The 115,343-nt window shown below is 35.5% G+C and carries 92 protein-coding genes, 2 tRNA genes and 2 pseudogenes (1 of these 96 only partly in view); 40 read left to right on the top strand and 56 right to left on the bottom strand.

Features of this window, described 5'->3' with window-relative positions:
* Nucleotides 1-199: 199 nt before the first annotated feature.
* The 4 genes from yajC to serS all read right to left on the bottom strand — a co-directional run bounded on the left by yajC (nucleotide 200) and on the right by serS (nucleotide 4,869).
* On the bottom strand, nucleotides 200-673 hold the full coding sequence (gene yajC, locus NPY00_RS03825; RefSeq protein ID WP_269020748.1) for a preprotein translocase subunit YajC: 474 nt from the start codon (nucleotides 671-673) through the stop codon (nucleotides 200-202).
* Between the two features lie 861 nt (nucleotides 674-1,534).
* Nucleotides 1,535-2,626: a peptidoglycan DD-metalloendopeptidase family protein gene (locus tag NPY00_RS03820; protein ID WP_269020747.1), complete on the bottom strand. Its 1,092-nt coding sequence runs from the start codon at nucleotides 2,624-2,626 to the stop codon at nucleotides 1,535-1,537.
* A gap of 162 nt (nucleotides 2,627-2,788) precedes the next feature.
* A complete protein-coding gene (locus NPY00_RS03815) occupies nucleotides 2,789-3,448 on the bottom strand; it encodes a protein-L-isoaspartate(D-aspartate) O-methyltransferase (RefSeq protein ID WP_269020746.1) in 660 nt (219 codons plus the stop codon).
* 146 nt (nucleotides 3,449-3,594) lie between these two features.
* On the bottom strand, nucleotides 3,595-4,869 hold the full coding sequence (serS, locus tag NPY00_RS03810) for a serine--tRNA ligase (RefSeq protein WP_269020745.1): 1,275 nt from the start codon (nucleotides 4,867-4,869) through the stop codon (nucleotides 3,595-3,597).
* A gap of 486 nt (nucleotides 4,870-5,355) precedes the next feature.
* Here serS and NPY00_RS03805 point away from each other — a divergent pair, with 486 nt between their 5' ends.
* From NPY00_RS03805 to pgsA, 3 genes are all read left to right on the top strand, one after another.
* Nucleotides 5,356-6,219 carry a 23S rRNA (adenine(2030)-N(6))-methyltransferase RlmJ gene (locus NPY00_RS03805; protein ID WP_269020744.1) on the top strand — a complete coding sequence of 288 codons (864 nt, stop codon included), beginning with the start codon at nucleotides 5,356-5,358 and terminating at the stop codon, nucleotides 6,217-6,219.
* 325 nt (nucleotides 6,220-6,544) lie between these two features.
* Nucleotides 6,545-8,518, top strand: a complete 1,974-nt coding sequence (gene uvrC / locus NPY00_RS03800) for an excinuclease ABC subunit UvrC (protein WP_269020743.1) — start codon at nucleotides 6,545-6,547, stop codon at nucleotides 8,516-8,518.
* Between the two features lie 74 nt (nucleotides 8,519-8,592).
* Nucleotides 8,593-9,174, top strand: coding sequence for a CDP-diacylglycerol--glycerol-3-phosphate 3-phosphatidyltransferase (pgsA, locus tag NPY00_RS03795; protein ID WP_269020742.1), 582 nt, complete (start codon nucleotides 8,593-8,595; stop codon nucleotides 9,172-9,174).
* Between the two features lie 151 nt (nucleotides 9,175-9,325).
* Here pgsA and ndk read toward each other — a convergent pair whose 3' ends face one another.
* The 3 genes from ndk to NPY00_RS03780 all read right to left on the bottom strand — a co-directional run bounded on the left by ndk (nucleotide 9,326) and on the right by NPY00_RS03780 (nucleotide 16,717).
* Complete coding sequence (gene ndk, locus NPY00_RS03790; protein ID WP_269020741.1) at nucleotides 9,326-9,748, bottom strand: nucleoside-diphosphate kinase; 423 nt, start codon at nucleotides 9,746-9,748, stop codon at nucleotides 9,326-9,328.
* 409 nt (nucleotides 9,749-10,157) lie between these two features.
* The gene (locus NPY00_RS03785; RefSeq protein ID WP_269020740.1) at nucleotides 10,158-13,520 is read right to left on the bottom strand and encodes an autotransporter outer membrane beta-barrel domain-containing protein; all 3,363 of its coding nucleotides are present in this window, start codon (nucleotides 13,518-13,520) and stop codon (nucleotides 10,158-10,160) included.
* A gap of 431 nt (nucleotides 13,521-13,951) precedes the next feature.
* Entirely contained in the window at nucleotides 13,952-16,717 is a 2,766-nt protein-coding gene (locus NPY00_RS03780; protein ID WP_269020739.1) for an autotransporter outer membrane beta-barrel domain-containing protein, read from the bottom strand.
* A 1,026-nt stretch (nucleotides 16,718-17,743) separates the two neighbouring features.
* Here NPY00_RS03780 and NPY00_RS03775 point away from each other — a divergent pair.
* Nucleotides 17,744-19,033 (top strand): MFS transporter, encoded by a 1,290-nt coding sequence (locus NPY00_RS03775; protein ID WP_269020738.1) that lies wholly within the window; start codon nucleotides 17,744-17,746, stop codon nucleotides 19,031-19,033.
* On the opposite strand, the gene NPY00_RS03770 is transcribed toward NPY00_RS03775, so the two are convergent.
* Entirely contained in the window at nucleotides 19,026-19,292 is a 267-nt protein-coding gene (locus tag NPY00_RS03770; RefSeq protein WP_269020737.1) for a hypothetical protein, read from the bottom strand. The genes NPY00_RS03775 and NPY00_RS03770 overlap by 8 nt on opposite strands.
* A 164-nt stretch (nucleotides 19,293-19,456) precedes the next feature.
* On the bottom strand, nucleotides 19,457-19,900 hold the full coding sequence (locus NPY00_RS03765; RefSeq protein WP_269020736.1) for a DNA polymerase III subunit chi: 444 nt from the start codon (nucleotides 19,898-19,900) through the stop codon (nucleotides 19,457-19,459).
* 305 nt (nucleotides 19,901-20,205) lie between these two features.
* Between NPY00_RS03765 and lptF the strand changes: the two genes are divergently transcribed.
* From lptF to rsmA, 6 genes are all read left to right on the top strand, one after another.
* Nucleotides 20,206-21,354 carry an LPS export ABC transporter permease LptF gene (gene lptF, locus NPY00_RS03760; RefSeq protein WP_269020735.1) on the top strand — a complete coding sequence of 383 codons (1,149 nt, stop codon included), beginning with the start codon at nucleotides 20,206-20,208 and terminating at the stop codon, nucleotides 21,352-21,354.
* Nucleotides 21,355-21,389: 35 nt separating this feature from the next.
* Nucleotides 21,390-22,481, top strand: coding sequence for an LPS export ABC transporter permease LptG (gene lptG, locus NPY00_RS03755; RefSeq protein ID WP_269020789.1), 1,092 nt, complete (start codon nucleotides 21,390-21,392; stop codon nucleotides 22,479-22,481).
* Complete coding sequence (locus tag NPY00_RS03750; RefSeq protein WP_269020734.1) at nucleotides 22,482-24,845, top strand: LPS-assembly protein LptD; 2,364 nt, start codon at nucleotides 22,482-22,484, stop codon at nucleotides 24,843-24,845.
* Between the two features lie 116 nt (nucleotides 24,846-24,961).
* On the top strand, nucleotides 24,962-25,918 hold the full coding sequence (locus NPY00_RS03745; RefSeq protein ID WP_269020733.1) for a peptidylprolyl isomerase: 957 nt from the start codon (nucleotides 24,962-24,964) through the stop codon (nucleotides 25,916-25,918).
* On the top strand, nucleotides 25,918-26,931 hold the full coding sequence (gene pdxA / locus NPY00_RS03740; protein ID WP_269020732.1) for a 4-hydroxythreonine-4-phosphate dehydrogenase PdxA: 1,014 nt from the start codon (nucleotides 25,918-25,920) through the stop codon (nucleotides 26,929-26,931). Before NPY00_RS03745 ends, pdxA begins: the two co-directional genes overlap by 1 nt.
* Entirely contained in the window at nucleotides 26,922-27,761 is an 840-nt protein-coding gene (gene rsmA, locus NPY00_RS03735; protein ID WP_269020731.1) for a 16S rRNA (adenine(1518)-N(6)/adenine(1519)-N(6))-dimethyltransferase RsmA, read from the top strand. The genes pdxA and rsmA overlap by 10 nt, the downstream gene beginning before the upstream one ends.
* A gap of 40 nt (nucleotides 27,762-27,801) precedes the next feature.
* Here rsmA and gmk read toward each other — a convergent pair whose 3' ends face one another.
* From gmk to NPY00_RS03700, 7 genes are all read right to left on the bottom strand, one after another.
* Entirely contained in the window at nucleotides 27,802-28,467 is a 666-nt protein-coding gene (gmk, locus tag NPY00_RS03730) for a guanylate kinase (protein WP_269020730.1), read from the bottom strand.
* Nucleotides 28,468-28,535: 68 nt separating this feature from the next.
* The gene (gene mltG / locus NPY00_RS03725) at nucleotides 28,536-29,645 is read right to left on the bottom strand and encodes an endolytic transglycosylase MltG (protein ID WP_269020729.1); all 1,110 of its coding nucleotides are present in this window, start codon (nucleotides 29,643-29,645) and stop codon (nucleotides 28,536-28,538) included.
* An 81-nt stretch (nucleotides 29,646-29,726) separates the two neighbouring features.
* On the bottom strand, nucleotides 29,727-30,989 hold the full coding sequence (gene fabF, locus NPY00_RS03720; RefSeq protein WP_269020728.1) for a beta-ketoacyl-ACP synthase II: 1,263 nt from the start codon (nucleotides 30,987-30,989) through the stop codon (nucleotides 29,727-29,729).
* Between the two features lie 101 nt (nucleotides 30,990-31,090).
* On the bottom strand, nucleotides 31,091-31,327 hold the full coding sequence (locus NPY00_RS03715; protein ID WP_269020727.1) for an acyl carrier protein: 237 nt from the start codon (nucleotides 31,325-31,327) through the stop codon (nucleotides 31,091-31,093).
* Nucleotides 31,328-31,599: 272 nt separating this feature from the next.
* Complete coding sequence (gene fabG / locus NPY00_RS03710) at nucleotides 31,600-32,337, bottom strand: 3-oxoacyl-[acyl-carrier-protein] reductase (RefSeq protein ID WP_269020726.1); 738 nt, start codon at nucleotides 32,335-32,337, stop codon at nucleotides 31,600-31,602.
* 18 nt (nucleotides 32,338-32,355) lie between these two features.
* Nucleotides 32,356-33,300, bottom strand: a complete 945-nt coding sequence (gene fabD, locus NPY00_RS03705) for an ACP S-malonyltransferase (protein WP_269020725.1) — start codon at nucleotides 33,298-33,300, stop codon at nucleotides 32,356-32,358.
* 72 nt (nucleotides 33,301-33,372) lie between these two features.
* Nucleotides 33,373-33,960 (bottom strand): undecaprenyl-diphosphatase, encoded by a 588-nt coding sequence (locus NPY00_RS03700; RefSeq protein ID WP_269020724.1) that lies wholly within the window; start codon nucleotides 33,958-33,960, stop codon nucleotides 33,373-33,375.
* 335 nt (nucleotides 33,961-34,295) lie between these two features.
* On the opposite strand from NPY00_RS03700, the gene rpsF reads away from it, so the two are divergent.
* The 9 genes from rpsF (at nucleotide 34,296) to NPY00_RS03655 (ending at nucleotide 43,121) form a co-directional block, all read left to right on the top strand.
* The gene (gene rpsF, locus NPY00_RS03695) at nucleotides 34,296-34,703 is read left to right on the top strand and encodes a 30S ribosomal protein S6 (RefSeq protein WP_269020723.1); all 408 of its coding nucleotides are present in this window, start codon (nucleotides 34,296-34,298) and stop codon (nucleotides 34,701-34,703) included.
* The gene (gene rpsR / locus NPY00_RS03690) at nucleotides 34,703-34,951 is read left to right on the top strand and encodes a 30S ribosomal protein S18 (protein ID WP_269020722.1); all 249 of its coding nucleotides are present in this window, start codon (nucleotides 34,703-34,705) and stop codon (nucleotides 34,949-34,951) included. Before rpsF ends, rpsR begins: the two co-directional genes overlap by 1 nt.
* Before the next feature lie 141 nt (nucleotides 34,952-35,092).
* Entirely contained in the window at nucleotides 35,093-36,073 is a 981-nt protein-coding gene (locus NPY00_RS03685; RefSeq protein ID WP_269020721.1) for a hypothetical protein, read from the top strand.
* Nucleotides 36,074-36,098: 25 nt separating this feature from the next.
* Nucleotides 36,099-36,671: a 50S ribosomal protein L9 gene (gene rplI, locus NPY00_RS03680; protein ID WP_269020720.1), complete on the top strand. Its 573-nt coding sequence runs from the start codon at nucleotides 36,099-36,101 to the stop codon at nucleotides 36,669-36,671.
* A gap of 512 nt (nucleotides 36,672-37,183) precedes the next feature.
* A complete protein-coding gene (locus NPY00_RS03675; RefSeq protein ID WP_269020719.1) occupies nucleotides 37,184-38,686 on the top strand; it encodes a replicative DNA helicase in 1,503 nt (500 codons plus the stop codon).
* A 6-nt stretch (nucleotides 38,687-38,692) separates the two neighbouring features.
* Nucleotides 38,693-40,087, top strand: a complete 1,395-nt coding sequence (gene radA, locus NPY00_RS03670) for a DNA repair protein RadA (protein WP_269020718.1) — start codon at nucleotides 38,693-38,695, stop codon at nucleotides 40,085-40,087.
* A gap of 128 nt (nucleotides 40,088-40,215) precedes the next feature.
* Nucleotides 40,216-40,797 carry a CvpA family protein gene (locus NPY00_RS03665; protein ID WP_269020717.1) on the top strand — a complete coding sequence of 194 codons (582 nt, stop codon included), beginning with the start codon at nucleotides 40,216-40,218 and terminating at the stop codon, nucleotides 40,795-40,797.
* Between the two features lie 75 nt (nucleotides 40,798-40,872).
* A complete protein-coding gene (gene purF / locus NPY00_RS03660) occupies nucleotides 40,873-42,366 on the top strand; it encodes an amidophosphoribosyltransferase (RefSeq protein ID WP_269020716.1) in 1,494 nt (497 codons plus the stop codon).
* A gap of 2 nt (nucleotides 42,367-42,368) precedes the next feature.
* The gene (locus NPY00_RS03655; RefSeq protein ID WP_269020715.1) at nucleotides 42,369-43,121 is read left to right on the top strand and encodes an SDR family NAD(P)-dependent oxidoreductase; all 753 of its coding nucleotides are present in this window, start codon (nucleotides 42,369-42,371) and stop codon (nucleotides 43,119-43,121) included.
* Nucleotides 43,122-43,201: 80 nt separating this feature from the next.
* On the opposite strand, the gene NPY00_RS03650 is transcribed toward NPY00_RS03655, so the two are convergent.
* The 4 genes from NPY00_RS03650 to cysS form a co-directional block, all read right to left on the bottom strand.
* Nucleotides 43,202-44,041 carry a CDP-alcohol phosphatidyltransferase family protein gene (locus NPY00_RS03650; RefSeq protein ID WP_269020714.1) on the bottom strand — a complete coding sequence of 280 codons (840 nt, stop codon included), beginning with the start codon at nucleotides 44,039-44,041 and terminating at the stop codon, nucleotides 43,202-43,204.
* An 8-nt stretch (nucleotides 44,042-44,049) separates the two neighbouring features.
* The gene (locus NPY00_RS03645; protein ID WP_269020713.1) at nucleotides 44,050-44,748 is read right to left on the bottom strand and encodes a phosphatidylserine decarboxylase; all 699 of its coding nucleotides are present in this window, start codon (nucleotides 44,746-44,748) and stop codon (nucleotides 44,050-44,052) included.
* 103 nt (nucleotides 44,749-44,851) lie between these two features.
* Nucleotides 44,852-46,747 (bottom strand): ABCB family ABC transporter ATP-binding protein/permease, encoded by a 1,896-nt coding sequence (locus NPY00_RS03640; protein ID WP_269020712.1) that lies wholly within the window; start codon nucleotides 46,745-46,747, stop codon nucleotides 44,852-44,854.
* A gap of 308 nt (nucleotides 46,748-47,055) precedes the next feature.
* Complete coding sequence (gene cysS, locus NPY00_RS03635) at nucleotides 47,056-48,564, bottom strand: cysteine--tRNA ligase (protein ID WP_269020711.1); 1,509 nt, start codon at nucleotides 48,562-48,564, stop codon at nucleotides 47,056-47,058.
* Between the two features lie 417 nt (nucleotides 48,565-48,981).
* Here cysS and NPY00_RS03630 point away from each other — a divergent pair, with 417 nt between their 5' ends.
* Complete coding sequence (locus NPY00_RS03630) at nucleotides 48,982-49,362, top strand: TIGR02301 family protein (RefSeq protein WP_269020788.1); 381 nt, start codon at nucleotides 48,982-48,984, stop codon at nucleotides 49,360-49,362.
* A gap of 70 nt (nucleotides 49,363-49,432) precedes the next feature.
* Here NPY00_RS03630 and NPY00_RS03625 read toward each other — a convergent pair whose 3' ends face one another.
* Nucleotides 49,433-50,761 (bottom strand): dihydroorotase, encoded by a 1,329-nt coding sequence (locus tag NPY00_RS03625; RefSeq protein ID WP_269020710.1) that lies wholly within the window; start codon nucleotides 50,759-50,761, stop codon nucleotides 49,433-49,435.
* 63 nt (nucleotides 50,762-50,824) lie between these two features.
* Between NPY00_RS03625 and ygfZ the strand changes: the two genes are divergently transcribed.
* Entirely contained in the window at nucleotides 50,825-51,706 is an 882-nt protein-coding gene (gene ygfZ, locus NPY00_RS03620; protein WP_269020709.1) for a CAF17-like 4Fe-4S cluster assembly/insertion protein YgfZ, read from the top strand.
* Nucleotides 51,707-52,279: 573 nt separating this feature from the next.
* Here the strand turns inward: ygfZ and panB are convergent.
* From panB to rpoZ, 11 genes are all read right to left on the bottom strand, one after another.
* Nucleotides 52,280-53,095, bottom strand: coding sequence for a 3-methyl-2-oxobutanoate hydroxymethyltransferase (gene panB, locus NPY00_RS03615; RefSeq protein ID WP_269020708.1), 816 nt, complete (start codon nucleotides 53,093-53,095; stop codon nucleotides 52,280-52,282).
* 13 nt (nucleotides 53,096-53,108) lie between these two features.
* Nucleotides 53,109-53,954 carry a pantoate--beta-alanine ligase gene (panC, locus tag NPY00_RS03610; RefSeq protein ID WP_269020707.1) on the bottom strand — a complete coding sequence of 282 codons (846 nt, stop codon included), beginning with the start codon at nucleotides 53,952-53,954 and terminating at the stop codon, nucleotides 53,109-53,111.
* A gap of 26 nt (nucleotides 53,955-53,980) precedes the next feature.
* Nucleotides 53,981-54,727, bottom strand: a complete 747-nt coding sequence (recO, locus tag NPY00_RS03605; RefSeq protein ID WP_269020706.1) for a DNA repair protein RecO — start codon at nucleotides 54,725-54,727, stop codon at nucleotides 53,981-53,983.
* A gap of 5 nt (nucleotides 54,728-54,732) precedes the next feature.
* Nucleotides 54,733-55,635: a GTPase Era gene (gene era, locus NPY00_RS03600; RefSeq protein WP_269020705.1), complete on the bottom strand. Its 903-nt coding sequence runs from the start codon at nucleotides 55,633-55,635 to the stop codon at nucleotides 54,733-54,735.
* Nucleotides 55,628-56,338: a ribonuclease III gene (rnc, locus tag NPY00_RS03595; RefSeq protein WP_269020704.1), complete on the bottom strand. Its 711-nt coding sequence runs from the start codon at nucleotides 56,336-56,338 to the stop codon at nucleotides 55,628-55,630. Before rnc ends, era begins: the two co-directional genes overlap by 8 nt.
* A 7-nt stretch (nucleotides 56,339-56,345) precedes the next feature.
* Nucleotides 56,346-57,128: a signal peptidase I gene (gene lepB / locus NPY00_RS03590; protein ID WP_269020703.1), complete on the bottom strand. Its 783-nt coding sequence runs from the start codon at nucleotides 57,126-57,128 to the stop codon at nucleotides 56,346-56,348.
* Between the two features lie 82 nt (nucleotides 57,129-57,210).
* Nucleotides 57,211-57,612, bottom strand: coding sequence for a holo-ACP synthase (gene acpS, locus NPY00_RS03585; RefSeq protein WP_269020702.1), 402 nt, complete (start codon nucleotides 57,610-57,612; stop codon nucleotides 57,211-57,213).
* Entirely contained in the window at nucleotides 57,609-58,211 is a 603-nt protein-coding gene (locus NPY00_RS03580; protein WP_269020701.1) for a DUF2062 domain-containing protein, read from the bottom strand. The genes acpS and NPY00_RS03580 overlap by 4 nt, the downstream gene beginning before the upstream one ends.
* Before the next feature lie 104 nt (nucleotides 58,212-58,315).
* Nucleotides 58,316-58,894 carry an orotate phosphoribosyltransferase gene (pyrE, locus tag NPY00_RS03575; RefSeq protein ID WP_269020700.1) on the bottom strand — a complete coding sequence of 193 codons (579 nt, stop codon included), beginning with the start codon at nucleotides 58,892-58,894 and terminating at the stop codon, nucleotides 58,316-58,318.
* A gap of 13 nt (nucleotides 58,895-58,907) precedes the next feature.
* Complete coding sequence (locus NPY00_RS03570; protein ID WP_269020699.1) at nucleotides 58,908-61,139, bottom strand: RelA/SpoT family protein; 2,232 nt, start codon at nucleotides 61,137-61,139, stop codon at nucleotides 58,908-58,910.
* A 122-nt stretch (nucleotides 61,140-61,261) separates the two neighbouring features.
* Complete coding sequence (gene rpoZ, locus NPY00_RS03565) at nucleotides 61,262-61,660, bottom strand: DNA-directed RNA polymerase subunit omega (RefSeq protein WP_269020698.1); 399 nt, start codon at nucleotides 61,658-61,660, stop codon at nucleotides 61,262-61,264.
* A gap of 431 nt (nucleotides 61,661-62,091) precedes the next feature.
* Between rpoZ and NPY00_RS03560 the strand changes: the two genes are divergently transcribed.
* Entirely contained in the window at nucleotides 62,092-62,760 is a 669-nt protein-coding gene (locus NPY00_RS03560) for a uracil-DNA glycosylase (RefSeq protein ID WP_269020787.1), read from the top strand.
* A gap of 42 nt (nucleotides 62,761-62,802) precedes the next feature.
* Here NPY00_RS03560 and smpB read toward each other — a convergent pair whose 3' ends face one another.
* Together smpB and dapA are read right to left on the bottom strand one after the other, a co-directional pair.
* Complete coding sequence (gene smpB, locus NPY00_RS03555) at nucleotides 62,803-63,279, bottom strand: SsrA-binding protein SmpB (RefSeq protein ID WP_269020697.1); 477 nt, start codon at nucleotides 63,277-63,279, stop codon at nucleotides 62,803-62,805.
* 18 nt (nucleotides 63,280-63,297) lie between these two features.
* Nucleotides 63,298-64,182: a 4-hydroxy-tetrahydrodipicolinate synthase gene (gene dapA, locus NPY00_RS03550; protein ID WP_269020696.1), complete on the bottom strand. Its 885-nt coding sequence runs from the start codon at nucleotides 64,180-64,182 to the stop codon at nucleotides 63,298-63,300.
* Between the two features lie 268 nt (nucleotides 64,183-64,450).
* Here dapA and NPY00_RS03545 point away from each other — a divergent pair, with 268 nt between their 5' ends.
* Nucleotides 64,451-66,550 carry a lytic transglycosylase domain-containing protein gene (locus tag NPY00_RS03545; RefSeq protein ID WP_269020786.1) on the top strand — a complete coding sequence of 700 codons (2,100 nt, stop codon included), beginning with the start codon at nucleotides 64,451-64,453 and terminating at the stop codon, nucleotides 66,548-66,550.
* 90 nt (nucleotides 66,551-66,640) lie between these two features.
* Here NPY00_RS03545 and NPY00_RS03540 read toward each other — a convergent pair whose 3' ends face one another.
* A complete protein-coding gene (locus tag NPY00_RS03540) occupies nucleotides 66,641-67,435 on the bottom strand; it encodes a TonB family protein (RefSeq protein ID WP_269020695.1) in 795 nt (264 codons plus the stop codon).
* Nucleotides 67,436-67,667: 232 nt separating this feature from the next.
* On the opposite strand from NPY00_RS03540, the gene NPY00_RS03535 reads away from it, so the two are divergent.
* The 5 genes from NPY00_RS03535 (at nucleotide 67,668) to NPY00_RS03515 (ending at nucleotide 73,981) form a co-directional block, all read left to right on the top strand.
* A complete protein-coding gene (locus tag NPY00_RS03535) occupies nucleotides 67,668-69,875 on the top strand; it encodes a TonB-dependent hemoglobin/transferrin/lactoferrin family receptor (RefSeq protein WP_269020694.1) in 2,208 nt (735 codons plus the stop codon).
* A gap of 265 nt (nucleotides 69,876-70,140) precedes the next feature.
* Nucleotides 70,141-71,181 carry a ChuX/HutX family heme-like substrate-binding protein gene (locus NPY00_RS03530; protein ID WP_269020693.1) on the top strand — a complete coding sequence of 347 codons (1,041 nt, stop codon included), beginning with the start codon at nucleotides 70,141-70,143 and terminating at the stop codon, nucleotides 71,179-71,181.
* Between the two features lie 15 nt (nucleotides 71,182-71,196).
* Entirely contained in the window at nucleotides 71,197-72,084 is an 888-nt protein-coding gene (locus NPY00_RS03525; RefSeq protein ID WP_269020692.1) for a heme/hemin ABC transporter substrate-binding protein, read from the top strand.
* An 18-nt stretch (nucleotides 72,085-72,102) separates the two neighbouring features.
* The gene (locus NPY00_RS03520) at nucleotides 72,103-73,194 is read left to right on the top strand and encodes a FecCD family ABC transporter permease (protein WP_269020691.1); all 1,092 of its coding nucleotides are present in this window, start codon (nucleotides 72,103-72,105) and stop codon (nucleotides 73,192-73,194) included.
* A complete protein-coding gene (locus tag NPY00_RS03515) occupies nucleotides 73,187-73,981 on the top strand; it encodes a heme ABC transporter ATP-binding protein (RefSeq protein ID WP_269020690.1) in 795 nt (264 codons plus the stop codon). Before NPY00_RS03520 ends, NPY00_RS03515 begins: the two co-directional genes overlap by 8 nt.
* 250 nt (nucleotides 73,982-74,231) lie before the next feature.
* Here NPY00_RS03515 and NPY00_RS03510 read toward each other — a convergent pair.
* Nucleotides 74,232-74,322: transfer RNA gene (locus NPY00_RS03510), tRNA-Ser, on the bottom strand.
* Nucleotides 74,323-74,676: 354 nt separating this feature from the next.
* Here NPY00_RS03510 and NPY00_RS03505 point away from each other — a divergent pair.
* From NPY00_RS03505 to NPY00_RS03480, 6 genes and pseudogenes are all read left to right on the top strand, one after another.
* On the top strand, nucleotides 74,677-75,882 hold the full coding sequence (locus NPY00_RS03505; protein WP_269020689.1) for a porin: 1,206 nt from the start codon (nucleotides 74,677-74,679) through the stop codon (nucleotides 75,880-75,882).
* A gap of 232 nt (nucleotides 75,883-76,114) precedes the next feature.
* Nucleotides 76,115-76,522 (top strand): annotated as a pseudogene (locus tag NPY00_RS03500) (thiamine phosphate synthase); the annotation flags it as partial.
* Nucleotides 76,513-77,148 (top strand): annotated as a pseudogene (thiD, locus tag NPY00_RS03495) (bifunctional hydroxymethylpyrimidine kinase/phosphomethylpyrimidine kinase). The pseudogenes NPY00_RS03500 and thiD, both read left to right, overlap by 10 nt.
* Nucleotides 77,149-77,470: 322 nt before the next feature.
* Entirely contained in the window at nucleotides 77,471-78,298 is an 828-nt protein-coding gene (locus tag NPY00_RS03490; protein WP_269020688.1) for a uracil-DNA glycosylase, read from the top strand.
* A gap of 98 nt (nucleotides 78,299-78,396) precedes the next feature.
* Nucleotides 78,397-81,024 (top strand): aminopeptidase N, encoded by a 2,628-nt coding sequence (pepN, locus tag NPY00_RS03485; protein WP_269020687.1) that lies wholly within the window; start codon nucleotides 78,397-78,399, stop codon nucleotides 81,022-81,024.
* Nucleotides 81,025-81,292: 268 nt separating this feature from the next.
* On the top strand, nucleotides 81,293-83,620 hold the full coding sequence (locus NPY00_RS03480; RefSeq protein WP_269020686.1) for a PAS domain-containing sensor histidine kinase: 2,328 nt from the start codon (nucleotides 81,293-81,295) through the stop codon (nucleotides 83,618-83,620).
* Here the strand turns inward: NPY00_RS03480 and NPY00_RS03475 are convergent.
* The 12 genes from NPY00_RS03475 to NPY00_RS03420 all read right to left on the bottom strand — a co-directional run bounded on the left by NPY00_RS03475 (nucleotide 83,617) and on the right by NPY00_RS03420 (nucleotide 97,273).
* Nucleotides 83,617-84,147: a methylated-DNA--[protein]-cysteine S-methyltransferase gene (locus NPY00_RS03475; RefSeq protein WP_269020685.1), complete on the bottom strand. Its 531-nt coding sequence runs from the start codon at nucleotides 84,145-84,147 to the stop codon at nucleotides 83,617-83,619. The two genes, NPY00_RS03480 and NPY00_RS03475, sit on opposite strands and share 4 nt — an antisense overlap.
* Before the next feature lie 58 nt (nucleotides 84,148-84,205).
* Entirely contained in the window at nucleotides 84,206-87,130 is a 2,925-nt protein-coding gene (locus NPY00_RS03470; RefSeq protein ID WP_269020684.1) for a bifunctional [glutamine synthetase] adenylyltransferase/[glutamine synthetase]-adenylyl-L-tyrosine phosphorylase, read from the bottom strand.
* 112 nt (nucleotides 87,131-87,242) lie between these two features.
* Entirely contained in the window at nucleotides 87,243-88,625 is a 1,383-nt protein-coding gene (locus tag NPY00_RS03465) for a sensor histidine kinase (protein ID WP_269020683.1), read from the bottom strand.
* Nucleotides 88,622-89,308 carry a response regulator transcription factor gene (locus tag NPY00_RS03460; RefSeq protein ID WP_269020682.1) on the bottom strand — a complete coding sequence of 229 codons (687 nt, stop codon included), beginning with the start codon at nucleotides 89,306-89,308 and terminating at the stop codon, nucleotides 88,622-88,624. The genes NPY00_RS03465 and NPY00_RS03460 overlap by 4 nt, the downstream gene beginning before the upstream one ends.
* Nucleotides 89,309-89,392: 84 nt before the next feature.
* Complete coding sequence (locus NPY00_RS03455) at nucleotides 89,393-90,895, bottom strand: Do family serine endopeptidase (RefSeq protein ID WP_269020681.1); 1,503 nt, start codon at nucleotides 90,893-90,895, stop codon at nucleotides 89,393-89,395.
* Nucleotides 90,896-91,123: 228 nt separating this feature from the next.
* Nucleotides 91,124-91,513 carry a cytochrome c-type biogenesis protein gene (locus NPY00_RS03450; RefSeq protein WP_269020680.1) on the bottom strand — a complete coding sequence of 130 codons (390 nt, stop codon included), beginning with the start codon at nucleotides 91,511-91,513 and terminating at the stop codon, nucleotides 91,124-91,126.
* A gap of 31 nt (nucleotides 91,514-91,544) precedes the next feature.
* Nucleotides 91,545-93,524: a heme lyase CcmF/NrfE family subunit gene (locus tag NPY00_RS03445; RefSeq protein ID WP_269020679.1), complete on the bottom strand. Its 1,980-nt coding sequence runs from the start codon at nucleotides 93,522-93,524 to the stop codon at nucleotides 91,545-91,547.
* Entirely contained in the window at nucleotides 93,514-94,011 is a 498-nt protein-coding gene (gene ccmE, locus NPY00_RS03440) for a cytochrome c maturation protein CcmE (RefSeq protein WP_269020678.1), read from the bottom strand. The genes NPY00_RS03445 and ccmE overlap by 11 nt, the downstream gene beginning before the upstream one ends.
* A 171-nt stretch (nucleotides 94,012-94,182) precedes the next feature.
* Nucleotides 94,183-94,797 (bottom strand): tetratricopeptide repeat protein, encoded by a 615-nt coding sequence (locus NPY00_RS03435; RefSeq protein WP_269020677.1) that lies wholly within the window; start codon nucleotides 94,795-94,797, stop codon nucleotides 94,183-94,185.
* A 143-nt stretch (nucleotides 94,798-94,940) separates the two neighbouring features.
* Nucleotides 94,941-96,353, bottom strand: coding sequence for an ATP-binding protein (locus NPY00_RS03430; protein WP_269020676.1), 1,413 nt, complete (start codon nucleotides 96,351-96,353; stop codon nucleotides 94,941-94,943).
* Entirely contained in the window at nucleotides 96,350-97,018 is a 669-nt protein-coding gene (locus NPY00_RS03425; protein WP_269020675.1) for a response regulator transcription factor, read from the bottom strand. Before NPY00_RS03425 ends, NPY00_RS03430 begins: the two co-directional genes overlap by 4 nt.
* 18 nt (nucleotides 97,019-97,036) lie before the next feature.
* Complete coding sequence (locus NPY00_RS03420) at nucleotides 97,037-97,273, bottom strand: hypothetical protein (protein ID WP_269020674.1); 237 nt, start codon at nucleotides 97,271-97,273, stop codon at nucleotides 97,037-97,039.
* A gap of 283 nt (nucleotides 97,274-97,556) precedes the next feature.
* Between NPY00_RS03420 and NPY00_RS03415 the strand changes: the two genes are divergently transcribed.
* From NPY00_RS03415 to NPY00_RS03405, 3 genes are read left to right on the top strand one after another with little or no spacing between them, the layout of a single operon-like run.
* Nucleotides 97,557-99,710, top strand: coding sequence for a transglycosylase domain-containing protein (locus tag NPY00_RS03415; protein WP_269020673.1), 2,154 nt, complete (start codon nucleotides 97,557-97,559; stop codon nucleotides 99,708-99,710).
* A 16-nt stretch (nucleotides 99,711-99,726) separates the two neighbouring features.
* The gene (locus NPY00_RS03410; protein ID WP_269020672.1) at nucleotides 99,727-100,323 is read left to right on the top strand and encodes a DUF1214 domain-containing protein; all 597 of its coding nucleotides are present in this window, start codon (nucleotides 99,727-99,729) and stop codon (nucleotides 100,321-100,323) included.
* On the top strand, nucleotides 100,316-100,855 hold the full coding sequence (locus NPY00_RS03405) for a DUF1254 domain-containing protein (RefSeq protein ID WP_269020671.1): 540 nt from the start codon (nucleotides 100,316-100,318) through the stop codon (nucleotides 100,853-100,855). Before NPY00_RS03410 ends, NPY00_RS03405 begins: the two co-directional genes overlap by 8 nt.
* 404 nt (nucleotides 100,856-101,259) lie before the next feature.
* Here the strand turns inward: NPY00_RS03405 and NPY00_RS03400 are convergent, their stop codons facing one another.
* Nucleotides 101,260-102,111, bottom strand: coding sequence for a peptidoglycan-binding domain-containing protein (locus NPY00_RS03400; RefSeq protein WP_269020670.1), 852 nt, complete (start codon nucleotides 102,109-102,111; stop codon nucleotides 101,260-101,262).
* 1,071 nt (nucleotides 102,112-103,182) lie between these two features.
* Between NPY00_RS03400 and NPY00_RS03395 the strand changes: the two genes are divergently transcribed.
* Nucleotides 103,183-103,488, top strand: coding sequence for a DUF5330 domain-containing protein (locus NPY00_RS03395; RefSeq protein ID WP_329957998.1), 306 nt, complete (start codon nucleotides 103,183-103,185; stop codon nucleotides 103,486-103,488).
* A gap of 127 nt (nucleotides 103,489-103,615) precedes the next feature.
* Nucleotides 103,616-104,068 carry a SufE family protein gene (locus NPY00_RS03390; protein WP_269020668.1) on the top strand — a complete coding sequence of 151 codons (453 nt, stop codon included), beginning with the start codon at nucleotides 103,616-103,618 and terminating at the stop codon, nucleotides 104,066-104,068.
* A 59-nt stretch (nucleotides 104,069-104,127) separates the two neighbouring features.
* Here the strand turns inward: NPY00_RS03390 and NPY00_RS03385 are convergent, their stop codons facing one another.
* The gene (locus NPY00_RS03385; protein WP_269020667.1) at nucleotides 104,128-104,562 is read right to left on the bottom strand and encodes a MucR family transcriptional regulator; all 435 of its coding nucleotides are present in this window, start codon (nucleotides 104,560-104,562) and stop codon (nucleotides 104,128-104,130) included.
* Between the two features lie 818 nt (nucleotides 104,563-105,380).
* Between NPY00_RS03385 and NPY00_RS03380 the strand changes: the two genes are divergently transcribed.
* On the top strand, nucleotides 105,381-107,477 hold the full coding sequence (locus NPY00_RS03380) for a S9 family peptidase (protein WP_269020666.1): 2,097 nt from the start codon (nucleotides 105,381-105,383) through the stop codon (nucleotides 107,475-107,477).
* Between the two features lie 71 nt (nucleotides 107,478-107,548).
* On the opposite strand, the gene NPY00_RS03375 is transcribed toward NPY00_RS03380, so the two are convergent.
* The 6 genes from NPY00_RS03375 to NPY00_RS03350 all read right to left on the bottom strand — a co-directional run.
* The gene (locus tag NPY00_RS03375) at nucleotides 107,549-108,151 is read right to left on the bottom strand and encodes a superoxide dismutase (protein ID WP_269020665.1); all 603 of its coding nucleotides are present in this window, start codon (nucleotides 108,149-108,151) and stop codon (nucleotides 107,549-107,551) included.
* A 281-nt stretch (nucleotides 108,152-108,432) separates the two neighbouring features.
* The gene (locus tag NPY00_RS03370) at nucleotides 108,433-109,908 is read right to left on the bottom strand and encodes a helicase HerA-like domain-containing protein (protein ID WP_269020664.1); all 1,476 of its coding nucleotides are present in this window, start codon (nucleotides 109,906-109,908) and stop codon (nucleotides 108,433-108,435) included.
* 473 nt (nucleotides 109,909-110,381) lie between these two features.
* Nucleotides 110,382-110,456 (bottom strand) — tRNA-Gln (locus NPY00_RS03365).
* 407 nt (nucleotides 110,457-110,863) lie between these two features.
* Nucleotides 110,864-111,649, bottom strand: a complete 786-nt coding sequence (locus NPY00_RS03360) for a DUF1499 domain-containing protein (protein ID WP_269020663.1) — start codon at nucleotides 111,647-111,649, stop codon at nucleotides 110,864-110,866.
* 395 nt (nucleotides 111,650-112,044) lie between these two features.
* Complete coding sequence (gene ppdK / locus NPY00_RS03355; protein WP_269020662.1) at nucleotides 112,045-114,711, bottom strand: pyruvate, phosphate dikinase; 2,667 nt, start codon at nucleotides 114,709-114,711, stop codon at nucleotides 112,045-112,047.
* A gap of 181 nt (nucleotides 114,712-114,892) precedes the next feature.
* Nucleotides 114,893-115,343: the 3' portion of a DsbA family protein gene (locus NPY00_RS03350; protein ID WP_269020661.1), read on the bottom strand. Its footprint extends 191 nt past the window's final position; only the last 451 of its 642 coding nucleotides appear in the window; the start codon falls outside the window, past its right edge; the stop codon is at nucleotides 114,893-114,895.

The raw sequence follows: 115,343 nt of genomic DNA, 5'->3' as shown, positions 1-115,343 counted from the left end.
ATCTCAACTGCATATATAAAAACAACAAAGTTCTCTCATACAAACTGACAAGAGTAATAAAACGCTCTATAAAATACCAAAAGAAAACAAGTTTTCATTTATCAATCATAAAACTAAGCAGAAAGAACAAAATGGCTTTAATATAAAAAGCCACCTCGTTTTCATAAAAATAAGCTTTAAAATGTTTTATAAACCTTAATTATGCATCTGACTCATTTGTTTTTGTTTCATCTTTTTTCTTTCGAGTCATAGCAACGTTTTCTTTTGTCACAGTTTTAGCTTTAGACTTTTTTTGTGTTTTCATCGTAACATCAGATTTCGATTTTTCTTCTGAAAGTGGCTCACCTTTAACGCGAACATCCGACAATGTGGAGCGTAAAACATGGATCCGGATACCCTCACTAATTTCAACCTCTAATTCACCACTTGCATCATTAACTTTCATAACTTTACCAACAACACCGCCTCCCGTTACAACTGTATCACCACGACGAACAGCGTTAAGCATTTCTTGACGTTTTTTCATTTGAGCGCGCTGTGGACGAATAATTAAAAAATACATAATTACAAAAATTAAAATGAAAGGAAAAACTGAGGTCAGCAATTCTTTACTTGAAAAACTACCTACAGTCTGAGCGCCTGCAGCTTGAGCATAAGCATTGGTTATAAACATTTTGATCTCCCATCAATTGAACCGAAGTATTTTTTACTCTAATTTTAAAAACCCGATACTTTCGCAAAAGAAAACTTCTCTAAATACAAAAAGTAATATTACATCACGTAATTTTGATCTTCTTAAAAGGCAATAAAACCTTCAAAAACAGAAAGCAACGGCTAAAAACTCTTAAAAAACAAATTTATTTCTTTTTTTGTATATCATAAATATTTTTTTTCTTAATCAAGATAAAAAAGAACACAAAACAATTTTTAACTTATTTAATCGCTATTCTAAACGAGATAATATTTTTTTGTTAAGCTAATCACATAATCTGCTTTACATTGAAAAAATTAGGCTGGAAATCTACCAATATCATCAATTACACTGACATCAAATCTGGTTGGAATATTGATATTAACAGGAATATTATACTTGAATCACAAATGACTTTTCCAGAAGAATTCTCTACCAGAGATTATTCTATAAATCACAAATAATATAAAACTTATCATTATGAATGACTGCTAAATACACCATAGCAGATACAGAGATCAGATAAAAAATGATCCAAACTCATAAAACTCTATCGCAAAGAGATTATTAATTATCTTATTTCAATTAATTTCATAAAAAACCAATATGATTTTCTGTACACTTTTCCATCACGCAATAATAAAGAATAAATCTTTAAAAGCTTTTTCTGACAATACAGTTTATTAGATAAGCTTAAATATTTTTGGGAAACAAAAGACACTCTATAACACGTTCTCTCATAAGAACTGCGCAGCAACTTATTCCTATCAAATTCAGAAAAAATTAATTAATCTACATTCTCATGTTCAATATATTACACTTTTGAAATTAAAGCATAATTAATCATCTTTCTAAGTAATCTGTAGGATCTACAGGTACAGCATTTTTACGAACTTCAAAATAAACACGTGGTGTCTTAGCGTTTCCAGAAACACCAGATTTAGCAATTTCATCACCTCGCCGTACTCTTTGACCTTTATGAACTAAAAACTTACTATTGTGTCCATAAATAGTAACAATATTATTTTCATGTCGAATTATAACGACTTCGCCTAATTCTTTTATCCCATCGCTTGCATAAATAACAATTCCATTTTCTGCTGCTTTTACTGACGAACCTTCAGGTACTGCAATATCTATTCCTCGATTGATTATTGAATCTTTCTTCTGACCAAATTGACTCAATAAACGTCCTCGTACTGGCCACCGCATTTTAGAAATACCCGTTGTTTGAGGAGAAATAAAATCATTCGAATGAATCTTCTCTTTCATTGACGGCCCATTGATCACAGATTTTGACTTGGTTACTTGTTGAGAAAAATGTTGCTCACTCTTTGATTGAGCATTATTTTTAAAAGGTATAGTTGTTGTAGGTGCTTTATATGAAGCTGAAGGAAATTTCTTATTTCTCGTTGAAGACATCATTGTGTCTTTTTTGGGAATTATAAGCACCTGACCGATATAGACAAAATCATTATTTATACCATTTTCTAATTTCAACGCATCAACACTAATTCCTACTTGCTGCGCGATACTTAGCAATGTATCTCCACTCTGTACAATATAAGAATTACGGCGAGATGCGATAGGATTATTCGCTTGCGAGCGAGAAAGCGTTCCCAAGTTTCTCGGTGGAGTACCCATAACTCGACCATTAGACGAAAGGTAAGAAGTATTATAATTAGCTTCTGCGATATCATTCGATTCCGCAGGTGGTAATTCACTACTTTGAATTACATCTCCTTGCGATAACAATCTTGTATTGTAAGATATCGTTGTGTTCATATTTGATTGCATAGGAACTGTACTATTGTAAACATTACTAGAGAAACGTTGCGTACCAGAACTACATCCTGCTATGACTATTGTTACCAGCCCAAAAGATAATCTCTGAAATTTATACCATGCAATGTTACTAAAAACTTTTAAACACATAGTTCGCTCACTAACCAATATTCAACACAACTTTAATTAAACCTTTCTAATATTACCTAAAAGTTAAGATTAGCGGTTGTATCCATAAATATCTTATAATAAACGGAAAAAACTCACTACTAAATCTAAAAATAGAGCATTTTTTTAGTTTTATTCTACAAATTAAAGCGCTTCTGCAACACTTTCAATGAAAGGCTGATAGCGAACTTGAAACATTTCTGAACGCTCAAATTGGCTGCCATTTTTTATATAACGCGTAACCACTTGCACCCCTTCATCTGGTCCTATAGCCTGAATGAGAATTCCATCTTCAGTTAAAAGTTCTAAAAACTCTTTTGGCTCACAAAAACGTGAAGGCCAAATAAGAATACGATCAAATGATCCCAAACCTGCAACACTTCGACTCCCATCAATTTGCCGCACAACAATATTTTCAATTCCTAAATTTTGAAATTTTTGCTGTGCTAAATCAACAAGTGTTTTATAACGATCAATCGTTGTAACACGACCACTCAAATACGCCATAAGAGCAGTACAAAAACCAGACCCCGTACCTATTTCTAAAACACGATGTTTTTTTTCTAATGACAATGCAAAAAGAATTAAAAGTTGCTCTTCTAAACGTTCAATATATTCACCGCATTCAATTGGAATAACCTTATTATCATAAGCGCTATTCAGCCAAGGAGCAGAAACAAATTGCTGTCGTGGTATTTTCTCAAGCGCCGAAAAAAAACGAACATCATCAATGCCTTTACTGCGCATTTTTAAGACAAGGCCTGCAAGTTCTTCACGAAATCGCAAAACATCCTTTTTCTCCATGATGTTATTCGATCTCCTATATGAATGAAAATATTACCACATATATAAACTATTTCTTTTTATAAAATAGTAAACTCTTGTTGTGTATCCAATACCACTATAGCTTATCAGCAACAGAGAATATATTAGTTTCTCTTTTTGCAACATTAAAGGGTAATATAATTTACTTTCATATAGGGTTGCAAAGCATCTGGAATAATAATTGAACCGTCTGCTTGTTGATAATTTTCAAGAATAGCGACAAGACAACGTCCAATAGCGACACCAGATCCATTCAAACTGTGAACATACTGCAATATTTTTTCGCCTGTTTTACGATATCGAGCATTCATGCGACGTCCTTGAAAATCGCCACACACTGAACAACTTGAAATCTCACGATAACATCCCTGACCTGGAAGCCAAACCTCAATATCGTAAGTTTTACGTGCTGCAAATCCCATATCTCCAGTAGAAAGAACCAAAGTACGAAAAGGTAATTGAAGTCGTTTTAATACATTTTCTGCACATTCGGTCATACGCTCTAATTCAGCTAAGGATTGCTCCTCAGTAGTAATCGATACCATTTCTACCTTCCAAAACTGATGCTGGCGCAACATACCACGTGTATCACGGCCTGCAGCTCCTGCTTCTGAACGAAAGCAAGGAGTAAGAGCAGAAAATCGCAGAGGTAAATCTAATTCTTCAAGAATTTCATCATTTACCAAATTGGTTAATGGAACTTCCGCTGTAGAAATAAGCCACCGACCATCTGTTGTTCGAAAAAGATCATCAGCAAATTTCGGCAACTGAGCTGCTCCATAGACAGCCTCATCTCGAACTAAAAAAGGAACAGAAACTTCTTTATAACCGTGTTCGTCAACATGCATATCAAGCATAAACTGACCCAATGCGCGTTCAAGCCGCGCCAACTCTCCAGAAAGAACTGTAAAACGCGCACCAGATAAACGACTAGCTTTCTCAAAATCCATTTGCTTAAGATTTTGACCAAGATCAAAATGTTCTTTCGGTGGAAAATCAAATACCTTAGGTGTACCAAAATGACGAACAATTACATTATCACGTTCATCTTTTCCTTTTGGGACATCATCTAATGGAATATTCGGAATAGCTGAAAGAGCCTTTTCTAAATTCTCAGTCAATCTCTTTTCTTCAGCAACAGCAGAAGAAAGAAAAACTTTCAGTTCTTCAACTTCAGCTTTAATACGTTCGGCAGTTTTATGATCATTTTCAGCTAAAGCTTGCCCTATTTCTTTTGAAGCAAAATTACGACGCTCTCGCGCATCTTGAACTTTAGAGATATGCATGCGGCGTTCATGATCAAGTTCAATCAATTTTTGTGCTTGTGGTTCAATACCTCTATTTGCCAGTGCTTCATCTAATTTTTCAGGATATTCACGAATCCATTTAATATCAAGCATTAGAACGCCTCATTTGTATTGTTTCTATCTGTATTTATATACAATATAAATTTCTTTTAAGAGTTTTCTTTTTAACCCACCAATTTAATAAAAATCTTTCATATAAGGAAATTGTTAGCAAAACTATTAACAACATAAATCAAAAAAACATACCATATCACTATTATTACAACAAAAAATAAGAACCTCCATTTTAAAATCTTAATGGAGAAGATGTTAATAATTCAATTTTCGTTAATAGACTAGTGACAAGAGATAATTGAAAAATCAAATAAAAAGTTAAAATAATTGATCTTTATTAAATCACCCTTTGATATCTTTCTATATCATCCATCAAGAAAAATAGAAATAATGCGCTGGCTAAATTTAATTTCATGCATTAAAAGTAATACCATATCAGAATAAATTTCAATTTTTAGATTTTCAATATATTTTTCATTGTTAAGAACATTTAGGAATAATCATAGATATAATTAAAGTTTGCTTATGAATTATCGGCATATTTATCATGCTGGCAATTTTGCTGATGTTTTTAAACACATTATTGTCACTCGCATTGTAGAATACCTCAAACGCAAAGAGAAAGCTTTTCGCGTTATAGATACACACGCAGGAATCGGACTTTATGATCTTTCTTCTTTGGAAGCTCAAAAAACAGGTGAATGGCGTGAAGGTGTTGGACGACTTTTATCTGTTTCTATCCCAGAACATTTGAAAGAACTTCTTTCCCCGTGGTACAATGCTATCTATAATACCAATAAAGAACATAAAGAAATTATACTTTATCCCGGGTCCCCTATTCTGATCCGCCAATTATTGCGCAAACAAGATCGGCTAACTGCAATTGAATTACACTATGAAGATTATCAGACTTTAGCAAAAAATTTTGTCGGTGATTATCAAACAAAAGTTTTACATTTAAATGGTTGGTTATCGCTGAATTCTCATCTGCCACCAAAAGAAAAACGTGGACTTATTCTCGTTGATCCTTCTTTTGAAAAACCTGGTGAGTTTTCTCGTCTCATTGATGGAATAATAAAAGCACATCGACGTTTTTCAGGAGGCACATATGCTTTATGGTATCCTGTTAAACACGATAAAGAAATTGAACACTTTCTTTCTGCACTTCAACAAACAGACATTCCTAAAATTTTACAGCTCGAAATGCGAATTCGAAAAAACTCACTATCACCTACAATGAATGGAAGCGGTATGATTCTTATCAATCCTCCATATACTCTTGAAGAAGAAATGAAAAAACTCAGTCCTTTTCTTATCACTCATCTTGGACAAGATAAAAGTGCACGAATTACTCAAAAATGGCTTCAGCAAGAGAAACTATTCCCTTAGATTATTGTTAATTTGAAGGTATAGAAATATACAGAATAAAGCAGAAACATAGATTTTATTTCTTCTTAAGAAAAGACTCTAATCCATTTATTTATCATTATAATCTAATATACATAAATCAATTGGTAGCTTTAAAAGTTATCTTATAAGATGATCTATTTTAGCCTTGTTTGTAAAACAAAGAAACAATCCCAACACCGTAGAATCTAGTATTATAATGCATTATTTATAAAATAATGACTGATAATAAATAGAGAGAAAAATATTATAGGAAGTTGCATTTCATGCAACAAATACGAAATCTTGTTGGACAACCTGTATACTCATGAAAAATAATCCTCACTTCCCTCCAAAACAAGCTTTATCTTTTCTATCTAACATTACATGGGACAAAACCTACCACGATAGCAATAATAATAAATTTAAAGGAGCTCCACTTATACAAGAATTTGTCAAACATCTCCCTCAAAAACCAGGAGTTTATCGAATGTTTGATGAAAATGGTGATATTCTTTATGTTGGGAAAGCGAGAAATTTAAAAAAACGTGTCGCAAATTACACGCGTGAACAAGGACAAAACAATCGAATTATCCGGATGATTCGTTTAACATATCATATGGAATTTGTTGTTACCCCTACTGAAACAGAAGCACTTCTTTTAGAAGCCAATCTAATCAAAAAGTTGCGTCCACGCTTTAATATTTTATTACGTGATGATAAAAGCTTTCCTTATATTATTATTACTGATGATCACAGAGCACCTGCCCTTTATAAACATCGCGGAGCACGAACACGAAAAGCTCATTATTTCGGCCCTTTTGCTTCATCTGAAGCCGTTACACAAACAATCAACACTTTACAGCGCGCATTTCTATTACGAACTTGTACGGATTCAATTCTTGAAAATCGTACACGACCTTGCTTGCTATACCAAATCAAGCGATGCTCAGCCCCTTGTACACATGAAATTAGCGACAGCAATTATATAAATCTTGTTCAAAAAGCAAAAGATTTTCTTTCTGGAAAAACTCAATCAGTAAAAAAAGAGATGGTTCAAGCTATGCATAAAGCAGCCGAAAATCTTGATTTTGAGCAGGCTATAGCCTATCGTAATCGTTTATCAGCTCTTTCTCACATACAAAGTCATCAAGGTATTAATCCCCAAACGATACAAGAAGCAGATGTATTTGCAATTGCACAGAAAGGAGGAATAACGTGTATTCAAGTATTCTTTTTTCGCATAGGACAAAACTGGGGGAATAAAGCTTATTTTCCAAAAGCAGATTCATCTTTTTCCAGTGCGGAAATTTTAGCCAGTTTTCTTGCGCAATTTTACGATAATAAACCAATTCCAAAACTAATTCTTCTTTCTGAAACAATTAAAGAAGAATTATTACTGAAAGAAGCATTAAGTTTAAAAGCAAACCACAAAATATCTCTCTCTTCACCAAAACAAGGTGAACGCAAAACTCTTGTAAATTACGCTTATACTAATGCCCACGAAGCACTTGAACGCAAACTTTCTGAAACAGAAACCCATACAAAGCTTTTTCAAGGTATTGCTGAAACATTTCAATTATCGCATACTCCACATCGCATAGAAATTTATGATAATTCGCATATTATGGGTACAAATGCAGTAGGCGCTATGATAGTTGTTGGTCAAATGGGATTTATTAAAAATCAATATCGCACATTTAACATTCGCTCAACCGATATTACACCCGGTGATGATTTAGGCATGATGAAAGAGGTTATCGAGCGAAGATTCTCACGCCTGATTAAAACATATGGCCTACCTCATCAAAACTCAAAAACACAAAATGATGATGAAGATTCTTTTCCTATCTGGCCTGATCTTATATTCATTGATGGTGGTGAAGGACAAGTAGGTGTTGTACGTAAAATATTATCCCAGCTAGGATTAGATCAATTCATCACAACAATCGGTATTGCTAAAGGAATTGATCGTGATGCAGGACGCGAGCGATTTTTTATGAAAAATAAACCACCCTTTACACTTTCGCCACGCGATCCTATTCTTTATTTTTTACAACGTTTGCGCGATGAAGCGCATCGCTTTGCAATTGGAACCCACAGAATAAAACGCAAAAAAACAGCATTTACAAACCCACTGGATGAAATCACAAATATAGGTCCAACAAGAAAGCGTTCTTTACTTAACCATTTTGGAAGCACAAAGGCTATTTCTAATGCTTCTGTTGAAGATTTAACAAAGGTTTCAGGCATATCCACTGCAATTGCGCAAAAAATTTATAATCATTTTAATGAAAAATAAGGGATATTTCATAATTTTTATATTGTTATTTCTATAATATATCTTGTACTGCATCAAAAACCAAAAATAACCCTATGAAAAAACATACTTTTTCTTTTCCAAATATACTAACTTACGCACGAATCATTGCAGTTCCATTGGTTGTGGCATGCTTCTTTTTAGAAGGGCGGCTGCAATCAAGTGATATCGCTCGCTGGGCTGCTGTTTCCATTTTTGTCATTGCATCCATTACTGATTTCTTTGATGGCTATCTTGCTCGTATTTGGAAACAAACATCTAATATTGGTCGCATGCTCGATCCAATTGCAGATAAACTGTTAGTATCGGCCTGTTTACTTTTACTTGCTGCAAATAACACGATCGCTGGGTGGACGCTTTGGGCAGCTATCATTATTCTTTGTCGTGAAATTCTCGTATCAGGATTACGTGAATATTTAGCTGAATTAAAAGTTAGCGTTCCTGTGTCTCGTCTTGCAAAATGGAAAACATCTGTGCAAATGGTAGCAATTATCTTTCTTTTAGCAGGTCCAGCGGGTAACAAAATCATCCCTTACACAATGGAATTTGGCATTACTATGCTATGGATTGCAGCACTTCTTACATTGTGGACAGGGTGGGATTATTTTCGCGCAGGATTAAAACACGTCATTACATGAAAAATCAGGAATATATTAAGACAGATAAATGCATAATGTATACAAGATAACAGAAAAATACATTTTAAAAGTGTTATCATTTACTTTAAATGCAGATTTATAAAAAATTCCGAAATACTGTTTCCGGAATTTTTTATTTATACACGCTTAATTAACCAACAATTTCAATATCAGAAAACCAATAAGCTATTTCTGTTTTTGCAGTTTCAGCGCTATCTGAACCATGAACAGAATTTTCACCAATTGATAAAGCATGTACCTTACGAATCGTTCCTTCCTGTGCATCAACAGGATTCGTAGCACCCATAATTTCACGGTTTTTAGCAATTGCATTTTCACCTTCTAAGACTTGTACAACAACTGGTCCAGAAGACATAAATTGAACCAACTCTTCAAAAAATGGACGCTCTTTATGAACAGCATAAAACCCTTCAGCTTCGTGCTGACTCATCCACACACGCTTAGATGCGACAATGCGCAAACCTGCATCTTCAAGCATTTTTGTAATTGCACCTGTTAAATTACGACGCGTTGCATCCGGTTTAATCATTGAAAAAGTACGTTCTACAGCCATGTTAAAACCTTTGTTTTATTCACAGAATTATATATTGACTCTATTCTTATTAATAATAAAAAACACCTTTTATCAAGTGAAGGCAAAAAAATCTGCATCATTTTTCAAAATCACGTATTTTTTTTTAATATCACATACCTCAGTAAATAAAGAGATATTACTGATTGTGTTAAATTCTTTTTCATCATTCACTGTAAACAAATTTTTATACATTTCTGATAATACAATCTAAAAGATTCAACATTGGTGCGTTTCTTGACCATAATGGTCTTAAACAAAAAAACTGATATAACAATAAACTTCTTTATATATCTAATTTCTACAATAATTTTCCACATTGAATCACTTTAACGGAAGAATTTCGTCAACCTTTTTCCGATCATCATTTCCTTAAAACATATATGGATATTTAAAAACTATAACGTAGACCTAAAACACCTTGAAAAGATTGTTTTCTCTTCTGTCCTTTGACATAATTAGCTTCCATATAAAATACTAACTTTTCATTCACAGAACTTCTTAGACCAACACCTAATTTTCCTGCATTATCTGATAAATCAGTCACAAACTTATATCCTTTATTAAGTACCGCATAATTATCATTAACGTTCTCACGCAACCACGCTACCGTCGCGTAAGCTGTTAACAAATTATTCATGCTCAAACTAAATTCATGTCCTATAGACAATCCAACTTCATTGCGTAATGAAGTCGCTGGACTGATATCTCCAACCATGTCATTTGAAAGCTTGATATTTTTACCTTCAGCCTTTAATAAAGCTACTTGAGCATAAGGTTGCACCCAAGTTCCTTGTTCTGTTGTAAAACGATAGCCTGCTTCAAACGATGTTCCTACTGCTCGTTGCTCGTAATTTCCTTGAATATCTATACCATTTGTCGAAACAGCTTTAAGATTATTTTGATAATAATTATATTTCAAAACACTATCTAAATACCACCCATTATTATCAAAATAACTCACATACGCTCCAAGACTATAAATGCCCATATTACTGACACCACCGCGTTCATGAACAATATGTGCTTGATCATATCCTCCAAAACCACCAATATAAAACTCTCCTCCATTTGTCAGTTCACTTATTCGATCAACACCTAACATTATACCTGTCTGTTCGAGTTTAAAATGTGTGCGTCCTGTAGCAACTTTTTCCGTACTCTTGAGAGTATATACCCATAGAGAAGCATTTCTTTTATTTCTGTTTACAATTCCTCTTCCAGAGCGCACATGCTGCAATTCATTATGCAAAACAAGGCTAGGAGCTACAGCCATAGAGAGAATAGCATCTGTCGAAGGAGTGGTTAAAAAATTAAGATTTTCTAAACTTTGATCTCCATAGTGAAAAAACTGATTTTGATCTTTATCCTCCCAAACATGATCTTGTGGAGACTGAGCATCTGAAGAAACAGAAGCATGATCACTCGGTTCTGAACGTTGCTGACTACGTCTCTGAGAATCTCGACTCTTTGTATAATTTCTTCGATATGCCCTAAGAGAAAGTTTAGCCGATCCTCCTTCAACATCTTTTTTTGGTTCATCGGATTGCATCTCTGCAAATGCAGAATCTGAAGATCTTGAACCATCATCATTCGACTCTAAATGCCGACGACTTCGCTGCTGAGATGTTACATGATTAACTTCACTTTCTGGATGTGGAATAATTGCATATGAATCCTCCTCCCGATCACTCTGGTTTCCTTCATTTGCCTGATATTCTGAATGTAACTTTGTTGAAGAAACATCAGTTTGAGATTGATCCTGATAGACTTCAGAAGAATCATCATCTGTAGGTATATCAGCTGGAAGAGAAGAATTTGACGGCGTATGACTTATGCCTCGACGTGACCGTCTTCGACCACGACTCGGATTCGAATCTTGTTTTTCAAAAGATGTATCAACTGAAGCAACAGCAACCAATTGTTCTTGATTGGCTTCAGAAGGCTGATTTCTTTGAGGTTCTGGTGTATTACCTTCCAACGAAACAGAAGTTGAAGAGATAGGAATGGATGGTTCGAGATTCATTGTTGCATGCCGAGGAGAACGCTTCCGACGCTGTGATGGATTAGATTGCTCTTGATTTGTTTCAGCAGTTTGAGTTTCTCGAATGTCAACGGGAGGCTTCTCTGAAGAAGTAGCAAGAAAAGGAAATAATGCTCCATCATTATTAACATCCCGGGGACGACGACTCCGACTTTGCGTTTCACTCGTTTGACTATCTGAAGGTGAAATTGTTAAAAAAGGTGAATTTTGAGAGTTTTCTGTTAAATGCCTTGGAGTTCTTCTTCTTGGACGAGAAGATGATGTCCCTCTATCTTGTGATGATCGAGAATTTGTACCAACAGATTCAGTCCTTACGAGTATGGGGGGCTGTGATTCCGTAATCCGTATTCGTGAAGATAAATCCGAATTATGTGACTTATCAGAAATTAAACTCAAATACCACTGTGTAGTATTTCTATTGGCTGGAACTTTTTCCATTTTTGGAGAAGTGATTTTTGTAGTTTGTTGTACTTTTTTCACTTTTTTCAAACCATACGTATAGACTCCTCCATCTACAGTATTAATTTTTCTACTCAATTGATCAACTAAAGTAAAAGTAGCTCCTTCACTATTACTTTTATCAGTTATTAAAAGAATATCTGCAATAAGATTAGGTCTTTGTGAAAGATTTTTTGAAAACTCAACACCACTATCCATAACGCTGATTGTATGCTCACCTGAACTCTGATCAATTAACAAATGATCGCTGCGATTTCCCACATTGCTAATATTAAAACGAAAATTTACCTGACCTGAAAGATCTTTAATATAAACTGTCAAATGACGAGGATCATACGGAATAGTAAAAAAACTAACAGTTCCTCCATTCCCCGTTAAATTCCCAATATAAATTTTAGAGAGATTTTCATTGTTTTGCACACCAACAGAAAATAATTCTTCAACAGAACGATTATTAAAAAGAATTTTTTCTCTTACAATAGAGCTGGCAGCATCACCAGCGTATAAAAAGAGATTTCCTCCACTCTTGACGTTTACAGTTTCTCCTAATTTTGTACCACCATACACCCATGAATTGGCATTACTCTCAATCGTTAAATTTATAACCATCCCATCAGGATATATTATTTGTTTACTTCCATTTTCCAAAGTAACATTAGTGGCTATTCCTCCTGCTAAAACATGCTGTTTACCCCCTTTACCAACTCTAGTTCCTGTTGCTTCACCCCCTTTTGTTCTACGCACTTTATAAAGATTTTGCTCTCCTCCTTTCTGAACTATTGTATGCCAAACATGAGCACCATCGTACACATTCTGCTGCCCTGTTATTCCATCTGAACCATTAACTACAGCGTTATAAGCAGTACTGAGTTTACTTGTATTTGTAAGATCTGCAGTCTCTTCCTCGAAAACAAATTGAACACCACCCCTAATGTTAGTTGAAATTGCTCTTCCTCCACGTGTAACGATTTGCATCCCACCTCTTTCAATATGAGCGTGCATTGAAGTTCCACCATTCTCAACAATTTCCACTCCACCATCTCGAATCGTGATGTTTCTTTTTATAGCTGTTATTCCACCATTATGACTATCAATACGTGTAATCAGTGCAGTATTACTCCCCACTGTTCCATTATCATTAACTGTTACAATTTGTAACTGCCTATCTGCATTCTGATCTGCATTTGTAGCTTGTATAAGAAGAGCACTAATCGTTATTATAGAGCAGCTTAATTTGTATTTGTACCGCATGATCTTTACTCCATGCATTAATAATTAAACAAATATCCCGCTACTCCTAAATAACCTTTTTGTATCATAATGTATTTTTATATATCGTAATATGTTTTATTTATGTCATAATGTGTTCTGCTTTACGATATAATAATCTCGCTTAACTCTCTATAACGATCTGAATAATGACAATATTTTCAGTGGAAATAGACAATAATAAGCATTCAAAATAGCATATCATCTATTCAAAATTAAAATACATAATGTAAAATACATATATAAAAAAAACAGCACTGATTCTCTGAAAAACAGTACTGTTCATATGCAATTTATTTTCTATTTTTTATATATTCGTAAAAAATGAATCTCTGATCAATTTAAATTACATTGCCATCTTCTCAGTCATTCAATAATTCAGAGGATGAAATCTTCTTAATCAGTTATTCTACTTAAAAACTATAGCGTACACCTAAAACTCCTTGCAGAGACTGTTTTCTCTTTTGTCCTCTGAGATAATTAGCTTCCGCATAAAGTGTTAAATTTTCATTGACTAAACTATTCAGACCAACTCCCAATTTACCAGCATTGCCAGACAAATCAGTAACAAACCGATTTTTTTCATTGATTGTTGTATGATTGTTATTTACATTTTCACGTAACCAAGCCGCTGTTGCATAAGCTGTTAATGCAACATCAGTATTCAAGTTAAGCTCATGACCTATAGATACCCCAACTTCACTTCGTAATGAAATTGATGGATTAGTCTCTCCAATCATATTATTTTCAAGCTTTATTTTTTTACCTTCAACACGTAACCAAGTTAATTGAGCATAAGGCTGTACCCAAAGATCTTGCTCAGTCTTAAAACGATAACCTGCTTCAACTGATGTACCCACCGCCCATTGCTTATAATCTCCCTGAATAGCCAAACCATTTGTTGAAACGGCTCTAAGATTATTTTGATAATGATTATATTTCAAAACGCCATCTACATACCACCCACTATTATGCCAATAGCTCGCATAAGCTCCTATACTATAGATATTCATCTTACTGATGCCACCTCGATCATGGGCAATACGAGCCTGGTCGTAACCTCCAAAACCACCAATATAAAAATTGCCACTGGTAAATTCACCTAGCCAATCAATACCCAGCATTACACCTGTCTGATCAAGTTTGAAATTGGTACGTCCCGTAGCAATATGTTCCTTACTTCCAATTGCATATGTCCATAGAGCAGTATTTTTCTTCTTATCTCTATTTGCAATTTTTCTTCCAGAACGCACATGTTGCAATTCATTATGAAAAACAAGTTCAGGAGCCACAACCATAGATAAAATAGCATCTGTTGAAGGACTAGTTACAAAATCAGGATACGCAACACCTTCTTTATACTCTGTTTCTACACCTAAATACCACGTTGTTTCACCTGCATTCGTCTTTTTATGCAAATCGTACATATAGGTTCCACCATCAATAGCACTCACTTTTTCCCCAGATGATCCCACCAAAGAAAAGTGCGCCCCGCCGCTTTTATCATAAATTAGATTAAGAGTCTGTGACCGAGGGTCTGTAATTTCAGCTCCAGTATCAGAAAAACTGATAGTATGATTGCCGCTTCCATCCCTTATATAAATACTATCACCACGACCCTCTGCAATAGAAGTATTCATGAGAAAATTTAGACGACCTGAAAGACTCCCTACGTAAAGACGTGAGTAATGGAAAGGAGCACTCGTAGAAATAATACTCTCGTCGCTATTTGAATTATCAACTTCTTGCGAATCTCTAACATAGACGCGAGGCTGATTTGAATCGGCATCATTAGAAATTAAATCTGGATTAGTATCAGTAGAAATAAAAATGACGCTACCATCCCCACTTAAATTCCTAATTACAGAACTTTTCCCATCAAATTCACTAGAAACAAGATACAATTTTGTATTTGTTCCATTTAACACCAGTTTATCAACTTCGGTGTTATTTTCACTCTCATCAGAATTAATACCAGCATAAAGATATAACTTTCCCGAATTGTTAACTGTTATTCCTTCTTTCGAGTCTACCCCAGAATGTATCCATGATTGAGCATTATCATTAATGACGAGTTGGCTCACACGCCCTCCAGAAAATACTGCTTGAACAGCATTGTCCTTTAAAGTAGTCTCTATAGCTGTTCCACCTGCGACAATATACTGTCTTCCATCATCAGAAACTGTGGTTCTTATTGCAGTCCCACCAACTTCTGCCTTCTCATCCTCCTTGCTAATAACTTGTATGCCTCCTTTTCCAATTATTGTATCAATAGCTGTTCCATAATCATATATACTTTGTTGTCCGAATACATCACCTTCACCATAAACTTTCGTGCCTATAGCTGAACTTTTTATGATTTTTGTTTCATCTTGTCCAAAAACAATTTGCTGACCACCCTCAATGATAGCATCGGTGGCAGCCCCTCCATATTGAACTGACTGCTCTCCTCCTGCTTTAATAGTAGAACCTGTGGAAATACTTTTTGTCCCATTGAAAGCTTGAACAACTTCTGTGCCCCCTTTTTCAATGATATTTTCTTTGCTAATACCTCCCCCGAAAATATAGATTTTTCCACCCTGCCCAACTTTTGTATACCCTATCACTCCTGGTTTCCCCTCAGGTTTACTATTTTTATCTAGTTTATCATAAACATAAAATCTATCATTATTCCTGACCTCATTAAAATACACTGTTGAGTTATTTGTCAGCTGTGCAATTACAGGATCTTTTCCAGAAATTGTCAAAATACCATTCTTATAGGAAACTCTATCACTATTTTCGCTGTCAGCAGGAATTTCTTCAGTATATTTCCGCACTATCTTAAGTTCATTGCCATCTTTATGTTGATAACTCTCAATATGATAACCTATATTACCCAATAGATTTAAACTAGAAGATTCTATTGTCACTGTTTCATGTGGAGTACTTACTGTTCCATCTTTACCAAACGCTTTAATTCTTATACATTGTTTCGGTTTTTCGACCTCTGCTTCTGTGCTCTCAAGATTTTCATTATAAAACATGCTCGTACGAATTTTTGTGCCCGTTTTCTTATTCTCATCTAAGATGAAATTTCGGCAAAAATTACTTTCTCCACCCACATCTGCATTTGCATTTTGCACAAAAGAGCTACTAATCAGAAGCGCCCAACAACTTAATTTCCATTTATATTGCATAACCATATCCTTACTATTTCATGCCTGAAAAGACATTGAACGTAATTAGTTGTGCAATGCAATATTTCAACTGCAAGATGTATTTTTTTCCACGATTTGATAAAAATAAAGGTTTTTTTCTTTATTTTTTATTCAATTATTTATCTTAAAGGAGAGAAAAGAATAATGCGTATACCATTTTAATGATATCTTCCCAAAAATAAAAAGATACAAAATATAACAATACATACAATCTATTTAAAATAATACCTCTCTAGCACCTTCCCAATTATTCTCCAATCATCTAGGGAATAAATCATCATAAGAAATTATGAAAGAACACACAGAATATATCTACACTGTCAACGCTATCTCTGCTTGACTGCAAGATAATTTTGGTCACTTTCTAAAAAACTTCTATTGAACAAATCATTAAGAGGTCAGCGTTATCCATAATCTCAACTTGATTAGCTTTCAACAGATTCCATCGCAGCACTCTGTATTTTTCTTTCAAAGTACACGCACAGATACTGAATATGTTCTTAATTCTTTATCGATAATTTCTCTTTTCGTATGCCTAAAAACAAATCATATGCTTCAAAACAAATTTAAATAACATTCATAAGCAATAAAACATCTAATCTGTAAGCAATTTCAAGAGACAAGTACCAAGATTATTTTACTTTATCCATTTTCAACATAAATCATATTTCTATTAGCTCTACCATCGATAGAACGAGCTTTTTCATCAAACTAATCTAGAAGAACACAGTAAACATACGAATTAACATCTAAAAAAGATTGAACGTTGTAATACAATCATAACTTTGCAAAAAATTGTCAATTTGATGTCAATATTAACAATTCTTGACCCAATTTTATCAAAAGGACATCATTTATTGGTAGAATAATCTTCTACGTTGATCACACTCTGTGAATATTATTTTAATTACATTTAAATCATAGCAATACTGACTCGACATTAGTTTTAAATTTTTATAATCATAATTCGCTCATTTTATAAATAATACAGAGGGAAACTCATTCATGTCTATAAGCGTAAAAGAACAAAACGCAAATAAAGGAAACTCTCCTGGTAGAATTTTATTTGCAAGCCTTATTGGAACAACAATTGAATATTTCGATTTTTATGTTTTTGGAACGGCCGCAGCTCTCATATTTCCTTATTTATTTTTTCCAGCTCAAAACGAGCAGCTTGCTATTTTGCAATCTTTTCTTGTTTTTGGTGCTGCTTTTTTTTCTCGTCCCTTCGGTTCAATTATTTTCGGACACTTTGGTGATAAAATTGGACGAAAAGCGACGCTTATAGCAGCTCTTTTGACAATGGGTCTTTCAACAGTTATTATTGGTATTCTTCCTACTTATGAAACAATTGGTTTCTTAGCACCGCTTCTCTTAACCATATGCCGTATTGGTCAGGGAATTGGATTAGGTGGTGAGTGGGGTGGAGCTGTTTTGCTTGCAACTGAAAATGCACCACCAGAAAAGCGTGGTTGGTATGCAATGTTTCCACAATTAGGCGTTCCAATTGGATTATTTTTATCTATTGCTGCCTATCTAGGTATAGTGAACTTCTTTGACCAAGATCAACTTTTTGCATGGGGGTGGCGTGTTCCATTTATTTTCTCTGCTGTTCTCATGATTGTAGGATTATGGGTTCGTATGTCAATTAATGAAACATCTGAATTCAAAAAAACGCTTAAACGCGAAGAGCGCGTTAAAATACCCATTGTACACGTGTTTTCTAAATACTCACGCGTTTTATTTCTTGGCACATTTGCAGGAATGTTAACATTTGCTTTGTTTTATTTGGTCACCGCTTATTTATTAAGTTATGCAACAAATCATCTTAAGTTATCATTCAATCAAGCTCTCGAAGTAGAAATGATCGGTGCTGTTTTTTGTGGTATTTTCACCCTTTTGACTGGAAAAATCTCTGATCGTATTTCACGAAGAACGTTAATGATTTGGGTGACTATCATCACGGGTGTTTATTCTTTTGCAATTCCTTATTTCCTTGCTTCTGGAATTACGGGTATCTTTATGATGTCTGTCATTGGTTTATCGCTTATGGGTATCACATATAGTCCGCTCGGTGCTGTTCTTGCTTCACCATTTCCAACAGAAATTCGATACACCGGCTCATCCGTAGTCTTTAATTTGGCGGGAATTGCAGGCGCATCTGTTGCACCTTATGTCGCCGAATATTTGGTGCAAAATTTCGGCATTGCTTATGTTGGTTATTATCTTCTGTTTTCTTCTATCATTTCTTTGATTTGTTTTGTTGGTTTTACAGATCAAGAAATATCTAACTAACCAATAAAGAAAAAAAAATAACAAGTGCTGGCGGTAGAGATGCCGCCAGTTTCATTTTTAAAGGCATAGGTTGAGGAATATTCCACCATAATATTCCAGCAAACAGCACACAAAGTAAAAAAAACAAAATATCTACAATGGTATTAATATAAATAACAGAGAACATTTGAGATAAGATATGTGTCGTCCCCAACCATGAAACACAAAAAAAAGACAACATAACTGCCCACAAAATAAGCAAAATTCTATCAAAGACCATCATTTATTCCGTTTTTATATTTTGATCGTAAAGCATATTCTTATCAGTTTTAAAAATCACAACAAATACCTACCAGTTTTCTTCTGAGCTTTCCAAAATAAAAAAAATCTGACTTAATTATTGTCACTGTCCTGATGAAAATCGAAAAAAAGACGCTATCTACATCAAAGTTTTTTCCAAGAGCGATCTTTAGTTTGCTGCCAATAAGTGAGATCATAATTTTGTGCTTTATATTCCTTCCATTGAGAACGAGCGAGATTTAATTGCTCTTCATCACAATCATCAAACAGAATAACAAGTCGTTGATAACAACTAATATCCGAACAAATAGCTCCCTCTAGGAGAAAACGCACCTTTGAATCATTCGGATTTTCACATCCTGTTGTCAAAAATACTGGCTGAAGACTTGAATATTTATCACATTCCGTTCCATGCCCAATGAAAGATTCATCAGAATAAACCCACAAACGAGTATCTATAACGTCACGTTGCTCGTTACTGGTACACTGTATGGTCACTCTTCCAAAACGAGCCAAAGCGCGCTCCACAAGTGTCGGCAAAACATCTTCAAATCTTGAATGCATCAAATGATAAAAAATAATATCCATTAATTCTATCTTTCATCATTCCTTATCAACTTTGCATATCATATCTTTTCAAAATAAATAAAATGAGAGACAAAATCTCTCTTATTTAAGATAAATAAAAAATATATCTTCTGCTCTTTTTAAAATATTTCTCTGTGCATCATTATCAAAAAAGAATGTAATCTGGAATAAATTAAATTAGAATGGGTTAGTGATCTTTTATCATTCTAATAGAAACACATAATATACATCAAAATAATTTCTGAATTTTGCTTATATTAAAGTACAATGCATCAAAATTTAAACTTAAAGGTGCTTTCTCATCCATGCGGATTACTGAATTATACATTTTAAAGCGCATTTTCACTCTTTTCAGTGCTGTTGTAATTGCTGCAATCAGTATTAGCTGGATAGTACAAATCCTTGCACGCATTAACTTTCTCACAACAAGTGGTCAAACCTTTTTAACAGCTTTGTATTTTTCGTCTCTCTTGCTTCCTTCGGTTATCTCTCTCGTTATTCCATTTTCACTAGCGATTGCTATTATAACCATTCTTTCAATTATGAATCAAGATTCAGAGTTAACGATTATCAACGCTTCTGGCATGCCCCAAAATGTTGTCTGGAAACCAATTTTTCTTTTAGCTATCCTTGCTTCACTTGTATCATTTTCCATCGCCAATTTTGTTACTCCTCAAGCGCGTCTTAATATGCGGCATATGCTGGCAAGTGCTCACTCCGATCTCATTAGCCTCTTTATTAACGAAGGCAGTTTTCAAGAGTTAACAAAAAATCTCTATATAGAAATTGGTGAACGAACCCCCGACGGGAATATTGAGCGTCTTTTCATTGCAGATCAACGCGACCCTCAAGTTGATCTTTTTTATTATGCCACGAAAGGAGCGGTTATTAATAATAAAAATGGCAGCTTTCTCGTTCTCAATGATGGAGAAATAGAAAGAGTCAATCACCAAAATGATAGTGTTTCAATTATTAAGTTCAGTTCTTATACTTTTAATCTAAGTGAATTTATACCTAATAATGGAACTCCTATTATTTACCCTAAAGATAGACCCCTTTCATATTTATCTCATCCTGATCCAAATGATCCCTATTATCAACAGAACCCACTCCAGTATCAAGCTGAATTTCACCGTCGACTCACAGAATGGTTCTATTCTATTGTGTTTGCGTTAATTGCATTAGTAACAGCAGGAAATGCACGTCCCTATAGACAAACACACATATCTATAAATTTTTTTGCTATTGCTTTCTCTTTTCTCATTTACTGGATAGCATACTTCTTTGCTGAAAAAGCAAAAAATAACCTTTTTTATATCCCTATACTCTATATCCTACCAATAGGAATAAGCATTCTTCTCTTTTTTATACTTTTTAAAAACTATAAAATTGACGTTTTGCAAAATCTAATAATATCATTTAAATATTTTTTTAAAATGAATAAACAAATTTAAATATCAAAGCTTTCACTATTTTCGGACAAAATATGATGATTGGACGGACGCTCGGACGGTATTTTTTCGTGTATTACCTCAAAATAACTAGCTATTTTGTGTTAGGTATTTTTACTCTTGCTTTTTTAATTGACTTTACGGAAAATTCTAATCGACTAGCTTCTCTTCCTCATTATACGACGAAAGGAGCAATTCTTATCTCTATGTTGCGTATTCCTTTTATTATGCAACAGCTCTTTCCTTTTATTGCATTATTTTCTGCCATGACAGTGCTTCTTTCACTGAACCGAAAATTTGAACTTGTCATTGCTCGCTCCATCGGTATTTCTGCATGGCAATTTTTAACACCTGCTTGTGTTGGAGCCTTGCTTCTCGGATTATTTGCGATTCTTTTTGTTAATCCATTTGCAGCATGGGGATCTGCTCAAGCAGAAAAAATGATGGCTGAATGGCGAGGTAATAATATCAAAACATCAATGAACAACACACGCATCCCATGGTTAACACAACACACAAACTTAGGAACAACCACCATCGGAGCTAGATCGATCATAGATCAGGGACTTTCTCTTATCGACGCAACTTTTGTACAATACAATAACAATGCAACAATAAAAAATTGGATTAATACAAATAAAGCAACACTAATAAATGGAGCCTGGCTATTAACAAATGGAACAATCTATAAAACAGGTCATACTCCTGAAAAATTTACAAAACTTTTAATAAAAACAAATTTAAAACCTGAGTTTTTAACTGAATATTTAGCTGATCCTGCAACCATCCCGTTTTATAAATTACCCAAAAAAATTGCAGCTGCACACTCATTGGGTTATTCTGCTAATAAATTTGATATGTATCTACAATCATTGATTGCTTTGCCTGCATTACTTGTTGCAATGACTCTTATTGCGGCAACTGTGTCACTCAAATTTACACGCTTTGGACAGTCTGGAATATTCATTTTTGGTGGTGTAATTGCTGGATTTATACTTTATGTTATTTCAGTGCTTGTTCAAGCTTTTGGAAATGCTGGATATGTTCCACCAATTATTGCTGCTTGGGTACCAGTTGTTATTGCATTGTTTTTTGGTATCTCTTTTTTGCTTTACAAAGAAGATGGTTAAATGAAATCGTTAATACGTAAGAGAATAATCTTGATACAATTAAAAAAAATCATCAAAAATAGTGCTATAATTTTTGTTTTAGGAGTTGTTACACCTTCGATTGCTAAAGAAAAAGATCCTCTTTCTTTTTCTACAAGCAATCTTCAAAAGCCGACAAACCCTCTTTTACTTTCTGCTGACAAACTCATTTACGATCGGTATAAAAATGCCATTTTAGCACAAGGAAATGTGCAAATAGAATATAATGGCAATAAAGTTGTCGCTCAAAAAATCACTTACAATCAAAAAACAAAACGTGTCATCGCACAAGGAAATGTTGAAATTGTTCAAAAAGATGGCAACAAAATCTATTCCAATCAAATTGATATCACTCAAGATTTTAGTGAAGGATTTATAAATTTTTTACGGGTTGAAACAACGAATAACACACATTTTGCTGCTGCAAATGCTCAACGTATAAATAATGAAATAACAATCTTCAATAATGCTATATACACAGCATGTGCACCGAATTATTGTCGAGTAGATCACGAAGTTTTATGGCAAATCAAAGCAAAAAAAATTATATGGAATAGTGTCTTAAAAACAGTCCGTTTTGAAGATGGCTACTTTGAAATTTTTGGTATGCCAATTATACGCTTTCCAGTTTTTGAACTCCCTGATCCAACTGTAAAACGCATAAGTGGTCTTCTTTCACCCCATTTTTTATATGCTGATTATCTTGGTATTGGTCTAAAAAATTCTTATTTTTGGAATTTATCACCTCATTACGATTTTACTCTTTCCACTACTCTATACACGCAACAAGGACTGCTCACAGAAGGTGAATGGCGTCAACAATTTAAAACAGGACAGTATAATATTCGTTTTGCTCATATACACCAAATCAATCCTCATAAATTTGATAATAACACGATTGATAAAGAAAACATTAACCGTTACATGCTGGCCACTAAAGGTGATTTTCGTATTAATGCTCGCTGGATCTACGGCTGGGATATTTTTACACAATCAGATCAACATTTTGGTCGAGCATATAACCTCGAAAATTATAATAATCCTGTGCAACTTTCTCAGCTTTATTTAAATGGTCTTGCGGGTCAAAATCATTTTGATATGCGTTTTTATCACTTCACTGTTCAAGATCTAATCCGTAACAATTCTCTGAATAAACATTATTCCCGGCAAGCATGGGCTCTTCCTCGCATCGATTATTCTTATATCTTCGATAAATCAATTTATACTGGAGAACTTAGCTTTCACAGCAATATACAATCAATTTATCGCGATCATACTGAGTTTGATAAAATTAACCAGCAACATTATCTTCTTAATTCTTCTCGTTTCTATGATATCGCTGGCAATAGCTTTCGTTTAACAGGAGAAATAGAATGGAAAAAACGCCTTAAAACAAAAAGTGGGTTAATACTAACCCCTATCTTCGCTTTACGCACCGATACAATCGTAACAAATACTCATGAAAACTATAATATCAATACAATCAATAACTCTAGAACGAATTTTAATATTGCTTCATCAGCAATCCGTAATATGGCAACCGCAGGTTTAGAGGTCCGTTATCCTCTTCTTATTACGACTAAAGGTTCCACACAAATTTTAGAACCAACAGCACAAATTTTTATACGCAATAATGAGCGCTACATTGGACGACTACCCAATGAGGACGCACGAAGCTTTATATTTGACGCAACAACTTTATTTCAACGCGATAAATTCTCTGGATATGATCGCGTAGAAGGAGGAAGCAGAGCAAATGTAGGGTTAAGATATTTTGGAAGTTTTAACAATAATTGGTCGCTTTATGGTCTCATTGGACAATCCTTTCATATTGCAGGAAAAAATTCTTTTGCAGAAAAAGATTCTATTAATGTAGGATTCGATTCAGGCCTTGAAACAACACGATCAGATTATGTTGCAATGTTTGGAGCAAATCACGATAGTGGTTTTTCGCTAGCATCTCGAGGACGTTTTGATAAAAACACAGGAAAAATTCATCGTGGTGAAATAGAAACGTCACAAAAGTGGTCAAATTTTTGGGTTGCTATGCAATATGCCTATATTAAAAACCAACCCAATTATGGATATGAGAAAAATCGCCAAGAAATTTCTTTTCAAACAAGTCTTCAATTATCTGATTATTGGTCTTTTGATAATAATGCTAGTTATGATTTAGTTTCTAGAACATTCGTCAAACGGGGAATAAGTTTAAATTATATGGATGAGTGCTTCAAAATGAAATTTGGATATCAACAAATCTCCAGCCCAGGAAAAAACACACCCTTACAGAACTTTAACTTTTCCTTTTCGCTTCGAACATTAACACATACAAATCAAAAAATTTAAGTAAAAATTATAGCAATAATGTATAAAGCTTTTAACTTATTATTGTTTTTACGAAGAAAACCATATATTTTTAACAATCGATAAAAATCGATAAACAGATGTAAAGGTTCATTTACATGAACGGACTTAAAAATAATTCTCTCACTTTATTTTGTATTACCCTATTAAGTATAAGTGGTCTTTCTATAAAGACATCATTTATATCGCCTGCTTTTGCACAGACAACAGTCGCTGTTACCGTCAATGGAAATATTATTACAAATTATGATATTCAAAAACGTGTTGCTTTCCTCAAATTACAGCAGAAAAAAGGAAATCTCCTTGCTCAAGCTAAAAATGAACTTATTGATGAAATGCTCAAAAACGATGAAATAAAACGTCGGAATATTGAAGTAAATGATGATGAAGTTAATCAAATTTTTGGAAATTTTGCCGCACAAAATCAGATCAGTGTAGATCAACTTCAAGAAGTTTTAATTCAAAACGACATAACGGTAGAACACTTTAAAGCATATATCCGTGGGCAAATAGGATGGGGGCGTCTTGTTCATGCACGGTATCAAGCTGAAGAAGTTTTTCTTACTGAGCAAGAAGTAGCACACAGAATATTAAAAAATGGTGGGATTAAACCTTCAACAGACGAATATACATTACAGCAAATCATTTTTGTGATCCCACCTCATCGTCGTTCAGAAATTCTACAAAGGCGTAAACAAGAAGCAAATAATTTTCGAACACATTTTCAAGGATGTTACAATACTAAAAATCAAGCTAAAAACGTGTTAGATGTTACCGTTCGAAATCTAGGAAAATTTTTGAAACCACAATTACCTAAAGGGTGGGAAGAAGATATTCTTGCAACGCCTGTAGGAAAAATGACAAAACCACACGAAACAACGTATGGTATTGAAGCAGTTGCTGTTTGTAACATCAAGAGAGTCTCTGATGATCGTGTTGCTCAACTTATGCTTTCTATTGAGGAGAGCAAAAAAGTCACTCCTCAAAAACTTGAAGCTCTCAGTAAAAAATATTTAGAAGAGTTGCGCAAAACAGCGCTTATCCAAAATTCATAATGCTCCCATTAGTTGTTAGTAGTGGTGATCCAGCCGGTATTGGACCTGAAATAGCTATAAAAGCGTGGAATATGCGTCATATACGTCATATTCCTCCTTTTGTTCTTTTAGCGGATCCTGAAATGATTCGTTCACGAGCACACTTTTTAAAATTGACTATTAATATAGAATCTGTGCGTATCAATAATCTTGTCGACAACTTCCAAACAGCTCTCCCTATTTTACCATTAAAAAACAAACAAAATCACCAGGTAGGATTACCTTCACCCAATAATGCTGCTGGAATAATTGAAGCGATAGAACAAAGCGTTCAATTGATACAAAGCGGTCATGCATGTGCACTCATCACTTGTCCTATTGCAAAAAAAAACCTTTATGATGCTGGATTTAAATTTCCAGGACATACTGAATTCCTTGCATATCTAGCTCATAAAACTTCTAATAAACAATATCATCCTGTTATGATGTTATACGGATCGCAATTAAAAACAATACCTATTACAGTTCATATTCCACTCAGTGAGGTTTCTTCACACCTCACCCGCAATTTAATCATCCAAACTGCATTAATTACTGAAAATAGTTTAAAAGCACAATTTGCCATAACATCACCACGTTTAGCAGTTGCAGGTCTTAATCCTCACGCTGGAGAAAATGGAGGAATTGGAAAAGAAGATATTGATATTATTGTTCCCTCCATACAATATCTTAAACAAAAAGGATTAAATATTGTAGGTCCTTTACCTGCTGATACAATGTTTCATGATCGCGCGAGAAAAATGTATGATGTAGCTCTTTGTATGTATCACGACCAAGCCCTTATTCCTGTTAAGACATTAGATTTCGATACCACTGTCAATGTTACATTAGGGCTTCCTTTTATAAGAACGTCTCCAGATCATGGGACCGCTTTTGATATTGCCAACAAAGGGATAGCCTCTCCAGAAAGTTTCATTTCTGCTCTCAAACTTGCAGAACAACTTGCAAAAAACAATCAACAAGCATGCCAATAGATAATTTACCACCTCTCCGTGAAATCATTGATACATATAAACTGAAAGCTCATAAATCTTTAGGTCAAAATTTTCTGCTCGATCTTAATTTAACCTCTAAAATTGCTCATCAAGCTGGAAATATAGAAGAAAAACCAGTTATTGAAATTGGACCTGGCCCTGGAGGATTAACCCGCGCTTTACTTGCCAAAGGTGCTATAGTCACAGCAATCGAACGTGACGAACGTTGTCTTCCTGCATTATTAGACATAAAAAAACATTATCCTCAAAGATTAAATCTTATTTTTAATGATGCATTAAAACAAGATTGTTCAAAGCTTTTTGAAACCAATTCAGAAAAGCCACGTATTATTGCAAATCTTCCATATAACATCGGGACACAGCTCCTATTAAACTGGCTTTTGACGCAACCATGGCCTCCTTTTTATGAATCCATGACTCTAATGTTTCAACGTGAAGTAGCTAAGCGTATTACTGCAATTCCTCAATCTCCTCATTACGGACGTCTCAGTGTCTTATCTGGATGGCGTACTCTAGCAAAGATTGCATTTGATGTTCCACCACAGGCTTTTACACCAGCACCTAAAGTAACATCTTCTGTTGTTCATATTATTCCACGCCCACAACCTCTTGTTTGTTCTGCACAAAAATTAAGCCTTGTAACACAAGCTGCTTTTGGACAAAGACGAAAAATGCTTCGTCAAAGCCTTAAATCTATTGGAGGAGAAAAACTTTTAGAAAAAGCGGAAATTGACGGAACACGTCGAGCTGAAACACTTTCCATTCCAGAATTTGTAGCTTTAGCTAACTTACTTGTTTTGAAAGATTAAGCTCTTACTTATTTAAAAATTTTCTTAAAGATAACCATGTTTAATCAATTTTTTCAGCAATTAGTCTATCAATGAAAGTTTCAAGAAAACAACAACGATCACGTTTCATTGTCTCCGCTAAATAAATTGATTTAATTAACAACAAAGATTTATTTAAATCCTCATTGATTACTACATAATCATAAGAACGCCAATGTTCCATTTCTACTCGTGCATTATTCAAACGCAAATGGATGATATCCTGACTATCTTCTGCTCGACGATGCAAACGAGAAACTAATTCTTTCATTGATGGAGGGAGAATAAAAACAGAGACAGTATCTCCTGGCATTTTTTTTTGAAGCTGTTCTGTTCCTTGATAGTCAATATCAAAAAGCATATCATGACCAGCATTCAATGTATTTTCAACATTTTCACGCAGAGTTCCATAATAATTTCCATGAACTTCCGCCCACTCAATAAATTCGTCTCCATCACGCTTTCGCTCAAACTCTTTTTTTGAAATAAAGTGATAATGAATACCGTCAACTTCACTGGAGCGTCTTTGCCTCGTCGTTACGCTTATAGACAGCTCTAGTTTTTGATCTTTTAACAATAACCGAGATAAAGTTGATTTACCTGCCCCTGAAGGAGAAGAAAGAATAAATAGAAAACCGCGACGATGATCTTTTTTTTGAATACTCAATTTACTATCCAGTAACATCATATCACTTACTTTGTAAAAACTCGTCTCTATACCACAATATTAGAGCTTTGATCATAAATTTATAAAACTTAATGCTCACGTTTTAATGCACGCCATTTACGAACATTTTTATTGTGTTCATCTAAAGTTTTAGAAAAAATATGCCCACCAGAACCATCCGCTACAAAATAAAGCGCATCACTTTTTGGGAATTGAGCAACCGCTTCCAGAGAGCTACGTCCCGGATTTGCAATAGCTGTTGGCGGCAATCCATTAATCTTATAGGTATTATATGGTGTTTCTTTTTCAAGATCTGAGCGATAAATCGCACGACCTGAAGGTTTTCCTTTCCCACCAAAAATGCCATAAATCACTGTTGGATCAGACTGAAGACGCATATGTTTAGAAAGACGATTATAAAATACTGCTGCAACAAGAGGTCTTTCTGATGCAATGCCAGTTTCTTTTTCAACGATCGATGCTAATGTAACAAACTCATCAATAGATTTAATTGGTAAATCTGGTGAACGAGTAGCCCATATTGCATTAATTAATTTTGTTTGTCCTTCATGAAGTCTTTTTACAATTTCCTGTCGCGTTGTACCACGAACAAAATGGATAGTATCTGTCATTAAGCTACCTTCTGGAGGCAAAATCTTCGGAAGATCACCAATCAAAATTTCATTCGCAGCTAATCGATCAAAAACCTGTTGAACTGTCAAACCTTCCGGTACTGTAAATGTATATTCAATAGATTTTCCTCTTACAAGAATATCCATAATATCTTGCATAGAAGCATAAGCTGGAATTAAATATTCTCCAGCTTTGAGGCTGGTTTCTTTTCCATAATAACCAACTCCATAAATAAAAATATCAGATGATCGAATAAGTTCACGTTTTTCAAGCAACGTAGCAATTTCTCGAATACCCATTCCAGTAGAAATAAGAACAACTTGTTCTTGCTTAGCTATTCCCTTATTTTCAAAAATACTTTTTCCAATATAAAAAGGGATGCTCACAGCTAAAAGAATGATCATAATCAGCATCAAAAAGAAATTACCGAGAATGACAAATGGATTACGTGCAATACGTGATTTTTTTCGCTTTTTATGCGCTAACATATCACTATGTTCTATCGAATAATCCAACGAAGTTTCATTAACATCTTGCATCAGCTTTTCGTTTTTTTCATCGAACATAATCATAAATCTCAATAATTTCTAAAGACTATGCTGCAATTTTTTACTTATATCTTGCCATAAAAAAAGAAAAAACACTGTCTACCCTTCAAAACGCCGCATCACCAAAGACGCATTTGTTCCACCAAAACCAAATGAATTGGAAAGAACCGTATTAATTTTTCGTTCACGTGGTTTATGAGGAACAAGGTCGATTTTTGTTTCAACTGATGGATTATCAAGATTGAGTGTTGCAGGTGCTATATTATCTCGTATCGCTAAAACGCAAAAAATAGCTTCAACAGCGCCAGCCGCACCGAGTAAATGTCCGATAGAAGATTTTGTGGAAGACATAGATACTTGTGATCCATAATTTCCCAAAACACGTTCAACAGCTGCCAACTCTATCACATCAGCCATTGTCGATGTACCATGAGCATTAATATAATCAATATCGCATACATTTACACGTGCATTCTTAAGAGCAGCGATCATACTGCGTTGCGCACCTTCCCCATTTTCTGAAGGCGCGGTAATATGATAAGCATCACCGGATAAACCATACCCAATAATTTCAGCATAAATGCGAACACCACGCTTTTTTGCGTGCTCAAGTTCTTCTAAGACAACAATTCCAGCTCCTTCACCCATAACAAAACCATCACGATCCATATCATAAGGACGTGATGCATGCTCAGGATCATCATTACGACACGTGGAAAGAGCTTTACATGCAGAAAAACCAGCAAGAGAAATCCGATTGATTGGAGATTCTGTACCTCCCGCTACCATCACATCCGCGTCCCCCAATGCAATCAAACGCGCTGCATCACCAATCGCATGTGCACCCGTTGAACAAGCCGTTACAACAGAATGATTAGGACCACGCAAACCGTGTTTAATAGCAACATAACCAGAAGCAAGATTAATTAAACGACCGGGAATAAAAAAAGGAGAAATCCGTCGCGGACCTTTATCACGAAGCGTATAACCTGCTTCAACAATACCCTCAATACCACCAATACCTGAACCAATCATCACACCAGTATGAACTTGGTCTTCATCATTTTTAGGATGCCATTCTGCATCTGAAAGGGCTTGATCCGCCGCAGCCATTGCGTAAGCAATAAATGCATCAACTTTACGCTGTTCTTTAGGCTCCATATGCAAATCAGCATTATATGTGCCATTTGTTCCATCCCCTGAAGGAATCCGCGCGGCAATCTGACATGGCAAATCAGCTACATCAAATTCGGTAATACGTCGAACACCACTTTTTCCTTCAAGAAGTCGCCTCCAACTATATTCGATATCACCAGCCAAAGGAGATACCAATCCTAAACCAGTAACAACTACACGTCTCATATCTCTAACCTTGAATCGAACTCCCCCTTAAAGCCGCATCCCAAACAGCTTCAAGTTAAAATTGAAGGACAAAAATTCGTGTTTTTACCCTTCAATAAAAATCACGCGGAAGCTTTATCAATAAACTTCACAGCATCATTAACTGTAACAATCGTTTCGGCGACATCATCTGGGATTTCTACACCAAATTCTTCTTCAAAAGCCATAACGAGCTCAACCGTATCAAGGCTATCTGCGCCTAGATCATCAATAAAGCTTGCATTGCCTACGACTTTATCTGCATCGACGCCAAGATGCTCTACGATAATCTTTTTAACGCGCTCTTCTGTATCACTCATGTTGAAATCCTTAAATTTATGTTGTTTTCCTGAATCTGATTAGCGACATAAACTAATATAATCAAGTAATAGATGCATTGCTCAAAAATTTTAACAGTGTTTATAATATTTACTCTGTGGATAATCTTTTATAAAATGCATTCATTCGACATCCTAATACAACTTAAGCAGCTATCACATTCAATACACACATCCCTCTATTTTATTCAATAATCATCTAAAATAATAAATTTTATAAATCAATGTAGAATAATACAAAATAGAGAAAATATTCAAATCATTGCCATACCACCATTAACATGTAGTGTCTGACCCGTAATATACGCTGCCTCATCACTTGCTAAATAAACGGCCGCAGAAGCTATATCTTTCCCTACTCCTATACGCTTCATCGGAATTGCTGCCATAATTGCTTCTTTTTGTTTTTCATTGAGTTTATCGGTCATTGCAGACTGAATAAACCCCGGAGCAATACAATTAACAGTTACATTTCGTGATGCAATTTCCTGTGCTAATGATTTAGAAAAACCTATCATACCAGCTTTCGCAGCACAATAATTCGTTTGTCCAGGATTCCCAACAACTCCAACGATAGATGTGATGTTAATAATACGTCCATAACGGCGACGCATCATAGCATGCGCTAATTCACGTGTTAGAATAAAAGAAGCTGTCAAATTTATAGCCAATACATCATCCCAATCTTGATCCTGCATCCGAACTAAAAGACTATCTCGAGTAATTCCAGCATTGTTAATAAGAATATCAATACCACCCATTTCTTCTTCTGCTTTTTTAGCTAATTGTTTAACAGCTTCACGTTCAGATAGATTAGCGGAAAAAATAAAAACATCTTTGCCAAGATCTGCTGCAATTTCTTTAAGTTTTTCTTCACGTGTTCCATGAATCACAACAATTGCTCCTTGCGCATGTAAAGAACGAGCAATTGCCTCACCGATGTCTCCAGATGCTCCCGTGACAAGTGCTTTACGACCAACTAAATTAAACATCTCAAAATCCTTAAAAAATTAAACACCAAGCACTCGCAGTGCCTCTTCAATTTCTTCAGCTGTATTTACTGTTAACCCATTGATATCTTTGTTAATACGACGTGCTAAACCTGTTAATACCTTCCCTGAGCCTACTTCAAACAGTCTATTCACTCCACTGGTACTCATCCACTCAATTATTTCACGCCATCGGACTCTCCCAGTTACTTGATGAACAAGAAGGGTAACAATACGCTCAGGATCACTTTCTGGAGTAACAGAAACATTTGCAACAAGTGGAATAGTAGGTGCTACTTTATTAACACAAAAAAGTGCATCTTTCATCACCTCAGCAGCAGGCTGCATTAAAGATGAATGAAAAGGAGCAGATACAGGAAGAATGATTGCACGTTTCGCACCTTTTCCTGATGCAATTTGTACCGCTTTCTCAATCGCTTTTGTTTGTCCTGAAATAACAATTTGCCCACCGCCATTATCATTTGCAATCTGACAGACCCCCTCTTCTAAAACAGTTGTGCAAATTTCTTCGACATCTTTCTCATCTAAACCTATAAGTGCTGCCATCGAACCTTCTCCAACAGCAACAGCAGACTGCATAGCATTTCCACGAATCCGTAAAAGCTTTGCTGTGTCTGCTAAACTAAATGCACCGGCCGCACAAAGTGCCGAATATTCCCCCAAAGAATGACCGGCAACAAATTTTACTTTTGATTTTATATTGAGCCCTAATTCTTCCATTACACGGATAATTGCAATAGATACAGCCATCAACGCGGGTTGCGCATTAGCGGTTAAAGTCAAGGTATCTGCAGGCCCTTCAAAAATAATTTGTGATAATTTCTCACCTAAAGCATCATCAACTTCTTCAAAAACCATTCGTGCTGCAAGAAATTGTTCCGCAAGAACCTTACCCATACCAACAACTTGGCTTCCCTGTCCTGGGAAAGTAAATGCTGATTCCATCCGCCAACTCCTAAAATTATACAATTAAGCTCTCTTATCTTGATTCATCTCGTGAATACAAATCAAAATAATTTATTTGAAACGAATACCTGTCTTCAAATTATACTTCAAAGGAGGAATGTGATATAAAAAATCAGGAAAATATGATGCGATAAATCGAGAAACAACCCAACTTACTAAACCTCCTAAAATTGAACCAACCAAAACATCAAAAGGATAATGCACACCTGTAAAAACACGCCCCCAACAAACTAAACATAAAAGAATTAAAGCAAATCGAGACGCAGTTTTGTACCGATAAAAATAAAGACTCGACATATAAGCTGAGACAACCAACGCGTGATTACTTGGAAAAGAAGCAGTTGCTTGATGCTTAATCAAAGGAGGCTCTAAATACGTAACGAATGGACGTGGACGAAAATAAATGCAAGAAATAAGATATCCTACTAAAAGAGCGATACAAATACTAATACATATACTTAGCGTTACTTGCCGTTCTCTATATCCGCCACAAAACCAAAGAGCACAAAGATGCAAAGGAAGAATATAAATCAAAAACTTGGCACAAATAATTCCAACCCAAATAAAAACTGACCACAACTCACAATTGCCAGACAGTATTTCAAAAAGCGCCATATCAATCTGACTCAAAAAATCCATTTTTATTTCTCTGTTTAATTTTTATGATTAATGATGAAGTATATAAAAATATATCAAAACTCAATAAGTTATATTTTTTGCAAACGTAAACTTGCTATTTCTTAAGATAAGCTGTAAACATGAGTGGTTTATTACCGGCACTTTAGCTGGGGGTTGAACGGAGGGCTGGAAATAACCAGTAGGAAACATAATAAATTCCGACCTCCCGTATCTCCGCTCTCGGATGTCTCTAAGTATACACAAAGCGTCCTTTCTTCTTTGGATTTTCCAAAAAGACAAGTCGCAGAGGCTTTGCGCTAAACCCGGTGAATTTTAATTGAAGAAAGGCAAAAACAATGGCTCTTTATGAACATATATTCCTTGCCCGACAAGACATTGCACTGCAGCAAATTGATGAGCTTTTAAAAATCTACAAAGATATCATTGAGGCACATGGTGGGAAAGTTGGGCGTATAGAAAACTGGGGTCTTCGCCCTCTTGCTTATCGTATTCGTAAGAATCGTAAAGCCTATTATGTTTTGGTGAATATTGATTCTCCAGCTGAAGCAATTTCTGAAATTGAACGCAAAATGCGTATCAATGAAGATATTTTGCGCTATATGACTATTCGCGTAGAAAAACATGAGAAAGAGCAATCTGCTATGCTTTCACGCCTTAATCGTGGTGATTCTCATGGAAGAGATGAAGAACGATCTCGTTATTCACATCACAAAACTGAGGATACTGGAAAAGGAGTAGAATAATGACTGATACTAATCAAACTGTAGCTCGTCGTCCTTTTCATCGTCGTCGTAAGACATGTCCGTTTTCAGGTGAAAACGCTCCAAAAATTGATTATAAAGATGTAAAATTATTGCAACGTTATATCTCAGAAAGAGGGAAAATTGTTCCTTCACGGATTACAGCGGTTAGCCAAAAAAAGCAGCGTGAATTAGCAAAAGCAATCAAACGCGCTCGTTTTCTTGGTTTGCTTCCATATGTAGTTAAATAAAGTATAAATACATTGTGCAGTCAGATAGCTATTTGACTGCTTTTCCCTTTAATTGATTATTAGACCTATTAAAGGACGCATAAAATACCCAAGGTTGGAGCATCATGGTTCTCCTAACTGCAAAAAGCAGGACAGCAATAAATGAAAAATTTTTATTTTTATCAAATCATGATTGGTATTTTAGCTGGATTATTTTCCTCTATTATAGGAATAATAATCATAAATGTAGCGAATATAGCACCTTATCTTTCTCCTCTTCTCGGATGCTTTATTTCACTTCCGATCTTCATTGTTGCATTTGGTCGAGGAACCTTATCTAGTTTTTTTGCCTTAATAAGTGCAACGATTATGCTTGCCATCACTAATAATTTTTATATTGGTTTTGGCTTTATGTTATTTTTCTTTCTACCTGCTTTCTATGCTTCTTGGCTTCTTGGACTTGCGCGACCTGCGCAAAAAGAAAATTCACTCGTATGGTATCCGTTGTCATCAGTCATTTTTCTTTTAACCAATTTTATTGCTCTAATATCGACTTTTATTGGTGTTTATATTCAAACAAACCAAAGTGCTCCTATTATAATAAAAGAAATCACTGAAACCATAGTACAAGCTATGCGACAATCACAATCTATATCAGAAGCAGATATTCTTGCTTTCAGTGAGCTTTTAACAACACATGCCGCAACATTGACGGCTATTATACTTACTGTTTATAGCTTGATTTTTCTCATTGGAAATCTTTATTTTTCAATGGTCACAGCACAATATCTGAAATGGTTTACAAGACCTCGTGATGATTGGAGCCAAACTTTCCGCCTTCCAATTTCAGGTTTAATTACCTTCATCGTAGCTGGTACAGGATCAATGATGAGACTCGGCTCTATCCTTGATTTAAGCACACGCGTCTTTGCAACTGCGTATATTGTTGTCATAGCAATCAGCGGCTTATCATATCTCCATAATATTACAAAAGGCATCAATGGGCGAACAATTATATTGTTCTTTGTTTATACCGCTATTTTTACTGTTTTTTTTGCCTCTCCTGTTTTTATTATGATGCTTCTTATGGGCATTTGGGCAACGATTCAATACCACAGCAAATCACGTGATAAACTCCACTAAGTGGTTTATTTGAAAGGAAAAAACTATGGATGTTATTCTACTTGAACGCATCACTCGTCTTGGCCAGATGGGTGACATTGTTTCCGTCAAAGACGGTTATGCACGAAATTTTCTTTTGCCCCAAGGAAAAGCTTTACGTGCCAATGAAACTAATAAAAAACGTTTTGAAACTCAACGTGCACAACTTGAAGCACGTAATCTTGAACGTAAGAATGAAGCTCAACAAATTGCTGACAAGCTCGATGGAAAATCATTTATTATTATCCGTTCAGCTGGTGAAACAGGTCAACTTTATGGCTCTGTATCAACACGCGACATTGCAGAAATTATAACTTCTGATGGTTTTTCTATTGAGCGAAACCAAATTGAGCTTAACCATCCAATAAAAAATATTGGTCTTCATACCATCCATCTTAACCTACATCCCGAAGTTCAAATTTCTGTAACACTAAATGTTGCACGCTCAACCAGTGAGGCACAACGTCAAAAAGAAGGTGAAAATCTTATTTCTTCTGAAACAAAAGAGGAAATTCAAGAACAACCATCGATAGAAAAAAATGATAACAAGAATGAAAATAATTCTACCGAAGTAGCTTAATCAAAAATTCATTTCATCTATTTGATTTTATTATATTTTTATAAAAGTGATCTCCCACCAAAAGTACTCAATTTTCAAATTGAGTACTTTTTTATTATCATAATTTAAAAATTAAATGATCTTCATATTATATTATAAGTACTCAAAACGTTATCGGCACTTTCAAAACTAAACATTACAGAAAATATACAGTTACCCTATATGAATCTTAATAGTGAATATTAAAAATAACTTGTTCTCAAGTTCTCAAAAAATCAACGCTTTTTCACATGTAAACTGTCTCTTTTTTAATAATAAAAGGGTGTTATTTTGAAAATTAATTTTGATATTTTTTAAAAACTATTTAATCATAAAATATAAAAAATGCACCTTGTGCACGATAGATTGAAGGTAACTGCCTTATAAAATTGAAAGTATAATGTTAAATAAAAACTTTCGATTCTGTCTCTCTGATGTACAATGTTACATTTGAAGCTTAAAGATGCACAAAATATTAATGAAAAAAAATTGTTATGGAAGAAACAAGCATACTTAATTTTAGCGCTTCGCAAAAAGAAGAAGTTTCTTCTTTTCGGCAACTCCCCTATAATATTGAAGCTGAACAAGCATTGCTCGGTGCTATTCTCATTAATAATGACGCGCTTGATCGTGTTTCAGACTTTTTAAAACCAGAACACTTTTTTGAAACATTACATCAAAAAATCTTTGATACTTTGTCTCAAATTATCACAAAAGGGAGACTAGCAAGTCCAATCACAATTAAACCCTTCATTCCAGCTGAAGAAAAAATTGGAGATATTACGGTCTTCGACTATGTTGTTCGTTTAACAACAGAAGCTGTTACAATTATTAATTCTGAAGACTATGGACGTGTTATTTATGATCTTTTTATTCGACGATCTTTAATTGATCTCGGCAATCAAATTGTTAATACAGCTTTTGATTCTCCTATTGAACTGACACCAACTCAGCAAATTGAAAGCATTGAACGTCATTTATTTGCATTGGCAGAAAAAGGAAAATATGGTGGTGGTTTCGAGAGTTTTGATGCGGCAGTAAAAAAAGCTATCGATATGGCTGGCGCAGCGAAAAAACGATCTTCACGATTATCCGGTATTGCCACTCATATTAAAACTCTCGACGAAAAAATGGGAGGACTACAACCTTCTGATTTAATTATTCTTGCTGGGCGTCCTGGTATGGGGAAAACTTCACTTGCGACGAATATAGCCTTTAATATTGCAAATGCTTACAGTCATAATACCAACACAAAAAATACCGCACAAGAAAATGAAGGAGGTATTGTTGGATTTTTTTCACTTGAGATGTCATCAGAACAACTTGCAACACGGATTATTTCTGAACAAACAGAAACTTCTTCTTCCGAAATTCGACGAGGGAATATTTCAGAAGAACAGTTTTCGAAATTATTACGGGCGATGAACCGTTTACAAAAGGCGCCTCTTTATATTGATCAAACCGGTGGTATATCAATCACCCAACTTGCTGCACGTGCACGCCGTTTGAAACGACAGCACGGCTTAAACGTATTGATTATTGATTATATACAATTAATGACAGGGCATTCAAAACGTTCATCTGAAAACCGTGTTCAAGAAATTACAGAAATTACTACGGGACTAAAAGCCTTAGCCAAAGAACTCAATATTCCTATTATCGCCCTTTCACAACTTTCACGTCAAGTTGAAAACCGTACAGACAAACACCCACAATTATCAGATTTACGAGAATCAGGATCAATTGAACAAGATGCTGATGTTGTCCTTTTTGTATATCGTGAAGAATATTATCTCAAAAATGAAGAACCTAAAATCGGAACTCCTGAGCATTTGAAATGGCAAGCTGCAATGGACGATTTTTTTGGAAAAGCTGATATTATTATTGCAAAACAGCGCCATGGACCAACAGGAACAGTTCGACTTGCATTTCAATCAGAATTTACACGCTTTAGCGATCTGGTCGAAAACGAATATCTTCCAGAGCAATTCGGTTAAACCATCATGGCACGTAATCGTATTCAATTTATCTGCCAAAATTGTGGTACCGTTCATTCACGTTGGGCAGGGAAATGTAATTCTTGTGGAGAGTGGAACTCTCTTATAGAAGAAAATACCAATAACGGTATTGGCAGTGGTCCTATCCAAAATACTCGTAAAGGACGTGTAGTTACACTCACTTCTCTTTCTGGCGATTTTGAAAATACTCCGCGCATTCATTCTGGCATTGCTGAACTTGACCGTGTTACAGGTGGTGGTTTTGTCCGTGGATCCGCACTACTTGTTGGTGGTGATCCAGGTATTGGAAAATCAACACTCCTCACCCAAACAGCCGCCGCCTTATCGCGCAAAGGATATCATGTTATTTACGTATCAGGAGAAGAAGCTATTACACAAATTCGTCTCCGTGCACAAAGACTTGGAGCAACCAATACAGCAGTTAAATTAGCAGCTGAAACCAATGTAGAAGATATTCTTGCAACTTTAAACGAACATAAAAATCTTGATATGGTCATTATCGATTCAATTCAGACGTTATGGTCAGATACAGCAGATTCAGCACCAGGAACTGTAACGCAAGTTCGCATTGGCGCTCAAGCGATGATACGCTTTGCAAAAAAAACAGGTGCAGCCGTTGTTCTTGTTGGACATGTTACAAAAGATGGACAAATTGCTGGCCCCCGCGTTGTTGAACATATGGTTGATGGTGTTCTTTATTTTGAAGGTGAAGGCGGCCATCATTATAGAATTTTGAGAACTGTAAAAAATCGCTTTGGTGCAACAGATGAAATTGGTGTCTTTGAAATGTCCGATAAAGGATTACAAGAAGTTACTAATCCATCTGAATTGTTTTTAGGTGAACGCAATGAAAAAGCACCAGGGGCGGCTGTTTTTGCAGGAATGGAAGGAACACGTCCTATACTTGTAGAAATTCAAGCTCTTGTTGCTCCTTCTTCACTTGGAACACCACGGCGTGCTGTCGTCGGCTGGGATGGAAATAGGCTTTCAATGATTTTAGCCGTATTAGAAGCTCATTGTGGTGTTCGCTTTGGACAACATGATGTTTATCTTAATGTTGCAGGAGGTTATCGAATATCAGAACCTGCCGCTGATTTAGCTGTTGCAGCAGCTTTAGTATCTTCCCTTGCAAATATTCCCCTACCAACTCATTATGTTTACTTCGGTGAAGTTAGTCTTTCAGGTGCAATCCGCTCTGTCTCTCATTCAGGACAACGTATAAAAGAAGCAGAAAAACTTGGGTTTCAAGGAGCTGTTCAACCTGTAACAACAACTGAAATAAAATCGCACATATTTCAACAAAAAATGTTTTCTGATCTTCCTGAACTAATTGCAAATATTGTAACGAAAAAGAAAAAATCTATCCAACAGAGAGAATAATGCGGGGAAAATTTTATAAAATGCAAAAGATCCTTGATCTCAAAATAAAAACTGACATAACAAAAATGCGTTTTTCATTGACTAAAACAGAACACAATATCCAACATTATATATAAGGAATAAACAAAATGAACGTCACAATCCTTGATGGTATTGTCATCGCAATTGTCCTGTTTTCCGCTTTTCTAGCTATGCTCCGAGGTTTTTCACGTGAAGCTCTATCGCTGCTTTCTTGGATAGTTTCAGCCATTGCGACATTATTTTTGTTTAAACCCCTACTCCCTTTTACTGAACAGTATCTTTCCAACAAAATGGTTGCATTGATTGCCACACTTATCACAATTTTTATTATTGTGTTGGTGATTACTTCCATCATAACCTTAAAAATATCTGATTTTATCATTGATAGTCGAATTGGGGTACTTGATCGCACAATTGGTTTTGTTTTTGGTGCATGCCGTGGTTTACTAATTATGGTCATCTGCATCATACTTTTAAATGCACTTATCAAACCTGAACAACAAGCTCATTGGCTCAAAAATGCAAAAACAAAACCTCTGTTAGATTCATTGAGTCAAAAAGTTTTGACAATACTACCGAAAGATCTAGACTCTACTCTTGATAAAGCAGAAAAATTCTTTAAAAAGAATAATATAACAACGGACAAAACAAATAATAATAAAAATGAACCTTTACAGAATGGTAAATGACTTTTTATTAAAAAATGTCTTCAAATAATATATGCTGTATGATACTACTAATTTTTAATATCTTTCCCCAAAAATATGGTGACTAAAATCAATATCCCTTATCAGAATTTTTCGTTGGATGATGATACTCTTCATGAAGAATGTGGAGTATTCGGTATTCTTGGGCATGAAGAGGCAGCAAAATTAACTGCTCTTGGATTGCATGCACTCCAACATCGCGGACAAGAAGCCGCTGGAATTGTTTCTTATCACAACAAAACATTTCATCAAGAAAAACATCTGGGTCTTGTTGGTGATCACTATACAGACCCTGTGACGCTTGCCCGTTTACCAGGAGATCGCGCTATTGGACATACGCGCTATTCAACAACCGGAGAAGTCGCGTTACGTAATGTACAACCTCTTTTCGCTGAATTAAATGCTGGAGGAATTGCTATTGCGCACAATGGCAATCTAACAAATGCTTTTACCTTACGTCGTGAATTAATTGCCTCTGGTGCAATTTGTCAATCAACATCAGATTCCGAAGTTGTGCTTCATCTCATTGCTCGTTCGCGTCATCAATCATCATCCGATCGCTTTGTTGATGCTATTCAGCAAATAGAAGGTGGATATGCTATGCTCGCTCTAACACGTACAAAACTTATTGCGGCACGTGACCCAACAGGAATTCGACCTCTTGTTATGGGAGAACTCGACGGAAAACCAATCTTTTGTTCAGAAACTTGTGCACTTGATATTATTGGAGCAAAATATATCCGTGATGTTAAAAATGGTGAAATCATCATATGCGAAATACAAAAAAATGGTGAAATCACAACGCAAATTATTCAACCAGAAATAAATAAACCAGAAAGACTTTGTCTTTTTGAATATGTTTATTTTTCTCGCCCTGATTCAATCGTTGGGGGGCGAAGTGTTTATATCAGCCGTAAAAATATGGGGATCCGCCTAGCGCAAGAAGCGCCATGTGATGGCGATGTCGTCGTTCCTGTCCCCGATGGAGGAACCCCCGCTGCAATTGGCTATGCGCAAGAAATTGGAATTCCTTTTGAGCTTGGTATTATTCGTAATCATTATGTCGGTCGTACCTTCATCGAACCAACACAACAAATTCGCGCTTTTGGTGTTAAATTAAAACACTCTGCAAACCGCCCTATTATTGAAGGAAAACGTGTTATTCTCGTCGATGATTCTATTGTGCGTGGAACAACATCTGTCAAAATTGTACGCATGCTCAGAGATGCAGGCGCAAAAGAAGTCCATATGCGTATTTCAAGCCCGATGATTTTTTATCCTGATTTCTACGGTATTGATACACCTAATAGTGAGAACCTTTTAGCTAATCAATATCCAGACTTAAAATCTATGTGCAGTTTTATTGGGGCTGATTCATTAGAATTTCTTTCAATCGATGGTTTGTATCTTGCTGTCATACAAGAAAAACGAAACAATTCTGATCCGCAATTTACTGACCACTATTTCACAGGTCAATATCCTACACATCTCACCGATCAAAATATGATTTCTAAAAATCATAAATCATCTGTTCTTAAAACAAGAAATTAATAATGAAGAAAGCCGATTTTAATCTTTCTGGTCGTGTTGCACTCGTTACAGGTGCCTCCAGAGGAATTGGTTATCATTTAGCATTAGAACTTGCTTCACGCGGTGCTCACATCATTGCTCTTTCACGAACAATGCAAGATCTCATTGCTCTTAATCATCAAATACAAAAAAAAGGTGCTTCTGCAACACTCATACAACTTGACTTGCATCATACAGAAAAAATTGACTCTTTGAGTGTATCAATTGATGAACGCTGGAAAAAACTTGATATTATGGTTGCAAATGCTGGTGTTCTCGGAACACTTTCTCCAATAGCTTCTATTAAAAATGCAATATTTCAAGATGTCTTTCAAGTGAACTTAATCAGCCAATGGCACTTAATGAAAGCACTTGATCCTTTATTACGAAAATCTGATGCCGGTCGAGCTATTTTTTTATCATCAAGCGTTGCTCACTCTACACGAGCCTGCTGGGGACCATACGCAGCCTCTAAAGCAGCTTTAGAAACTCTTGCTTATTGTTGGGCAGAAGAACTCAAAAAAACACCTGTCAAAGTTAATTGTGTTAACCCAGGCGCAACACGCACTGCAATGCGTGCGCAAGCTATGCCCGATGAAGATCCTCAAACACTCCCTTCTGCGCAAACAGTTGCTGAAAAAATAATACACTTATTATCACCTGATTTGCAAGAAACAGGAAAACTTTTTGATGTTCGCAAAGATCGATTTATACAATATCATGAATCTATTGTATAATGATGATACACTATGAATTGAAATAGAAGTATCCTACACAGCACAGTCTTATTTCCAAAATATAAGCAAACTGTAAAGTTTCATGACTCTTGATCTGTTTGAAAATCTATTTTTTTTGCTTCTATAGAAGCACGTTTGTTATAAATAAAAGCACTATAAGGTAGAAAAATCATATAACCAAAAACTGTTATCAATAAAGTATACCACGTATAAGTCGCCAAAAACCCGACATAGATCACGATAACAAGCATACACGGAATAACAAGATCTCGCCTTAACTTCTGACCAACTGATTTTGCATTCCATACAGGGAAACGGCTAACCAAAAGGAAAGCAACAACAACCGTATAAAGACTAAAAAATAAAGCCCATCCCCAACTTGGTGTTAAACCAAGTGCACCCAAATAAACAGGCAACAAAAGTAATAATGCACCTGCTGGAGCCGGAACCCCAACAAAATAATCCCGTTGCCACTCTGGAATATCAACATTATCCAACATCACATTAAAACGCGCCAACCGTAGACAACAAGCAACACAATAAACAAGTGCAGCAACCCAACCGACTTGATGAACTTCTGTAAGAATAAAGGAATAAACAACAAGAGCAGGCGCAACACCAAAATTAATAACATCTGCAAGAGAATCCATCTGCGCCCCAAAAGACGAACTACCATCCATCAAACGTGCAACGCGACCATCAGCTCCATCTAAAATAGCTGCAAAAAGTACCATAAAAATAGCCAATTCATAGCGACTTTCAAAAGCCAAACGAATACCACTCATTCCAGCACAAATTGCCAAAATAGTAAGAATATTCGGGATAACATATCGTATTGGCATAGGCGAACGCCGTCGATAAAAGCCATCACCACTCTGTCCTTCAGGATCAAAAGAAGAAAATGGCGAAGAATTTCTCATAACTTGTCCTAATCGAGTCTAAAATCAGCTATTTCAGCAGCAGAATCAAAAGAACCCAAAACTGTCTCTCCCGCAACCGCTACTTGACCAACTGAAACACGTAACTTTACCTCTTTCGGTATATAAACATCAAGACGAGAGCCAAAACGAATCAAACCAAAGCGCTGCCCTGGAATAACTAAATCATCCTTCTTTGTCCAACAAACAATCCGGCGCGCAAACAATCCTGCTATCTGTACAACACCAATTTTTCCATATTTTCCATCAATAATGATTCCATTTCGCTCATTAAACTGGCTATCTTTATCTAACTCAGCATTCACAAATTTTCCCGCATGATAAATAACAGATTCTATTGTACCATTCATAGGAATACGATTGATATGACACGAAAAAATATCCATAAATACAGAAATACGGATCATTTCATTGTTTTCTAACCCCAATTCTTCAGGTGGAATACATGGTCCAACAAAAGAAATACGCCCATCAGCAGGAGATAAAACTAAATCGGGATCCATGGGAATCACGCGCTCCGGATCACGAAAAAAATATATACACCATATTGTTAAAATAAGACCACACCAAAATAACGGATCCCATATTAATCCAAGAATAAGCGAAATAACAAAAAACGCTATGATAAAAGGATAACCTTCTTTATGAATCGGAACAAAACCATTGCAAATAGATTTTAACACACTCATATAACTTCCTATTCATTAATACGATGTAGACATTAATAAATTTTTCGCATTCCTCAATATTTGGGTATTTAACCAAACACATCACATAAATCTAGATATTATTTCATGTAGCTATTTTTTTACGATTAACAACGCCTAATTCATCTTCTTCACGCATTTTACGTAATTTTTCTTCAACTTGCGAAGCTTCAAGCTGCTTATTCCACATTGAAGCATATAAACCTTTTTTCGATAAAAGATCAGCATGAGTCCCTTTTTCAATAATGCGACCATTTTTAACAACTAAGATTTCATCAGCATTAATGACAGTTGAAAGACGATGAGCAATAATGAGTGTTGTACGTCCACGACTTACGATATCCAACTCGTTCTGAATTTCTTGTTCCGTTGTTGTATCAAGAGCTGCAGTTGCCTCATCTAAAATGAGAAGTGGTGGTGCTTTTAGAAGTGTTCGCGCAATTGCCACCCGTTGTTTTTCACCACCTGATAATTTGAGTCCACGCTCACCAACCATAGACTGAAATTTTTCTGGAAGCATTTCAATAAATTTGGATATATGAGCCATTTCAGCAGCTTTTTGCACTTCTGCATCGGTAGCGTTTGGACGACCATAACGAATATTATACTCAACTGTATCATTAAATAGAACTGTGTCTTGTGGCACCATACCAATCGCTTCACGCAAACTATCTTGAGTTACATCACGAATATCCTGTCCATCAATTGTTATCGAACCGGAATCAATATCATAAAATCGGAAAAGTAATCGAGAAATAGTCGATTTACCAGCTCCAGATGGACCTACAATCGCAACAGTTTTTCCTCCGGGAACTTCAAAATCAATATCTTTAAGAATTGGACGATCGGAATCATATGAAAATTTCACCTGATTAAACCGAATAGTTCCATCACTTATCATCAACGGCCTAGCATCCGGTTTATCAGTAACTTCCTGCTGCACATTCAAAAGATCAAACATAGTTTCAATATCAGTTAAACCTTGTCGAACTTCACGATAAATCGAACCAATAAAATTTAATGGAATAGAAAGTTGCATCAAAAGTGTATGAATAAAAACAAAATCTCCCAAAGTTTGTTTTCCATGTAAAATTTCATAAGACGACATCAACATTAAAACAGTCATCCCAATACCAAAAATAACAGCTTGACCAAAATTAAGCCAACTTAATGATGTCCAAATTTTCGTTGCAGCTTTTTCATAATTCATCATAGAAGAATCAAATCTGCGTGTTTCTAATTCTTCATTGCCAAAATATTTGACTGTTTCAAAATTCAAAAGAGAATCAACAGCACGCGTATTGGCTTCAGTATCTGCTGCATTCATTTTTTTCTGAATGCCAATACGCCAATTACTTGTTTTAATTGTAAACCAAGTATACGCACCAACGGTCATCACAACCACGAGAAAGTAATACCAACCATAACTTATATAAAAAACAAATGCGGTTAGAACAAATTCTAAAATAGTTGGAACTGTATTAAGAATTGAAAATCGAACAATAGACTCAATTCCCTTTGTGCCACGCTCAATAACTCGAGAAAGTCCACCTGTTCTTCTTTCTAAATGAAACCGCAAGGACAATCCGTGAATATGAACAAAAGTCTTATAGGCTAATTGACGAATAGCGTATTGACCAACATTTGCAAAAAGAGAATCACGTAACTGATTTAATCCAGCCTGAGTAATGCGCACAACATTATACGCTAAGACCAAAATAATGGGAATTCCCCAAGTTGACAAAGACAACACATCAGAAGACTCGGAGAGTTTATCAAAAGAATCCGTCGCATATTTAAAAAAATATGGTACAGATACAAGAAGCAGTTTTGCTAAAATAAGATAAAATATCGCCCACATAACGCGTATTTTCAAATCAGGACGCTCCGATGGCCACATATACGGCCACAGATTATAAAGCGTACGGAACGTTCGACCCGTATCTGACAATACGGTTTTGACCATCTCATTCTGTTTCATGAAACTTTTACTTCTTTTTTTATACCAACTTAACAGACACACATATAAATTCTCTGTTATTGTTTGTAAAACATATTATATCTTCCTTTTTTCCAACAAACTACACTCTCATCGAAACACTTAGAATGAAAATGTTTTAAGAAAAAGAACCAAGAAAGAGCCATTTGAATTTATTTGTAGATTTACATTACTTTGTTAAAAATAATTTTTTAGCGTTTACTCTTTTTTACTGCATTTTGAAACTCATTTTCAAATGCTCTATTTTTTAATCATTTTGGCATTTCAATTAAAATGAACAAAATACAAAATTATATGCGTTTTATCTCCCACGTAGTCATACGTTCACCCGTCTGCGGATCCTTTTTATCTATTAAAGAAACTCCTCCTAACGCAAGCTCATCTCGAATTTTATCTGCAGCTTCCCACTCTTTATTACGAATAAATAATAATCTTTCAGTGATACGCTGATTAATAAACTCAGAATCAAAACTTGCCTTTTTAATGAAAAGTGGACACTCACTTCTTTTAACCCATTCGCATCGTAAAAGCCCTAACAAATCCATACCGTGCGCAAGCGCTGAAGCATTTCCTTCTTTATAAAATTTTCGCAGAATCATGAAAGCATTTGAAGTATTCAAATCATCGCTTAATGCACTTATCAAAGCAGTATCAATAGATTCATTATTCTTCAAACGATCTCTTTCAAAACGAAGTAGTTCATACCAACGATATAACTCACTACTGGACTGCGCTAAACGCTGAGCTGTCCAATTCAATGGTTCACGATAATGCGTTTGCAATATTGAAAAACGTGCAGATAAACCAGCCCAGCTCTGTTTCATTTCATCTGTCAAAACATTATTAAATTCTAAAAGATCACATTCTAAAATAGAACGGATAGTAATGAAATTACCAAGACTTTTGGACATCTTTTTGCCTTCAACCTGCAAAAAACCATTATGCATCCAAAAATTAGCCATGCGCTTAGTTCCAAAAGCAGAACAACTCTGTGCAATCTCATTTTCATGATGAGGAAAAATCAAATCAATACCACCACCATGAATATCAAAAACATTTTCTTTCGGATCATCACAAGCTAGCCCTCCTCCATAAGGATCTAACAATTTTGCCATTGACATCGCTGAACATTCAATATGCCAACCTGGACGCCCTAAAACATTAATTCCAGCCGGAGATTTCCAACCAGGTTCTCCTTCTGCAGAAGGTTTCCATAAAACAAAATCCATTTCCTCTCTTTTATAGGCAGCAACATCAACACGTGCTCCTGCTCTCATTTCATTCAAAGATCGTTTTGCAAGTGCTCCATAATGAGGTTCATTTTTTATACTGCTCACAGAAAATAATACATGATTTTCTGCTATATAAGCGTGACCTTTTTTAAGCAATATTTCTATCAAAGAGCGCATTTCTTCCAAATAATCAGTGGCACGTGGCTGGTGAGTTGGCAACAAACAACCAAGAGCCATTGAATCTTTTTGAAATTGATCGTACATGCGCTCCGTTAATTGGCGAATAGCGTCATTAAGCGTTAACTTTGGATATTCACAAGCTGCGCGTGCATTAATTTTATCATCTACATCTGTAATGTTGCGAACATATATAACGTGATCTTTGCCATAAACATAACGTAATAAGCGAAATAAAATATCAAAGACAATTACGGGACGGGCATTGCCAATATGAGCGTAATCGTAAACTGTCGGACCACAAACATAAAGGCGCACCTTAGTCGCATCAATTGGTATAAAATCTTCTTTTTTACGTGTAAGAGTGTTGTAAAATCGTAAATTTCCCATAATTGCATTCCGCTTGCGATATTGCTTTTCTACACTTCTTGAAAAGTTTTTCCAAATGATTAAACTCTTTATACGTTCAATTTCAAAATCACCATTGCTCTGTTGGATTCTTTATACTCAATGTCAGCATATTTTACATAGAGCATAAAAGATAGGAACATAAGGTTTCTATTTACAAAAAAGAAATCAAATTGACATGCAAAAAACTAAAATAATTTACATTATTCAACTTTGAGCAGCTTTTTAATGTTTGCATCATTATTCCCTTACCAGTTCTTATGCCCTAAATTGATAACATCTCACTATCAGTAAAGATAAACTGATTAATTCATGAACATCGTTTCAAAATATGCTCAATAAGGAAATTATTTTCCATATTTGTGATCGCACAAAGACTATAAAAAAATGAAAAGAATAATACGCAATATATTGATAAATAACATTATTTTAATGTTTTTTTTAAATTCAACACCCGTTTTTACACAACAAGTTCTACCTGATGACACAAAATTATTGCGATTAGCAGAAATTTTGGGATCTTTGCATTACCTTCGTAATCTTTGCAGCACTCCCACAACTCAATGGTATGATCACATGGAAGCCTTAATCGAAGCTGAACAACCAACTTCGGAGCAACGTGCTTACCTGTATGAAGCATTCAACAGAGCTTATCGTGCTTTTTCTGCCAACTATCACTCGTGTACACATTCGGCAATTGAAGCAGATCAAAGATATATTAAAGAAGGGAAAGCTTTATCTGAAAATCTCCTTATACATTTGAAGAATTCATCATTGTAATTAAAAAAACATGAACACTTTTGATACTCACAATATCTCCCTCTCAATGAAACTCTTTTTGTAAACCCCACTACGCCAATACTTCTGTAAATTGAATAGGTTCACCTTGCGAAGGTGTTACGATTTCACCTTCCCACATCACCCGCATACCCCGAATAATTGTTCCAACTGGCCATCCTTTAACCTTTTTACCATCATAAGGTGTCCAACCAGCGCGTGAACCAACTTGTGCGTTCGTTATAATTTCTTCCCGTTTTAGATCAACAATGGTCAAATCCGCATCATATCCAACTGCAATCCGTCCCTTGCGACTTATCCCAAAAACGCGATGAGGACCGTGTGAAGTAAGATCAACAAAACGCTCAAGAGAGAGACGCCCCGCATTTACATGGGACAACATAATCGCCACTGTTGTTTGAACACCTGTCATTCCTGAAGGTGATGAAGGATAGAGTTTATGCTTTTCTTCAAGCGTATGAGGAGCATGATCAGAACCTAAAACATCAATAATACCTTGTTGCAGACCATACCAAAGAGCTTCTCTATGACGACTTTCACGAATAGGAGGATTCATCTGTATCAATGTGCCAAGTCGTTGATAATCATCAGCTGTCAAAGTTAAATGATGAGGTGTTACCTCAATCGTTGCCACATCTTTATGCTTCTTCAAAAAATCAATTTCTTCTGCGGTCGAAAGATGTAACACATGGATACGTGCTCTCGTTTCATACGCTATTTTAACTAAACGCTGTGTAGACTTTAATGCCGCGATCTCATCACGCCAAACTGGATGTGATGATGCATCTCCTTCGATACGAAATATTTTACGTTCGTTCAATCTTTCTTCATCTTCAGAATGAAAAGCTGTTCGACGGCGTGTATTCTGCAAAATGCAACGCACACTTTCATCATCATCAACTAAAAGATTCCCCGTAGAAGATCCCATAAAAACTTTAACTCCAGCCGCCCCAGGAAGTCTTTCTAATTCCCCCAAATCATGTGCATTTTCTCGTGTTCCTCCAACCCAGAATGCAAAATCACAATGCATTCTATGAAATCCACGATTTACTTTATCCGTTAAAGCTTCCTCGGATATCGTCAGCGGATTCGTATTAGGCATTTCAAACACTGCCGTGACACCTCCCAAAACCGCAGAACGAGAACCACTTTCTAAATCTTCTTTATGCTCATTACCAGGCTCTCGAAAATGAACCTGGCTATCAATGATACCAGGCAAAATATGAAGACCTGTACAATCAATGACTTCACCAGAAGATGCACGTGTAAGATCACCAATTTCCGCAATACGCCCATCTATGACACCAATATCACGTTGACTCATTCCATCATGATTAACAAGTGTTGCGCCTTTTAAAATTGTATCAAATGTTTTAAACATAGCCACGCTCCTTACATGTTATATATTATCGATTATGTAACTCTGAGCAGGAAGACAAGTACCATGATCAAAAAACACAATGCTATTAACCTAAAAAATCGTAAAATTATTAAAATTATAGGTGAAGAAGCAACACATTTTCTACAAGCTTTAATTACAACAAATGTAGAAAAAATTGGCCTGCAAGAGCTTTTTCCTGGTGCACTTTTATCACCACAAGGAAAAGTTATCGCTGATTTTTTGATTTGTAAAATTGATCACGGATATATGATTGATATTGCTGAATATTTAGCTGATACCTTTCAAAAACGGCTGAACCTTTATAAATTACATAAAAAAATAGAAATTACACAACCATTACATGAAACTATTACAGTTTTTTGGGACAATGAAGAGGATACATCTGATTTTGATTTAAAGTTTGTTGATAAACGATTCCCACAAACAAAACACGTCACTCGCATTTATGGGAAAATACCTTTTTCTGTTCCTGAATACAATGATAATTGGGAGCGTATGCGTATTCGTTTTGCCATTGCAGAAAGTGGTCAAGATTATGAAATAGGTAAAGTATTTCCTCATGATATTAATTACGATCAAATTAATGGACTTGTCTTCAATAAAGGATGCTATATTGGTCAAGAAGTAATCTCACGAATGCATCACAGAAGTACAGCACGTCGCCGCTTTTTAATTGTTAAAGGAAAAGATAACTTAACTTCTACATCCACTATTCAAGCAGACACTAAAATCCTTGGTCAATTGAGCACATGTGTAGAAAATGAAGCTTTAGCTTTATTGCGTATTGATCATGTAAAAGATGCTATGAACAAAAATATTCCATTTACTGTAGGAAATATCCCTGTCACAATCACTATTGCTGAAAATATGAACTTCACTTTTCCTGAAAAGGACGTAGAAATTAACTGTCATGATCAAAACTAAATTATCTCAAAACGGAGGCTGAACGCGCTTGGTAAAGAACGCTTCTTGACTAACAATTATATTTACTGAATTCTTCTCTCTTTGATATTAAAATTTGAGATATTTCTCACACCTCATACTAAAATGAACAAATACAAGAAGAATACACTTACCCTCTGGTACAACACGCAATTTTTGTAAAACAAATATTTTAAAAGACTTTTTTTACACTCTCACAGCAATAAATATCTTTTAACATTTCTTCATGACACGACTCAACATGTTATAAGTGATATAATCTTATCCTTTAAACTATTACACAAAAACAATATATTCGTCGCAAACATACACAATAAACTAATCGTATCATTGCTTTTTTATGCAGCAACCATCCTTGCAAATTCTCGGACAGAAAAAACTCTACGCTATTTTGCTTATTCCAACAATATTTGACTCAGTGGATTTAATTTACAGCCATACTTTACACAACAAAAGAACTTATCTTTCATATCCCTTAAAAACAAAAAATATTTTAAAATTTTCTCATAATTAACCTTAAAAAAATCATTCTTCTTATTGTTTTTAAATGAAATTTTATTTGAATTTATAAATTTCTGAATCATCTGGAAAAGCACGTGATTTAACATCATTTGCATAATTCTTAATCGCCGTTTCCATTGCCTGCTCCAAAACACCATAACGACGCACAAATTTAGGTACCCAAGTACCATAGCCTAACATATCTTCCATCACTAATATCTGTCCATCACATTGATTAGATGCACCAATTCCAATAGTAGGAATAGAAAGACTTTCCGTAAGTTTCACTGCTAAAGGCTCTACTACTCCTTCTACAACAACAGCAAAAGCTCCCGCCTCTTCAACCGCTGCAGCATCAGCTTCAATTGATTGCCAATCACTTTTATTACATCCTTGAGTTTTAAAACCTCCAAAATGATTCACCGCCTGTGGTGTTAAACCAATATGCCCCATAACAGGGATACCGCGTTTACATAAAAATTCAATTGTTTTTGCCATGTAAACACCACCTTCAAGTTTAACAGCACCACACCCCGTTTCCGCAACAATTCGCGATGCATTAGAAAAAGCTTGTTCTGGGCTTTCTTCATAAGAACCAAAAGGCATATCAATAACAACAAGAGCTCGTTTAGATCCACGAACAACCGCCTGTCCATGCAAGATCATCATATCAACATTAACGGGCAGCGTAGTCTCAAAACCATGAACAACCATACCAACACTATCACCTACCAAAAGAAAATCACAATATGGATCAGCAATTCGCGCATTATAAGCTTGATAAGCAGTTAAAGAAACAATCGGTTCTTGTTTCTTTTTTAATCGTATTTCAGAAGCAGTAATCCGTTTTATGGTTTTATATAAATCCATTTTTCTAACTTTCCTATTGTAATATATATTGATCAATCAATCTAATTTTACCAAAGCGGACTGTTAATAATAAAACCGCAGGTTTATCAAGCGTTCCCCTGATTACGCTTAAAGTTTCCATATCTCGTAAATCTATCGATTCAATGGTAGCACGCGATTCTTGCTGCAAAATATCACGTACAATCTTACATAGTTTATCGACAGATCGTTCACCCTGATGATAAAGCTCTTCAATAGCCTTACCACTTTTAGGAATAATGCTTGCAGCTTTTCTATCTTCTAATGTTAAAAGTTGATTCCGTGAAGAGCTGGCCACACCATCCGCATCCCGTAAAATTGGCACACCGACAATTTCAATAGGAAAAGCTAAATCTTCAACCATACGACGAATAATCAAAATTTGTTGAAAATCCTTTTCTCCAAAAAAAGCTTTATCAGGTTGAACAATGTTAAATAATTTAGCAACAACACTCGTTATACCGCAAAAATGCCCCGGACGTATTTTGCCCATTAAAATCTGTGATAATTGTTCTACGTTGACAATTGTATCATTTCCTGGGGGCCACATTGTTTCCTCAGAAGGTGCAAAAACATATTCCACACCCTCATTTTTCAATAAAATACAGTCTCCCGCGAGATCTCTTGGATACATATCAAAATCTTCCTGAGACTCGAATTGCTTCGGATTAACAAAAATAGAAACGAATACGCGATCGCACATTTCTTTTGCTTTTTGTACCAATGCAAGATGACCTTTATGCAATGCTCCCATTGTTGGCACAAAGCCAATTGATAATCCTAAACGTCGCTCTTCTGCAACAGATTGACGAACTTCCGCTATTGTTTTTAAAATTTGCATATTTATCTTCTACCCATTTTACTCAATTAGCCAATTAAAGCTTTTCTATGAAATCGTCGTTCAAATAATTGTATTAAATTAGTACGAACTGATGGTTGTTTTATTCCACGTGTTTCCCAAATATGACGGGTTAAAAAAAAATTTGTTAAGATCAACCCATCTCTAATATCATTAAAATCAACAGGACGATGCTTTCTTTGTGCAAGAAACTGAGGTAAAAGCAGCAGTTTATCTTTCCAAGGTTGACCCGCTTCCTCGCATACAGCACGCCCTGACTTCGGCGATACATAATAGAGGTTATCTTGACGTCCTGTCGCAACACAGCAAGACAAATCAAGACCAAAACCAAGCTCTTCAAGAAGACGCATCTCAAAACGTACAAGCAATTCAGCATTTAAAAATGGTTCATCAAAATTCTGCATGAACAGATATAAAATGTCATACAAAACAGGATGAGGATCTCGTTCAGGAAGAAGTCTTAAATAAAAAGTTATTAATTGCAAAGTATAAAGCGCTTCTGGAAAAAGCATTAATCGCGAAGCATGAAAATAAAGTGCTTCAAGCCTAAATAAACCTAAGTGCTCATCTAAACGAGCCCACCATTCAGCTTCAACAAAATTCCCAGGCTGGAGAAGAGCTGCCATACGACGAGAACGCCCCCCTTTTACCACCCCCATATAACGGCCACGCTGATGCGTCATAATTTCAAGAATAACGCTTGTTTCACCATGTGAACGCGTACCAAGGATGATAGCTTGCTCTTTCCATTTCATTTTATTTAAACAAAATCCAATCCCATTTCACGATAACGCTCTGGATCAGAAGTCCACTTATTACGAACTTTCACAAATAGAAAAAGATGAACTTTCTGTTGCATAATCTCCATTAATTCTTTACGCGCAGCCTGACCAATCGCCTTAATTGTACTTCCTTTTGCTCCTAAGACAATTTTTCTTTGATTTTCTCTTTCTACATAAATAACTTGACTAATTTTAACCGAACCATCTGGACGCTCTTCCCAATTTTCTATTTCAACTGTTGAAGAATAAGGAAGCTCTTCATGAAGACGAAGAAAAAGCTTTTCGCGTGTAATTTCAGCAGCAAGATGGCGCATGGGCGTATCTGAAATCTGATCTTCTGGATAATACCAAGGTCCTTCTTGCATGATTGTACTCAAATAATGAAGCAAGTTCTCACAACCTGAACCCGTTAAAGCTGAAATCATAAATGTCTGCGAAAACTTTACACGCTCATTAATTTTAGCGGTTAACGTTAAAAGAGATGATTTAGCAACTGCATCAATTTTATTTAAAACAAGAATTTTATCTTGTTTGATCGTGTTCAAAATATCCAACATCTCACTTACTTCATTCGAAAGACCATTTTGAGCATCAACCAAAACTAAAAGAACATCGGCATCTCTCGCACCACTCCAAGCCGTGGAGACCATAGCTTTTTCTAATCTCTTATGAGGATTAAATATCCCCGGTGTATCAATTAATACGATTTGCGTATCATCATAGATAACAATACCACGCACTAAAGTGCGCGTTGTTTGTACTTTATGCGTTACAATGGAAACTTTTGTTCCAACTAACTGATTAATCAATGTCGACTTACCAGCATTAGGAACACCAATGAGCGCAACAAACCCAGAACGTTTTTTTGTAACGTCATTCACAATCATTTCCCTTCACTGTTTCCCATATACCTTCACGTCGCAAAATCTTTTCAGCTGCCATTCTTTCAGCTTGCCGCTTAGAACTCCCTTGCCCTATCTCAGGTTCAAAACCAGAAACACTTGCTTCTACCATAAAAACGGGATCATGATCTGGACCACAACGATTTACAACTCGATATTGTGGCTGCACATTCCCTTGTGTGTGAGCCCATTCTTGTAATTCTGTTTTAGCATCACGCCGTCCAGCATTCATTTGCAATGCACGATCTTTCCAATATCTTTGAATAAAAGGGCGAACGCTTTCTAAACCACCATCGAGATAAATCACAGCTATTAGAGATTCAATGACATCCGCGTATATATTAACTAACCGGCGCCCTCCTAAATTTTTCATTTCAAAACCAACATGAACCATATCGGGCAACCCCATTTCCTGTGCAATATCAGCACATGTTTTGGCATTGACCAAACCATTTAAACGTACCGATAACTCACCTTCACTAGCTTGCGGGAAAAATTGATATAACATCTCTGCAATTAAAAATCCAAGAATTCGATCACCTAGAAATTCCAAGCGTTCATAATTGCCTTGTTCTGAATCTTGGACGCTAGAATGCGTTAACGCTCGCTTTAATCGATCTTCATCTTTAAAATTATACCCCGTCAGCTTTTCAAGCCGACTAACAATCGAAGATCTAACCATTTATCCTCTATTTATCCACTGGAAAATAATGAATAGTATCAACAAATGAAAATAAACGTGTCCAGCGTATATCAAATGGCCAACGCCAGAATTGCCAAGCACTTGAACCATTACTGATAGAGAAAAAAATCAAATTTGCCCGACCAACAAGATTCTCCTCTGGAACATAACCTACATTCAAACGACTATCATCTGAATTATCCCGATTATCACCCATCATAAAATAATATCCTTCAGGAACTTCAAAAACCTTTGTTTCATCAACACGCGGAAGAAACTCCAAATCAAGCGTATTATAGCTTACACCATTAGAAAGTGTCTCGCGATAAACATCAACAGGATAGTTAACTTCTGTTACATCCGGATTATCAATCTTTCCCATTAAACGACGTGAAACAGCTTCATCATTGATATAAAGAACACTTTGACGCATCTGGATACGATCCCCTGGTAATCCTACAACACGTTTGATATAATCAATGTCTGGATTACTTGGTAAACGAAAAACAACAACATCTCCACGCTTTGGCTGAGATGCCCAAATACGACCAGAAAAAAGAGGAGGAGAAAAAGGCATAGAAAAACGGGAATACCCATACGCATATTTAGCAACAAAAAGATAATCTCCCACTAATAAAGTAGGCCGCATCGAACCAGAAGGAATACTAAAAGGTTGAAAAAAAAGTGTGCGGACGATTGCAGCTAAAAATAAGGCCTGAAACAAAACAGAAAAGAGCTCAAAGATTCCACCTTGTTTTTGTTTCTTTTGTATTTTTTCTTCTTCATTCATCTCATACTGCCTTCTCATTATAGATAGAACTGATTTTTCTATCATAATGTTGAAATAATAAAAGCACAATCTTTAACACTATCTACTCATGCGGGAGCGCCTCTATAATAACAAATGCTTGTGCCCAAGGAAAATCATCTGTTATACTTAGATGGATAATCGCATCATGATTTGGAGGCAATAACTTCTGCAACTGGACTTGTGCACCATTTGTTAATTGCATAACTGGTTTGCCGGATGGTAAATTGACCACTCCCATATTTTTCCAGCTTACACCACGGGAAATTCCTGTTCCTAAAGCTTTAGCACATGCCTCTTTTGCAGCGAACCTCTTTGCATAAGAATAAGATCTTTTTTGACGGTTCTCAGATTTGCGTTGCTCTACATCTGTAAAAACACGCTGGATAAAGCGATTTCCATAACGAACCAACATTCTTTCAATTCGTCTTATATCGATCATATCGTTTCCAAGACCAACGATCATAAAACATCACCTGAATTTTCTCTCGCAAATGTATTTTTTTTTATCATTCTTTGATGTTGCTTTTGTTGAAACCGAACTATAGCTCTGTAAACACCTATATAAGACAAGATTCCTAAGATAAACCCCAAAAGAGCACCACCTATAATCATCGGCAGCATAATCAAACTCCACATGTTTTCAAAAATCAACCATATTTTTGAAACTGTCAAACCATCAAACATCGTACGAACTTGAGAAAGGGAGATCTCATTTACATCACCAAAAAATGATAAGAAGAGAGAACCTATCTTATAATCAACCATAATAATGAACAAAAATGTCAATGGATTAGAAAAAATAGTTCCAATAATTGCTGCAGCAAAATTACCACGAAAAATCCAAGACAAAAATACTGCTAAAATAATATGAAATCCAAAAAATGGCGAGCAAGCTAAAAAAATACCCACAGAAAATCCTAGTGCCACCTTATGAGGCGTTGCAGATATCCGTAGAATACGCTTCCGTATATAAAAAAATAAACGGTAAAATAACCGACGCAGCCAAAGCCAAAATCGGGAATGTTCTCCAAAACCTATTAGGTGTTTATGACGAAAAAACATATAACTCTCATATATACTCTGTACAAACAAAATACTTTTTCTTATTCGAAATTTAAATTAATCTTACCCAGCTGTTACATAAAAACAAAGCAACATAAAGACAATTAAATATTCCGACTTCCTGGTTTAATTGCTGGAATTTCCGCAAGTTCAGGCGGAATTTCATCACTAGCATAAGATGCAACTTCATATTCGGCGAGAGAAATCAAGGGAACACCAACATTAACTTTACCACCAGAACGATCAAGAATACAAACACTCGCGACCACATCTGCTCCCGCCGCATTTAATGCTTCAACTGTTTCACGAATAGAAAGACCTGTTGTTACAATATCTTCAACAATTACAACCCGTGCACCTTTTTTTATATCAAAACGACGTAATTGAAATACACCATTCACACGCTCTACCCAAATAGAAGGCACACCAAGATGGCGTGAAGTTTCATAAGCAGGAATAAGACCACCAATCGCAGGTCCCACAATATAATCAATTTTTTCCTTAACACATTTCTTAATTTTTTGAGCTAAACTATAACAAAGCTTTTCTGTCAAATCAGCATGCATAAATACTTTTGCTTTCTGCATATAAATCGCGCTATGACGACCTGATGTTAAAATAAAATGCCCCTCTAAAATAGCATCTGCTTTCTTAAAAATATCAATGACATCTTGTGTATTCATAATGAAATCTCTTTTATCCATAAACTCGATGTACCGCACTAACCGAATCTGCTTCTTTTAACTGAGACAAGATACGATTTAAATGCTTTAAATCCCAAACTTCTAAATCAATCACAATTTCTGTAAAATCTGGTGCCATATGAATAAAAGATAAATTTTGAATATTGGCATCATTTGCAAAAATAATCTGAGTAATCTCAGCTAAAGATCCAGGGTTATTAACAGCCACAACACTAACACGTGCAGGAAAACGCTCATGTTTTTCAGCATCAATATCCCAACGAACATCGATCCATCGCTCTGGCTGATCATCGTAAGCCATCAAAGCTGAAGATTGTATTGGATAAATAACAATACCTGAACCTGGCTGCATAATACCAACAATCCGATCTCCAGGAACAGCTCCTTCAGGAGAAAATCGTACAGGAATATCTCCATTTGTTCCTCGAATAGGCAATGCTTTTTTATATTGAGATTTCTTTTCTAATGTTGAATTATTTTCGCTCTCGGGAACTTTAAAAATCATACCTTGAGCATTTTCAATATTAAACCAACCTTCTTCTCCAGGTTTTAAAGAAGGCTTTTTTACAACACGATGATCTTGATATTCTGGATAAACCGCTTTAACGACATCAATACAGGCCAATTCACCACGCCCCACAGCTGCCAACACATCTTCCACATCTTTACGTGCTAAACGCGGTAAAACCTTTTTAAGAGAATCTTCGGAAAATTGTTTTCCCATATACTCAAAAAACCGTTCCAGAATACGATAACCTAAACCCGAATACTGCTTACGAACCGCTGCACGCGTAGCTCGACGAATGGCAGAACGTGCTTTTCCAGTTACAACGAGAGATTCCCACGCCGCTGGTGGTGCCTTAGTTTTTGACCGAATAATATCAACTTCATCACCATTTTTTAACTTAGTCATTAAAGGCATAATTCGGCCATTGATCTTTACGCCTACACAAGAATTCCCAATATCAGTATGAACTGCATAAGCAAAATCAATCGGCGTCGCACCTTTCGGAAATGCCATCAATCGCCCTTTTGGTGTAAAACAAAAAACTTGATCTTGAAAAAGCTCAAGTTTTGTATGTTCTAAAAACTCTTCTGGATTATCTCCATCCGATAAAGACTGAATCGTTTGACGTAACCACGCATAAGCATTGGTTTCATTTGATAGTCTTGATGTCGAATAACCTGAACCATGATCTTTATAAAAAGAGTGCGCAGCCACACCATATTCAGCAATTTCATGCATTGCGCCAGTTCTAATCTGCAATTCAACGCGTTGCCTTGAAGGTCCCACAATTGTTGTATGAATTGAACGATAATCGTTTTGTTTTGGAATAGAAATATAGTCTTTAAAACGACCGGGAACCATTGGCCAAGTCGTATGAATAACACCAAGAGCCCGATAACAATCATCTACCGTTTTAACAATCACACGAAATCCAAAAATATCAGATAATTGTTCAAAAGATAATGCTTTGCTTTCCATTTTACGAAAAACTGAATATGGTTTTTTTTGACGACTTTTAACATCAGCGTTAATTCCATACTCAAAAAAAAGTTTTGTTAATTCATGCTCAATTGTGGAAAGTAAATCACGATTTCGTTTTGACAATTCAGCAAGTCTATGAGAAATTATGCGATAACCTTCTGTATTTAAATAAAAAAAAGCACGATCTTCTAATTCTTCTCGCATATCCTGCATGCCCATACGACCAGCAAGCGGAGCATAAATATCCATTGTTTCTTCAGCAATTCGTCGACGCTTATCATCACGCATCACATCAAGAGTACGCATGTTATGAAGACGATCCGCAAGCTTTACTAAAAGAACACGAATATCATCTGAAATAGCAATAAGAAGCTTGCGAAGATTTTCTGCTTGTTCTGCTTTTTTCGATACAAGATCAAGTTTATTAAGTTTTGTAAGTCCTTCAACTAACTTACCAATTTCAGACCCAAAAATCTTATCAATTTCTGCGCGCGTAGCACTTGTATCTTCAATTGTATCATGCAAAAGAGCAACGGCAATCGTTGCTTCATCTAACCGCATATCTGTTAAAATAGAAGCAACTTCCAGAGGATGCGAAAAATAAGGATCACCTGAAGCACGTTTTTGATGGCTGTGCTTTTGCATTGCATAAGTATAAGCTTTATTTAACAAAACATCATTCACGTCAGGCTTGTAACGCCGAACACGCTCAACAAGCTCGCATTGACGCATCATACAACGCACATCCTTGAAAGTTTCATAACCCAACTATCATCGAGTATTCAATCACAAAAAGTCAATAAAAATAATAACACAAAATAAAATTACTTTAAAATTTACAAAATAAATCCGATAAATTAGTAATCATCGTTTTTTTCTGGCACTACTAAACCTTCAATACCAGCCAGAAGATCCTCTTCCGACATATAATCAAATGAGCTTTTTTCTTCTTCTGAAGAAGCACCCGCAACATTGTCTGACTCACCTGAATAGGCGATAAACTCTGTTGCAACTTCTGGTTCATCTACCTCTACATGCTTTTGTAGCGAATGGATAAGGTCTTCCTTTAAATCAGCTGGTGATAAAGTTTCCTCTGCGATTTCTCGCAAAGCAACAACTGGATTTTTATCATTATCACGATTAACAGTAATCTGTGCACCTTGTGAAATTTGGCGTGCTCTATGCCCAGCCAAGAGTACTAATTCAAAACGATTATCAACTTTATCAATACAATCTTCTACTGTTACGCGAGCCATTGATGCTTCTCTCTTAAAAGCTAAATTAATGATTAAGATCTGCTAATATACAATAACGACAGAAAAATACAAGAAAAACAAAACAAATTTGAGTATTTTTTGCTCAAGGAACTTATTCTGTAAAAAAAAATTTAGAAATCTGAATATAGCTAAAAGGTACAATTAACTAAAACCAACAACAAATGCCACTTTTAACAAAATAAATTAAATGATATTTATTTCTTCAAATAACGCTGTTCATTTACGCAGATTAAGTTTTATAAGTCATTTAAATCACATCAATTCTACAGACAATTAGAAACCTTTGAGAATAACAAAAAAATAGCTTTTTTCACATTTTCTGTTCACAAAATAAATCATAAAAATATTTTTCTCTTAACAATACATATTGAAAATGATTTTTTATAAAAAATAATTGATATCCTATGATAATGAATAATAAACTAACCTTTTCTTATCCAGAACCATCACAAAATTGTAATTTATGTCCTCGTCTACACAGCTTTATTGCAGATTGGCGAATAAAAGAACCTCATTGGCACAATGCACCTGTAAAACCATTCTTTCCTTATAAAGGTGTAACAACAACGCGCCTTCTTATCGTGGGGCTTGCTCCGGGCTTACGTGGTGCAAATCGAACTGGACGTCCATTCACTGGTGACTATGCTGGTCAATTACTTTATTCCACTTTAAAAAAATTTGGGTTTGCTCAAGGAACTTTTGAAGCAAGACCAGACGATAATCTTGAACTCATTGATACAGCCATTGTCAATTCAGTGCGTTGTGTTCCACCAGAGAATAAACCTACAGGAGCTGAAATCAACACTTGCCGATATTTTTTCTCACCTCTCTTAGCTAATCTTCCTCAGCTTAAAGCTGTTATTACTCTTGGGACCATTGCTCACCAATCAACCGTCCGTGCTTTAAACGCTAAAGTTTCAGAATATCCTTTTAGTCATGGAGCGATAAACAACATTGGTCGACTCCGCATTTTCTCAAGTTATCACTGCTCCCGCTATAATACAAACACAGGCCGCTTAACGGATAACATGTTCCATCAAGTCTTTCATGACGTAAAAACATATTTAGATCAATGCTGAGAACTCTATTTAACAATAAACGAGAAACACTAATACAGTTTATCATCTGTATTTTCTCAACAGTCTCGCTTTCTCACGCCCCCAATCACGTTTTTTCTCCGTTTCACGCTTATCGTGAAGCTTTTTCCCACGCGCCAAAGCAATTTCTAATTTCACACGCCCTCGTTCATTAAAATACAGTTTAAGCGGAACGATAGTCATTCCTTCACGAGAAATTGCATTAAAAAAACGTGCCATTTCACGTTTGGTTATTAAGAGTTTACGTAAACGACGAGGCTCATGATTAAAACGATTAGCCTGCGTATATTCAGGAATATGAGCATTAATTAACCACAACTCACCATTTTCAAAACTTGCATAACTCTCAGCAATATTGGCATGATTAGAACGCAAAGATTTAACTTCTGTCCCATGCAAAACAAGACCAACCTCAAGGCTATCAAGAATTTCAAAATTAAAGCGAGCTTTGCGATTATCCGCAATGATTTTTCGTACTGGTGTATTCTTTTTTTTGTTCATGGCTATTTTAATACCATTTTATTTTGTCAAAAGTCCTGCATGCTGCAAAGCTAAATCAATAATTCTTTTTGTTGTATCCTCTAATGGAACAATCGGCAACCGAACCACATCACGACAAAGCCCCAGTTTTGAAGCAGCATATTTAATACCTGCTGGATTTGGTTCAACAAATACTCCACGATTTAAAGGCATCAAACGATCATTTAACTCTAATGCTGTTTTATAATCACCACGACGGCAAGCAGTATACAGCTCCACACAAAGCTTCGGTGCGACATTTGATGAAACAGAAATACACCCCACACCTCCATGTGCATTAAAACCTAATGCTGTACTATCATCACCAGAGAGTTGCACAAAATCTTTACCACATTTTTCTCGCTGTTCACTAACCCGTTCAATTTTGCTCGTAGCATCTTTGACACCAATAATATTTTTAAAATCTTGATAAAGATCTCTCATTGTTTCCACAGTCATATCAATAACAGAACGACCAGGAATATTATAAATGACTATTGGAATAGAAATAGCTTTTGCAACAGCAGCATAATGATTATATAAACCGCGTTGGTTAGGTTTGTTATAATAGGGCGTCACAACCAAAACTGCATCAGCACCTGCCTTTTCTGCATGTTGAGCGAGTTCTACAGCTTCATCTGTACTATTTGATCCTGCTCCGGCAACAACAGGAACACGTTTCGCAACTTGATTAACACATAATTCTATAATGCGCTTATGTTCTTCATGCGTTAAAGTCGCCGATTCACCTGTTGTTCCAACAGGACTTACACCGTTAATGCCTTGAGCAATTTGCCATTCCACTAAACTGCAAAATGCTTTTTCATCAATAGCACCATTATCATCAAACGGTGTAATAAGTGCAGTCAGCGCTCCCTCAAGCATGATAAACTCCTTATATTGCTTAGGCTTATTTAATAATAACCCTTTCAATTATCAATTTTAAAACATAATCTTACTATATCATTGAAACAGATAAAAACCCTCAAAGACCCACATAGTGTATTACACTTCTCTTAATATCTCATATTTCTTAAAAAACTAGAAATATGTTAACGCGTCTTTTATGCTTTTGTTTTAAAATTCATTAAAGTATTCAAAAAAGCGAGATCTCAAGGTTTTTTTCTCAATGCGTATATTTACTCTTTTCTCGATGCGTATATTTTCTGGTCATTTTTTTTCTCTAATATTTATAACACTCATGCTAGCAACAAAAACGCTATGCTCAAATGCTTTTGCACAAGCAGTTTTTTTACCTGAAAGAGTTCCAACTCCTTCCGCACGTCCTTTTCTAATTATGGAAAAAGAAAAAAAATCGTATCACTCGATAAATACTATAATCAATAACAATCCTTCTTTTCACGAAATTGTAGCAATTAGTCAACTTAAATTAGGTTTAGATGCTCTTTTTAACGCAGATATCACAACAGCAATATCTTTACGGAATTCAATGGCACCAAACAGCCTCAACCGTCATATTTTAACATGGGCCATTAATACATCAGACCAAATCAATATTCCCAGTTATGAAATCTTTAATACAATCAAAGAATTAAAAGGATGGCCCAATCTAACCATTATGCAACGAAATGCTGAACGCGCTTTTATTCGTGAAACCCATTCAGCACAAGCAATCCTTCAAAAATTTTCTCATCACTCTCCTCTCACCGCACAAGGGATGGCGGCATTTACGCAAGCACTTCTTTTAACAAAACAAAGTGCGCGTGCACGACAAGTTCTTGCACCTTGGTGGCATAAAACAAAACTTACTGCAGAAGACGAAAGGCTTATTTTCCACAGTGCAAAAACTATCCTAAAGCCTGATGACCACCTAAAACGCCTGAAGTTTATGCTTTATGCACATCGTCTTGATTCAGCAGAACGCATTGCATCATTAGCGCGTGCCCAATCCCTTTTTAATGCATTTGTTGCCGTTGAAAAAAATGACCCTAACGCTGCAAAAAAATTGCGTTCGGTTCATCCAATATGGACCAAAGACCCTCTCTTACAATTCGCTCAAATTCGTTATCTTCGACGCACTGGAGAATATAGTGCTGCAGCAAAGCTCATTATGAAAACATCTCGTGATGCAGAAAATCTCACTAATCCTGATAGGTGGTGGAAAGAACGACGCGCTCTTTCTCGTGAAATGCTCGATTTAAAAAAACCTAAAATTGCTTATCAGCTTGTTGCAACCCACACCTATATCAAACCTCTACTCGCTGTTGATGCTGAGTTTCATGCAGGATGGTATGCATTGCGCTTTCTTCATAACCCTCAATTAGCAATGCATCATTTTGCGCGAATTCCTCAACTATCTTCAACACCTATTTCAAAATCTCGTGGATATTATTGGATGGGTCGAGCAGCTGAAGCATTCAATGAACATGAAAAAGCTCTACATTATTTCCAACAAGCGGCCCATTTTGGCGTCACCTATTATGGTCAATTAGCTGCCGCGCGGCTTAACCGAAAAAAACTCGAAATCCATTTTCCCAAACCAACAATGGCTGAACGACAACGCTTTAGTACACGAAAAGCTGTTAAAGTCATAAAACGTCTTGAAGCCGTGGGTTATGCTCATTTAGCAAAAATTATTTATAAAGAACTGAGTAAAAAAATAGAAAGCCCTGGAGAATTAGCTCTTCTCGCTGTTATGGCAGAAAAAAATAACGACTATCATACAAGCCTTAAAATTGGCAAAATAGCTAGTTTCCAAGGTAAAAATGTTGGTGCACTCTCCCATCCTATTGGCGCTATTCCAGCATCGACCAATATTTCCACAACAGAAAAAGCTCTCATCTATGCTATTGCTCGTCAAGAAAGCGAATTTAATCCAACGGCCATATCAACAGCAGGTGCACGAGGGATGTTACAACTTCTCCCAACGACAGCAAAAGAACTTGCACGTAAACATTCAATTGCATGGTCAGCCAAAAAATTTAGTAGCGATGCTAATTATAGCGCAACTTTAGGCGCTCATTTTCTAGATGAACAATTAAAACGATTTAATGGATCTTATATACTAACTATAATAAGCTATAATGCAGGCCCGCGCCGTGCAAAAGAGTGGACCAATCGTTATGGTGATCCCAGAGGACAACCTCTTGATAAAGTTGTTGATTGGATTGAACGCATTCCCTATACAGAAACACGCAACTATGTAATGCGCGTCATGGAAAATTACGAAGTTTACAAAGCTCGCCTCACTGGAACAGCAGATATTAAAACTCATCTTACTGCTGGCTACTAGAAACAATCAAAACCTAATTCTTGTATATAAAAATATAAACAAAACTATTTTTTCCATATTTCAAAAGTCAGAGATGAAAAACTATAAAAATCAGTAAAATATCAATGATACTCTAATAATTTTATTCACCTTTGAAAGCGGAGGAGGAGGAAGAATACCAACACGCTGAAGCGCTGCCATCGCTAATCGATCAAGGTCTTTGTCTCCGGAAGAACGTGCAATACGACGAGAAACAATATATCCATGTTCATGCACTCTAAACTCTAACTGCACTGTACCTTTTGCATAGCTGATCCGTTGTCGCACAACATATTGTTTTTGTTTTTCTAATTGCTCCTGCACTTTTGTTAACCACTGCATTAACAACATATCTTCTAATGTTGCTGCATTATTCTTTTGAGCCGAAACATGAGAACGCGCTGCTTTTACATCATGATGCTGTTTTTTGACTATCTTTGATATCTCCGATGTTTTTTTGACAATTATTTTACGTGTCATTTCTGGAGCGAGATTTTGTTTTAAAGATTGTGATGCTATAAAATCGTTCTTTTGGGCAACAGGCTGCAAATTTTCCAATGGTGTTTCTTCCAATTTGAACTCATTAATCTCTGGAACTAACATTTCTTGATCTTGTTTGAAAAAATCAAACTGTTGAACTTCCGGATCCATTCCTCTATCGAGATCTGCATCTATATTCTCCCTATCAAAATCAGTATGTGTAATTTCTTGTACAAAAGTGATTGTCATAACCGGTGAAACCACATCACTACTCACACCAATATTTTGAAAATAAAGTTGAACTCCTAATACAACATGCAAAGAAAAAGCGATAAAAAACGCACCTATCCAGAGAATTGATAGATGTTTAGTATTGGCAAAGTTCATAATCTTTACTCACCATAACTTTCAAGTTAATATCGGTGCTATTTCTATGTAAAACAAGCTATTCTTATATTGCAACTTTTTTCTTGACTGCTTTTATCATGTTTAATATGGTGATCTCGTACTGACATCAAATCATTACCGCTCAGCTCATTGATTTATTCAATAAGTTAAGCGCTTTCGTACATGGAATTTTAACCAAGGGGGGGGCGTTTAAAAAAGGTTATGATGTGTTATGCCAACAAGACGCAGAAGTATCTATAAAAGTTGTATTGCTTTAAGTGTACCGTTAATTTGTTTCCCTTCATCTGTTTTTGCGCAAAGTGATATTTTCACTCACAATAAAGAGAGCTCTGTCATTGAGTTAAAGCCAATTGTAATCGAAAAAAAAGCAGATCTTTTGGATAATGTAACAATTTTAACTGATCGAGAAACTAATCAAGATATAGATCAAAAACAAATAGACGATGTGCATGATATTAGTCGTCTTACACCCTCGGTGACTTACAATTCTAATAATGATAGCTTTGTCGTTCGAGGTTTAGATTCTTTTCGTGTTTTAACAACAATAGATGGCATCCCTCTTTCTTGGGTTAATGACGGTGTTCGTGGTCTTAAAGGTGGAAGTGCAATGTTTGATTTTGGTGCGCTTTCCACACTTGATGTCATTCGAGGATCAGATTCCAGTATTTACGGTTCTGGTGCATTAAGTGGTATCATTGCCTTACACACATTAAACCCTGAAGATCTGCTTGTGGGAGACAAAAAGCAAGGTGCTCTAATAAAAGGAAGTTATCAGTCTGTTAATAACAGTTGGCGTATTGACCAAGCTTTTGCTGTACGTGTAAATCAAACATTTATGCTTTTTCAAGGATCTCGTTCAAGTGGTCATGAGCGTAAAAATATGGGAATCATAGAAAGCTATGGTGATAAACGTACGCGTGCGAATCCTGCTGAGTTTGATCAAACTAATCTACTTTTAAAAATTAATCAGCATATTAACAACAATCATAAGCTTGGTTTTACTGCCGAGCGTTTTGGTTATAATAAAGATACTCACTCACTGAATGCCTCATCTGGAATATATCGTCCAGGTTCTGTTCATAATGAAAAGGATGTTCATCGTGAGCGTTTATCCCTTTTTTATAATTATAATGGCGATGGAAGTGCTATTCTTGATGCATTTCATGGACAAATTTATTGGCAAAAACAATCGAATCGTCAAATTTTAAATGGATATCGTGTTAAAGCTCCTCAGGGAGACTATTTGAGAGATAATTTTATGCGCGATATTAGATATGGTTTAAATATCAGTAGTCTTAAAAAATTGAATGCTGAAACTGTAGACCATATGTTAAAATTTTCTGCAAATGTTTTTGCATCTAAATTTCACCAATATGCATCGGGAAAAGATAATTGTCATTTACCAATGAATGCCCGTGGATGTGCTTTCCTTCATACAAACCGGTCTGATGCGCCAGATACGAATAGTTATGGTTTTGGTTTTTCGCTTGAAGATGAAATGAGATTTTCCGATAACCGTTTTCGTGTAACGCCTGGAATTCGTTATGATTGGTATCAACATACTCCTCAAAAGACCCCTGCTTATGAAAAAGTAGTTGGACCTCAAGGAAGTCCTCCAGAAAGGAAAGGATCACACTTCTCTCCTAAATTACGTGCAGAGTGGGATGCAAATGATCAAACGACATTTTATGCCCAATGGGCACAAGCATTTCGCGCACCAAGTGTTCCCGAATTGTATCTTACCTATATCAACCCATCTTTTTATTACATGAAAGGAAATTCAAATCTTAAACCAGAAACCAGTAATGGATATGATATTGGAATAAAATACAGCAAGGAAAACTTTAACGGTTCGATCGGAGCTTTTATCAATCGATATAAGAATTTTATTGATATCACAGATGAAGGACCATCACGAGAGTTCCTATTTGCACGCAGGTCCTATATCAATCGTGCAAACGTGCGGATTTTTGGTGTTGAAGCAAAAGCGCATTGGCAGCTCAAAGATGGTTTTCATAGTCATTTAGCTTTTGCTTATGCACAAGGAAAAGATATTGATACAAATGAATATCTAAATTCAGTTCCAGCCCTCAAAACAGTCATTGGAGTGGGATATAAACAAGAAAATTGGGGCGCAGATATTGTATTAAACTTAGCTGCTAAACGTGACAATGTAGAGAAAAAATCTGATTACGAAAAAATTCCAGGATATAGCGTAGTTGATATTTCAGGTTGGTGGAAGCCCTTTGGTGAAAAAGGTCCTATTATAAGAGCTGGTGTTTACAATTTCTTCAATGAAAAATATTGGAATGCCTCTGATCTTCCCGCTGTGTCTCCTAAAGGAGACGCACCACTCCCTAAAGATCTTTTCAGTCAACCTGGTCGTAATTTTAAAGTATCTTTTGTACAAAAATTCTAAATATTTCTATAAAACTTCTTTAATAGTGCAGAAAATTACATTGATAAAAGGATAGGTTTTTGTATTTGAATCTTTGTTTTCCTTTTTGTGTAAAAATTAAAGTGAAAGCTTTAACTCTCTTTTATTTCTTGTTTTTGAATTTTTCTGCCAATGAAAATAAAATTATTGTTTAGTGATAGACCCAATCGTTTTACCAACGATTGGGTTTCTCACATTCAAGACTATAAAAATTAAAATCATTCCGATTAAAAAATAAGAGAAAACCATGTCCTATACGCCCGAAATGATTCTTAAATTACGCGAAGAAAAAAAAGAAATGCGTAATCGTGATTTTGCTCTTTCGATTGGTATATCTGAAGCAGAACTTATTGCTGCTTATTGTACAATTGGAAAAGCAAAAAAATTACGAGTTGATATTTTTACTCTTTTAGACAATGCTCCTAAAGTTGGAACTGTTATGGCTTTAACGCGTAACAAACACGCTGTTCATGAAAGAACGGGATGTTTTGAAACCATTATTCACGATCAACACATTCCCATGGCGCTTGGTGAAATTGGATTGCGTATTTTTCCTAAATTATGGAAATTTGGTTTTGAATATGAAATGATGGTTTTTGGAAAACTTACAAAAAGCCTACAATTTTTTGACAAACATGGTATTGCCATTTTCAAAGTTTATTCTCAAGATACAACGAATATGGAAGAATGGAATTCTCTTGTTGAAAAATTACTCGATGCAGATCAATCACCTGTTCTTGATATTCTCTCTCCTCCTATTCAAGATCAATGTAATACAACAGAATTAGACATCAAAAAAAGTTTAAATCATTTGAAGCGATCAGCTGATACACAGCAGTTATGTGAAATTATTTCTGAGCTTCAAACGAAGTGTGGTGTTGTGAAATATTCTGGCAATGAATTTGCTGAAGAATTAAGAGAAGAAGCTTTTGAAATGATGTTGAAACAAACAGCACAACAAGAAATACCGATTACATGTATTGTTGGCAACCAAGGGTGTATTCAAATTTTCAATGGAACGATACAGAATATTAAACAAATGGGACCTTGGCTTAATATTCTTGAGCAAAAGTTTCACATGCATATGTTAGTTTCTGGAATTCATAAAGTTTGGCGTGTCCGCAAACCTACCAATAACGGTTATATCAGTTCACTTGAAGTCTTTGATAAAACTGGTGAAATGATTATTCAATTTTTTAATTTACAACAAGACACAAAGGGAGAGTCTGAGAAATGGCGTTCGTTATTGAACAGTTTACCTTTACACCAAGAAACAGCAGTAGTTTAACAGACAATTTAAAGTATGTTTACATTGCTTGAACGTAAACTGCCGAATTTTCTTTTTATCTGTGTTTTTCTATTTTTTATTGATTGTTTTAAACAAGCAACTGCTGAATTAGTGACTTGTTTTTCTGAAAATGCGCGAATTGTTTCTATTGGCGGAGCACTCACAGAGATTATCTATGCGTTAGAAGCTCAAAATCAGCTTATTGCTCGTGATAGTACGAGTATGTACCCAAAAGAGGCTCTTCAACTTCCTGATCTTGGATATATGCGATCTCTTTCACCTGAAGGCGTTTTATCACTTTCTCCAGAAGGTATATTACTTATTGAAGGAAGTGGTCCTCCTTCAACTATTAATATTCTTAAAAAGACCTCCATACCTATAATTATTGTACCAGAAGACTTTTCTCGTGAAAATGTTACAGAAAAAATTCGCCTCGTTGGTAAAGTTCTTCGCCGAGAAAAACAAGCAGAAGTATTAATTGAAAAAATAAATCAACGTTTTATCAACAATGATGCGCTTTTAGCAAAAATAACAAAACCCAAACGTGTTCTTTTTATTTTTTCAGTGCAAAACGGACGTATTCTAGCCTCTGGAACAGGGACAGCTGCTGACAATATGATTAAACTTTCGGGCGGTATAAATGCTATCTCAGATTATAAAGGATATAGACTTTTAAATGATGAAGCATTGTTAAAATCAAATCCTGACTTTATTTTACTTATGAACCACCGTGGAAACACAACTACAATTGATAAAATTTTAGCTATGCCCGCAATTCAAACAACTCCAGCAGCGCGAAATCATGCTATCAAACAAATGGATACCATGTATTTTTTAAGCTTCGGACCACGCACTGCAGAAGCATCAAAAGAACTTATTAATATGCTTTATAATACAGAATAAACAGTAAAAATAAGCAAAATGATTAATAATACCTCCATAACTTCTACACTCAAAATCAAAACAGATAGACAAACCCGTCGAAGACAAGTTGTCCTATTCATTTTAGTGATATTTCTTATCAGTAGTATTTGGAATGGATTATTGAATGGTTCATCAAATGCGTCTTTTACTCATCTCATTCATGTGCTTCTTACGCAAGATTGGGCAATAAGCAGTAAAACCTTTGATTATCTTATATTTATTGAAATACGACTCCCTCGTATTCTTTTAGGGCTCTTCGTCGGTGCAGCTTTAGCTGTTTCTGGTGTTCTTATGCAAGGACTCTTCCGAAATCCTCTTGCAGATCCTGGAATTGTAGGTGTATCAGCAGGTGCAAGTCTTGGTGCTGTTTTAGCCATTGTTGTTGGGATTACTTTTCCTCCTCTATTATCTCCCTTTCTGGAACTTTATAAAGTAATTATCGGCGCTTTTTTGGGTGGACTTTTATCAACAATTACTCTCTATGCACTTGCAACACGCAGGAGTGGTACTTCTATTGCAGTAATGCTCCTTGCAGGTATTGCTTTAAGCGCTTTAAGCAGCGCTATTGTCGGAATTTTAATTTTCATAGCCAATGACCAACAATTACGTGATATTAATTTCTGGCATCTTGGTTCTCTTGCAGGTGCAACATGGTTAAAAGTTTGGCTTATTTTTCCTTTTATTTGCGTTGGTTTTCTTTTTGCACCCTTTTTGTCACATGCACTTAATGCACTTGCTCTAGGAGAAGCTATTGCAAGCCATATTGGTTTTCAAATCCAAAAAGTAAAAAACATTGCCATTTTACTTGTTGCTCTCATGTGCGGTGGAGCTGTTGCCGTCAGTGGCGGAATTGGCTTTATCGGAATTGTAGTTCCACATATTTTACGTCTTCTTATAGGCTCTGATCATCGTTATCTTATCCCTAGCGCAGCTCTTTTAGGAGCAGCCTTACTTATTTTTGCAGATACGTTTGCTCGTTTAATGATTGCACCTGCAGAATTACCAATAGGAATTGTCACTGCACTTTTTGGTGCGCCCTTTTTCCTCTGGATTCTTATATCTCAACGAGGAGTAAATTTTCATGATTGAAGCAAAAAACGTCTGCATTTGTCGTGGCAAAAAACAGATTATCAGTCATATGAGCTTTCAAGCTAAAAGCAATTCTCTCACCATCCTTATTGGTCCCAATGGATCTGGAAAAAGTACTTTCATCAAAGCATTAAGTGGAGAGATTCCTTACACTGGAAAAATAACCTTAAATGGGCATGACATTAACCAAACAAAACTTTGTAAACTAGCAATAATGCGCGCGATTCTACCACAATCAACAACACTAGCTTTTCCATTTTTAGTCTATGAAGTCGTAAAGCTTGGTCTCTCTGTAAACAAGCGACATGGATCAGAAACAACATTGCACGCTCTTCCTCAAAAAGCTTTAGAACGTGTTGGTTTAGCTCACTACGGTGATCGATATTATCACGAATTATCAGGTGGAGAACAAGCAAGAGTACAACTTGCTCGAGTCCTTTGTCAAATATGGGAACCCGTCCACAATGGAATTCCTCGCTGGCTCATATTAGATGAGCCAACAGCTAATCTTGATATCCAGTATCAACTCATTGTTATGAATATAGCTCAAAATTTTGCCCGTAGCGGTGGTGGGGTTCTTGCAGTTGTCCACGATCTTAATCTTGCTGCTCATTATGCAGATAAAATGATCTTACTAAAACAAGGAAAAATCCATTGTAAAGGCAGCGCTTCTACTGTTTTAACAGCACAAAATTTAAAAGATGCTTATCACTGCTATCTAAATACTTTTAAAGATTCTAAAATAGATATTCCCCTTATATTACCACAAACTTTATCTCTTTTGTGACATACATAAATTCTTTTATCTCTCGTGACTAAAAACCATAGAAAGCAATAATGTGGAATATAAAAACGTTTTCAAGTTTAAAATATTTTATTTTCAAAGTATTTTTTATAAAAACAATTTTTTTGTATAAAAAACAAGTCTATGTCACTCCTTGTCAATCCAGATCATTTACTTAAAATATCCGAATCAAAACAGTGACTCAAAAGAACTCATTTTTTGAAAGTTAGCAGCCATATAAAGAAAAATGAAATGGCGGAGAGGAAGAGATTCGAACTCTCGAGAGCCTTTTGAGCCCTACTCCCTTAGCAGGGGAGCGCCTTCGACCACTCGGCCACCTCTCCAAGAGCGGTGAATAGACGGTCTCAACAAAAAATTCAAGACATTTTCTATTTTTTTTTAAGATATGATTTTTTATTTTAATAGAAACAGACATATAATAAACAAAATGATCTCGTAACTAAAGTGACAGATTGTGTGTTTTTTTTACAACATTAACTAAAATAACACATGAATAACTGCTCATAAGATTATTAAATCTTTGTATACCAACGAAAAATCTATATAAGCAACATTGAATGGAAGTAATGTTACTAACAAGTGGGGTAATTCGCAGAACTGTATTTTGCGTTAAACATGAGCGCAATGTAGTGATTGTGATTTTATAATGAGGATTAAACTGTAACTAGAGGTCGATTATGAATATTAAAGTCCTTTTTCTTGGTTCTGCCACAGTTTTTGCGGGAATCTATGGAGCTCAAGCAACTTCAACAATTCCTGAAAAACAAAGTTCTATAGAATATGTCCGTGTTTGTGACGCATATGGTAAAGGGTATTTCTATATTCCAGGAACAGAGACGTGTATTCGCTTATCAGGAAATGTTCGTGCTGATTTTTCAACTGGAGATAATATTGATGCAAGCACTAATGCTGATTTAGCTGATAAAAATAAAAGCTATAATGCAAAATCACGCTTAACTCTTGTTTTTCAAAGTGCTTCTGAAACTGAATTAGGAACACTTCGCTCATATGCTCGGATGCGTGCGCAATGGGCAAATGGAAAAGATAGCATTACTGGACAGCTCAGTGCGGCTTATATTGAACTTGGTGGTTTTCGTGTAGGTCTTGATAGCACAATTTTCGATAGCTGGATTGGTGGTTATGGAAATGTTTTTAATGATGACCTTATCGCCCCATCAGGAGCAACACGAACCAATTTTGTTTCTTATACTTTGAACAGTGATACTGGTTTTTCTGCAATTGCTGGACTTGAATTAGGGAATAATTCTGGTGACTCTAAAGACGTTTATTATTACATTGATAAAGATGAGAAAATTGCTCCAATCGCTGGCGGAAATCTCCCCACTCCAAGTAAAAAAATCACAGGACGTATGCCCAATGTTCTGTTTGGTGTGAAGTTCATGCAGGCATGGGGTGGTGTGTCAGCAATTACTGCTTATGACGCTTACTACAAAAAGATGGCTGGTAAATTGCGTTTAGATTACAATATTAACGACCGTTTCAATATTTGGGCAGTAGGCGGTTATAAAGATAATGTTGATTACTACACAGCAGATGAGCATGATGTATTATCCCGACACAACACAACAATGTATGCAAATTGGGGCGGGAAATGGGCTGCTTGGGCTGGAACAACCTACAAAGTAACACCACAAGCAAATTTCAATGCTCAGATTTCTTATAGTGCAGTCAAGACTTTTGCCGCTTCTGCTAATATTGCGTACACGCTGGTTCCGGGTTTTGTTATCACACCTGAATTGAGTTACATTTCTTGGAATGATGATCGTACTTTCACAAATAAAAGTGGAAATAAAAATTATCAACAAGCTTTAAATGGAAAGCATGCTTTTCAAGCTATGATTCGCTTGCAGCGTTCATTCTAAATTTAAGAATTGCATTTTTAAAACTGGTAGCTTCAGCTACCAGTTTTTTTTACTCTTCAAAACTGGCTGTAACCGTATAAATAGTTTATTGGATAAAATTGATTTATCTCTAACTATATGATTTTTATTTATAAATCTTGCTCATAAATTAATTTAAGATATTTATCGATAAGCACACTTTGCAAATTTCAATTTTCTTTAAATACAGTTTTATTAAGCGCAAACGACACTTTTTATCATTGAATATTTTCAAATAGCAATTGATGAAAAGTGTACTTTTATCCATCTCAGACAAGAAGATCTCAATAATGCGGATATTTCCACAATCCGTAAATATGGTGTAAAGTTTGGTCTTAGTACGCATGACGAGCATGAATTAGATATTGCTCTTGGCCCCATTTATCCAACAATCTTAAAAACAATGAAGTGGACTCCTCAAGGATTAGATAAAGTCAAACAATGGAAAAAACGAATTGGCACAATACCTTTAGTTGGTATCGAAAGTTTAACACCAGAACGCGCGATTGATGTTTTAAAAACAGGCGCCAACAGCGCTGCTGTTGTGACTGATATTCTTTTACATAAAAACCCTAAAGAACGTGTCAAACAATGGATCAATGTCACTCAAATATGGCGTTAATACCTTCTGTTCTCATTGTTGCTGGCACTGACCCAACAGGAGGAGCAGGTATTGTTCGTGATATAGAAACAGTTGCGCATTTTCAAATAAAAGCAATAAAAATTGGAATGACCGGAGCCCAAGATATTATAGTAGAAATTTGTAACGGGCTAAAAGACTACCCTGCTATTCCTGTTGTTTTTGATCCTGTGCTTATTGCTTCATCAGGCGGATAGCTGATAACAGAAAAAACTATAGATATTATAATCGATAAATTACTTCCTCATATTGATCTTTTAACGCCCAATATGCAAGAACTCGCTCTTCTCAGCCACAGTCGCTTAGCTTCTCACCCTGAAGAAGCAATACAGCAAGCTGAAAAACTACTTTCATTTAGCTCATGCTATATATTAGTAAAGGGCGGGCATACGAATGGCGTTTTCTCTACCGATCGTTTGATCAGTAAAAATGAAACTACTCATATTTCTGTTCCACGTTTAAAAGGAACAATGCGGAGCACAGGTTGTGCTCTTTCAAGTGCAATTGCTGTACATCTAGCGTTCAATGAAACAATGGGTGAAGCCGTAAAAAAGGCTAAAGCATATGTCCATACATTACTCTCAAATCAATGCCCAAAAAAGCCTTAACACAATGGAGTATTTTTAATGGCTCTATTTTTATAGATATCTCTCTATGAGAAAATATTATAACATAAATGATTATAATTCATCCATCACTGTTGAATTTTTTTATCAATTGCGTCATGATTGGCGAAGTTATTGTCTGTCCACCCATAAACTAAAAAAGAGCATATTTTTATTGTCTCAGACAATGCAATCGTACATTAAAGATAGAAAGCACTATCAATATACTTTCAAATGGAGGAACCAACAATCAATCTCCCATTACAGTGAAAAAGTATTTCTCTTGATTTATCCTTCAGTAATTTAATCATAAATGAAAAATAACATGTCACAGCAAATTCAATCCTCTATCGCTTATGAAGAACTTTTAAGTTTTTATAAAGAAAGCGGTGCTGATGCTGTACTGAATGAAATTTCTATTGATCGTTTTAATCAATCTACTTCTTTAGACCAAACAATAAAATGGGAAACTAATATTGCTCATCAAGAACAAACACGATCAACCATAAAACCTCATAGCTATCCGCAGCATAATCCCGATAACACACAACGCACGCTTTCAAATATAGAGCTCGCCCAAAATGCTAAAACACTTGACGAATTAAAATCTGCTCTGCTTAATTTTAATGACTGTTCATTAAAAATAACAGCTAAAAATACTTGTTTTGCGGATGGAACACCAGGAAGCCCACTCATGCTCATAGGAGAAGCTCCTGGACGAGACGAAGATATACAAGGAATTCCATTTGTCGGAAAAGCAGGTATATTGCTCAATAAAATATTAGCATCTATTGGTCTAAGAAGAGAAGATGTTTACATAGCCAACACAGTTCCATGGCGTCCACCTGGAAATAGAACTCCAACACCAAGAGAAATTGCATTATGCCGCCCTTTTATCGAACGACAAATTCAACTTGCAAACCCTCGTATTCTTGTAGCTTTAGGAGGAACTGCTGCACAATTTCTCACCGGATCACAAAGCGGAATTATTCGTCTAAGAGGAAAATGGCTCACTTATGAAAGAGAGGGACAAATAAAAATACCTGTCATGCCAACCTTTCATCCCGCTTATCTTCTACGAACACCAAGTCAAAAAAAACTTACATGGATTGATTTTTTAGAAGTAAAAAACAGCCTAAATAACTTCCTATAATTTCTCATTTTTTCTTCTTTTTCAAATTTTTCTTCCCTCAAAATATAAATGCTCTTTTATCTCGCTTAACATTTTAACAGTGTAACAAGGAAAAAATTATGAACCAATCAACAACGCCTATTTATCGTTTGGAAGATTATCAAGAAACACCGTACGCTATTCCTAAAACTCATCTTAATTTTTGTTTAGATCCAACGAAAACTTCTGTCATCGCAACATTGTTGATTGAACCTCGTCAAAATACAAAAGAACTCACACCTCTTATCCTCTCTGGTGACGATCTAACACTCATCTCAGTCGCCATAAATGGTGAACCGTTGGCAGAAAATGCTTATACGAGCACTCCTTCACGCCTAGAAATTACAACACCTCCAACCACTCCTTTCACATTGCAATTAATTACAGAAGTGAACCCCGAAAATAATAGAAAACTCATGGGACTATATCTCTCAAATGGTGTTTATTGTACACAATGTGAATCAGAAGGTTTCCGTCGGATGACCTATTTTTATGATCGTCCAGATGTTCTTTCTACTTATACAGTAAAAATTGAAGCAAATTCGAAAACACATCCCATTTTGCTTTCTAATGGAAATCTGGTCGAAACAGGAACTCTTGATGGGAATCGTCATTTCGCCGTTTGGGAAGATCCATATCCTAAGCCTTCTTATCTTTTTGCTTTAGTCGCTGGAGATCTTGATCTATTAGAAGATCATTTCATCACTATGTCTGGACGACGTGTCAAACTTGGCATCTATGTAGAAAAAGGCAAAACCAAACGTGCAACCTATGCAATGGATGCACTTAAACGTTCTATGCGTTGGGATGAACAACAATTTGGGCGCGAATACGATCTTGATGTTTTCAATATTGTTGCTGTTTCTGATTTCAATATGGGAGCAATGGAAAACAAAGGTCTTAATATTTTTAATGATAAATATATTCTTGCTGATCCAGAAACAGCAACCGACAATGATTACAGAAATATCGAACGTGTCGTTGCTCACGAATATTTCCACAATTGGAGTGGAAATCGTATTACTTGCCGTGATTGGTTTCAACTTTGTTTAAAAGAGGGATTAACAGTCTATCGTGATCATGAATTTTCTTCGGACCAAAATGTCCGTAGCTTACAGAGAATTGAAAATATTAAAATATTAAAAGCAACACAATTTGTTGAAGACTCAGGTCCTCTTGCTCATCCTGTGCGCCCTCGTCAATATAGACAAATCAATAATTTTTATACCACAACTGTTTATGAAAAAGGGGCAGAAGTGGTGCGTATGATTCATACTATTTTAGGTCCTACTCTCTTTCGTAAAGGTATGGATCTTTACTTTCAACGTCATGATGGACAAGCCTGCACCATTGAAGACTTTATTGCGTGTTTTGCTGAAGTTTCTCATCAAGACTTCTCACAATTCATGTTATGGTACGAGCAAGCTGGAACTCCACATGTAGAAATAGAGAGCCATTATAACGATGGTGTTTTAACAATTCATGCGAAACAACATATTCCAGCAACTCCTAACCAAAGTAAAAAAGAACCTATGCTTATTCCTATTTCTTTTGGTCTTTTAGGGGAAAATGGCGAGTCACTCACTTATGAAGCTGATGCGGATATTCAATCAGATGTTATGATATTATCCAAAGACACTCAAACTTTTACAATAAAAGGATTACGCGAAAAACCTATTTTATCTCTACTCCGAGAATTTTCCGCTCCAATCATTTTAAAAACATCACTCACTGAAAGTGATTTTATCTTTCTTGCTCAAAAAGATAGCAATCAAGTCAATCGTTGGCAGTCACTTAATCACCTGATTATGCAAGCTCTTATTCAAGCGATTCAAGACAAAACACCAAAAGATACAGCTATGCCCTCCAATTTACTGGAGTTGCTTAAAATTATTGTTAAAGATGAAAATCTTGAACCAGAATTTCGCGCTTATTGTTTAAACTTACCTAGCGAAATCGAAATTGCTCGTATGATTGGGGAAAATATTGATCCTGATCGTATTCATTATATCCGTAATCAATTCTTATCATCTATCGCTCATACTCATCAAGAGCTCTTCACAGATATCTATTTACAGATGCAAGTTAAAGAGCTTTACTCACCAAATAGTGCACAAACTGGAAAACGAGCATTACGAAATATTATATTAGACTATCTTTCCATTGCTGAAGAAATGCCAAATCATGCTGCTACACAATATGAAATGGCCGATAATATGACAGATCGCATAGCCAGTCTAACCATTTTAGTGCAACGATTTAATGAAAGCAAACAAGCACAAAATGCTTTAAATGATTTTGAAAATCGCTATCGGAATAATCCTTTAGTTATGGACAAATGGTTCTCTATTCAAGCAATGATCGCAGGAGAATCTACACTCAATCATGTTAAACAACTCATGAACCATCCACAGTTTTCAAAAGATAATCCAAATCGAGTTCGCGCTCTCATTGGAACTTTTGCGTCTGGAAACCAAACAGGGTTTAACAGAATTGATGGTGAAGCTTACCATTTCCTTTGCCAAATCATTTTAGAAGTCGATAAAAAAAATCCACAGCTTGCTGCACATTTATTAACAATTATGCGTTCGTGGCGACAATGGGAACCTATCAGAAGACAAAAACTTGAAACTGCCTTAAAAACAATTGTAACGGCGCCCAAATTATCAAGTGATGTGTCAGATATCATCAATCGAACATTGGCATAAAAACGTTGATAATCAATATCTTACAATCACAATAATCAGATAATATAAATATCCAAAAACCTTAAACCCATAAACAAGTCATTTTATCTTGTTTATGGGTAGTGTTGAGATGTTTTTAATTTTAACAACCTATGATAGAAATATTAAAATTACTTTCCTCTAAAAAAAGACTGGACAGAAGACTCTTGTTTTGATTCATTGCACTTATAAGATTGTAATAAATACTGAAACAGTTCAGTTACACCGATCATGATTAAAGGAAACAGAAATGGCTAAATTGGACGCGTATAACGCGCCCACAGAAGTGTGTGATGATTTAAAACAAAACGCCCAAAGTCGCAAAGCACGGACGGCGTATATTAATTTGTTATCTGATTCAGCCTATAAAAAACTTTTATTTATTGAGCCTTGGTTACGACGTTTTATTCCATTTATCATCATTACATTCCTTGTTATTCTCACAACAATACGTTTTGTTTCACTTTATGACTGGCGTCATACAATGGAAAAAAACACGCGTTCTACAATAACTCTTTTAGCTTCTCATCTTACAAATATGATTGAGCTTGACCTATTAACGACCGCAAAACAAGAAAATGACGTGGTTTTATCGCATAGTCATTTACAAAATATTCTGACTAATTTTCGTCATCAAAATCTCATCAATACCAATACGATTATTGCTATAATGGATCAAAATGACAATGTTTTAGCTTCATTGAATCCAGAAATTATTATTGGAAAATCCTTAAAAAATTTTATTTCTACGGATATTGTTGCACAAAAATTTCAGCACAAGAATAAAGTCGTTATACCAATAACGATAGGAAAAGAACCAGCTTTTGGTTTATTCAGTACAACAAAAAATAATCAATATAATGTCTTTGTTGGAGAAAAAACGCAACATATCTCCATCAAATGGAATAAAGCCTTCTCATTAAATATGACTTTACTTATAGGAACCGCTGGTATCATGTTGGTTCTTCTCTATGCTTATTACAATCAGGTTATACGTGCACGCAATATGGATCTGGTTTCGGAAAAAATTCAAAATCGCATTGATATGGCAATGATGCGTGGACGTTGTGGTCTATGGGATTGGAATATGGCCAGTGGTCGCGTTTATTGGTCACGAGCAATGTATGAAATGCTCGGGTATGTCCCTCAAAATGCACTGTTATCAATTTCTCAAATTGCTGCGATCATTAATCCAACTGATACTAATTTTTTTGATCTTGCACAGGAATTAATGAGCGGTCAAAAAAAACATATCGATATTAATGTTCCCATGCGTCATGCTGATGGTCATTATGTATGGATGCGTATTCGTGCTGAGGTCACTGAAGAAGAAGAACCTCATTTAGTAGGAATTTCCTTTGATATTAGCGAACAACGTCAATTTGCCGAACAGACAGCGCAAGCTGATTTGCGCATCCGCGATGCCATTGAAAATATTTCAGAATCTTTTGTATTGTGGGATTCTGAAGGACGCCTCGTTATGTCTAATAGCAAATTTTGCGAATATGCAGCTATTCCAAAACAAATGCTACAATCTGGAATTCAACGTGCAACTGTTGAGGCTATGGCTCGTCCTGCTATCCATGAATATCCTCTCAAAGATGATGGTGCAGGAAACTTAACCAGTATCCGCCAAACTGCAGATGGCTTCTGGCTTAAAATTAATGAACGACGCACCCAAGATGGAGGACTTGTTTGTATTGGCACAGATATTTCAGAGTTAAAACAGCAACAAGAAAAATTTGAAGACAGTGAAAGAAGACTTTTTTCTTTCATTCAAGAACTCAAACGAGCACGAGGAAATGCTCAACAACGTGCAACAGAAGTTGAAAAACTAAATAAAAGCCTGCAAGCGGAAAAAGAGCGTGCTGAAAGCGCCAATAAAGCTAAATCAGAATTTTTAGCGAATATGTCTCATGAACTCCGCACACCTCTCAATGCTATTCTTGGTTTTTCTGATATTATGCTACAATCGACCTTTGGTCCTCTTGGATCACAACGCTATAGTGAATATATGCGCGATATTCACAATTCAGGAACGCATCTTCTCACTCTTATTAATGATATTCTTGATATGTCCAAAATTGAAGCTGGAAGATTTACTCTTGATTGTCAAAATATCGATCTTGTCCCAATCATTAGTGAAGCAATTCGCACCCTTACACCACAAGCTCAAGAGAAAGATGTTTCTGTAACAACAAATATTGCTGAAAAACTTTTTGCCGAAGTGGATAGCCGTGCAATGAGGCAAATTTTCCTTAATCTTATTTCTAACGCCGTCAAATTTACACCTTCTGGTGGCAGTATTAATGTTTGTGCTTTTCAGAAAAAAAATGACCTTATTTTCAAAATTAAAGATACAGGTGTTGGTATTCCTCAATCTGCAATCAAAAAACTTGGTCAACCTTTTGAGCAAGTTGAAAACCAATTTACAAAAACACACACGGGTTCCGGTCTCGGATTAGCAATTTCGCGTTCTCTAATAGAGTTACACAAAGGAAAGCTTGAAATCACTTCTCAAGAAGCAAAAGGAACAACTGTAACAATTACAATGCCAATGCAACAAAATTCAGCTTAAACGCAATCTTTTTGCTGCTCTCGTTGCAGCAAAATCTGCTTTCGTAAAGCTCCCCAACGATATCCTGAAAGAGATCCATTCTTACGCACAACGCGATGACAAGGAATAATTAATGCTAATTCATTCCGCGCACATGCATGAGCAACAGCACGAATAGCATTAGGCATGCAAATTCTTTGCGCTAACTCTCCATAAGAAATTGTTTCACCACATCGCATCTCACGTAACGCAGCCCATACTTTTCGTTGAAAAGCAGTCCCTCTTATATCTAACGAAAAACGATAACTTTTTATCAATCTAGGAGTTTCTACCATTGAAACAATCGTTGATATTTCTTGATGATCAAATGCCTTGTCATTAATATCTTGTTGTACACCATTAAAACGTATCGTAAATTCCTGTAATAATTGTTCAGCGGTATCACCTAAAGATATATTGCAAATCCCTTTAGAAGACTTAGCAATTAAAAGCCAGCCTATAGATGTCTTTCTCAAGCACAATATTCTTTTCGAAAAAACACTTTCCATTTTATTTTTTATATTTTAAATCTATCAGCAGCCAATAAAATTCTATTATAATATCCATTCAACTCGTCATAATTCGTATAAAAATTGAACGCACAGATTGCCCCATCTCTTCGATCAATTTTTCAAGACGGAGCAAATCAGGCTCACCAACGCTTCGCAACAAAAAATCACTCAAGCCAGACGGCATATCATCAGGATCAAAAGAGTCATTTAAACAGAGACGTATAACTTGGCTTAAATTTGTATAAAAACAATAAGCGCGATGCAATTCAGAAACACACGATTGATCCAGAAAACTTTCTGGTAAACGCGCTAAAATATCTGCTGTACTTTCTCCAATTTGAAATTCAATCACATGAGTGATGAGAGCAAATTGAGCAATAAATTCAAGTTCAAGAATGCCACCAGGCATCATTTTTAAATCCCATCGATTTTCTGGTGGTTTTTCCTGTTCAATGAGAGCACGCATTTCACGAACTTCTTTTGCAACATTTTTCTTGTCGCGAACAAGAGCAACAACGGCACACACCTCATTTTCTAGTTTTTGCAAAAAATCTGAATCGCCAGCCACACCTCGTGCCCGTGTTAAAGCAAGATGCTCCCATATCCATGCTTCATTACGCTGATATTTTCCAAAAACTTGAAAAGAAACAGCAACGGGACCTTTATTGCCCAATGGCCGCAATCTTAAATCAACTGAATAAAGAACCCCTTGACCTGTAGACGTTGATAAAGCTGCAATAAAACGTTGTGTTAAACGAATATAATATTGAGTGGTATAAAGAGGTTTTTCACCATCAGATATTACTGCATCTTCATCATGCTCATAAAGAACAATCAAATCAACATCTGAGCCTGCAGTTAATTCACAGCTTCCAAGTTTTCCCATCCCCAATATACCAATACGCCCACCTTTAATCTGTCCGTGACTATGAGAAAACTCTTTTTCAACCACAGCGAACGTTTTTGCAATCATGAGATCTGCAAGTGCAGTCAAAGCAAAACCTGCTCTGTCTCCTGTAATTGCACCACTTAAAAGCCTGAGACCAATCAAAAAACGTTGCTCATCAGCAAAAACTCTTAAGTGATCAAGAATTTCCTCATAAATAGTTACACCTTCAAGAAAATATTCAAGTCGATTTTCTAAATAAGTTTTTGTAGGCAACTCTGAAAAAATAACTGGATCTAACATCCCATCAAAAACATGTGGGTTACGCGCAATAATCTCTGCTAAACGTGGAGCTGCACCCATAATAAGCACTAACATATCCAAAAGAGATGGATTAGATTGCAATAAACTAAAAAGCTGAATTCCTGCAGGCAATCCTTGCAAAAAATGATCGAAGCACAACATTGCTTCATCTGCTCGTTTCGTCGCACCAAAAGTCTTCAAAAGCGCCGGTGTTAATTCCGTCAATCTCTCACGAGCTTCCGCAGATTGTGTTACTTTATAACGTCCACAATGTAATGTGCGCATAATACGGCAAATATCTTTTGCTCTCTTAAAACCCAAACGACTTAATGTAATAAGAGTTTCTGGATCATCTTCTTCACCAGTAAAAACTAAATTCCCCATTTCTAAGCCAAGCTCTTGTTCGTGTTCGAACAATGCCGCATAATGTTTTTCAACTACCTGAAGCGTTTTTAATAAATCACGAATAAAGCAGTTTTTCTCTTGATACCCCATCAAGTAAGCAATACTCGTAAATTGAGTAATATCTTCTGGTAAAATATGTGTTTGTTCATCCGCAAACATTTGAATACGATGTTCAACATTGCGTAAAAAATCATAACTTGTCACAAGATTATCTTTTGTCTCTTCATTGATCCAACCAAGAGCATACAGTTCTGATAACATTGCAATGGTCTCACGCCCACGCAATTGAGGAAAGCGTCCACCTGCGATTAATTGCTGCGTTTGGACAAAAAATTCAATCTCACGGATCCCTCCTTGTCCTAACTTTATATTATGGCCATATGCAGAAATTTGGCCATAATTTTTATAAGTATTAATTTGACGTTTAATTGAATGAATATCAGCAATTGCGGCATAATCTAAATATTTGCGCCACACATAAGCTGAAAGCTCTTTCAAAAAATTAAACCCTGCATCAATATCACCTGCCACTGGACGTGCTTTAATCATAGCGGCACGTTCCCAATTTTGACCACGCCCTTCATAATAACGTAAAGCAGCTCTAACTGGTAATGCTAAAGGCGTTGAACTTGGATCTGGACGAAGTCGTAAATCAATTCGAAATACATATCCCTCAGCTGTTCTTTCATGAATAATACGGATCAACCGACGTACCATTTTAGAAAAGAGATCTACACTTTTATCAATATCACCAATATGCGGTGATGTATCATCAATAAAAACAATAAGATCAATATCCGAAGAATAATTGAGCTCGCGCGCTCCCAGTTTCCCCATGCCTAAAATAATTAAACCACAGTCCTTTTCCGGATTATCACGATTCAATAAACTTATTTTTCCTTGATCATGTGCTTCTCTTAAAAGAAAACGCAAAGCCGCTCCTAATGCTGCTTCGCTCAAACGTGTTAACCATTCACACGAAGTTGCACAATCAAAAGTGCCACTCAAATCAGCTAAAGCAATTAAAACATGCGCTTCTCTTTTTTTTCGTCTTAAAACCTTCATAAGTGTAGTTTCATGAATGGCTTCAACTCTATCAATCGATGCAATATCCCTTATAATCTCGCTCAATCTTGTTTCTATATCAACATTCAATAAAGGATTAAGATAGGAGGGATTTGCAATCAAAACTTCGCGCAAAAAAGGAGATAACGTCAAAACTGCACCGATAAAATCAACTTGTTTTCCTCCTTTTACAATATAGGAAACCAATGATTCTAAATTCTCTTTTTTAGCTTGCTCTTTAACATCATTGAGCCATTGAAAACCGTTTTTATCAAGAGACTGCAAAGAAAGAAGCTCTGTCTTTAAAAAAGCATTTTTCATGTACACTCTCTTGAATTATTATTTCAATTAACATCCTCTTTCATTGCATTATACTTATTTTCTTTAGAAAAAATACAAATACTAAAATAAAATAATCAAACTCAATTAGACATTAAGGAAAAAACAAAATCGCTCTAAGACCAGGATTTGCATTTTCAAGTATGAGTTCACCACCATGCAATTTCATAACAGCTTTTGCTATACTTAAACCAATCCCAAAACCCGATTGTGTACGGCTTTCTTCAAGACGAACAAAACGCTCCATGACTTTTTCATACTTGTCCGCAGAAATTCCAGGCCCATTATCGCTGACCACAACTCGTAAACTCTCTCCACAACTTTCCATCGACAGAAAGACCTCAGCTTTTTTATTATTATGAGATGCATATTTAATTGCATTATCAATGAGATTAAATATGGACTGCGCAATAAGCTCACGGTTTAATTTAAGCTCTTTATCAAATATCTGTCCTAATCGAAGGATCACGCCAGATTCTTCTGCAAACGGTTCATAAAGTTCAACCGCATCTTCCAGAATGCTCCTCATATTCATTGTCTCTAAATGCTCAATTGAACAACTGGCTTCAATACGTGAAATCATTAAAATAGCATTGAATGTGCGTATGAGTTGGTCAGATACTATTATAACATCATCCAATGCCTGCCGATATTCTCTTTCTGTCTTTTTTCCAGAGAGCGCTTCTTCAGCACGATTCCTAAGACGTGTTAGCGGAGTTCTAAGATCATGCGCGATATTATCTGATACTTGACGCAAACCGACATTTAATTCTTCAATACGATCCAACATAACATTTAGATTGATCGACAATCGATCAAACTCATCGCCGGATCCAGAAACAGGTAAACGACCACTAAAATCACCATTCATCAATCGTTGAGATGCTTCCGTGACATGATCAATTCTTTGTAATGCTCGTCTCCCAACAAAAAACCATATTAATAAAGCTCCTCCCATCATTGCTGCAAGAGCAATGATAACAGCTTTACGGATCACGGCAGAAAAACGTTCTGCTTCATCTAAGTCTCGCCCAACAAGAAGTTTCATAGCATTAGGCAAATTAACAACGATTGCTAAAGCGCGATGTTTACTTATTTGGCCGCGTTCTCCAAAACGTGAGTACAAAAAAGAATCTGAAAGAAAGCCTTCTTGTTTCAAGAGACCAACTTGAATGCGCGCAACATTCCCCGCTAAAATACGTCCCATAGGGTCAGTAACAAGATAAAGAAAAGCACCTGGTTGTCGCGAACGATAGTCAATAGTACGAATTAATAAAGCTAAACCACCATATTCATAAGCACTTTCAATACGCTTTAATTCTTCACGCAAAGCATGTTCAGTTTGATTTGTTAACAATGAAACAGAAAACGCTGTCATGTAAACAGAAAGTCCTGCTGCAACCAACATAAAGAGTAAAATATAAAGTGCAGAAAGTCTTAATGCAGTTGTACGCATTATATTGATAAAGCGATTCATATTTTTTTATCTGGTTCTTTCAGTATATACCCAGATCCACGGATAGTATGGAGCAGTGGAATATCAAAATCTTTTTCAATTTTAGCTCTCAAGCGAGATATATGAACATCAATAACATTCGTTTGTGGATCAAAATGATAATCCCAAACATTTTCCAAAAGCATAGTCCTCGTAACAACTTGACCGGTGTAACGCATTAAATATTCAAGCAACCGAAACTCACGTGGTTGTAATATGATATTCCTATCTCCTCGTTTTACCGTATGAGATAAGCGATCAAGCACAAGATTTCCCACACAATAAACAGTTTCTGTCTCTTTAGGATTTTTCCGTCGTTGTAAAACTTCAACACGTGCAAGCAATTCAGAAAAAGCATAAGGCTTTGTTAAGTAATCATCTCCTCCGGCACGTAACCCTGTTACACGATCATCAACTTGTCCTAAGGCTGAAAGAATAAGAACAGGCGTTTTAATCCCTTTTGTTCGCAATTCCGTAATAATAGAGAGACCATCACGATACGGAAGCATCCGATCAATAACCATAACATCGTAATTTTCCGTCTCTGCTAATGTATAACCCGTCTCTCCATCATGCGCAACATCAACAATGTGTCCTGCCTCCAAAAAAGCCTTCTCGAGATAACATCCCATTTCATAATCATCTTCGATGACAAGTATCTTCATAAAATGTATCTCCATTATTTGATCAAATGAGTTTGGGACAGAAATCTAATAAACTTCTGCCCCACTCTTCTCTCATAAGGATTATTATTTGGCAATCGGAAGAGCAACAAACCTATTTTGATCGTTTGTTCTCACTTGCAATAATATTGCAGGCCGTCCCAATTTTTTTGCATACTTAATTGTCTCGGTAATATCAGATACCTTTTTAACAGGTTTATTATTAACCGTCACAATCACATCACCAGGACGAATTCCTTTATCCGCTGCATCTGAATCCAAATCTACATCCGTTACAACTAATCCTAAACCATCATCGGCAGGTGTCACAACCAGACCATAATTTTCTAATGTTTCATCTGAACTACTTTGTCCATTTGGACGTTTTAAACCTTCTTTTTTATTTTCATCGTCAGGCATAGAATCAAGTTTTACTTTGATACGCTCCTCTTTACCAGATCTCCAAACACCTAAAGTTACAGTTTCTCCCGGTTTAATATTTGCAATACGCTTTGCTAAGTCACGTGCATCCGCAACCTTTTCATTGTTCACAGAAATAATGACATCACCTGTCTTAATACCAGCTTTTTCTGCAGGTCCTTTCAATGGATCAGTAACCAAAGCGCCTTTGGTTTCTTTCAAACCTATTGAATCAGCAATTTCTTTTGTCACTGGTTGAATTTGCACACCAATCCAACCACGTTGAACTGAGCCTTTATCAATGAGCTGTGTCACGACTCGTTTTGCTGTCGCAGCAGGAATAGCAAAAGCAATCCCAACATTCCCACCAGAAGGAGAAAAAATAGCTGTATTCACTCCAACAACTTTTCCGGTAAGATCAAAAGTTGGACCGCCAGAGTTTCCTCGATTAACTGCAGCATCAATTTGAATAAAATCATCATAAACACCAGCACCTATATCACGTCCACGTGCTGAAACAATACCCGCTGTCACGGTTCCGCCAAGACCAAATGGATTACCAATAGCGACAACCCAATCTCCAACACGAAGTTGAATATCATCACCAAACTCAACATACGGGAATTTCTGTTTATCATTGACCTTTAATACTGCAAGATCTGTGCGCGGATCCGTTCCAATCAGTTTTGCATTAAGCTCTGTACCATCATCAAGAACAACAGTGTAACTTGTTCCATCAGAAATAACGTGATTATTGGTCACAATATACCCATCAGATGAAACAAAAAAACCAGATCCAAACGCTATAGGACGCAGTTTATGGGAACGATGTGAAGGTTTGTTTTCAGGCCAAGAGCGGTCAAAAAACTCTTGAAAAAATTTTTTTAAAGGATGTTGATCTGGCAATTGGTCAAAACCTGGAGTACTAAAAAAATTACCAAAAAATCGTTCTTCTTTTTTTGCATTGCTTTTCACTTGCACAGAAACAACAGCTGATTTTACTTGAGAAACAACATCTGCAAACCCATGCTGTTGCCTTGATGAAACCAATACAGGATCTGCATAAGCTGCTGATGTCCACAAACTTGATCCACTAAACAATACTGTCCCCGCTAAAGCTGTAGAAAAACCGATTGCAGCTAATGTTGTACGGAAAGTTCGTTGAACCATTTTATACGCTCCTCTTCAGTAGTATTTTTTGATATGTATTGCCATTCATTATACAATAGTGGACCTTACCGTTTTCTGTCTAAATAATTAAAATTTTGTAAGGTTAAAGAAATAACAATCAATAACTTAGAAGAAAAAAGTCAAAACTTGAAACTTATTTCATTTTTATTTTTATATAAGATTTACTTTGCTGATTTTAATCATTGTTTTCATGAGTATCAGACATAATTATCTTTTATGCTTGATTATCTTTTTATGCTTGTACAACTTTATTCGAAACAAAATGAAGCTCAAGCCAATAGCTATAATAATAAGAGGAGATAACCACAAAAACCATGTTCCTTTATGGAAACGTGGCTTTAATAAAATAAATTCCCCATATCGATCAACAAGAAAATCGATAATCTGCTGATCACTTTTTCCTGCTTCTAAATATTCACGGATTAAAAACCGTAAATCACGTGCTAAAAGAGCATCTGAATCATCAATTGATTGATTTTGACATACCGGACAACGCAAACGCGCTGAAATATCGCGAGCACGTGTTTCAAGAACTGAGTCTTTTAAAATCTCATCCGGTTCTACCGCAATTGCCAATTGCGTTATTGAAAAAACCATAAAAAAAATTAAAACTCTTAAAAAATTCATTTCAATTATTTTTAGCGGATTTTAAATTAGAGTCTATTCGTTTATTCCTTCTCATAGAGAAGTAGCAGCCTAAAAAAGAAAAACATCCTCCCACAGCCATCATTAATGCACCAAACCAAATACAAATCACATAAGGCTTCCACCATATATGAACAGCAAGTCCTTTCTCATCGATATGGCCCGGCGCAATATACAACTGAGAAAAGCCATAACTTTTAATACCTACTTCTGTTGTTGATATATTTTGACTCGGATAAAATCTCTTAGATGCTGTTATATTGCGAACTATATTTTGATTGTCATACACTGTAAAATCAAATTGTACTGCAGAATAATTTGATCCAAAAACATTTTTTACGCTGTCAAAGCAGACAATTTTATCCGCTATCGCAACTTTGTCCCCTATTTGCATTGTTAAAATCCGTTCGTGCCCAAACGTCGCAACACAAACAATCCCAAACAATGTAATTCCTAATCCCATATGCGCAAATGCAGTACCAAAAGCAGACCACGGTAATCCTAAAAACCTCTTAACCCGTACCAATAATGGAATCTTCCGAGGCCCACTTTTCACCCAAAGATCAACTAAAGCACCCCAAAAAACAAAAAAAGACAGCCCTACTCCTAAAGCTGCAAAAATATCACGTAAAGACGTTGCATAAAATGTCCAAAAACAAGCAATACTCGCTAAAATAAAAGCAAACCACAATCGTTCAAAAACTGCAAAAAAATCACCACGTTTCCAAGCCATCATTGGTCCAAATGGAACTAACAAAAGCGATACTGCCATTAAAGATCCGACTGTAAGATTAAAAAAAGCTGCACCAACAGAAATTTTTTGACCCGTAAATGCTTCCAAAAAATAAGGATAAAGTGTCCCAATTAATATCGTCAATGTTGCTGTTATAAGAAATAAATTATTTAAAACAATAAAACCTTCACGCGAAACTGACTGAAATAATCTTCCTGTCTTTAAAACCGGTGATCGTAGAATAAAAAGAAAAAAAGAGCCCCCCATAAAAAAAAACAAAATAGTCAAAATAGCCCACCCACGTGTTGGATCAAGAGCAAAACTATGAACAGATACGACGATACCAGAACGGACAAGAAAAGTTCCCATCAAAGAAAGAGAAAAAGTCAAAATAGCTAGAAATAAGGTCCAATTTTTTAAAGCTTCCCGCTTTTCAAGCACGATAGCAGAATGCAAAAGAGCTGTTCCTGACAGCCAAGGCATAAACGAAACATTTTCAACAGGATCCCAAAACCAATAGCCACCCCAACCCAACTCATAATATGCCCAATAAGACCCCACCATAATCCCAAGCGTCAAAAAAAACCATGACAGCAGAAGCCACGGCCGTACCCAACGCGCCCAAATGCCATCAACATGTCCTGTAATCAACGCAGCAATCGAAAAAGAAAAACAAACTGAAAAACCAACATAACCAAGATATAGTAGTGGTGGATGAATTATCAACGCGATATCTTGTAAAATAGGATTAAGATCTTTGCCTTGCAATGCCGGTGGGATAACACGTAAAAACGGATTAGAAACAAAAAGAATAAATAAAAGAAAAGCACTTATAATCCAGCTTTGACAGCTTAAAGTAAGAACTTTAAATTGTTCTGACAATTGATGTCCAAACAAAGCAACCAATGTACTGAAAAAAGATAAACTTAAAACCCATAGCAACATTGATCCTTCATGATTTCCCCAAACCCCAGCGATCTTATACAGTATCGGTTTTTCCGAATGCGAATTTTCAACAACATTTAAAACAGAAAAATCTGACACAACATAAGCATACACCATAATCAAAAAAGACATTAACAAGAATATAAAGATGAAATATGTGAGCAGAATCTCTACACGTATTAATGAGCGTTCTCTCCATAAAATACTAAAAAAAGGGAAAAATGCTTGCAACAAACTAACAGATAATCCTGCAGCTAAAAAAATATGACCCAATTCAATGAGCACGATCAAATGACCTCTTCATATCATAGCTCTTTTCCAAACGATCTGCTGTTTCTTTAGGCATATAATTCTCATCATGCTTTGCCAAAACGCGCGTGCCTATAAAAAGACCTTGTTTATCGAAATGCCCTTCTACAATAACACCTTGTCCCTCACGAAAAAGATCGGGCAATATACCATTGAAAATAACTTTTTTGTGTTCCAAATTATCCGTTACAAAAAAAGTAATTGTTGTTCTTCCAACAGGTTTAACAGTTCCTTTTTCAACAAAACCACCTAAACGTAAAGAACGACCCGTTAAAATATCTTCTCTTGTAATTTCAGACGGCATACGAAAAAAACTTACCGTATTGCGCATTGCATATACAACAAGACCTATCGCAACAATCATAATAAAAATGCACAACGCAATCATCAATGCCCGCTCTTTTTTCCGTCTTTTTAAAACCAGTTTAAGTGAAAGACGATTTTTCAAAGCTTGATTGTGCATAGTTTATTTACAAAAAATATTTCTATAAATATCTTAACGTTTTTTCTTTTAAAGAGAGTTACATATACTCTACGCAGATATAATTTTTATTTCGCTATTTTGACATTTACATAATAAATCAAACCTCATTCAATAACTTCAGCAAATTCCCATCATTTTCTTTATAATCTTCTAATGAGATGCTTTTTGTAATTGAATGATCATATTCTCTACCTGCACCCGTCCCACACTATCCTGTGGCATTGTATTAAGAAAATCTTGTAAAAATTGCACTGCCTGCACAGATTTCCCTGCCTGACGAAGCGCATCCGCTAAAAATAAACGAGGATAAAAATCATTTGGAGATAAATCTGCAGCTTTTTGAAAAGCATTTTGTGCTTCTTGTGTAATGACTCCTCCTGCATTTCCAACTAACGCCAAACCGTACCCTACAAGCCTTGGAGCTGTTTCCTCATTCAAACGAAAGACATCTAAATAAACATTCACCGCATCTTGAAAACGATTTCTCTCAAGATAGGCTATTGCTAACGCATCCGCTATTTTACCATCATGAGGCGTACGCAAAAAAAGTGTTTGTAAACGCACAAGCTTTTCATCTTCATTTAAAGTTTTTGGATCTTTATCCATCAATTCTTTAAAAAAATAACTTTTAATGCTAGGATTACCTGTCAAACTATAAATACCATATGTCATAAGAACAACAAATGAAACACCCAACACTTTAAAAGCACTAAGACTCTTAAAAAACTTATAACGCTTTACGCGATCGAACAAAGACAACTGCATCAAAAGACTCCCCAAAATTTGCTATTATATCTTAAGTGCCTTATTTTTTTTATATATTTTCACTTTGCGTGAGTGTAACATAACATTTCATATTCTAAAAGACTTCTTTGTTACATCTATTGCTGTATACAAAAGAAAACTTATTAGCGTTTAGGCAATAAAACTTTCGTATACAATCCACCCAATGCAGAACGTGATAAAAAAAGTTTTCCACCGTATTCATTAACTAGATCTGAAACAATTGACAATCCTAAACCAGTTCCTGGCTTATTTTCATCAAGTCTTTGGCCTCTCTTTAAAGCTTTATTAATTTGCTTTTCTGTTAAACCCAAACCATCATCTTCAATCACAATACGAAAAAACATTTCATTTTCAGTACTTTCTTCTAAACAACAGCTGATTAATATTTGAGTACGAGACCATTGCACAGCGTTTTCAATTAAATTGCCGACAATTTCTTCTAAATCTTCTCTTTCACCAGCAAACACAATATCAGAACTCTTCATGATTAGTTGAATCTGTTTATCAGGATTGAGCTTTTTCATAACCCGCACTAAACTTTCAAGAACTTCGCAAACGGATGTATGATAAAGAATACTGTCACGTTGTGCTACAACTCGAGCTCGTCGCAAATAATGATTTATTTGTGCTTGCATCATTTTAGTTTGTTCACGGAGTAAAATTGCTTGTTCTCCACCCATTTTATCCGTTTCATTTATGATCACTGACAAAGGAGTCTTCAACGAATGAGCAAGATTACCAACCTGCATTCGAAACCGTTCAATCATACGTTGATTATTTTTAATAAGAGCATTCATTTCTTGTACTAGTGGCATAACTTCACTCAATAAATCTGTATTCACAGAATCCGCTTTCCCTTCTCGAATATCACTCAATATTTTTTGTATTTTTTTCAACGGCTGAAAACTAAAAACAATAATAGCAATATTAATGAGAATACTTCCTAGCCCAAAGATCCAAAAGAAAATTTGTAAAGTTCGTTTGAATTTTTGCACTTGTTCATGCACGTCACCAATATTTCCAATAAGACGAAAACGTGCAATGTGATTTTTATTATCAAGAGCAACGTCACTTTCAATAACTTGTAATTGTTGATCATCAATATTCTTTATCCGATAAGAACGAAAAAAATTTTTATCAAAAGGAACATCTACATCACTTGGTGAAAAAATTTTCTTAACTCCTAATGATGGTGAAATTAGTCTCCCATAAAGATTAGGCGAAATCGCTTTTACCTCCCAATACCACCCCGATGTGGGATCTGAATAACGAATATCATTCAACCCAATATTTTCTACTAAATACCCTTCAGGAGATACTGTAACCGTTGCTATCAAATTATAAAGATGAGCGGTAAGAATACGCTCTAAACTTTGTTCACTTGAACGCTGATAAAATAAAATACTCACTCCAAAAATCGATGAAAGAGACATAACAATCCATAACGTTGATAAAATTATCACACGCAAACTGAGAGATTTTTTAACTAAAAAAAATAACTCCTTCAATCGAGGATTATTTTCTAAAACGGTCATTTTTCACCTGATGTTTTAGCTCGATAACCCATTCCCCGAACAGTTTCGATTAAATCAACTCCAAGTTTTTTTCGCAATCGTCCAACAAAAACTTCAATTGTATTTGAATCCTTATCGAAATCCTGATCGTAAAGATGTTTAATAAGCTCTGTTCTTGAAATCACTTTGTCTCCATGGTGCATAAGATAAGAAAGAAGTCGAAATTCGTGTGATGTCAATTTAATCAACTGACCATGAACAAAAACGCGAGACGTTTTCGTATCCAATAAAACATTACCAAAAGACAATATATTTGTTGAGTGTCCTGCAGAACGACGAATTAACGCTCTCAATCTCGCCATAACCTCTTCTAAATGGAAAGGTTTCACCACATAATCATCAGCTCCTGCATCAATCCCACGCACCTTATCAGACCAACTATCACGTGCTGTGAGTATTAGAACAGGCATAGAATATCCCTCTTGTCGCCATTTCTCAACGACAGAAATTCCATCCATACGGGGCAAACCAACATCAAGAATCACAGCGTCATAAGATTCTGTACTTCCTAAAAAATAAGCTTCTTCACCATCAAAAGCATTGTCGAAAACATATCCCATTTCTCTCACAGCTTCTGCTAGCTGAGAGTTAAGATCTCGATCATCTTCAACAATTAAAATACGCATCACAGAACCTAAAATACGTCACTCAGAAGGAACTGTAATTTCAACACGGCGCAACTTTTCACCATCACGAGCAGGTACAATAATCACAACCGTACACATATTTTTACCTTCTCGAACAATCGGGATCGAACGTGTTAACGTTCCTCTTTTCTGCATTGCAACTCTTTTACCAATTTCAGCACAATCAGCTGCAAAAGCAGAATCTATATTGATCAATCTTATAAAAACTGCAAATAAAAAAATTTTCCTAACCATAAACTTCTCATAATCTATTCGACCTGAATACAAGATGAATAGCAGAATTTTTGACCGATTAAATTATACATCAAGATACATGATATAAAATTTAAATAAATCAAATAAAGAATCCGATTAATGAATAACAAAATTTGAGTACCATGTATATTTTGTAATAAAAGAGATTTTTTAAAATTATAAAAAACTTGCTTTTAGTATAACTATAGAAAAAAAACGTCTTTACTCCATATAATTATTACAAAATTATTCATCCTACTCCCTTATTATCAGGATCCTTTAAATGTTTGATTTCTTGAAAAAGAAGAAGGAAAGAAAAAATAAATTATTTCGTAATGAGAAACTGATTGCATTAGATTCACTGCTAGATACAATGCTTTACCGTATCCGTACTGCTAACAATCGCTTCTGGAATCAAACAACTTTCACAACACAGTGTTTTCGCATACGAGGATGGAAACGCTTTATCATTGAAGTTCTTGATGAAACACTGACATTGGGATTAATTGGTTTTACTCTTTTTACAACCGTTGGAATATCTATTTTTGAATTAGCAAAAAAAGACTGGTACACTTCTCAGAATTTTTCCATTCTTTTTTTAGATCGATATGGAAATCCCATCGGATACCGTGGAACTTCACCAGCTGTCTCAGTTCCTGTTGAAGAAATGCCTGATTATCTTATCAAAGCTGTTCTTGCGACAGAAGATCGTCGTTTTTTTGATCACTGGGGTGTTGATTTTTACGGTCTCATACGAGCAATTTCACGAAATATGCAAGCTAAAGGTGTCGTTCAAGGTGGCTCAACTCTTACACAACAACTCGCTAAAAATTTATTTTTAACAAATGAACGAACCATAATCCGTAAAATTAAAGAAGCGTACTTAGCTCTTTGGTTAGAAGCAAATTTCAATAAAAAACAAATCTTGCAACTGTATCTTGATCATGCCTATATGGGAGGGGGTAATTTTGGTATCGTAGCAGCTGCCAAGTTTTATTTTAATAAAGATATACATGATGTATCTCTTGCTGAATCCGCTATGTTAGCTGGTCTTTTCAAAGCGCCAACTAAATATGCTCCCCATAACAATTTATCTGCCGCACAAACCCGTGCCAATATTGTCCTTTCTAACCTAGTGGCTAGCGGTTTCATGACCGATAGCCAAATCATCAAAGCACATCGTTATCCTGCAAAACTCATCGCAAAAATAAAAAATGATCAGCCAAATTATTTTCTGGATTGGGTTTTTGATGAAATTCAAAAAATGAGCAGCAAACTCCAAAGTCGTAATTTGATTGTACAAACGACCCTTGACCCAAACATACAGAAAATAGCAGAAGAATCCATTAAATATTATTTACACCAATATGGTCCACAATACCGCGCAACACAAGCTGCTGCTGTCATTATGGATAATAATGGAGCTGTCCGCGCTATTGTTGGAGGCGTTGATTATAATAAAAGTCAATTTAATCGAGCAACTCAGGGCGGTCGACAACCTGGTTCTTCATTCAAACCTTATGTCTATGCCGCTGCCATGGAACGCGGTTTATCTCCCACAACCATAGTCCTCGATGCTCCTATAAAATGGGGTCGTTGGTCCCCTAGAAATAATTCTGGACGCTATCTGGGGAAGATTGATGTCGCAACTGCTTTAGCTTTCTCTATTAATACAATTCCTGTCTATATTACTTCTCAATATCTTAATCGTGATACTCAACCTATTATCAATTTGATTAAAGATATGGATATTAGCGCACATATTTTATCGCATAAAACCATGGTCTTAGGTACATCCAATATGACCCCCATGGATCAAGCAACAGGTTTCAATGTTTTTGCTAATGGTGGAATAGCTGGAAATCGTCATGGCTTCACACAAATCAAAACATCCGATGGTCATCTCATATGGGATTGGACACTTCATGGCAACAAATCACACAGAGTTATCAGCGAACAATCTGCAGCTTATATGAATCAAATGATGGTTGGAGTTACAACAAGGGGATCAGGAAAACGCGCAGCTCTCCCCATGACCCTTGTTGCTGGTAAAACCGGAACATCACAATCATATCGTGATGCTTGGTTTGTTGGTTTTACTGGAAATTATACCGGTGCTGTCTGGATGGGAAATGATGATTTTTCTCCTATGAATCGTGCTTTTGGTGGCGTTATTCCCGCTATGATATGGCACAGAATTATGTTTTATGCACACCAAAACACAATGATAAAACCACTCTATGGTGTTAAAAACTCTATCTTACCTTACCATCCCCCTATTCCTTTTGCCCATCACAACTCGGAACAAACACTTCTATTGCCTCATACTTTTTCACCTAAAACACTACAAATTGTGCAAAAAATTAACGAAGATCTCATGAAAACTCCACCTGCAATCTTATCAAAAACTACAACTCTTCAATCCATCATGCATTAAATTTGAGTATCCTACGATGTTTTTTAAGATTGCTGTTTTTCTTGTTATCTTTTCTTTTTCCATTTTAGGTGGCACATTAAGTGTCAATTATATTCTTAATTCTTTTGAAAATTTTGGTCGTTTCACAATTGGAAAATGGAATACTTATCCGCAAATAGGAACAATGGAAACAGATCCCTATACTCGTGCTCGTTCTGCTAAACATGGGAATATTTCACTTGGACGTACAGAAAGTCTCATTTTCCAACTCTGGGAAGATAACCATGGACGTCCACTTCGCTCTCATTGCAATTACATCCTCAAAGGTTTTCTTCCTGAAGCGCGTCTTTTTACTCTTTATACAGCCGATAAATTTCTTAAACCATATATTTCAACCGATGCAGTGCCTTTTGCACTCCACACTCACAATATTATCTATGAAAATGATGGTTCATTATACATACACATTTCCCCAACTCCACAAATTGGCAATTGGCTTGCAATTGTTAGTCCTGAAGAATTCGGACTGATCCTCACTTTATACGATACCTCAATCATCTCTGCAACAGAATTACAGAAACTTACTATGCCTTCTCTAGAGAAAATCCCTTCAGGACAAAAAAATTGTGATTAAACTCATTTACATTGTGCTTTTTACAAGCTTCAGCACTCTTATTATTCATATTTCTGTTTTATTTTTAGTTCCTTATTATGCACAAAATAATATATGGACACGGCTTGAAAAAACAGGAAAACCCTACCAATTTGTTAACCTGCACCCTTCTAGCTCTATTCATCAATCTCGAGACCCTTTATTTCTTCTTAAAGTCTGCAGATTTAATCTTGAACATGGCCCTGTCCATTTAACAACTCAAAAAACAACACAATTCTGGTCACTTTCAGCGTATACGCATGATGGCATTATTTTTTATAGTTTGAATGACCGAACAGCTCTTAATGCTCAACTTAATCTGATTATTGGAAAACCTATACAAATCATAGAGCTTAGACGATCGATAATGAAAACCAATCTTAATCCAGTTTTAATAACTCAAGATTTGAATGAAGGTTTTGTTATTCTACGTGTATTTTCTCCTTCTTTCTTAACGAAAAAAGGTAGTGAAACTTTTCTTTCACAGGCAACTTGTCATACATTCAATGAATAGTTCTTTCTTTAATTATAAAAAACATACCCAATGGATCAATTACAATCTTAATAAATCAAATATCAAAAATAGCTTTTGCGTTCAATTTAAGACTATTTTTCGTTCAATTTAAGACAATTTATTATATCCAAATATTTCATAAAATGGTTGTTTATCTAAATTAAAATTCACTACGCTACTGCACAAAAACAGTTCATTAATTATATGTGAGCATAACACCATTTCTGTTTTACAGAGAATAAGTTATTTTGACAGACGATCACATTGTTCACTGAATAATCTTTGATAGAGCAGACATAAATAATTTTGAACAAATATACCTTGCTCTTCTCGAAATTTATAATCTCAATATATTTTTCTGTAATATCGGTTGTTTTTGATCATCAGAAAAGAAAAATTTCTTTTTAACTTAATAATCCAATTTCACGCATCTTTATCAAAACTTTACGATCAATTTTACCTGTTATAGGAAGATTAAATATTTTTTGAAACTGTTTCAAAGCATTTTGTGTTTTTTGATCTTCTCTACCAGTCACAACAATCTCAGAATCTCCAAAAAAACGCAAAGCTTCTTGTACACGCATAACATCTGAAACAGAAGGTTTTACAAAAGTATCTTTTGAATCTGCTACAGCATTTACTTTAAGTGCATTATTGATCATTTCTTTTTTGCTTCGGTTTATTATTTTGGCAATTTCATCTTCTGAATATTTTTGTAAACTATTCTTTTGCACGAGCATATCTTTATGAGCCATTTTTTCTTTCCACAATGCGATAGCACGACGCATTTTCGGACCATCTAACCCATCTAACGGACCATCATAAAAGCCAAGTTTTGTTAACTTTTGCTGCATTTTCAATAAATTTTCCTGTAATAAACTTTGCTCCGAAGGTACATTTTTACGGAAAATACGTGGAATAGGTACAGAAGAAATCTGAACACCATCGGTGTGAGATATTGTTTGTTGTTTGAATAAAATTGCATCCTGATCTACAGTTGAAGAACGCTCCAACTTCATTTGAATATATGCATCTTGATTCATGTTTATTTGTGAAAATAAAGCATTAAAAGAAACAAATCCAAGACTAATAATAAAAAGAAGAAAACCTACAACCAATGAAGCATTTGTGCGCATACAATAATAAAGACACTTCGTTAACCAAAAAAACAACCAACCAATCATTAAAAAAAATGTTATAATAATACTTCGTTGCTTTAAAACTTTAGTTTTACGCATTTCTCGTTTTTTGGCCATTATTTTTTATTTTCAATTGTGATTGGTTTTCTATACAAAATTCAATAGAAGTTATTTTATCTATAATGAGAAGAAAATATATTCACGGCTTTATTATAAATTATTTTAATGCCCATAATCATTATTAAGATACCAATGTATCAATGAAATAATCTCTGATCGTTTAGTTAACCTTATGCATTTTTATATTTTAAATATTCTAAGTAAATTCAATCAAACCTCCCTTGTGGATTATTTCTTCACGTCACACAAATTTACGAGGATATACAAATTTAATTTCCCATGTAACAGTGCAATCAGCTAAACGATTGCAGACACAGTATATATCTAAACTCAAAATACCCTAATAATATCCAATAAAATTCACAAATTTAAGATTACTTAAAAAAAATAAAAAATCATGAATAAAATATAAATTTTATACCAACAATAACATTGTTCTAATAAAAATAATTACTTAAATGTTTAATGCGGAATATAAGAATACCAATTTTTTCAATACGTAGATTGAGAAAAATCAGCCATATTACCGAAAACCCATTTCAGATAAACACAATTGATGGTTAAAAATTTAAAAAGCATCCTGCTTAAAAACATAAGGATTAAAATAAAAAATTAATCTCATCATTGTAATTGACATAAATGCATTACGCAAAATCAAAGAATGCGCTATATTTGAAATATATTATAAAGGTCAAAACTCTCATAAATGCTATGCATAACTATCGTGCGATAATTATAAAAACATTGTCATCTCTTTTATTATTCGCCTTGCAATAGAAAATTTTTCTTATCATATTATAAAAAAAAGGTTGCTAATATTCTGTTTATAAAACCACATCTGAGATTCATTGAGGTAATCGTTATTTATACATACATTTATATTCTATATTTTTTCAAACGTTTGCGAAATAAATTGCGCACTTTCATAAAATCTCAAACATCACATTTTTTTTAATACAAATCATATAAGTTATTTTTTTTTCAATTTTATTTGTAACTACACCGTGCTGGAATTCCATGATACGTTTTTTAATTAAATCAGCATTTTTTTTATTTTGTGTCTTTATAGTGATTTCAATCTTTGCAAACAAAAAAAATAGCAATGACCCTTCTTCACAAGAAACAATAAACTCAACAACAAACGATGCTATTACCTTATTTAAAGAAACATTCAACGATTTACAAAAATTTTGTGACCGGAATACAGAAACCTGCAAAACTGGAAAATCTTTTCTTGAATCGATAGGAAAACATATACGTCACGGTGCCAAAATCGCATACGAATATCTTGATCACACACTTGATAACAAAAATACGGTTCAAACCGAAGATACTCACCCTAAAAGCAATGCACAAAATTTCACAGAAAAATAATATGAGTGATCTTTAAATAAAAGTTTTGAGTAGTTTGCACTATTTTTAATTTAAAAGAAATAGATGTTTATCTATCATATACCCTCAACCACCCTATAATCATTACAAGAATAAAGGAACTAAAACTATGACGATAACAATCGATGATATCATAGAAAATTTTTCTCTTCTTGAGAACTGGGAAGATCGTTATCGCTATGTGATTGAACTCGGCCACGAACTTCCTCCTTTTCCAGAAAGTGCGCGAAATGATGCTCATAAAGTACATGGATGCGTCAGCCAAGTATGGCTTTTAACCTCACGTAATCACTCAGAAGATCCTATACTAACATTTCAAGGAGATTCCGACGCTCATATTGTACGTGGTCTTATTTATATTCTTCTCACCTTCTATTCCGGCAAAACGGCTTCTGAAATATATGAAGCTAGCGCTGAAGAACTTCTTAAAACTCTTGGATTAAACGACAATCTTACACCTCAACGGTCGAACGGTTTAAAAGCTATGATTACAAAGATTCGCACTGAAAGCTCTTTAGCAAGGCCAGATGTTTATCCTAAAAACAATAGAAAAATTTCCTAACAAATAAGATGACTGAAGAAATATTTTCATTCAATTCAACTGTTTTTGAACATAATTATTTAAACTTTTTTTTGTTGACTTTTTCGACCAAGCCCCATTTCTTTAGCTAAAACTGAACGTGCCTTAGCATAATTAGGTGCAACCATCGGGTAAGTGCTATCCAAATGCCACTTTTCACGATATTCTTCAGGCAGCATACCATAATGTGTCATAAGATGACGCTTCAAAGATTTAAACTTTTTCCCATCTTCAAGACAAATAAGATAATCAGGAAAGATCGAGCGCTTTGGATTAACTGCAGGCCTTTGTTTTTCAATCTCTACTTCCGTTAACGCAACATTCCCCACTTTTAAAAAAGCAGCATGAATATCAGCAATCAAATTTGGCACCTCAGTCGGTCGGATTGCATTATTACTCACATAAGCGGCAACAATATTAGCAACTAATGTAATGATTAAATTGCTTTCAGTCTCTAAGACTGGGTGATGTTCCATTCTTGTTTCCTTTAATATTAAAATTGAGACATCATTTTACTTATACTCGCAATACCAATATCCTACGCACATAAATCTTTAAGCGTCATTACACACATAAGTTTCATATTGTACAAAAATCTTTTTTGTCAATTCAATTAATTTATAAAATTACTTTAACACAAAAAAATCAAATAAATTTCTCTTTTTTGTCACAAAACATAATAAAACGCTGACTTATACAAGGTGATTTTGTTTACAAAACATCATACAAAAAAACAAAATATAACATAGTGCAAAACTATTCTCTGTCGAGTTTTTTCCATAAAATGATAATATTATAGATCATTATTTATTTATCAAACCTCAATACGAATACAAGAATACCGCACTTTTTAAATATCGAAAATAATGTAAAAGACTTTTCAATTCAATAAAATAAAATACAATAACGAAATAAAAACATATATAATAAACACAATATATTGAAAATATTAATGTCAAATCAATATTTAAAATTACATTTCAATACAATATAGTGTTTTTCTTATTCAGAGTCTAACACTCCCATTCTAGATACATATCTTAGAACAATCCATCTCCTGCCATTTAGCAAAAATTTAATGTTAGTGTAAAATTAATAAGCCTACTTTTAAACTATCATCAATAACCCATCACACTCACTGAAGAAAGTATTTATAATACATGATAAAAGATAAGCTGTAGACTTCTTCACTCCATTTTAAACGTAAACAAAAATTCATAAATTTACACTTTACATGCATAAAATAACCTCAAAATAACAATTTATAACTACCTTTGAACATAAAGGATCACGTATGACACATTCTTCTGTATTGCCTCCTAAAACACCCAAAGTGCTTCATAAAAAAATATATCATGGTATTTGGCGAAGTGATCCTTATCATTGGCTGCGAGCAGATAACTGGCAGGATGTCTTTCAAGATCCTAATTGTCTTGATAAAAACATTAAGCGCCATCTTGAAGAAGAAAATATTTATCAAGCTACTCAAATGGCTGATACGCAAGCATTACAAAATCTTCTTTTTACCGAAATGAAAAATCGCATCCAAGAAAACGAGAGTTCCGTTCCTGTCAAATATGGCCCTTTTGCTTATGGTCTATTTTATGTTCCTGAAGGCCAACAACCACACTATTTCCGTATACCAAGAAATGGAGGGGAAAAACACGTTTACCTTAATTGTGATGCTTTAGCTGAAGGTAAAAATTATTTTAATCTTGGCTCAGTTCAAGTATCTCCTGATCATAAACTCGTTGCATGGACTTATGATGACAAAGGATCTGAATTTTATACAATAAAAATTCGCAATTTGAAAACATTGTCTGACTGTCCGGATACAATTACTGAGACATCTGGAAATGTGGTATGGGATGCAAAGTCTGAAGGATTTTTCTATACGAGAATGGATCACAATCACCGTCCATCAAAACTTTATTATCATAAATTAAATACCGATCAATCTCAAGATAAACTTATTTTCTGTGAAGATGATCCAGGATTTTTCTTATATGTTAGCGGTTCTAAACTGAATGACGTTATTTACATTAATATTCATGATCATGAAACCTCAGAAACTTGGCTTATTCCTGCGGACAGTCCTCTAACATCTCCTCAATGTGTCAAAAAACGACAAAAAGGAATTGAATATTCGCTCACTGAAGGTGGTGATGTCTTTTACATTCTTACAAATAGCAATGACGCAAAAGATTTTAAAATTATGGTTGCACCCTTCACGTCACCACAGCCAGAAAACTGGTCTGAACTGATCCCTCATCAGCTCGGACGTTTAATTTTATTTCATGATGCTTACCAAGACTTTATCATTTGGCTTGAATATTTTGAAGGACTTCCTCGTATACAGATAATGGAACGCCCAACAAAACAAATTCACTCTGTTACATTCACAGAAGAAGCTTATTCTTTAGATCCACAAGGCGCTGCAGAATATAACAGTGAAACCTTTCGCTTTTCTTATTCATCCATGACAACACCTGAACAAGTTTTTGATTACGAAATAAAAAATCGCAAACAAATACTCTTAAAAACACAGGAAATACCTTCTGGACATAATAAAGATGATTATATAACGAGACGAATTACAGCCACTGCAGATGATGGTGAACAAATCCCTATCTCTCTTTTTTATCACAAAACTACTGCACTGAATGGTAATGCACCCTGTTTGCTTTACGGTTATGGCGCTTATGGGATTTCAATTCCTGCTGACTTTAATAGCAATGTTCTTTCACTCGTCAATAGAGGTTTTATTTATGCCATTGCTCATATTCGTGGGGGTAAAGAAAAAGGAAATGAATGGTATGAAAAAGGAAAACATCTTTTTAAGAAAAATACATTTACAGATTTTATCTCCTGTGGGCGCCATCTAGTCAATAATCAATTCACTGCACACGACAGACTGTTTGCTCACGGAAGTTCAGCGGGAGGAATGTTGATGGGCGCTATAGCAAACATCGCTCCACAAGATTTTGCCGGTATTGTAGCTAATGTCCCTTTTGTTGATGTCCTAACAACTATGTTAGATGCTTCATTACCTCTAACACCTCCAGAATGGCCTGAATGGGGGAACCCTCTTACATCAAAAGAAGATTATAACCTCATTGCTTCTTATTCACCTTATGACAATATTAAAGCACAAGAATACCCTCCTATTCTTGCTATTACAGGATTAACCGATCCTCGTGTAACCTATTGGGAGCCTGCAAAATGGGTAGCAAAACTACGCGATTTAAAAACAGATAATAATGCAGTTCTATTACGCGTCAATATGAATTCAGGGCACGCAGGTGCAACTGGACGCTTTGCACGATTAGAAGAAACTGCATATATATATGCCTATATTCTAAAAATAGCAGGCAAAGATTCAACGCTTTAATATATAATTATTTCTAAAAAGGCTTCATATTCAATAAATTATGAAGCCTTTAGTGCAATACGAATTACTTCTTAAAACCCACAGTCTTCATAAAGCTCTAGAACATAATCCCAGTTAATTAAATTATCGACAAAAGCTTCAAGATATTTTTGTCGCGCATTACGATAATCAATGTAATAAGAGTGTTCCCATACATCAACACCTAAAATGGGTTGAGCATCATGAATCAGAGGGTTTTCACCATTAGGTGTCTTCATAATTTCAAGCTTTCCATCTTTCACAGCAAGCCATGCCCATCCAGAACCAAATTGAGAACTCGCAGCTGCAATAAAATCTGTACGGAATTTATCATAACCCCCTAGATCAGATTTGATAGCTTTTTCTAATTTTGCAGGTAATTTTTCTCCTCCCCCATTTTTTTTCATACAGAACCAGAAATGATTATGATTATAATACTGAGCCGCATTGTTAAACAAAGCAATATTTGTGTTAAAACTATCTTTAACAATATCTTCAAGGCTCTCATTTTCTAAACCTAAATCTCTCACAAAGTTATTAGTATTGTTAAGATAAGCGAGATGATGCTTATCATGATGATACTCTAACGTTTCAGATGACATATAAGGCATAAGAGCATCGTAATCATAAGGCAACTCAGCTAATTCAAAAGCCATTTTAAAAATCTCCTCGTTTTTAATTGTTAAGCTTACTCTACAAGCCTGGTGTGATGCTTACAGCATCTAAAAGCAAATGTCGAATATCTGTTTATTTTAATTTCTCTTTTAAAATCATCCCCTAGAAGAAAAATTGATCAATGGACTTCACCAAAATTTTTAATCAGATATAATTGATTGATAGCTTAATGTTTTTAAACAACTAATATATTTTGTATTTGCAGATTTATAAAATTAAATTTTTAAATTAAAGAATATAAGATCCAGCAATCAATCAGCCATTATCTTTTACGATTCTTCCCCAAGATATTTCTCAAAATATTCCGTAAAACATTCTCCCCTGCTTTTACCAAAAATCTTCCCAAACTATTTGTTGCTGAACGCATTACAGCTTTTGTCACTGCATCTGCAACAGACTTCTGGTGCGAGCCTTTTTTAGATACGTTGATCTCTGCTCGTTCAGACTTTAATAATGTTTCATAAGCTGAATCGCGATCAATCGTCTGTTCATATTGTCCAAAAACAGGGCTAGACGCGATAAGTTCCTTACGCTCATCAAAGGTTATTGACCCAATTTGTGACCACGGCGGACGAATGATTGTACGTTGAACAACGGATGGAACGGCTTTCTTTTCTAAAGTTGACACAAGCGCTTCTCCTGTTGAAAGTTGCCCTATTGCTTCCATTGTATCAAACTGTGAATTCGCACGAAAAGTTGACGCAATGGTCTTAACCGCTGCAATTTCACGAGGAGTATACGCACGTAATGCATGTTGAATACGATTACCAAGTTGCGCTAAAATAGCCTCAGGAATATCAAGTGGACTTTGTGAAATAAAATAGATCCCTACACCTTTGGAACGGATTAAACGAACAGTTTGCTCAATTTTTTCAATAAAAGATTTTGAAGCGTTATTGAAAAGAAAATGTGCTTCATCAAAGAAAAAAGCCAACCGTAATTTGTCTGGATCATCAATTTCAGGAAGTTGTTCAAAAAGTTTTGACATCAACCAAAAAAGGAATGTCGAATACAGTCGCGGATAAGACATTATCTTATCTGCAGCTAAAACATTCACAAAACCTCGTCCATCAATCTGTGTACGCATTAAATCACGAAGCTGTAATGCTGGCTCTCCAAAAAAATGACTTCCACCTTGCGTCTCTAAAATTAAAAGCTGTCGTTGAATAGCTCCAACAGATGATCTAGATATATTTCCATAACGCGTTGAAAATTCAGAAGCATGATCTGCGGCATACATGAGCATAGCCTTTAAATCTTTCAAATCAATGAGTAAACGCTTTTCTTCATCAGCAATAGAAAAAGCGATATTAAGAACACCTTCTTGTGCTGGTGTTAAATCAAGCATGCGTGAAAGAAGAAAAGGACCTATTTCTGTTACTGTAGTACGAATTGGATGTCCTTGATCTCCCAATAAATCCCAAAAAATAACAGGACTTTTTTGTGTTTTTATTGTTTTTAATCCAACTTCAATCGCTCTATCCTTTATCTTATCACTCACTACTCCAGCTTTTGCTATTCCGGATAGATCACCTTTAACATCAGCACAAAAAACAGGGATTCCTGCAACAGAAAAAGATTCTGCTAAAACTTGTAGCGTTACAGTTTTTCCTGTTCCCGTTGCACCTGTAATTAAACCATGACGATTGGCATATTTAAGCCAAATATACGTAGACTGAAGTTCATTGCTTTTTTTTTGATAATGAGCACCAAGAAAAATTCCCCGACTATCCTCCATAAACAATATACCCTCTAGTTTTCTGTCTCCTTATTTCTTTTTAATAACTACTGCAGAAACATACCAAATCAAGATAAGCTGAAAGGAAACAACAAATGATCTCTCTTCCGCGCTTTGAATATTTTTAGATAATTTGAATAGGAGACATTTAAAATATATCAGAATATAAGTTGCTTATTACGATGAATCGATTGGAATATCAGCGTGAAATTCCTATTATAAGCATAGCTTAAAAATAACTTATTTGATTTCAAGCGACGATCATATTTCAGAATGAATAACTCTATTTTCCAAGCTAATAATTGAGAATACGAAACAACTCTCACTCTAAAATATCTGTAAAATACTTATTAGGGAAAAGTTACAAGATTACATCACACCTATCTAGCAATGCAATGCAATGCAATGCAACAGCATTAAACAATAATGCTATTCATATCAAAACAGAGTATATATACATTGGTATTGAAATTTGGCTGGGGTACCTGGATTCGAACCAGGGAATGCCGGTACCAAAAACCGGTGCCTTACCGCTTGGCTATACCCCAAAAGAATGATGTTACACTCATGTTCGCGCCTTATACCGATTCTTGCTACGATAAGCAACAGCTGAAAAGAGAAGCTTTTACTTTTCTTCTAATAAAAACACGCTTCCATCACGGTAGCAAAGAATTCACGCTACATAAATATACTCTATACCCTTCTCATTTATTAAGCACTTTAACGATCAACTAAAGTATTTCCATTCATCCAATTATAGAAATATGTCTCTTAATAAAAATACCATTCTGCCTTTAACATTAACAAACGTCTCTGTATAGCACAAAAATAGAAACTATGATTAATCTCAGTATAAAAAATCACTGCAGCATTAAATATATTTTTATTCAAATATTTCCTTGAAAATAATCAAGCTATTATCATCGTTACAACGTATTTATTACTTTAATAATTTTTACTCGTCATCCTTTAAAAGAGGAATAGAAGCTATTTCCGTATCAAGCGCATTCATAAAAGAAATAATAAAAGCAGCATTCGTACCGAAATCTCTCGATAAATGACGTGAAGCAGCGCGCATATCAACGAACGTTGTATCCCCTTCATCTGTTAAACGGATGACAATATCAGAAATAAAGCCAAGATAAAATGTTTTTGCGATTGTTTCAATATAAACTCTACCTTCTTCACCTTCAATATTTCGTTGAGCGAGTACAGGCCAATCATAAGCTGCTAAAACATTAAGAACTGATTTTAAAATATGATCAGGTGAACCATCATAGCGACGTCCTGATAATTCCGGCCATTGTGATGTTTGCAACTTTTCTTGCCCAATTAAAACACTCTTGAGTGGCAAAGCATCATGAGGACGCATAGTTCGAAAAAAAGATGGTGGTTTTCGCGTATCAGTAGAAACGTCATAGATAACTGGTGAAAAAAACCAAAATCCAGCAAATAATACCAAAGGCGTTGCAGTTATCAAAGAATAAATGATCCCTTTTAGAGCTTTCATTCCACCCCGAGCACCACACACCCACAAACTGTAAAGTGCCTTTACAGCAAGAAAAAGTGAGAAAATAACACAGCAAGCAGAAATTATCATCAAAATGATAAAATCAACGAAACGAAGTACAGAAAAACGCTGCAAAAATATTGAAAATAATAAAATTAGAAAAGACAATCTACCAAAATGAGAAGACCACACTGCTGCTCTTGAGGTTAATAAAATATATTTCCTTTGCATTAAGCTCTCTTTTCCTCAAAAACAGACAAAAACAATCTTCTTTGGACTTTTTATAGTTCACCGGATTGTTTCTAATCACATATCAAAAATAAAGCATTTATTTGTGATATCAAGGATAGCCTACAAACACACTTCACGATAATTATTCTCATAAAAGAAAATTACTATAGCTTATCTTAAAAAACATAAAATCCTGGAAGAATAGTTCTAATACTGCAGTCTTAACTTATATTTTTACTTCCCGATGATTTTAAAAAACAATATCTCGTTTTTTACCCATAATATTTAGAAGTATACTCTAAATTTCTCTTCTTTTTTAAACGTCAAATCATAAAAAATAACGCATACGATCCAAAATATTATATAGATTAAAATAGAAAACTCTCTTTAAACTATTACACTTTTTTTGCAATTGCTGATTGAGCTGCAGCTAAACGCGCAATTGGAATCCGAAACGGTGAACATGAAACATAATCTAAATTATTTTCTTCACATAAAGCAATAGAAGCAGGATCTCCTCCGTGCTCACCACAAATGCCTAATTTAATTTTAGAGCGCTGAGAACGTCCACGTTGAGCAGCAATCGCAATAAGTTCTCCTACTCCATCATAATCAATTGACACGAAAGGATCTTGTTTCAAAATGCCTTTTTGCAAATAAGCTGTCAAAAAAGAAGCGGCATCATCACGTGAAATACCAAAAGTAGTTTGTGTCAAGTCATTTGTTCCAAACGAAAAAAACTCCGCAGTCTCTGCAATTTCATCTGCTCGGAGAGCTGCTCTTGGTAATTCAATCATCGTTCCAACAATATACTGAACAGTAACTCCTTTTTCCTTCATTACTTCATGAGCGACATGGCTGATACGTGCTTTCACAAAATCTAATTCAGATCTAAGTGCTACAAGCGGTACCATAATTTCAAGCAGAACAGAAGATCCAGATTTTTGTGCTGCCTCTGTTGCTGCTTCAAAAATGGCTCTCGCCTGCATTTCTGCAATTTCAGGATAAGCAATAGCTAAGCGACATCCACGCAACCCCAGCATAGGATTAAATTCGTGCAATTGTTCTGCTCGTTCAGAGAGCGTGTCAACAGAAACACCCATCGACATTGCAACCTCAAGAATTTCTGCATCTGTTTTTGGCAAAAACTCATGCAAAGGCGGGTCCAAAAGACGAATCGTCACAGGTAAACCTGACATAATTTCAAACAACTCAGTAAAATCTGATCGCTGCATTGGTAAAAGCTTATCCAACGCTTGACGACGTCCTTCTTCATCATCGCTCAAAATCATTTCACGCATAGCAAGAATACGTTCACCAGAAAAAAACATGTGCTCCGTACGACAAAGACCAATACCTTCAGCTCCAAAAGAACGCCCCATCCGTGCATCAGACGGCGTTTCAGCATTTGTACGAACTTTCATACGTCGCACTCCATCAGCCCATTCCATTAACTTAGCAAAATCTCCACCAAGCTCAGGCTGCAACATATCAATCTTGCCCTTGAGTATCTCTCCACTTCCACCATCAATTGTAATGATATCGCCTTTTTGAAAGCTTTGACCTGACGCAATCATTGTATTCGTATTATAATCAATTCGCACACTTCCTGCACCAGAAATACAAGGTTTTCCCATACCACGCGCCACAACAGCAGCATGGCTTGTCATCCCTCCTCGTGTTGTTAAAATTCCCTCTGCAGCATACATGCCGTGAATATCTTCTGGACTGGTTTCTGTGCGCACTAAAATAACTTTTCGCCCCTCAACAGAAGCCTTTTCTGCTTCTTCCGAAGTAAAAACAATTTCTCCTGTTGCAGCACCTGGAGAAGCAGGAAGCCCCCGCGCTATAACAAAACGCGGTGCTTTAGGATCAAGCGTAGGATGCAAAAGCTGATCAAGCGACTTTGGCTCAACACGCATGATTGCTTCTTCACGGCTAATTAATTCTTCCTCAACCATTTCAACTGCTATCTTTAAAGCCGCATGTGTTGTCCGCTTTCCTGAACGAGTCTGCAACATCCACAATTTGCCCTTTTCAATTGTAAATTCAAGATCTTGCATATCCCGATAATGCCGTTCAAGATTATACGCAATCTTGTGCAACTCCGAGAAAGCCTCTGGCATAATCTTTTCAAGTGATGGCTGTTGTGAACCTGAAGCAAGACGAGCAGATTCTGTAATATTTTGAGGTGTGCGAATTCCTGCCACGACATCTTCACCTTGTGCGTTTATCAAAAACTCACCATACAGCTCTTTTTTACCTGTCGATGGATTACGTGTAAAAGCAACACCCGTTGCTGAATCTTCACCCATATTACCAAAAACCATAGCCTGTATATTAACAGCAGTTCCCCAATTTTCAGGAATATTATGTAAACGACGATAAGTTATTGCACGAGCTGCCATCCAACTAGAAAAAACAGCCCCAATTGCACCCCATAATTGTTTTTCAGGATCCTGTGGAAAAGACTCTCCTAATTCTTTTTCAATGCACGCTTTATAAGAGACAATAATATCTTTCCAATCAGCTGCAGTCACTTCTGTATCGACATTATAACCTTTGCTCGTTTTTAATTCATCAAGAATTTCTTCAAAACACGAATGGTCTAACCCCAGAACGACATTAGCATACATTTGGATAAAACGACGGTAGCTATCATAAGCAAAACGCTCATTATTCGTTTGTCGCGCAATTGCTTTTACAGTCTCATCATTCATCCCAAGATTCAAAACGGTATCCATCATTCCTGGCATAGAAACTCTCGCTCCTGAACGAACAGAAAGTAAGAGCGGCACGCTTTTATTACCAAATTCGCGTCCAGTTTGTTCACCAACTCGTTTTAGTGCTTGTTTAACAGCTCTCTGTAATTCTTCTGGATATGTTTTTCCATGTGTATAATAAAAGTTACACGCTTCAGTCGTAATAGTAAATCCAGGAGGGACAGGCAAACCAAGATGGCTCATCTCTGCTAAATTAGCCCCCTTACCACCAAGAAGATTGCGCTCATTCGCACAACCTTCTGCACTATTATCACCAAAACTATAAACCCATTTTGTCATTGTACATTTTTTTCCATTATTAAGACAAATTACCACTTAATCATGTATCAAAAACAACTATTTGTTTCAAAAATGAGCTAAACTAGGTGAAATTGAAACACAAACACATGACCCAATTCTCTCAAAAAGAAAATTGCTCATCATAACCAACCACTGTCTCTCTTCAAAAAAATGCTATCTTTCAAAGAAGACCATCAATTATTGAAAAAAAGGTTTCTACTGACTCTACACCTTCATACTTCTTACCATTAATAAAAAAAGTCGGCGTTACGTGAACACCAAGCTCTTGTCCACGCTGAAAAGAAGCATTAACTTCATCTAGAATAGACTGATTTGTTAGACAAGCCTTAAAGCTTTCGTCTGTTAAACCTGCCATTAATCCAATTTTCTTTAAAGGCGTCAAAGCATCTTGCTGCCAAGCCCATTCAGGTTGTTTTTTAAATAAAACATCAAGTAAAGGGAAATAGCGATCTTCAGGAACACATCGTGCCAACATAAAACCAGCAGTCGCTCTAGGATCATAAGCAAATTCTCGGAAAATAAGCTTTACTTTTCCTGTCTTTATATATTTCTTGCGAATTTCAGGAAGAATTTCATTATAGAAATTTGCACAATGCACACATGTCAATGAA

This window comes from Bartonella sp. F02, assembly GCF_026929975.1.
GTDB lineage: Bacteria > Pseudomonadota > Alphaproteobacteria > Rhizobiales > Rhizobiaceae > Bartonella.
Note: the sequence above shows the minus strand (reverse complement) of the source record. Positions and strands in the feature narration are given on the sequence as shown.

Excerpts from the sequence above, each read along its gene's own strand:
- yajC (WP_269020748.1), bottom strand. The coding sequence starts at position 673 with ATGTTTATAACCAATGCTTATGCTCAAGCTGCAGGCGCTCAGACTGTA.
- NPY00_RS03820 (WP_269020747.1), bottom strand. The coding sequence starts at position 2,626 with ATGTGTTTAAAAGTTTTTAGTAACATTGCATGGTATAAATTTCAGAGA.
- NPY00_RS03815 (WP_269020746.1), bottom strand. The coding sequence starts at position 3,448 with ATGGAGAAAAAGGATGTTTTGCGATTTCGTGAAGAACTTGCAGGCCTT.
- serS (WP_269020745.1), bottom strand. The coding sequence starts at position 4,869 with ATGCTTGATATTAAATGGATTCGTGAATATCCTGAAAAATTAGATGAA.
- NPY00_RS03805 (WP_269020744.1), top strand. The coding sequence starts at position 5,356 with ATGAATTATCGGCATATTTATCATGCTGGCAATTTTGCTGATGTTTTT.
- uvrC (WP_269020743.1), top strand. The coding sequence starts at position 6,545 with ATGAAAAATAATCCTCACTTCCCTCCAAAACAAGCTTTATCTTTTCTA.
- pgsA (WP_269020742.1), top strand. The coding sequence starts at position 8,593 with ATGAAAAAACATACTTTTTCTTTTCCAAATATACTAACTTACGCACGA.
- ndk (WP_269020741.1), bottom strand. The coding sequence starts at position 9,748 with ATGGCTGTAGAACGTACTTTTTCAATGATTAAACCGGATGCAACGCGT.
- NPY00_RS03785 (WP_269020740.1), bottom strand. The coding sequence starts at position 13,520 with ATGCGGTACAAATACAAATTAAGCTGCTCTATAATAACGATTAGTGCT.
- NPY00_RS03780 (WP_269020739.1), bottom strand. The coding sequence starts at position 16,717 with ATGCAATATAAATGGAAATTAAGTTGTTGGGCGCTTCTGATTAGTAGC.
- NPY00_RS03775 (WP_269020738.1), top strand. The coding sequence starts at position 17,744 with ATGTCTATAAGCGTAAAAGAACAAAACGCAAATAAAGGAAACTCTCCT.
- NPY00_RS03770 (WP_269020737.1), bottom strand. The coding sequence starts at position 19,292 with ATGGTCTTTGATAGAATTTTGCTTATTTTGTGGGCAGTTATGTTGTCT.
- NPY00_RS03765 (WP_269020736.1), bottom strand. The coding sequence starts at position 19,900 with ATGGATATTATTTTTTATCATTTGATGCATTCAAGATTTGAAGATGTT.
- lptF (WP_269020735.1), top strand. The coding sequence starts at position 20,206 with ATGCGGATTACTGAATTATACATTTTAAAGCGCATTTTCACTCTTTTC.
- lptG (WP_269020789.1), top strand. The coding sequence starts at position 21,390 with ATGATTGGACGGACGCTCGGACGGTATTTTTTCGTGTATTACCTCAAA.
- NPY00_RS03750 (WP_269020734.1), top strand. The coding sequence starts at position 22,482 with ATGAAATCGTTAATACGTAAGAGAATAATCTTGATACAATTAAAAAAA.
- NPY00_RS03745 (WP_269020733.1), top strand. The coding sequence starts at position 24,962 with ATGAACGGACTTAAAAATAATTCTCTCACTTTATTTTGTATTACCCTA.
- pdxA (WP_269020732.1), top strand. The coding sequence starts at position 25,918 with ATGCTCCCATTAGTTGTTAGTAGTGGTGATCCAGCCGGTATTGGACCT.
- rsmA (WP_269020731.1), top strand. The coding sequence starts at position 26,922 with ATGCCAATAGATAATTTACCACCTCTCCGTGAAATCATTGATACATAT.
- gmk (WP_269020730.1), bottom strand. The coding sequence starts at position 28,467 with ATGATGTTACTGGATAGTAAATTGAGTATTCAAAAAAAAGATCATCGT.
- mltG (WP_269020729.1), bottom strand. The coding sequence starts at position 29,645 with ATGTTCGATGAAAAAAACGAAAAGCTGATGCAAGATGTTAATGAAACT.
- fabF (WP_269020728.1), bottom strand. The coding sequence starts at position 30,989 with ATGAGACGTGTAGTTGTTACTGGTTTAGGATTGGTATCTCCTTTGGCT.
- NPY00_RS03715 (WP_269020727.1), bottom strand. The coding sequence starts at position 31,327 with ATGAGTGATACAGAAGAGCGCGTTAAAAAGATTATCGTAGAGCATCTT.
- fabG (WP_269020726.1), bottom strand. The coding sequence starts at position 32,337 with ATGTTTAATTTAGTTGGTCGTAAAGCACTTGTCACGGGAGCATCTGGA.
- fabD (WP_269020725.1), bottom strand. The coding sequence starts at position 33,300 with ATGGAATCAGCATTTACTTTCCCAGGACAGGGAAGCCAAGTTGTTGGT.
- NPY00_RS03700 (WP_269020724.1), bottom strand. The coding sequence starts at position 33,960 with ATGGATTTTTTGAGTCAGATTGATATGGCGCTTTTTGAAATACTGTCT.
- rpsF (WP_269020723.1), top strand. The coding sequence starts at position 34,296 with ATGGCTCTTTATGAACATATATTCCTTGCCCGACAAGACATTGCACTG.
- rpsR (WP_269020722.1), top strand. The coding sequence starts at position 34,703 with ATGACTGATACTAATCAAACTGTAGCTCGTCGTCCTTTTCATCGTCGT.
- NPY00_RS03685 (WP_269020721.1), top strand. The coding sequence starts at position 35,093 with ATGAAAAATTTTTATTTTTATCAAATCATGATTGGTATTTTAGCTGGA.
- rplI (WP_269020720.1), top strand. The coding sequence starts at position 36,099 with ATGGATGTTATTCTACTTGAACGCATCACTCGTCTTGGCCAGATGGGT.
- NPY00_RS03675 (WP_269020719.1), top strand. The coding sequence starts at position 37,184 with ATGGAAGAAACAAGCATACTTAATTTTAGCGCTTCGCAAAAAGAAGAA.
- radA (WP_269020718.1), top strand. The coding sequence starts at position 38,693 with ATGGCACGTAATCGTATTCAATTTATCTGCCAAAATTGTGGTACCGTT.
- NPY00_RS03665 (WP_269020717.1), top strand. The coding sequence starts at position 40,216 with ATGAACGTCACAATCCTTGATGGTATTGTCATCGCAATTGTCCTGTTT.
- purF (WP_269020716.1), top strand. The coding sequence starts at position 40,873 with ATGGTGACTAAAATCAATATCCCTTATCAGAATTTTTCGTTGGATGAT.
- NPY00_RS03655 (WP_269020715.1), top strand. The coding sequence starts at position 42,369 with ATGAAGAAAGCCGATTTTAATCTTTCTGGTCGTGTTGCACTCGTTACA.
- NPY00_RS03650 (WP_269020714.1), bottom strand. The coding sequence starts at position 44,041 with ATGAGAAATTCTTCGCCATTTTCTTCTTTTGATCCTGAAGGACAGAGT.
- NPY00_RS03645 (WP_269020713.1), bottom strand. The coding sequence starts at position 44,748 with ATGAGTGTGTTAAAATCTATTTGCAATGGTTTTGTTCCGATTCATAAA.
- NPY00_RS03640 (WP_269020712.1), bottom strand. The coding sequence starts at position 46,747 with ATGAAACAGAATGAGATGGTCAAAACCGTATTGTCAGATACGGGTCGA.
- cysS (WP_269020711.1), bottom strand. The coding sequence starts at position 48,564 with ATGGGAAATTTACGATTTTACAACACTCTTACACGTAAAAAAGAAGAT.
- NPY00_RS03625 (WP_269020710.1), bottom strand. The coding sequence starts at position 50,761 with ATGTTTAAAACATTTGATACAATTTTAAAAGGCGCAACACTTGTTAAT.
- ygfZ (WP_269020709.1), top strand. The coding sequence starts at position 50,825 with ATGATCAAAAAACACAATGCTATTAACCTAAAAAATCGTAAAATTATT.
- panB (WP_269020708.1), bottom strand. The coding sequence starts at position 53,095 with ATGGATTTATATAAAACCATAAAACGGATTACTGCTTCTGAAATACGA.
- panC (WP_269020707.1), bottom strand. The coding sequence starts at position 53,954 with ATGCAAATTTTAAAAACAATAGCGGAAGTTCGTCAATCTGTTGCAGAA.
- recO (WP_269020706.1), bottom strand. The coding sequence starts at position 54,727 with ATGAAATGGAAAGAGCAAGCTATCATCCTTGGTACGCGTTCACATGGT.
- rnc (WP_269020704.1), bottom strand. The coding sequence starts at position 56,338 with ATGGTTAGATCTTCGATTGTTAGTCGGCTTGAAAAGCTGACGGGGTAT.
- lepB (WP_269020703.1), bottom strand. The coding sequence starts at position 57,128 with ATGAATGAAGAAGAAAAAATACAAAAGAAACAAAAACAAGGTGGAATC.
- acpS (WP_269020702.1), bottom strand. The coding sequence starts at position 57,612 with ATGATCGTTGGTCTTGGAAACGATATGATCGATATAAGACGAATTGAA.
- NPY00_RS03580 (WP_269020701.1), bottom strand. The coding sequence starts at position 58,211 with ATGTTTTTTCGTCATAAACACCTAATAGGTTTTGGAGAACATTCCCGA.
- pyrE (WP_269020700.1), bottom strand. The coding sequence starts at position 58,894 with ATGAATACACAAGATGTCATTGATATTTTTAAGAAAGCAGATGCTATT.
- NPY00_RS03570 (WP_269020699.1), bottom strand. The coding sequence starts at position 61,139 with ATGATGCGTCAATGCGAGCTTGTTGAGCGTGTTCGGCGTTACAAGCCT.
- rpoZ (WP_269020698.1), bottom strand. The coding sequence starts at position 61,660 with ATGGCTCGCGTAACAGTAGAAGATTGTATTGATAAAGTTGATAATCGT.
- NPY00_RS03560 (WP_269020787.1), top strand. The coding sequence starts at position 62,092 with ATGAATAATAAACTAACCTTTTCTTATCCAGAACCATCACAAAATTGT.
- smpB (WP_269020697.1), bottom strand. The coding sequence starts at position 63,279 with ATGAACAAAAAAAAGAATACACCAGTACGAAAAATCATTGCGGATAAT.
- dapA (WP_269020696.1), bottom strand. The coding sequence starts at position 64,182 with ATGCTTGAGGGAGCGCTGACTGCACTTATTACACCGTTTGATGATAAT.
- NPY00_RS03545 (WP_269020786.1), top strand. The coding sequence starts at position 64,451 with ATGCGTATATTTTCTGGTCATTTTTTTTCTCTAATATTTATAACACTC.
- NPY00_RS03540 (WP_269020695.1), bottom strand. The coding sequence starts at position 67,435 with ATGAACTTTGCCAATACTAAACATCTATCAATTCTCTGGATAGGTGCG.
- NPY00_RS03535 (WP_269020694.1), top strand. The coding sequence starts at position 67,668 with ATGCCAACAAGACGCAGAAGTATCTATAAAAGTTGTATTGCTTTAAGT.
- NPY00_RS03530 (WP_269020693.1), top strand. The coding sequence starts at position 70,141 with ATGTCCTATACGCCCGAAATGATTCTTAAATTACGCGAAGAAAAAAAA.
- NPY00_RS03525 (WP_269020692.1), top strand. The coding sequence starts at position 71,197 with ATGTTTACATTGCTTGAACGTAAACTGCCGAATTTTCTTTTTATCTGT.
- NPY00_RS03520 (WP_269020691.1), top strand. The coding sequence starts at position 72,103 with ATGATTAATAATACCTCCATAACTTCTACACTCAAAATCAAAACAGAT.
- NPY00_RS03515 (WP_269020690.1), top strand. The coding sequence starts at position 73,187 with ATGATTGAAGCAAAAAACGTCTGCATTTGTCGTGGCAAAAAACAGATT.
- NPY00_RS03505 (WP_269020689.1), top strand. The coding sequence starts at position 74,677 with ATGAATATTAAAGTCCTTTTTCTTGGTTCTGCCACAGTTTTTGCGGGA.
- NPY00_RS03490 (WP_269020688.1), top strand. The coding sequence starts at position 77,471 with ATGTCACAGCAAATTCAATCCTCTATCGCTTATGAAGAACTTTTAAGT.
- pepN (WP_269020687.1), top strand. The coding sequence starts at position 78,397 with ATGAACCAATCAACAACGCCTATTTATCGTTTGGAAGATTATCAAGAA.
- NPY00_RS03480 (WP_269020686.1), top strand. The coding sequence starts at position 81,293 with ATGGCTAAATTGGACGCGTATAACGCGCCCACAGAAGTGTGTGATGAT.
- NPY00_RS03475 (WP_269020685.1), bottom strand. The coding sequence starts at position 84,147 with ATGGAAAGTGTTTTTTCGAAAAGAATATTGTGCTTGAGAAAGACATCT.
- NPY00_RS03470 (WP_269020684.1), bottom strand. The coding sequence starts at position 87,130 with ATGAAAAATGCTTTTTTAAAGACAGAGCTTCTTTCTTTGCAGTCTCTT.
- NPY00_RS03465 (WP_269020683.1), bottom strand. The coding sequence starts at position 88,625 with ATGAATCGCTTTATCAATATAATGCGTACAACTGCATTAAGACTTTCT.
- NPY00_RS03460 (WP_269020682.1), bottom strand. The coding sequence starts at position 89,308 with ATGAAGATACTTGTCATCGAAGATGATTATGAAATGGGATGTTATCTC.
- NPY00_RS03455 (WP_269020681.1), bottom strand. The coding sequence starts at position 90,895 with ATGGTTCAACGAACTTTCCGTACAACATTAGCTGCAATCGGTTTTTCT.
- NPY00_RS03450 (WP_269020680.1), bottom strand. The coding sequence starts at position 91,513 with ATGGTTTTTTCAATAACGCAATTGGCAATTGCGGTAGAACCGGATGAG.
- ccmE (WP_269020678.1), bottom strand. The coding sequence starts at position 94,011 with ATGCACAATCAAGCTTTGAAAAATCGTCTTTCACTTAAACTGGTTTTA.
- NPY00_RS03435 (WP_269020677.1), bottom strand. The coding sequence starts at position 94,797 with ATGCAGTTGTCTTTGTTCGATCGCGTAAAGCGTTATAAGTTTTTTAAG.
- NPY00_RS03430 (WP_269020676.1), bottom strand. The coding sequence starts at position 96,353 with ATGACCGTTTTAGAAAATAATCCTCGATTGAAGGAGTTATTTTTTTTA.
- NPY00_RS03425 (WP_269020675.1), bottom strand. The coding sequence starts at position 97,018 with ATGCGTATTTTAATTGTTGAAGATGATCGAGATCTTAACTCTCAGCTA.
- NPY00_RS03420 (WP_269020674.1), bottom strand. The coding sequence starts at position 97,273 with ATGGTTAGGAAAATTTTTTTATTTGCAGTTTTTATAAGATTGATCAAT.
- NPY00_RS03415 (WP_269020673.1), top strand. The coding sequence starts at position 97,557 with ATGTTTGATTTCTTGAAAAAGAAGAAGGAAAGAAAAAATAAATTATTT.
- NPY00_RS03410 (WP_269020672.1), top strand. The coding sequence starts at position 99,727 with ATGTTTTTTAAGATTGCTGTTTTTCTTGTTATCTTTTCTTTTTCCATT.
- NPY00_RS03400 (WP_269020670.1), bottom strand. The coding sequence starts at position 102,111 with ATGGCCAAAAAACGAGAAATGCGTAAAACTAAAGTTTTAAAGCAACGA.
- NPY00_RS03390 (WP_269020668.1), top strand. The coding sequence starts at position 103,616 with ATGACGATAACAATCGATGATATCATAGAAAATTTTTCTCTTCTTGAG.
- NPY00_RS03385 (WP_269020667.1), bottom strand. The coding sequence starts at position 104,562 with ATGGAACATCACCCAGTCTTAGAGACTGAAAGCAATTTAATCATTACA.
- NPY00_RS03380 (WP_269020666.1), top strand. The coding sequence starts at position 105,381 with ATGACACATTCTTCTGTATTGCCTCCTAAAACACCCAAAGTGCTTCAT.
- NPY00_RS03375 (WP_269020665.1), bottom strand. The coding sequence starts at position 108,151 with ATGGCTTTTGAATTAGCTGAGTTGCCTTATGATTACGATGCTCTTATG.
- NPY00_RS03370 (WP_269020664.1), bottom strand. The coding sequence starts at position 109,908 with ATGGAGGATAGTCGGGGAATTTTTCTTGGTGCTCATTATCAAAAAAAA.
- NPY00_RS03360 (WP_269020663.1), bottom strand. The coding sequence starts at position 111,649 with ATGCAAAGGAAATATATTTTATTAACCTCAAGAGCAGCAGTGTGGTCT.
- ppdK (WP_269020662.1), bottom strand. The coding sequence starts at position 114,711 with ATGACAAAATGGGTTTATAGTTTTGGTGATAATAGTGCAGAAGGTTGT.